100 protein-coding genes, 3 rRNA genes, 1 pseudogene and 1 riboswitch (1 of these 105 running past the window's edge) are annotated in these 111,689 nt (G+C 71.7%); of the genes and pseudogenes, 52 read left to right on the top strand and 52 right to left on the bottom strand.

The genetic code is table 11. From position 1 onward, the window contains the following. Positions 1–177: the 5' end (the start) of an SCO3374 family protein gene (locus SNOUR_RS48375; protein WP_079142751.1), read on the bottom strand. 504 nt of this gene lie to the left of the window's left edge; 177 of the gene's 681 nt are visible here — the first part of the coding sequence; its start codon is at positions 175–177; the stop codon falls past the left edge of the window. 497 nt (positions 178–674) lie between these two features. On the opposite strand from SNOUR_RS48375, the gene SNOUR_RS18100 reads away from it, so the two are divergent. After that, positions 675–3,200 (top strand): ATP-dependent Clp protease ATP-binding subunit, encoded by a 2,526-nt coding sequence (locus SNOUR_RS18100; RefSeq protein WP_067348359.1) that lies wholly within the window; start codon positions 675–677, stop codon positions 3,198–3,200. A gap of 80 nt (positions 3,201–3,280) precedes the next feature. On the opposite strand, the gene SNOUR_RS18095 is transcribed toward SNOUR_RS18100, so the two are convergent. Next, entirely contained in the window at positions 3,281–6,469 is a 3,189-nt protein-coding gene (locus SNOUR_RS18095) for an NACHT domain-containing protein (protein ID WP_067348356.1), read from the bottom strand. A gap of 502 nt (positions 6,470–6,971) precedes the next feature. Here SNOUR_RS18095 and SNOUR_RS18090 point away from each other — a divergent pair. Next, the gene (locus SNOUR_RS18090; RefSeq protein WP_067348354.1) at positions 6,972–7,661 is read left to right on the top strand and encodes a M23 family metallopeptidase; all 690 of its coding nucleotides are present in this window, start codon (positions 6,972–6,974) and stop codon (positions 7,659–7,661) included. On the opposite strand, the gene SNOUR_RS18085 is transcribed toward SNOUR_RS18090, so the two are convergent. Next, positions 7,643–8,260, bottom strand: coding sequence for a TetR/AcrR family transcriptional regulator (locus tag SNOUR_RS18085; RefSeq protein ID WP_067348351.1), 618 nt, complete (start codon positions 8,258–8,260; stop codon positions 7,643–7,645). The genes SNOUR_RS18090 and SNOUR_RS18085 overlap by 19 nt on opposite strands. A 199-nt stretch (positions 8,261–8,459) precedes the next feature. On the opposite strand from SNOUR_RS18085, the gene SNOUR_RS18080 reads away from it, so the two are divergent. Continuing rightward, on the top strand, positions 8,460–10,064 hold the full coding sequence (locus SNOUR_RS18080; protein WP_435855159.1) for an MDR family MFS transporter: 1,605 nt from the start codon (positions 8,460–8,462) through the stop codon (positions 10,062–10,064). A gap of 73 nt (positions 10,065–10,137) precedes the next feature. Here the strand turns inward: SNOUR_RS18080 and SNOUR_RS18075 are convergent, their stop codons facing one another. After that, a complete protein-coding gene (locus SNOUR_RS18075) occupies positions 10,138–10,437 on the bottom strand; it encodes a DUF397 domain-containing protein (RefSeq protein ID WP_067348348.1) in 300 nt (99 codons plus the stop codon). Continuing rightward, positions 10,415–11,239: a helix-turn-helix domain-containing protein gene (locus SNOUR_RS18070; protein WP_079142750.1), complete on the bottom strand. Its 825-nt coding sequence runs from the start codon at positions 11,237–11,239 to the stop codon at positions 10,415–10,417. Before SNOUR_RS18070 ends, SNOUR_RS18075 begins: the two co-directional genes overlap by 23 nt. A gap of 149 nt (positions 11,240–11,388) precedes the next feature. On the opposite strand from SNOUR_RS18070, the gene SNOUR_RS18065 reads away from it, so the two are divergent. Next, complete coding sequence (locus SNOUR_RS18065; RefSeq protein WP_067348344.1) at positions 11,389–11,583, top strand: hypothetical protein; 195 nt, start codon at positions 11,389–11,391, stop codon at positions 11,581–11,583. Continuing rightward, a complete protein-coding gene (locus tag SNOUR_RS18060) occupies positions 11,583–11,957 on the top strand; it encodes an ATP-binding protein (RefSeq protein ID WP_067358461.1) in 375 nt (124 codons plus the stop codon). Before SNOUR_RS18065 ends, SNOUR_RS18060 begins: the two co-directional genes overlap by 1 nt. A 241-nt stretch (positions 11,958–12,198) precedes the next feature. Here SNOUR_RS18060 and cseC read toward each other — a convergent pair whose 3' ends face one another. From cseC to SNOUR_RS18035, 5 genes are all read right to left on the bottom strand, one after another. After that, positions 12,199–13,503, bottom strand: coding sequence for a two-component system sensor histidine kinase CseC (cseC, locus tag SNOUR_RS18055; RefSeq protein ID WP_067348341.1), 1,305 nt, complete (start codon positions 13,501–13,503; stop codon positions 12,199–12,201). A gap of 8 nt (positions 13,504–13,511) precedes the next feature. Then, a complete protein-coding gene (gene cseB, locus SNOUR_RS18050) occupies positions 13,512–14,225 on the bottom strand; it encodes a two-component system response regulator CseB (RefSeq protein WP_067348338.1) in 714 nt (237 codons plus the stop codon). A 20-nt stretch (positions 14,226–14,245) separates the two neighbouring features. Next, complete coding sequence (locus tag SNOUR_RS18045) at positions 14,246–14,845, bottom strand: hypothetical protein (protein WP_067348335.1); 600 nt, start codon at positions 14,843–14,845, stop codon at positions 14,246–14,248. A 238-nt stretch (positions 14,846–15,083) separates the two neighbouring features. Further along, positions 15,084–15,635, bottom strand: a complete 552-nt coding sequence (locus tag SNOUR_RS18040) for a SigE family RNA polymerase sigma factor (protein WP_018540435.1) — start codon at positions 15,633–15,635, stop codon at positions 15,084–15,086. Positions 15,636–16,263: 628 nt separating this feature from the next. Beyond that, on the bottom strand, positions 16,264–17,223 hold the full coding sequence (locus SNOUR_RS18035; protein ID WP_039634095.1) for an HhH-GPD family protein: 960 nt from the start codon (positions 17,221–17,223) through the stop codon (positions 16,264–16,266). A 180-nt stretch (positions 17,224–17,403) separates the two neighbouring features. Between SNOUR_RS18035 and SNOUR_RS18030 the strand changes: the two genes are divergently transcribed. The 3 genes from SNOUR_RS18030 to SNOUR_RS18020 all read left to right on the top strand — a co-directional run bounded on the left by SNOUR_RS18030 (position 17,404) and on the right by SNOUR_RS18020 (position 20,311). Continuing rightward, positions 17,404–18,063 carry a pyridoxamine 5'-phosphate oxidase family protein gene (locus SNOUR_RS18030; protein WP_107407303.1) on the top strand — a complete coding sequence of 220 codons (660 nt, stop codon included), beginning with the start codon at positions 17,404–17,406 and terminating at the stop codon, positions 18,061–18,063. A gap of 293 nt (positions 18,064–18,356) precedes the next feature. Further along, on the top strand, positions 18,357–19,184 hold the full coding sequence (locus SNOUR_RS18025; protein WP_067348332.1) for a hypothetical protein: 828 nt from the start codon (positions 18,357–18,359) through the stop codon (positions 19,182–19,184). A 128-nt stretch (positions 19,185–19,312) separates the two neighbouring features. Continuing rightward, positions 19,313–20,311, top strand: coding sequence for an NAD-dependent epimerase/dehydratase family protein (locus tag SNOUR_RS18020; RefSeq protein WP_079143452.1), 999 nt, complete (start codon positions 19,313–19,315; stop codon positions 20,309–20,311). Between the two features lie 233 nt (positions 20,312–20,544). Here SNOUR_RS18020 and disA read toward each other — a convergent pair whose 3' ends face one another. Then, entirely contained in the window at positions 20,545–21,666 is a 1,122-nt protein-coding gene (gene disA, locus SNOUR_RS18015) for a DNA integrity scanning diadenylate cyclase DisA (RefSeq protein ID WP_067348330.1), read from the bottom strand. 132 nt (positions 21,667–21,798) lie between these two features. After that, positions 21,799–23,211, bottom strand: coding sequence for a DNA repair protein RadA (radA, locus tag SNOUR_RS18010; RefSeq protein ID WP_067348328.1), 1,413 nt, complete (start codon positions 23,209–23,211; stop codon positions 21,799–21,801). Between the two features lie 209 nt (positions 23,212–23,420). Here radA and SNOUR_RS18005 point away from each other — a divergent pair, with 209 nt between their 5' ends. Continuing rightward, positions 23,421–25,178 (top strand): BACON domain-containing protein, encoded by a 1,758-nt coding sequence (locus tag SNOUR_RS18005; protein ID WP_067348326.1) that lies wholly within the window; start codon positions 23,421–23,423, stop codon positions 25,176–25,178. Positions 25,179–25,202: 24 nt separating this feature from the next. On the opposite strand, the gene SNOUR_RS18000 is transcribed toward SNOUR_RS18005, so the two are convergent. Beyond that, positions 25,203–26,069 carry a DUF3109 family protein gene (locus SNOUR_RS18000; protein WP_067348324.1) on the bottom strand — a complete coding sequence of 289 codons (867 nt, stop codon included), beginning with the start codon at positions 26,067–26,069 and terminating at the stop codon, positions 25,203–25,205. A gap of 57 nt (positions 26,070–26,126) precedes the next feature. On the opposite strand from SNOUR_RS18000, the gene SNOUR_RS17995 reads away from it, so the two are divergent. From SNOUR_RS17995 to SNOUR_RS17975, 5 genes are all read left to right on the top strand, one after another. Next, a complete protein-coding gene (locus SNOUR_RS17995) occupies positions 26,127–27,053 on the top strand; it encodes a Ppx/GppA family phosphatase (protein ID WP_067348321.1) in 927 nt (308 codons plus the stop codon). A gap of 265 nt (positions 27,054–27,318) precedes the next feature. Next, on the top strand, positions 27,319–28,131 hold the full coding sequence (locus SNOUR_RS17990; protein WP_067348319.1) for a sugar phosphate isomerase/epimerase family protein: 813 nt from the start codon (positions 27,319–27,321) through the stop codon (positions 28,129–28,131). Positions 28,132–28,327: 196 nt separating this feature from the next. Further along, positions 28,328–30,178, top strand: coding sequence for a dihydroxy-acid dehydratase (ilvD, locus tag SNOUR_RS17985; RefSeq protein WP_067358458.1), 1,851 nt, complete (start codon positions 28,328–28,330; stop codon positions 30,176–30,178). Positions 30,179–30,940: 762 nt separating this feature from the next. Beyond that, a complete protein-coding gene (locus SNOUR_RS17980) occupies positions 30,941–31,459 on the top strand; it encodes a toxin-antitoxin system HicB family antitoxin (RefSeq protein ID WP_067348317.1) in 519 nt (172 codons plus the stop codon). Positions 31,460–31,544: 85 nt separating this feature from the next. Next, the gene (locus SNOUR_RS17975; RefSeq protein WP_067348315.1) at positions 31,545–32,390 is read left to right on the top strand and encodes a DUF4097 family beta strand repeat-containing protein; all 846 of its coding nucleotides are present in this window, start codon (positions 31,545–31,547) and stop codon (positions 32,388–32,390) included. Positions 32,391–32,434: 44 nt separating this feature from the next. Here the strand turns inward: SNOUR_RS17975 and SNOUR_RS17970 are convergent, their stop codons facing one another. From SNOUR_RS17970 to SNOUR_RS17960, 3 genes are all read right to left on the bottom strand, one after another. Beyond that, on the bottom strand, positions 32,435–32,767 hold the full coding sequence (locus SNOUR_RS17970) for a WXG100 family type VII secretion target (RefSeq protein WP_067348312.1): 333 nt from the start codon (positions 32,765–32,767) through the stop codon (positions 32,435–32,437). Position 32,768: 1 nt separating this feature from the next. Next, a complete protein-coding gene (locus SNOUR_RS17965) occupies positions 32,769–33,083 on the bottom strand; it encodes a hypothetical protein (protein ID WP_067348309.1) in 315 nt (104 codons plus the stop codon). Positions 33,084–33,240: 157 nt separating this feature from the next. Further along, entirely contained in the window at positions 33,241–35,562 is a 2,322-nt protein-coding gene (locus tag SNOUR_RS17960) for a protein kinase domain-containing protein (RefSeq protein ID WP_067348306.1), read from the bottom strand. Positions 35,563–35,772: 210 nt separating this feature from the next. On the opposite strand from SNOUR_RS17960, the gene SNOUR_RS17955 reads away from it, so the two are divergent. Further along, positions 35,773–36,180, top strand: a complete 408-nt coding sequence (locus SNOUR_RS17955; protein WP_312632638.1) for an SH3 domain-containing protein — start codon at positions 35,773–35,775, stop codon at positions 36,178–36,180. Positions 36,181–36,318: 138 nt separating this feature from the next. Next, positions 36,319–36,816: pseudogene (locus tag SNOUR_RS17950) on the top strand (hypothetical protein); the annotation flags it as partial. Positions 36,817–36,926: 110 nt separating this feature from the next. On the opposite strand, the gene SNOUR_RS17945 reads toward SNOUR_RS17950, so the two are convergent. Then, positions 36,927–37,898 carry a glycoside hydrolase family 113 protein gene (locus SNOUR_RS17945; RefSeq protein WP_067348303.1) on the bottom strand — a complete coding sequence of 324 codons (972 nt, stop codon included), beginning with the start codon at positions 37,896–37,898 and terminating at the stop codon, positions 36,927–36,929. 266 nt (positions 37,899–38,164) lie between these two features. Between SNOUR_RS17945 and sigJ the strand changes: the two genes are divergently transcribed. After that, positions 38,165–39,130: an RNA polymerase sigma factor SigJ gene (gene sigJ, locus SNOUR_RS17940; RefSeq protein WP_067348300.1), complete on the top strand. Its 966-nt coding sequence runs from the start codon at positions 38,165–38,167 to the stop codon at positions 39,128–39,130. A gap of 57 nt (positions 39,131–39,187) precedes the next feature. On the opposite strand, the gene SNOUR_RS17935 is transcribed toward sigJ, so the two are convergent. Continuing rightward, positions 39,188–40,606 carry a M1 family metallopeptidase gene (locus SNOUR_RS17935; RefSeq protein WP_067348297.1) on the bottom strand — a complete coding sequence of 473 codons (1,419 nt, stop codon included), beginning with the start codon at positions 40,604–40,606 and terminating at the stop codon, positions 39,188–39,190. Positions 40,607–40,832: 226 nt separating this feature from the next. Between SNOUR_RS17935 and proC the strand changes: the two genes are divergently transcribed. Then, positions 40,833–41,639, top strand: coding sequence for a pyrroline-5-carboxylate reductase (gene proC, locus SNOUR_RS17930; protein ID WP_067348294.1), 807 nt, complete (start codon positions 40,833–40,835; stop codon positions 41,637–41,639). A gap of 215 nt (positions 41,640–41,854) precedes the next feature. On the opposite strand, the gene trpS is transcribed toward proC, so the two are convergent. Continuing rightward, positions 41,855–42,892, bottom strand: coding sequence for a tryptophan--tRNA ligase (trpS, locus tag SNOUR_RS17925; RefSeq protein WP_067348291.1), 1,038 nt, complete (start codon positions 42,890–42,892; stop codon positions 41,855–41,857). Positions 42,893–43,802: 910 nt separating this feature from the next. Here trpS and SNOUR_RS17920 point away from each other — a divergent pair. From SNOUR_RS17920 to rrf, 3 genes are all read left to right on the top strand, one after another. Continuing rightward, a 16S ribosomal RNA gene (locus tag SNOUR_RS17920) occupies positions 43,803–45,331 on the top strand. A gap of 304 nt (positions 45,332–45,635) precedes the next feature. After that, positions 45,636–48,757: ribosomal RNA gene (locus SNOUR_RS17915) — 23S ribosomal RNA — on the top strand. A 71-nt stretch (positions 48,758–48,828) separates the two neighbouring features. Beyond that, positions 48,829–48,945 (top strand): 5S ribosomal RNA (rrf, locus tag SNOUR_RS17910). Together the 16S, 23S and 5S rRNA genes form the textbook arrangement of a ribosomal RNA operon. A gap of 89 nt (positions 48,946–49,034) precedes the next feature. Here rrf and SNOUR_RS17905 read toward each other — a convergent pair. Next, positions 49,035–49,703, bottom strand: coding sequence for a 4'-phosphopantetheinyl transferase family protein (locus SNOUR_RS17905; protein WP_067348288.1), 669 nt, complete (start codon positions 49,701–49,703; stop codon positions 49,035–49,037). A gap of 156 nt (positions 49,704–49,859) precedes the next feature. Between SNOUR_RS17905 and SNOUR_RS17900 the strand changes: the two genes are divergently transcribed. The 5 genes from SNOUR_RS17900 (at position 49,860) to SNOUR_RS17880 (ending at position 54,449) form a co-directional block, all read left to right on the top strand. Further along, positions 49,860–50,885, top strand: coding sequence for a saccharopine dehydrogenase family protein (locus tag SNOUR_RS17900; RefSeq protein WP_067348286.1), 1,026 nt, complete (start codon positions 49,860–49,862; stop codon positions 50,883–50,885). Then, positions 50,882–51,526, top strand: coding sequence for a TetR/AcrR family transcriptional regulator (locus tag SNOUR_RS17895; protein WP_067348283.1), 645 nt, complete (start codon positions 50,882–50,884; stop codon positions 51,524–51,526). The genes SNOUR_RS17900 and SNOUR_RS17895 overlap by 4 nt, the downstream gene beginning before the upstream one ends. A gap of 135 nt (positions 51,527–51,661) precedes the next feature. Further along, positions 51,662–52,849, top strand: a complete 1,188-nt coding sequence (locus tag SNOUR_RS17890) for a cytochrome P450 family protein (protein WP_067348281.1) — start codon at positions 51,662–51,664, stop codon at positions 52,847–52,849. A gap of 130 nt (positions 52,850–52,979) precedes the next feature. Continuing rightward, positions 52,980–53,171, top strand: a complete 192-nt coding sequence (locus SNOUR_RS17885; protein ID WP_067358453.1) for a ferredoxin — start codon at positions 52,980–52,982, stop codon at positions 53,169–53,171. A 3-nt stretch (positions 53,172–53,174) separates the two neighbouring features. Next, positions 53,175–54,449 carry an NAD(P)/FAD-dependent oxidoreductase gene (locus SNOUR_RS17880; RefSeq protein ID WP_067348279.1) on the top strand — a complete coding sequence of 425 codons (1,275 nt, stop codon included), beginning with the start codon at positions 53,175–53,177 and terminating at the stop codon, positions 54,447–54,449. 352 nt (positions 54,450–54,801) lie between these two features. On the opposite strand, the gene SNOUR_RS46225 is transcribed toward SNOUR_RS17880, so the two are convergent. After that, positions 54,802–55,047, bottom strand: coding sequence for a hypothetical protein (locus SNOUR_RS46225; RefSeq protein WP_159425874.1), 246 nt, complete (start codon positions 55,045–55,047; stop codon positions 54,802–54,804). Between the two features lie 141 nt (positions 55,048–55,188). Between SNOUR_RS46225 and SNOUR_RS17875 the strand changes: the two genes are divergently transcribed. The 9 genes from SNOUR_RS17875 to SNOUR_RS17835 all read left to right on the top strand — a co-directional run bounded on the left by SNOUR_RS17875 (position 55,189) and on the right by SNOUR_RS17835 (position 66,464). Next, a complete protein-coding gene (locus SNOUR_RS17875; RefSeq protein ID WP_067348276.1) occupies positions 55,189–55,767 on the top strand; it encodes an acyl carrier protein in 579 nt (192 codons plus the stop codon). 60 nt (positions 55,768–55,827) lie between these two features. After that, positions 55,828–57,162 (top strand): beta-ketoacyl-[acyl-carrier-protein] synthase family protein, encoded by a 1,335-nt coding sequence (locus SNOUR_RS17870; protein ID WP_067348273.1) that lies wholly within the window; start codon positions 55,828–55,830, stop codon positions 57,160–57,162. An 8-nt stretch (positions 57,163–57,170) separates the two neighbouring features. Continuing rightward, positions 57,171–58,373 (top strand): beta-ketoacyl synthase N-terminal-like domain-containing protein, encoded by a 1,203-nt coding sequence (locus SNOUR_RS17865; RefSeq protein ID WP_067348271.1) that lies wholly within the window; start codon positions 57,171–57,173, stop codon positions 58,371–58,373. Then, the gene (locus SNOUR_RS17860; RefSeq protein ID WP_067348268.1) at positions 58,370–59,647 is read left to right on the top strand and encodes a beta-ketoacyl-[acyl-carrier-protein] synthase family protein; all 1,278 of its coding nucleotides are present in this window, start codon (positions 58,370–58,372) and stop codon (positions 59,645–59,647) included. The genes SNOUR_RS17865 and SNOUR_RS17860 overlap by 4 nt, the downstream gene beginning before the upstream one ends. Next, positions 59,637–60,995, top strand: coding sequence for a beta-ketoacyl synthase N-terminal-like domain-containing protein (locus tag SNOUR_RS17855; RefSeq protein WP_079142749.1), 1,359 nt, complete (start codon positions 59,637–59,639; stop codon positions 60,993–60,995). Before SNOUR_RS17860 ends, SNOUR_RS17855 begins: the two co-directional genes overlap by 11 nt. 14 nt (positions 60,996–61,009) lie before the next feature. Next, entirely contained in the window at positions 61,010–63,913 is a 2,904-nt protein-coding gene (locus tag SNOUR_RS17850; RefSeq protein WP_067348265.1) for an aminotransferase class III-fold pyridoxal phosphate-dependent enzyme, read from the top strand. A 128-nt stretch (positions 63,914–64,041) separates the two neighbouring features. Continuing rightward, a complete protein-coding gene (locus SNOUR_RS17845; protein WP_067348263.1) occupies positions 64,042–64,788 on the top strand; it encodes a 3-oxoacyl-ACP reductase family protein in 747 nt (248 codons plus the stop codon). Positions 64,789–64,798: 10 nt separating this feature from the next. Further along, positions 64,799–65,608: an SDR family NAD(P)-dependent oxidoreductase gene (locus SNOUR_RS17840; RefSeq protein ID WP_067348261.1), complete on the top strand. Its 810-nt coding sequence runs from the start codon at positions 64,799–64,801 to the stop codon at positions 65,606–65,608. Beyond that, positions 65,598–66,464 (top strand): thioesterase II family protein, encoded by an 867-nt coding sequence (locus SNOUR_RS17835; protein ID WP_067348258.1) that lies wholly within the window; start codon positions 65,598–65,600, stop codon positions 66,462–66,464. The genes SNOUR_RS17840 and SNOUR_RS17835 overlap by 11 nt, the downstream gene beginning before the upstream one ends. On the opposite strand, the gene SNOUR_RS17830 is transcribed toward SNOUR_RS17835, so the two are convergent. The 6 genes from SNOUR_RS17830 to SNOUR_RS17805 form a co-directional block, all read right to left on the bottom strand. Beyond that, positions 66,414–68,060 carry a TraM recognition domain-containing protein gene (locus SNOUR_RS17830; protein WP_079142748.1) on the bottom strand — a complete coding sequence of 549 codons (1,647 nt, stop codon included), beginning with the start codon at positions 68,058–68,060 and terminating at the stop codon, positions 66,414–66,416. The genes SNOUR_RS17835 and SNOUR_RS17830 overlap by 51 nt on opposite strands. Beyond that, on the bottom strand, positions 68,057–69,505 hold the full coding sequence (locus tag SNOUR_RS17825) for an ATP-binding protein (protein ID WP_039641074.1): 1,449 nt from the start codon (positions 69,503–69,505) through the stop codon (positions 68,057–68,059). The genes SNOUR_RS17830 and SNOUR_RS17825 overlap by 4 nt, the downstream gene beginning before the upstream one ends. A gap of 46 nt (positions 69,506–69,551) precedes the next feature. After that, the gene (locus SNOUR_RS17820) at positions 69,552–71,117 is read right to left on the bottom strand and encodes an SCO6880 family protein (protein WP_067348255.1); all 1,566 of its coding nucleotides are present in this window, start codon (positions 71,115–71,117) and stop codon (positions 69,552–69,554) included. Beyond that, the gene (locus tag SNOUR_RS17815) at positions 71,114–72,409 is read right to left on the bottom strand and encodes a hypothetical protein (protein WP_067348253.1); all 1,296 of its coding nucleotides are present in this window, start codon (positions 72,407–72,409) and stop codon (positions 71,114–71,116) included. The genes SNOUR_RS17820 and SNOUR_RS17815 overlap by 4 nt, the downstream gene beginning before the upstream one ends. After that, on the bottom strand, positions 72,399–73,256 hold the full coding sequence (locus SNOUR_RS17810; RefSeq protein ID WP_067348251.1) for a hypothetical protein: 858 nt from the start codon (positions 73,254–73,256) through the stop codon (positions 72,399–72,401). Before SNOUR_RS17810 ends, SNOUR_RS17815 begins: the two co-directional genes overlap by 11 nt. Positions 73,257–73,813: 557 nt before the next feature. After that, positions 73,814–74,122, bottom strand: coding sequence for a DUF8827 family protein (locus tag SNOUR_RS17805; protein ID WP_039634054.1), 309 nt, complete (start codon positions 74,120–74,122; stop codon positions 73,814–73,816). Positions 74,123–74,617: 495 nt separating this feature from the next. Here SNOUR_RS17805 and SNOUR_RS17800 point away from each other — a divergent pair, with 495 nt between their 5' ends. Both SNOUR_RS17800 and SNOUR_RS17795 read left to right on the top strand, forming a co-directional pair. Continuing rightward, complete coding sequence (locus SNOUR_RS17800) at positions 74,618–75,622, top strand: C40 family peptidase (RefSeq protein ID WP_067348248.1); 1,005 nt, start codon at positions 74,618–74,620, stop codon at positions 75,620–75,622. Between the two features lie 220 nt (positions 75,623–75,842). After that, positions 75,843–76,568 carry a phosphatase PAP2 family protein gene (locus tag SNOUR_RS17795; protein WP_067348245.1) on the top strand — a complete coding sequence of 242 codons (726 nt, stop codon included), beginning with the start codon at positions 75,843–75,845 and terminating at the stop codon, positions 76,566–76,568. 121 nt (positions 76,569–76,689) lie between these two features. On the opposite strand, the gene SNOUR_RS17790 is transcribed toward SNOUR_RS17795, so the two are convergent. Beyond that, positions 76,690–78,276, bottom strand: coding sequence for an FAD-binding oxidoreductase (locus SNOUR_RS17790; RefSeq protein WP_067348242.1), 1,587 nt, complete (start codon positions 78,274–78,276; stop codon positions 76,690–76,692). A 232-nt stretch (positions 78,277–78,508) separates the two neighbouring features. Further along, positions 78,509–78,694, bottom strand: coding sequence for a hypothetical protein (locus tag SNOUR_RS17785; protein WP_067348239.1), 186 nt, complete (start codon positions 78,692–78,694; stop codon positions 78,509–78,511). A 170-nt stretch (positions 78,695–78,864) separates the two neighbouring features. Here SNOUR_RS17785 and SNOUR_RS17780 point away from each other — a divergent pair, with 170 nt between their 5' ends. Together SNOUR_RS17780 and SNOUR_RS17775 are read left to right on the top strand one after the other, a co-directional pair. Further along, complete coding sequence (locus SNOUR_RS17780) at positions 78,865–79,725, top strand: SCO4651 family lipoprotein (protein ID WP_067348236.1); 861 nt, start codon at positions 78,865–78,867, stop codon at positions 79,723–79,725. A gap of 117 nt (positions 79,726–79,842) precedes the next feature. Further along, positions 79,843–80,046, top strand: a complete 204-nt coding sequence (locus SNOUR_RS17775) for a hypothetical protein (protein ID WP_039634044.1) — start codon at positions 79,843–79,845, stop codon at positions 80,044–80,046. Positions 80,047–80,080: 34 nt separating this feature from the next. Here the strand turns inward: SNOUR_RS17775 and SNOUR_RS48370 are convergent, their stop codons facing one another. Beyond that, a complete protein-coding gene (locus SNOUR_RS48370; RefSeq protein WP_067358448.1) occupies positions 80,081–80,497 on the bottom strand; it encodes a metal-sensitive transcriptional regulator in 417 nt (138 codons plus the stop codon). A gap of 194 nt (positions 80,498–80,691) precedes the next feature. On the opposite strand from SNOUR_RS48370, the gene SNOUR_RS17765 reads away from it, so the two are divergent. Further along, complete coding sequence (locus tag SNOUR_RS17765) at positions 80,692–81,312, top strand: DUF47 domain-containing protein (RefSeq protein WP_067348233.1); 621 nt, start codon at positions 80,692–80,694, stop codon at positions 81,310–81,312. A 10-nt stretch (positions 81,313–81,322) separates the two neighbouring features. Beyond that, positions 81,323–82,321, top strand: a complete 999-nt coding sequence (locus tag SNOUR_RS17760; RefSeq protein WP_067348230.1) for an inorganic phosphate transporter — start codon at positions 81,323–81,325, stop codon at positions 82,319–82,321. A gap of 135 nt (positions 82,322–82,456) precedes the next feature. Here SNOUR_RS17760 and pstB read toward each other — a convergent pair whose 3' ends face one another. From pstB to pstS, 4 genes are all read right to left on the bottom strand, one after another. Next, complete coding sequence (gene pstB, locus SNOUR_RS17755; RefSeq protein WP_067348227.1) at positions 82,457–83,233, bottom strand: phosphate ABC transporter ATP-binding protein PstB; 777 nt, start codon at positions 83,231–83,233, stop codon at positions 82,457–82,459. A gap of 33 nt (positions 83,234–83,266) precedes the next feature. Continuing rightward, the gene (pstA, locus tag SNOUR_RS17750) at positions 83,267–84,346 is read right to left on the bottom strand and encodes a phosphate ABC transporter permease PstA (RefSeq protein ID WP_067348224.1); all 1,080 of its coding nucleotides are present in this window, start codon (positions 84,344–84,346) and stop codon (positions 83,267–83,269) included. Further along, positions 84,343–85,338, bottom strand: a complete 996-nt coding sequence (gene pstC, locus SNOUR_RS17745) for a phosphate ABC transporter permease subunit PstC (protein WP_067348221.1) — start codon at positions 85,336–85,338, stop codon at positions 84,343–84,345. The genes pstA and pstC overlap by 4 nt, the downstream gene beginning before the upstream one ends. A gap of 94 nt (positions 85,339–85,432) precedes the next feature. Continuing rightward, positions 85,433–86,563 carry a phosphate ABC transporter substrate-binding protein PstS gene (gene pstS, locus SNOUR_RS17740; protein WP_067348215.1) on the bottom strand — a complete coding sequence of 377 codons (1,131 nt, stop codon included), beginning with the start codon at positions 86,561–86,563 and terminating at the stop codon, positions 85,433–85,435. Positions 86,564–87,087: 524 nt separating this feature from the next. Here pstS and SNOUR_RS17735 point away from each other — a divergent pair. Together SNOUR_RS17735 and SNOUR_RS17730 are read left to right on the top strand one after the other, a co-directional pair. Next, a complete protein-coding gene (locus SNOUR_RS17735; RefSeq protein WP_312632620.1) occupies positions 87,088–88,119 on the top strand; it encodes a C40 family peptidase in 1,032 nt (343 codons plus the stop codon). A 467-nt stretch (positions 88,120–88,586) separates the two neighbouring features. After that, entirely contained in the window at positions 88,587–90,203 is a 1,617-nt protein-coding gene (locus SNOUR_RS17730; protein ID WP_067348214.1) for a PP2C family protein-serine/threonine phosphatase, read from the top strand. Between the two features lie 56 nt (positions 90,204–90,259). On the opposite strand, the gene SNOUR_RS17725 is transcribed toward SNOUR_RS17730, so the two are convergent. From SNOUR_RS17725 to SNOUR_RS17715, 3 genes are all read right to left on the bottom strand, one after another. After that, positions 90,260–90,601, bottom strand: a complete 342-nt coding sequence (locus tag SNOUR_RS17725) for a DUF2516 family protein (protein WP_174717879.1) — start codon at positions 90,599–90,601, stop codon at positions 90,260–90,262. A 148-nt stretch (positions 90,602–90,749) separates the two neighbouring features. Further along, positions 90,750–91,394, bottom strand: coding sequence for a hypothetical protein (locus SNOUR_RS17720; protein WP_067348211.1), 645 nt, complete (start codon positions 91,392–91,394; stop codon positions 90,750–90,752). Positions 91,395–91,426: 32 nt separating this feature from the next. Further along, complete coding sequence (locus tag SNOUR_RS17715; RefSeq protein WP_067348208.1) at positions 91,427–91,879, bottom strand: helix-turn-helix domain-containing protein; 453 nt, start codon at positions 91,877–91,879, stop codon at positions 91,427–91,429. 209 nt (positions 91,880–92,088) lie between these two features. Between SNOUR_RS17715 and SNOUR_RS17710 the strand changes: the two genes are divergently transcribed. The 4 genes from SNOUR_RS17710 (at position 92,089) to SNOUR_RS17695 (ending at position 95,545) form a co-directional block, all read left to right on the top strand. Continuing rightward, positions 92,089–92,430, top strand: a complete 342-nt coding sequence (locus SNOUR_RS17710; protein ID WP_067348199.1) for a hypothetical protein — start codon at positions 92,089–92,091, stop codon at positions 92,428–92,430. A gap of 7 nt (positions 92,431–92,437) precedes the next feature. Further along, positions 92,438–93,622: a glutathionylspermidine synthase family protein gene (locus tag SNOUR_RS17705; protein ID WP_067348197.1), complete on the top strand. Its 1,185-nt coding sequence runs from the start codon at positions 92,438–92,440 to the stop codon at positions 93,620–93,622. A 195-nt stretch (positions 93,623–93,817) separates the two neighbouring features. Then, on the top strand, positions 93,818–95,053 hold the full coding sequence (thrS, locus tag SNOUR_RS17700; RefSeq protein ID WP_067348194.1) for a threonine--tRNA ligase: 1,236 nt from the start codon (positions 93,818–93,820) through the stop codon (positions 95,051–95,053). Positions 95,054–95,116: 63 nt separating this feature from the next. Next, positions 95,117–95,545, top strand: a complete 429-nt coding sequence (locus SNOUR_RS17695) for a hypothetical protein (protein WP_067348191.1) — start codon at positions 95,117–95,119, stop codon at positions 95,543–95,545. Here SNOUR_RS17695 and SNOUR_RS17690 read toward each other — a convergent pair. Both SNOUR_RS17690 and SNOUR_RS17685 read right to left on the bottom strand, forming a co-directional pair. Further along, on the bottom strand, positions 95,535–96,449 hold the full coding sequence (locus tag SNOUR_RS17690) for a maleylpyruvate isomerase N-terminal domain-containing protein (RefSeq protein WP_067348188.1): 915 nt from the start codon (positions 96,447–96,449) through the stop codon (positions 95,535–95,537). The genes SNOUR_RS17695 and SNOUR_RS17690 overlap by 11 nt on opposite strands. Before the next feature lie 32 nt (positions 96,450–96,481). Then, positions 96,482–97,441 (bottom strand): putative protein N(5)-glutamine methyltransferase, encoded by a 960-nt coding sequence (locus tag SNOUR_RS17685; protein WP_079142746.1) that lies wholly within the window; start codon positions 97,439–97,441, stop codon positions 96,482–96,484. 401 nt (positions 97,442–97,842) lie between these two features. Here SNOUR_RS17685 and SNOUR_RS17680 point away from each other — a divergent pair, with 401 nt between their 5' ends. The 3 genes from SNOUR_RS17680 (at position 97,843) to SNOUR_RS17670 (ending at position 99,879) form a co-directional block, all read left to right on the top strand. Then, the gene (locus SNOUR_RS17680) at positions 97,843–98,262 is read left to right on the top strand and encodes a hypothetical protein (RefSeq protein ID WP_067348185.1); all 420 of its coding nucleotides are present in this window, start codon (positions 97,843–97,845) and stop codon (positions 98,260–98,262) included. Beyond that, a complete protein-coding gene (locus SNOUR_RS17675; RefSeq protein ID WP_079142745.1) occupies positions 98,259–98,630 on the top strand; it encodes a winged helix-turn-helix domain-containing protein in 372 nt (123 codons plus the stop codon). The genes SNOUR_RS17680 and SNOUR_RS17675 overlap by 4 nt, the downstream gene beginning before the upstream one ends. Before the next feature lie 262 nt (positions 98,631–98,892). Then, a complete protein-coding gene (locus tag SNOUR_RS17670) occupies positions 98,893–99,879 on the top strand; it encodes an aldo/keto reductase (protein WP_067348182.1) in 987 nt (328 codons plus the stop codon). 80 nt (positions 99,880–99,959) lie between these two features. Here the strand turns inward: SNOUR_RS17670 and SNOUR_RS17665 are convergent, their stop codons facing one another. Further along, positions 99,960–100,334: a VOC family protein gene (locus tag SNOUR_RS17665; RefSeq protein ID WP_067348180.1), complete on the bottom strand. Its 375-nt coding sequence runs from the start codon at positions 100,332–100,334 to the stop codon at positions 99,960–99,962. Continuing rightward, a complete protein-coding gene (locus SNOUR_RS17660) occupies positions 100,334–100,915 on the bottom strand; it encodes a TetR/AcrR family transcriptional regulator (RefSeq protein ID WP_174717965.1) in 582 nt (193 codons plus the stop codon). Before SNOUR_RS17660 ends, SNOUR_RS17665 begins: the two co-directional genes overlap by 1 nt. A 307-nt stretch (positions 100,916–101,222) precedes the next feature. On the opposite strand from SNOUR_RS17660, the gene SNOUR_RS17655 reads away from it, so the two are divergent. Continuing rightward, positions 101,223–101,642, top strand: coding sequence for a VOC family protein (locus SNOUR_RS17655; RefSeq protein WP_067348178.1), 420 nt, complete (start codon positions 101,223–101,225; stop codon positions 101,640–101,642). Between the two features lie 42 nt (positions 101,643–101,684). Here the strand turns inward: SNOUR_RS17655 and SNOUR_RS17650 are convergent, their stop codons facing one another. From SNOUR_RS17650 to SNOUR_RS17630, 5 genes are all read right to left on the bottom strand, one after another. Next, the gene (locus SNOUR_RS17650; RefSeq protein WP_067348176.1) at positions 101,685–102,044 is read right to left on the bottom strand and encodes a winged helix-turn-helix transcriptional regulator; all 360 of its coding nucleotides are present in this window, start codon (positions 102,042–102,044) and stop codon (positions 101,685–101,687) included. A 146-nt stretch (positions 102,045–102,190) separates the two neighbouring features. Continuing rightward, a complete protein-coding gene (locus tag SNOUR_RS17645; RefSeq protein ID WP_067348174.1) occupies positions 102,191–102,760 on the bottom strand; it encodes an NADPH-dependent FMN reductase in 570 nt (189 codons plus the stop codon). A gap of 110 nt (positions 102,761–102,870) precedes the next feature. Then, positions 102,871–103,302, bottom strand: coding sequence for an ankyrin repeat domain-containing protein (locus SNOUR_RS17640; RefSeq protein ID WP_067348172.1), 432 nt, complete (start codon positions 103,300–103,302; stop codon positions 102,871–102,873). Between the two features lie 227 nt (positions 103,303–103,529). Continuing rightward, complete coding sequence (locus SNOUR_RS17635) at positions 103,530–104,564, bottom strand: asparaginase (RefSeq protein ID WP_376738524.1); 1,035 nt, start codon at positions 104,562–104,564, stop codon at positions 103,530–103,532. Between the two features lie 52 nt (positions 104,565–104,616). Beyond that, a complete protein-coding gene (locus SNOUR_RS17630; RefSeq protein WP_067348170.1) occupies positions 104,617–105,378 on the bottom strand; it encodes an RsiG family protein in 762 nt (253 codons plus the stop codon). Between the two features lie 174 nt (positions 105,379–105,552). On the opposite strand from SNOUR_RS17630, the gene dtd reads away from it, so the two are divergent. Next, positions 105,553–105,978 carry a D-aminoacyl-tRNA deacylase gene (gene dtd / locus SNOUR_RS17625; protein WP_039633993.1) on the top strand — a complete coding sequence of 142 codons (426 nt, stop codon included), beginning with the start codon at positions 105,553–105,555 and terminating at the stop codon, positions 105,976–105,978. 268 nt (positions 105,979–106,246) lie between these two features. Here the strand turns inward: dtd and ygfZ are convergent, their stop codons facing one another. From ygfZ to SNOUR_RS17595, 6 genes are all read right to left on the bottom strand, one after another. After that, positions 106,247–107,227 (bottom strand): CAF17-like 4Fe-4S cluster assembly/insertion protein YgfZ, encoded by a 981-nt coding sequence (gene ygfZ, locus SNOUR_RS17620; protein ID WP_067348168.1) that lies wholly within the window; start codon positions 107,225–107,227, stop codon positions 106,247–106,249. A gap of 30 nt (positions 107,228–107,257) precedes the next feature. Beyond that, positions 107,258–107,713 (bottom strand): Fur family transcriptional regulator, encoded by a 456-nt coding sequence (locus SNOUR_RS17615; RefSeq protein ID WP_067348166.1) that lies wholly within the window; start codon positions 107,711–107,713, stop codon positions 107,258–107,260. Positions 107,714–107,734: 21 nt separating this feature from the next. After that, positions 107,735–108,772, bottom strand: coding sequence for an ABC transporter substrate-binding protein (locus SNOUR_RS17610; protein ID WP_067348165.1), 1,038 nt, complete (start codon positions 108,770–108,772; stop codon positions 107,735–107,737). A 27-nt stretch (positions 108,773–108,799) separates the two neighbouring features. Continuing rightward, positions 108,800–109,573, bottom strand: coding sequence for an ABC transporter ATP-binding protein (locus SNOUR_RS17605; RefSeq protein WP_067348163.1), 774 nt, complete (start codon positions 109,571–109,573; stop codon positions 108,800–108,802). Next, positions 109,573–110,616, bottom strand: coding sequence for a FecCD family ABC transporter permease (locus tag SNOUR_RS17600; RefSeq protein WP_067348160.1), 1,044 nt, complete (start codon positions 110,614–110,616; stop codon positions 109,573–109,575). The genes SNOUR_RS17605 and SNOUR_RS17600 overlap by 1 nt, the downstream gene beginning before the upstream one ends. 151 nt (positions 110,617–110,767) lie before the next feature. After that, positions 110,768–110,852: riboswitch (cobalamin riboswitch) on the bottom strand. Positions 110,853–110,924: 72 nt separating this feature from the next. Further along, positions 110,925–111,512: a heme-binding beta-barrel domain-containing protein gene (locus tag SNOUR_RS17595; RefSeq protein ID WP_067348159.1), complete on the bottom strand. Its 588-nt coding sequence runs from the start codon at positions 111,510–111,512 to the stop codon at positions 110,925–110,927. Positions 111,513–111,689: the final 177 nt, after the last annotated feature.

Here is a 111,689-nt window from a genome sequence, read left to right as displayed (position 1 = left end):
TGGCATCCGCTGCAGAACGGCGCGTCCTGCGTCGGCGGGCATCTCCAGGACGTCGAAGCGCAGGCCCGTGAGGAGTTCCACCGGATCCGTGCCGGTGGACGGCCAGCCGAGCTCCTCCTCGTACCACCGGCGGACAGTGGAGAGCGGGGGGCGGGGTCGCGGAAGCGCGCAGGCCATGTCCGGTGCAACTCCCGGCATCGCGGAAGGTTACGTTGCGTGTATGGAGTGTTGCATTCCGTATATTGCGATGGGGAGTGTGGGGGCATCCCGGGATGTGTGGGTGTTCGCCCGTAGCGGAGGGAAAAGGGCCGCGCCGCATGGAGTGTCAGTGGCAGCGGGTAAGACAGTCTCAGTGGGAAGAGACGCTGTGACCGGCGCCCTCGGCAGTTCGCCGCCGTCTTTGACCGGTGGTGGACGGTGTGTCGGCGAGGCCCGCGTTCGCCACGGGCGTAGTGGCGGCATGCGTATATGCCTGGCCTGCGGGAACATCGTCTCGCACCATCGAGTTGGAGCAGATGTCAGCTGTTCGGCAGTAAATTTCCCCGTCGGAGCGGGGTGATCCGGACGGGTGTCGGCAGTTGGAATGAGCTGTCCCGCCCTGCGGGACTAGCATGCGGAAGGACAGGGAGGGGACCGACCCCTAACTGCCTGACCGCTCTGAGGAGCGATTAACGATGTTCGAGAGGTTCACCGACCGTGCGCGGCGGGTTGTCGTCCTGGCTCAGGAAGAAGCCCGGATGCTCAACCACAACTACATCGGCACCGAACACATCCTCCTGGGTCTGATCCACGAGGGTGAGGGTGTCGCCGCTAAGGCCCTGGAGAGCCTCGGCATTTCGCTCGAGGCGGTCCGCCAGCAGGTGGAGGAGATCATCGGCCAGGGCCAGCAGGCCCCGTCCGGTCACATCCCCTTCACGCCCCGTGCCAAGAAGGTCCTGGAGCTGTCGCTCCGCGAGGCCCTCCAGCTCGGCCACAACTACATCGGCACCGAGCACATCCTGCTCGGCCTGATCCGCGAGGGCGAGGGCGTCGCCGCCCAGGTCCTCGTGAAGCTGGGCGCCGACCTGAACCGGGTGCGCCAGCAGGTCATCCAGCTGCTCTCCGGCTACCAGGGCAAGGAAGCCGCCACCGCCGGCGGCCCCGCCGAGGGCACGCCCTCGACCTCCCTGGTCCTGGACCAGTTCGGCCGCAACCTCACGCAGGCCGCACGGGAGACCAAGCTCGACCCGGTCATCGGGCGCGAGAAGGAAATCGAGCGGGTCATGCAGGTGCTGTCCCGCCGCACCAAGAACAACCCGGTCCTCATCGGCGAGCCCGGCGTCGGCAAGACGGCGGTCGTGGAGGGCCTGGCGCAGGCCATCGTCAAGGGCGAGGTGCCCGAGACCCTCAAGGACAAGCACCTCTACACCCTCGACCTGGGCGCGCTGGTCGCCGGCTCCCGCTACCGCGGTGACTTCGAAGAGCGCCTGAAGAAGGTCCTCAAGGAGATCCGCACCCGCGGCGACATCATCCTGTTCATCGACGAGCTGCACACCCTGGTCGGCGCGGGCGCCGCCGAGGGCGCCATCGACGCGGCCAGCATCCTCAAGCCCATGCTGGCGCGCGGCGAGCTGCAGACCATCGGTGCCACGACGCTCGACGAGTACCGCAAGCACCTGGAGAAGGACGCGGCCCTGGAGCGCCGCTTCCAGCCGATCCAGGTCGCGGAGCCGTCGCTGCCGCACACCATCGAGATCCTCAAGGGCCTGCGGGACCGCTACGAGGCGCACCACCGGGTGTCCATCACGGACGCCGCGCTGGTCGCCGCGGCCACCCTGGCCGACCGCTACATCTCCGACCGCTTCCTCCCGGACAAGGCGATCGACCTGATCGACGAGGCCGGCTCCCGGATGCGCATCCGCCGGATGACCGCGCCGCCGGACCTGCGCGAGTTCGACGAGAAGATCGCCGACGTGCGCCGCGAGAAGGAGTCCGCGATCGACTCGCAGGACTTCGAGATGGCCGCCGGCCTGCGCGACAAGGAGAAGCAGCTCCTGGCCGCGAAGGCGAAGCGGGAGAAGGAGTGGAAGGCCGGCGACATGGACGTCGTCGCCGAGGTTGACGAGGAGCTGATCGCCGAGGTCCTGGCCACGGCCACGGGCATCCCGGTCTTCAAGCTCACCGAGGAGGAGTCCAGCCGGCTCCTGCGGATGGAAGACGAGCTGCACAAGCGCGTCATCGGCCAGAAGGACGCCATCAAGGCGCTCTCGCAGGCGATCCGCCGCACCCGTGCCGGTCTGAAGGACCCCAAGCGTCCCGGTGGCTCGTTCATCTTCGCCGGCCCGTCCGGTGTCGGTAAGACCGAGCTCTCCAAGACGCTCGCCGAGTTCCTCTTCGGCGACGAGGACGCCCTGATCTCCCTCGACATGTCGGAGTTCAGCGAGAAGCACACGGTCTCCCGGCTCTTCGGTTCGCCCCCCGGCTACGTGGGCTACGAAGAGGGCGGCCAGCTGACCGAGAAGGTCCGCCGCAAGCCGTTCTCGGTCGTCCTCTTCGACGAGGTCGAGAAGGCCCACCCGGACATCTTCAACTCGCTGTTGCAGATCCTGGAGGACGGTCGTCTGACCGACTCCCAGGGCCGGGTCGTGGACTTCAAGAACACGGTCATCATCATGACCACCAACCTCGGCACCCGGGACATCTCCAAGGGCTTCAACCTGGGCTTCGCCGCCCAGGGCGACGTCAAGACCGGCTACGAGCGGATGAAGGCGAAGGTCAACGAAGAGCTCAAGCAGCACTTCCGGCCCGAGTTCCTCAACCGTGTCGACGACACCGTCGTCTTCCACCAGCTCACCGAGGAAGACATCATCCAGATCGTCGACCTCATGATCAACAAGGTGGACGAGCGGCTCAAGGACCGCGACATGGGCATCGAGCTCAGCGGCGAGGCCAAGTCGCTGCTGGCCAAGCGCGGGTACGACCCGGTGCTCGGCGCCCGTCCGCTGCGCCGCACGATCCAGCGCGAGATCGAGGACGCCCTCTCGGAGAAGATCCTCTTCAGCGAGCTGCGTCCGGGCCACATCGTGGTCGTCGACGTGGAGGGCGAAGGCGAGTCCGCCAAGTTCACCTTCCGCGGCGAGGAGAAGTCGGCGGTGCCCAGCGCCCCGCCGGTGGAGTCCGCGACGGGTGGCTCGGGTCCCAACCTGAGCAAGGACGCGTAGTCCGTACCTGAGACACGCAGCCGCCCCGGAACCGTTCGATCGACGGGTCCGGGGCGGTTTTGTGTGTGCCCTGCGCCCTCTTATGTGCGGGGGCGGGGGTAGCGGGTGACTTTGAGGTGGGGCGGGAGGGGGTGGTCGGGGGAGGGGGTGAGGTAGGAGAGGTAGAGGCCCTGGAGGGCGGGGAGGGACGCCACGGGGGAAAGGTCGATGGGGCCGTCGACCATGCCGTAGAGCTGGAGCGTGCGGATGTTGGGGAAGGCTCGGAGGGCGGTGCGCAGCTGCTCGGCGAATTCCGTGGGGGAGCGGCGTCCCGTGTTGAGGAGGCTGAGGATCTCTACCCGAGGGAGCTGGAGGCCCGAGGGAATGCCGAGGGAGGTCTCTCCCTCCGCCAGGCCGAAGGAGAAGCTCTCCAGATTGTCGAGGAGTGAGAGTGCCTGCCAGCGTTCCGCGGCGAAAGCGTCTGTGATTCGTTGGAACTGGATGTGTTTCAGACCCGGCCAGGACGTGAGGCGGGAGAAGTCGGGGAGAATGCGCTGGCCGAGGACGAGCGTCGTCAAGGGGGCGTCCGCGGGGAAGGCGGCCAGGCCCTTCGGCGGGAGTGGGACATAGAGCATCAGGGATTCCAGCCGGCACAGGCGGTCGAGTGCGCGCGGGGTGCGTACTCCAGTGTCGCTGCTGCCGGAGATTCCGAGCTGGCGCAGGGGCAGCTCGGCGAGCGGGGCGAGGGTCGTGATGCCGGGGCAGTCCCGGAGCGTGAGGGATTCCAGGGCCGAGAAGTCCCGGAGGAAGGCGAGATCGTCGAGGTCCGGGTTGTCGGCCAGCATGAGGTGTGTGACCTGGTGAGGGTGGAGGGCGTTGAGGAGTTCCTCGGTGGTGAACGAGCCGCTGACGGTTGTGCGGGGGTGTCCCCCGAGGGCCTTGAGGGCACGGAGTTCGGCGGGGGAGGAGACGGTGATGTTCACGTCGGGGCCGAGGTGCCGGATGATGTCGTCCGCGTAGCGATCGGTGTCGAACAGCGGCCACTGGTAACCCAGTTGAACATGCGCCGAGAGTGAACGGTGGTTCCGGAACGGCTTGAGGTACTCCAGGGCGGCGTCGGTGCCGATGTTCGAGGCGGTGAAGATCACCTCCTGGGCCTCATCCTCTTCCAACCCGTCCGGGCCCGGCAGTAGTTCCAGGACGAGTGGGCCCGCCTCGATGAGCAGTTGCGATTCCTCGCGGGTGCGTGGGGGCAGGATCGCCCGCGTCCGCGCATTGACCTCATCCCGGACCGAGGGATCGATCTCCGTCGCGTGCTCCAGGCAGGCCATTGCCAGCAGGTCGGTGCGCAGTTCGGCTCGGGCGAGTAACCCCCGTAAGAGCTCGGCGCGTTCGCGGGGGCGGGCGTGGGCCACTGCCATGCGGATCACGTCGGCCCATTGGGAATCCGGGGCGTGCTGGATCAGGAGGCCGAAGTCGCCCACCTCCACGGCGGCCTTGGCGCCCAGGTAGTCCTGGAAGGTGCGGTGGATGAAGTCCACGGTGCCGGGGGCCGGTTCGCGGAGCAGGCCGCTGCGGTGGAGGAGGTGGCGGAAGACGGCCGGGGCGGGGCCCTGGGAGGCCGCGGCGGGGACGGCCGGGAGGATGTCGGCCAGGATGCGTTCGGCGCGGTCGCGGTCGAGTTCCGTGCGGCCGTTGCGGATCAGCCAGTAGGCGAGGCGCTGGAGGAGCTGGATCTGCGGCTCGTCGGCCAGCTCGATGCCGTCCGGGCCGCGCATGTCGCGTTCCCGGTCGCGGCGGGAGAGCAGCATGCTCAGGGCGGCGTCGTAGAGCTCCTTGCGGCCGTGCGGGAGGTAGCCGCGGCGGTCGCGGTGCAGGGCGCAGATCAGGCCGCACATCAGGGGGTTGGTGGCGAGGCGGCCGAGGTCGGGCTTGGTGCGGACGGCGGTCAGCAGCGACTGCTCGTAGGCGTCCAGGAGGTCGGGGTCGTCGGCGTCGTGGCGGGCGGCGCGGTGCCAGCGGGCGATGAAGGCGGCGACCTCGTCGCGGCTCATCGGGGAGAGGGCCAGTTCGTCGAAGCCGTCGGGGGCGAGCCAGTCGCCGCGGACCGCGGAGGGGCGGGTGGTGGCCAGCCAGAGGTTGCCGGGGAAGGCGTCGAGGAGGTCGCGCAGCCAGCGGCGGGTGGCCTCGCGTTCGCGTTCCGGGATCTCGTCCAGGCCGTCGACGAGGAGGAGCGCGCGGCCGGCGGTCAGGACGCGGTCGGCCCAGCCGGCGGGCTGGGTGCCGGAGACCGGGCAGCCGGTGGCCGCGAGGAAGCGGTCCGGGGTGGGCAGGGCGGCACCGGCGCGGGTGAGGGTGCGCAGCGGGAGGACGAAGGGGATGCGGCCGTAGAGGTGGGGGAGGGCGGTGGTGCCGAGGGGTTTGGTGCAGGAGACGGCGAGCCACTGGACGAGGGTGCTCTTGCCGGAGCCGGCGACGCCGCGGAGCAGCACCCTGTCGCGCCCGGCGAGGGCCTGGTCGGCTGGGACGGGGGCGCGCGGCGGCAGGTCCTCGAACGGGTCCTCGGCGCGGCCCGGACTGGTCACCTGGAGGCTCATGTACGCGGCGTCCAGGGGCCAGCGGTCCGGGGAGTTGTGCAGGTCGATGCCGTAGATGGTGAGTCGGCCGTGCTTGCGGGCGAGATGGGAGAGGTAGGTCCGCTCGAAGGCGAGGTCGGCGGCGCGGGGGGACGGGTGCCGGGCGAGGAAGTCGTCGATCTTCGTGACCAGGGTGTCCAGGGTGTGGCTCTGCTGGACCAGAGTGCGCGCGATGAAGGTGGAGCGCTGGGTGAAGAAGTGGATGACGTGCAGGCAGGCGGTGGTGAGAAGGGTCTGGTGGAGGAGTTCGGCGTCCTGGGAGAGGTCGCGGGTGGCCTGAGGGGCCGCGGCGGTCAGGCACTCCGCGAGGGCTGCCGGGCCCAGCCGGACGGCCTGGACGTCGTCCATGGTCACGGTGGAGAGGGCGGCGAGGGTGCCGGCCAGGGCCGCGGCCACCGCGGCCTCCTCGTCCTCGGGTATCGGGCGTTCGCCGGGTGCCGCGGAGCGCACGGCCCGGCGGACCAACTCGGCGGCGAGCTTGTGCAGGTCCTTGTCGGTGAGGGTGCGCCGCTCGCCCTTGAAGGAGACGAGGGCGGAGATGCGGACCGGGGCGTCGACGAGGCCGGCGCCCGGGCCCTCCTGGACGAAGAGTTTCTTGACGAGTGGTGCGACGACGCCGGACGCGAGCCGGGCGCCCAGTGCTGACGGGTCCATGTGCGGTCCGTTCCCCCCTGGCCGGTGCTGCCTGTCGGCTGCTGGCTGTGATGTTGTCCGGATCAGGTTAGAGGGGCGGGCGGGGCCCGGTCAGGCGTTTTCTGATTTCCCGGTGGTCGTGGATCGGGAATTACGTAACGCGGGTCACAGCTTTTCTCGTAACGCGGGTCACATTGCCTCTCGGAATTGTGTAATGCGGGTCACCTGGTGGCTCTTGGATCTCGTGACATGGCGCACAGGGATTTGGGTCCTACTAGTTGGAGTAGGGGGATTTCGGGGGGTGCGGGGATGGGGGGAGGGGAGGGTGGATGGGCAGGTGGGAGGGGGTGTGGCGGGTGGGATGGGGTGGGTTCGCGGCGGTCGGTGAGCGTGCCGGCTATTACGGGTCCCGGTAGTAGAAAGGGGGCCTTGGCGCCAGGGCGGAGGCGGGTTACCAAGGAATGGCGATCCCGGGCCGCAGCCGGGAAAACCCATTCACTTCCTCCCTGGAGACAAAACCCGCATGTCGAAGTTTGCCGCGATACGCAATTCCAAGAACTCCGCCAAGGCCGGTAAGTACGCGCTGCGTCACCGGGTGGCCGTCGTGGCCGCCGGTGCCGGTGTCACCGCCGCGCTGGGTGCCGGTGTCGCCACCGCCGCCGACGGCGGGCTGCTGCACCTGACCGCGGGCGTCAGCAAGGCCGTCGCCGCGCAGGCCGACGCGCAGGCCAAGGCCGCCACGGACGCCAAGGTCACCGCGGCGAAGGCCAAGGTGGACGCGGCGAAGAAGGCCAACGCCTGGGTGAAGCCGGTCAACAACTACGTCCTGGGCGAGCCGTTCGGCATCGCCGGCAGCCACTGGGCCCACAAGCACAGCGGTCAGGACTTCGTCGTGCCGACCGGCACCGCGGTCCACGCCGTCCACAAGGGCACGGTCGTCAAGGCCGGTCCGTGGGGTGGCGGCGACGGCCCGGCCTACGGCAACGCGATCGTGATCAAGCACGCCGACGGCATGTACACCCAGTACGCGCACCTGTCACAGATCCAGGTCCACGTGGGTCAGCAGGTCTCCACCGGCCAGCAGATCGGCCTGTCCGGCAGCACCGGCAACTCCACCGGCCCGCACCTGCACTTCGAGGTCCGCACCGGCCCCAACTACGGGTCGGGCATCGAGCCGACCGGATTCCTGCGGGCTCACGGCGACGCCGTCTGAGCTGAATCCGGCCGGGCTGGCCGGCGGCCCGGCGGGTTCGCCGCCGTGACCAGTTCTGTGGCGACCCTGAGGATGGCCTTGCGCTTCTCCTCGGGGTCGCCCTCCACGTTCTGCATCGCGAACATGCCCGCGTGCATGGCGAACAGCGCCGTGATGCAGCGCACCTGGTCCACCAGCTCGGCGTCGTCGTCCTTCAGCAGGTCGTAGAGGGTCAGCATCCGCTCCTTGAAGCGCAGCCCGATGGTCAGGTCACGGACGGTGGCCTGATTTTCCTGCATGAAACGGAAAAGGGCCTCGGAGGACCGCAGCGACTCGTGGTAGCGGCGGATCACCTCCTGCTTGGTCTCCAAGGTGCGCGGCTGCTCCTGCGCCCAGGCGATCAGCTCGTCGATGGGCCGGCACAGGTCCTCGAAGAGGCTGATGACGATGTCTTCCTTGGTTTTGAAGTGGTAGTAGAGGGCGGCCTTGGTGACGTCCAGCCGCTCGGCGATCTCGCGCAGCGAGGTCTTCTCGTAGCCGTGTTCGGAGAACAGCTCCAGGGCGACGTCCTGGATGCGCTGGCGGGTGTTCCCCCGGCGCGGCTGTGTTGCGCTGCTCATGCTGCTCTCCTGCGTGACGGCGGTGTCGGTGCGGGGCCGGGCGCGGCCCGTGTCCCGGCAATCATCTGCTGCCCCGCTGGTCACGGACCTACCCACCCGGGCGTCAAAAACTTACTTGACGCCCGACTAGTAGCTCTTCTACCTTCTCACTGTACAAAACTAGCCGGGCGGCAAGTAAGTAAGAAACGATGGGGAAGTGATGGGGATGTCGCGGAAGGCGACCCCGACGGGGGAAATACAGGAGCCGGCGCAGGGCACGGGCAGAGCGCCCGCCAGCGTGCGGATGGTGCTCTTCGCACTCATGATCGCGATGCTTCTCGCGATGCTGGACAACATGATCGTCGGCACCGCGATGCCCACGATCGTCGGTGAACTGGGCGGGCTGGAGCACCTGTCCTGGGTCGTCACGGCCTACACGCTGGCCACCGCGGCGTCCACGCCGATCTGGGGCAAGCTCGGCGACATGTACGGCCGGAAGGGCGTCTTCCTGACGTCCATCGTGATCTTCCTGATCGGTTCCGCGCTGTCCGGCATGGCCCAGGACATGGGCCAGTTGATCGGCTTCCGCGCCGTGCAGGGCCTGGGCGCGGGCGGTCTGATGGTGGGCGTCATGGCCATCATCGGCGAGCTGATCCCGCCGCGGGAGCGCGGCAAGTACCAGGGCATGATGGCCAGCGTCATGGCCATCGCGATGATCGGCGGACCGCTGGTCGGCGGCACCATCACCGACCACCTCGGCTGGCGCTGGAGCTTCTACATCAACCTGCCGCTCGGCGCGATCGCGCTGATCATGGTCACCGCGGTGCTGCACCTGCCGAAGAAGCGGTCGCAGACCCGGATCGACTACGCGGGCGCGGCCCTGCTGACCATCGGCATCACCTCGCTGGTGCTGCTGACCACCTGGGGCGGCACCGAGTACGACTGGCTGTCGAAGCAGATCGTGGGCCTGGGCATCCTGGCCGTCGTCGCGCTCGTCGCCTTCGTCCTCGTCGAGCGCAAGGTCAGCGACCCGGTCATCCCGCTCCGGGTCTTCCGGAACGCCAACTTCTCGCTCGTCACGGTCGTCGTCTTCCTGGTCGGCTTCGTGATGTTCGGCGCGATGACCTTCCTGCCGCTGTTCCAGCAGACCGTGCAGGGCGCCTCGGCGACCAACTCCGGCCTGCTGCTCCTGCCGATGATGTTGTCGATGATGGTGGTGTCGCTGATCGCGGGCCGGGTCACCACCCAGTACGGCAAGTACAAGATCTTCGTCACCGGCGGCGGCGCCCTGATCACCATCGGCCTGGCCCTGCTGGCCCTGATGGACGTCGGCACCACGCGCTTCACCTCGGGCCTCTACATGGCGGTGCTCGGCGCCGGCATGGGCTTCCTGATGCAGACCACGATGCTGATCGCGCAGAACAGCGTCGAGATGAAGGACCTGGGCGTCGGCTCCTCGTCCGCGACCCTGTTCCGGACGATCGGCGGCTCGTTCGGCGTCGCGATCATGGGTGCGGTCTTCACCAACCAGGTGAAGGACACGATGATCGAGAAGCTCGGCCCCGCGGCCGGCGCGAAGATGACCGGCGGCGGCGCCCAGATGGACCCGAAGACGCTGCCCAGCCTGCCGGCCCCGGTGAAGGACGCGTACGCGCACGCGGTGGCGTCCGGCTCGCACCAGGTGTTCCTGTGGGGCGCGATCATCAGCGTCGTCGGCTTCGTCGCGGCGTGGTTCCTCAAGGAGGTCCCGCTGCGGGGGAGCGGCCCGTCGGCCAAGGCGGCCGATACGGCCGCCGAGAAGCCGATGGTTGTCGAGGCCGTCTGATGGCCTGACGGCCCGCGGACGGCGAACGGCCCCTGGTGCACGTGCGTTACGTGCACCAGGGGCCGTTTTCCGTTCAGGCGCCGGGCAGTTGGCTGTTCTTGACGGCCGCGACGAACGCCGCCCAGTTGGCGGCGGGGAACACGAGCGCGGGCCCGTGCGGGTCCTTGCTGTCGCGGACGGGGACGAGGCCGGGGAGGGTGTCGGCAATCTCGACGCAGTTCGCGCCGTCACCGTTGCTGTAGCTGCTCTTGCGCCAGGTGGCGGCCGAGAGGAAGTCGTCCGAGACCTCGATGCACTCGCCGCCTTCGGCGTTGCTGTAGCTGCTCTTGCGCCACGTGGCAGACGCCAGGTCAATGCCCTTGTTGCGCTTCATCTCTGTAGCCCCTTGCCGATTTCTCGATCATGGCCAAGGACGCCCTAGGTGACAGTGCGGCGGCCCTCAGCAGATCGTACGACCTTCGGTAGTTGGCCACGAGCGCCGGATAGTCGATGACCTGGCCGCTGTGAACGCCCTCTGTGTAGGCCAGCGGTGGGGCGTCGGGGAAGGTGAGGATCTTGAGCAGGCCCATCATGAGAGAGCGATCAGTCTCCGATTCCGGAAGGATCTGCACAACGGTCTGACTGGCCCGCATCAGCGTCGCGATGTGCTCCAGTTGCTCGGCCATCTCGTCGGGCGGGAGCAAGGGCTTGCGGATCAACGGCTCGTGCAGGATCCCCCAGTATGTGGCGCGATCGTCGCGCTCCCAGAATTCAGCGCGCGCCAGCCTCGCACGGACGCGTTCATCGACGGTCTCGGGCGAGGCCCATGCCGCCTTCGACTCTGCGAGATGTCGGGCGTATGCCTTGGTCTGAAGTAGGCCCGGAATGAGAAACGGCGCCCAATCTTCGATCGTCGTTGCGGACTTCTCCAAGTCCGGGATCTTCGCGAAGTACGGCGGGTGTCCCGCCACACGCGCCTTGTGAACCGCTTCGCAGTGGCGCTCGAAGAAGCCGTTGGTCTGCAGCTTCTTGTCGATGTGGGCGGCCAGGTCCATCGGCATGCCGAGTTCGCCGCGTTCGATGCGGCTCAGCAGCGGGGCGCCGCGGTAGCTGCCCTCCAGTAACTGTTCGAGGGTGAAGCCCGCGCTTTCCCGCAGGAAGCGCAACTCGGCGCCGTAGAAGGACGGAACGTTCACCGACGGGTCGGGCTCCTTGCGAGGGGACACGAACTCATCACCACCACTTGCTGGCTGGGCGTGCAAGCCGGACTGCCTTCCAAAGTTAGGCCCGTTCCCGTCACGCTGTGAGCGTTTCGTCACGATGCGCCACTGGAAGGTGAAGGACCATGAACGACGTGCACGAATGCGCCGAGGAACTCAAGGACGCGCTGAAGGTCCACGGCATCACGCTCCCTTCCCTCGGCATCGAACTCCCCTCGTTCGCCGGGGTCTATCCACCGCCCCTCGTCGCGCTCGGCAACTGCAACATGGCCACCGCCAGGAAGCTGGCCGAGGTGCTGTGGAAGGCAGCGGCGCGGTGATGACCGTCCGGCTGCTCGCCGTGCCGAAGGAGGTCCCGCTGTTGCGACGGGCCGTGCGGGCGCACCTGGGGACGGCGGCGACCTGTGAAGTCGAGCTGTGCGTCAGCGAGTTGGTCGGCAACGTGATTCGGCACGTGGGCGAGGGCACACCCGTCACCGTGCACGTCCGCAGGACGGGGGACGGGCGGACGCGTGTCGAGGTGACCGATCCGGACCCGCGCGCCCTGCCCGTGCTGCTGCGGGCCGCTGTGGACGACGAGAGCGGGCGGGGGATAGCGCTGTTGGACGCCGTCGCGCTGCGGTGGGGCGTGCGGCAGGAGGAGGCCCGTAAGACGGTCTGGTGCGAGGTGGCGGGAGAGTCGGCGACGGCGTAGGCCGGAGGGGATGTCCCGGGGTGCGCCCGCAGGATCTGGAGCGAACGCCGGGGTATTCCTCATTGACTGACCAGATGCGCCCGCACCGAGGACGAACCCCGGGGCAGCCCCTCCGGCCCCACCCACGGTGGGAAGCCGCAAAGGCGCGCCCCCACGGGGGCAGCAGACGAACTCCTGGCCCCCACCGGAGCCGCAGACGAGAACCCCCCAGCCCCACGGGGCAGCGCCCGCAAGCGGGCCGTCAGCGATCCGGCAGCTGGATCACCGGGAAGCTCCCGGTGGACGTCGGTGCGTTCTCCGGGAGCCACAGCACCGAGACCGCGCCCGTCGAGCCGTCCGTCAGCTCGTCGGCGTTGCGGAAGGTCAACCGCGCGCCCAACACCCGCGCCTGCCCCACGGCGATGGTCAGGCCCAGGCCGTGGCCGACGCCGGCGCGGTCGCTGCTGCCGGTGCGGAAACGGCTGGGGCCCTCGCGCAGCAGAGCCTCCGGGAAGCCGGTGCCGTGGTCGCGGACCCGGATGACGCGGCCCTCGACGCTGACCTCGATGGGCGGCTTGCCGTGCCGGGAGGCGTTCGCGATGAGGTTGCCCAGGATGCGTTCGAGGCGGCGGGGGTCGGTGGAGACCTCGGCGTCGCGGATGACCTCGACGGTGACGCCGGAGTCGAGGGCGCGCACCCGACGGGTGACGAACTCGCCCAGCGCGACGTCCTGGAGCTCGGCGCGCTCGGCGTGGCCGTCGAGACGGGCCACCTCCAGCACGTCCTCGACGAGGGTGCGCATGGCCTGGGCGCGGTCGCGAACCAGTTCGGAGGGGCGGCCGGGGGGAAGGAGTTCGGCGGCGGTCAGCAGGCCCGTCACCGGGGTGCGGAGCTCGTGCGCGATGTCGGCGGTCACCCGCCGCTCGGCCTCGATGCGTTGCTGGAGCGCGTCGGACATGGCGTCCACCGCCCACGCCAGGTCGTCCGTCTCGTCGCGGACCCGGCCGCCGCCGACCTCGTCGCGGACCCGGACGGAGGTGTCGCCGTCGGCGAGCTTCCCGGCGGCCGCGGCGGCCTTCCGCAGCCGCTGGGAGAGCCGGCCGCCGACCAGGACGCCCAGCGCGCAGCCGCCGACCACCACGGCCGTGGAGCCGATCAGCAGCGCCTGGTCGAGGTCGTCGAGAACGGCGAAGCGGTCGGGGAAGCGGTCGTGGATGGAGAGCACACGGCCGTTGCTGAGCGGGGAGGCGGCCCAGACCTCGGGGGCGGTCTGGCCGGTGTCCTCCAGGTAGGTGGCCCGGTCGCCCTCCTTGACCTCCTTGCGGAGGGCCTTGGGCAGCGCCGGATCGTCGATCTTCGCGCCGAACTGGAGGCGGTTGGTGGACTCGAAGATCTTCTGCGTGAAGTTGAGGCGCTCTATCTGGACGTCACGGCTGTTGTCGAGCATGGAGACCCGGGCGGCGTTGTGCACGACAAGGCTCAACGCCACCGCGACCAGCGCCCCGACGAGCGCGATCGCGGCGCTGAGTTTCCATCTCAGACCCGTTCGCAGGGCCAGCCTGACCACCGGAGGTGTCAGCCTCTCAGCTTGTATCCGAAGCCGCGGACCGTCTCGATCCGGTCCTGGCCGATCTTGCCGCGCAGCCGCTGGACGTGGACGTCCACGACCCGGGTGTCGCCGCCCCAGCCGTAGTCCCACACCCGCTCCAGCAGCCGGTCGCGGGAGAGGACGGTGTTCGGGGCGGTGGAGAACTCCAGCAGCAGCCGCATCTCGGTCGGCGTCAGCGCGACCGTCTCGCCGCCCTTGCGGACCTCCATGCCCTCGGTGTCGACCTCCAGGTCGCCGAAGCGCAGCACCGCCTCCGCCGGGCCGTCGCCGTCCGCCGCGCCGGCGCCGGCACGGTCGTCCGGGCCGCTGGCGTGGCCGAAGCGGCGCAGCACGGCGCGGATCCGGGCGACCAGCACCGCGCCGTCGAACGGCTTGGTGACGTAGTCGTCGGCGCCGGCCTCCAGGCCCAGCACCACGTCGATCGAGTCGGCGCGCGCCGACAGCATGATCACGGGGACCGTGGACTCGTCACGGATCCGGCGGCACAGGCTGACGCCGTCGAGCCCGGGGACCATCACGTCGAGCAGGGCGATGTCGGGACGGTTGGCGCGGAACGCCTCCAGGCCCGCGAGCCCGTCGGGCATCGCGGTGACCACGAAGCCGTCCCGCTCCAGTGCGAGCTGGGTGGCTTCACGGATGACGTCGTCGTCCTCGACGAAGAGCACGTGGGTGTCGGCCATGCGGTTGTCTCGCCCTCCGCTCACATGGTTCCGTCGACGGTGGTGTCATCGTCGACGGTGGTCTTGCTGTAGTCGGTGTGGTACCGGTCGTACTCGGTGAAGTGGTCGTTCGCCCAGCGGTACGTCATCACATCTTCCCCCGAGGGGCAGCACACCTTGTCGCCCGTGTCATAGGTCTGCTTGGAGACCTCCAGCTCGCCCTTGCTCACCCCGGCGTAGACCGACGGCTGCTCGTTCGCGTACACGTTGTCATACCCGTCCTGGGAGCCGGCGCGCTCGCGGTAGACGTACGCGCCGAGGCCGACGGAGTCCGCGCAGGTCATCACGTTGACGATGACGTCGGGGGACTTGCTGCCGGTCAGTGAGGCGTAGGTCACCTCGATCGGGTACTCGTCCGCCGCGCACGGCTTGGCGACGGCCCGCTTCACGTCCGCGCTGACCTTCGGGTCGGCGGCGAGCAGCTTGACGGCGTTGACCTTCTTGTAGTGCGTGCTGGGCGTGGGCGCCGGCGTGGAACTCACTGCGCCCCGGGGCGCGGGAGTACTGCTGGCCGTGCCCTCCTTGCGTATGCCCTCGCCCCCGGGGGTGCATCCGGCGAGCAAAAGACCAACGGCGGCCACGCCCGCTGTGGCCGTGCCGCCCTTGGTCCAACCGTTTCTGGCCAGGCCCCTGGTCAGCCTGTATCTGGACAATCCGCTCCTGCTCACCGTGCCGCTCGCACAGCCGCCGCTCCCCTTGTCGCCGCGCGCTCGACCGCTGCTCCTGAGGAGATTGTCGCGCGCCGGGCCGCGAGCCGGGCTGTGGGCTTGGTTACGTCGCCGGCCGCGCCGGCGGAAGTGCTCCCCGTCGCGCCGCCGGTCAGGCCGCGCAACGCTCCCGCTCCTGCTCCCCGCGCTCCAGGATCCGGGCGTCTATGTCGCGGTTCTCCAGCTCCTGGCGGAGCCGGGCGAGGGCCCGGTGCAGGGTGCTCTTGACGGTGCCGGTCGACATGCCGAGGGCGGCGGCGGTCTCCTCGGTGCTCATCTGCTCCCAGTGCCGCAGCACGACGACGCTGCGCTGCTTGGGGGCGAGCACGCCGAGGATGTCCATCAGCAGGGCGCGGTCGGCGCGCTGCTCGGTGCCGTCGTCGACGCTGGCGTCCGGGAGCTGCTCGGTGGGCACCTCTTCGAGCTTGCGGGCGCGCCACCACTCGGTGCGGGTGTTGATCATGACGCGGCGGAGGTAGGCGTCCGCCAGCGACTTGTCGGCGATGCCGTCCCAGCGGCCGTAGGTGCGGACGAGGGCCGTCTGGAGCAGGTCCTGGGCGTCGACCGGGTCCGGCACCAGGCGCCGGGCGCTGCGCAGCAGGGCATCCTGCCGGGTCCGCACGTACTCTTCGAAGTCCAGTACCTTGCCGCCGCTGGTCGCCATCCCGACGCCTCCGATCCGCTTTCGTTTCCCCACGTTGTCCGTGCCGGCGGTCATCTCCAGCACGGGAATGACGCTACGGAGGGGGTGTTGCGGCGTAATGTGCGTCGGCCCCTCAGGGAGTGCACGGAAAACACTCGGTTGTGTAACAGCCCGCTGGGGGTCATACCTCGGACGGACAGGGGCCGGAGCGGCGTCATACTCCCGGCGGATGAGAGGCCCCCACCAGGAGGGACGAAGGTCCCGCGGAGGGCTCGTGAGACGCCCGAGACCGCCGCGGAGGGACAGAACCCGCCTTATCGGGGCGCTTTTCGGCCAGATCACCGATTGCTCGGTTTCGGTCGGCATCCGCACCCGGCCCGCCGTTGCGCGGGCCGTCGCGGTCGCCGATCCGGTGGCCGTGCGGCGCCGGCAAGCCGACGGGCGCGACCCCGATGAGGAGGGATCGCGCCCGTGTAGATGCGCGGAACGGTGCGGGCGTTACATGACGGCACCGTGACATAGATGACGGTGACGTGACGACGACCCGGGCCGGCGGGCGCCGACGAAGGCGCTCACCGCCGACGCGCCCGTGTCGCCACCGCGCCGGTCACCCGCCCAGGTGACCACCGGAGCGACCTGCGGTCACCGCTCAGGAGTGCGGCAGCCGGTAGCGGCCACCGCCCAACGGCTCCACCAGGCCGTCCGACACCAGCCCGTCGAGCGCGCGGGCCCGCTGCACCGGCTCGTCCCACACCGCGTCCAGCGCGCCCTGCGGCACCGGCGCCACCGCCTCGCGCAGGACGGCCAGCAGCTTGCCGCGCACCTGGCGGTCGGTGCCGGCGTACGCCTGGGTGCGGCGCGGCGGACCGTCGTGGGCCGGCGCCCCCGCCAGTCGCCAGGCGCACTGCGCGGCGATCGGGCAGCGGTGGCACTCCGGACCGCGGGCGGTGCAGATCAGGGCGCCCAGCTCCATCGTGGCCGCCGCCCAGCGCGCGGCGAGGTCCTCGTCGTCGGGGAGCAGGGCACGGGCGAGCTTGCGTTCGGCGGCGGTGGTGGCGTTCGGCGGGTACTGGCGGCCGGTGACGGAGCGGGCGAAGACCCGCCGGACATTGGTGTCCAGCACCGCGTGTCGCTGCCCGTAGGCGAAGGAGGCGACGGCCGCCGCGGTGTACTCGCCGACGCCGGGCAGCGCCAGCAGCTGGGCGTGTTCACGGGGGACGTCGCCGCCGTGGCGCTCCTGTATGGCGGAGGCCGCGGCGTGCAGCCGCAGCGCGCGCCGCGGATAGCCGAGCCGGCCCCAGGCGCGCACCGCCTCGCCCGGTGGCTCGGCGGCGAGGTCGGCGGGCCGCGGCCAGCGGGCCAGCCACTGCTCGTACACCGGCAGCACACGGCTGACCGGCGTCTGCTGGAGCATGAACTCGCTCACCATCACCCCCCAGGCGCCCGCCTCGGGGCGGCGCCAGGGCAGGTCGCGAGCGTGCTCGGCGAACCAGTCGGTGACCGGGCCGTGCAGCCCGGTCCCGTCCGTGGCCTCCGCGGCCGATGCGGCGGCGGAGGCGTTCTCGGCGACGGCGGTCATGGCACTGGAAATGGCAGGCGTGGAAGTCATGGCACTGCCGATCCTGGCACGCCCGCCCGCCCCCGGGGAACGCACCGGCCCCGCCCCGCCGCACGCCCACCCACACGCAGGAAGGCCGGCCGGCGGCGGGCGGGGGCTACCGGCGGTCGCAACACCACCGGGCCACGGGCCGGTGCGCCGGGCGTGGCGGTGGCGTACGAGGATGCAGACATGGCGGAGACGAGCGGTGCACAGGGCGTCGGGGGACGGGCGGCGGAGTCCGGTGACGCGGTCGGGACGGCGGTCGGGACGGCCGGCGCGGCAGCGGGAGCGGGAGGGAGAGCGGCCGGCAGGTCCGTCGGCGACGCGGGCTGTCCGGCCGGGATCCGGCGGGCGCTGGACGGGCACACCACGATGACGCTGGCGTACGCGGACGAGGACGGGCCGCAGGCGTGCGCGGTGCTCTACGCCGCGGGGGAGGCCGCCGACGGGGCGCCGGTCCTGTACTTCGTCACCGCCGCGAGCACCCGGCACGGCCGGGCCCTGGGGGAGCCCGGCGCGCGGGTGGCGTTCACGGTACAGCGGGACGGCCAGGAGTGGAGCGGGCTGACCGGGATCCAGGGGCGGGGGAGCTGCCGCCCCTTGGACGGCGACGAACGGGCCGCCGGATGGCGCGCCTACACCGCGCGCTTCCCCTTCGTCGCGGCCGACGAGCGACTGCGCGCGGCGCTGGAGCGGACCGCGCTGTGGGAGCTGCGCCCGGACTGGCTGCGGCTGATCGACAATGCGCAGGGATTCGGCCACAAGGAGGAGTGGCGGGGGCGGCGCGCCTCCGAGGGCGGGGCCGGTGCTGCCGGGCGGAGCGGTGAGGGCTCGGCCGGAGAGCGGTGATGCCGGCGTCGGGGGTGTGCCGGCGGGCGTCCCGTGGGCGCGGAGGGGAACCGCGCCGTTCCGTGGTGAGGTGAGGACGGAGTCGGCTACCGGGGGCGGAATCTGACGAAATGTCAGGCGTGTGGGCGGGGTTGGCGACGAGCGGTGCGACGAGCGGTGCGCGCCGCGGTCCGGGCGGAGAAGCGCGGGGGTGGACGACCACGGACGGTCACCGGGCTGATGATGTGAAAAGTTGCGGCCCGATGCGGCGGGTACTGGCCGGTGCCGGTGCGGATCTCTCGTAGAGTTTTCGCGTGGGATCACTGCGCAATCCGATCGGGCCGCTTCCCTCCTCCATCTACTGGCGGCGGAGGGCCGTTGCGCTGGCCGTCGTCGTCCTCCTCACCGCCCTGGTGGTGTGGGTGCTCACCATGGGCGGAAGCGACGGGAAGACGGGCAACGAGGGCAAGGGCGCAGCGGGATCCGGACCCGCCGCCTCCATCACGCCCGGGCCTGCGCCCAGTGGCCCCGCGATCAGTCAAAAGCCGGGCGGCCGCGATGAGTCGGGGTCCGGCGGCGGTTCGGGATCGGGCGGCGGTTCGAGCTCCGGGGGCGGCGCGGGGGCGGACGGCGGGAGCGGGGGCTCCGGCGGCGGTTCCGGCACGGGCGGTGCCGGCTCCGGCGGCGCGCCGATCGGGCAGCCCGCGGGCGGCGACATCGTCGCGGCGGGCCCGTCGCTCCCCAACTGCGGCTCCGAGACGGTGAAGTTGACGCTGAAGAGCGTCAAGGAGTCCTACGCGCCCGACGACAAGCCGAAGTTCCAGCTGGCCGTGCAGAACACCGGGGGCACGGCGTGCAAGGTGGACCTCGGACGCAAGGCGGCGGTGCTCACCATCACCGACACCGCGGGCGACGACCGGGTGTGGGCCTCCGACGACTGCGCGACCGGCGCGAGCCCGGCGCTGCTCCAGGTGCCCGCCAAGGCCACGGTGAGCCGCACCGTCGAGTGGGACCGGCGGGCCAGCGGCCCCCAGTGCGAGACGCCGAGCGCGGCCGCGGTGCCGGCCGGCAGGTACCTGGTCCAGGCGAAGGTGCCGGGACTGAGCGCGGTCCACGCGTCGTTCGTCCTGGCCAAGGACTGACGCCCGGCGCGGGACGGCGCGGCGCGGCGGTGCACGGAAGAGCCGCCTCCGGAAGTTCCGCCCGTAGGTGATCCGCTCACAGCGTGCACCACTGGTGGCGGCCCGGCCGCTGGGGCACAGTCGCCGCCATGAGGCTACTGATTCTGGGCGGTACGGAGTTCGTGGGGCGGGCGCTGGCCGAGGCGGCGCTGGCCCGGAACTGGGACGTCACGGTCTTCCACCGGGGGCGGCACGCGGCGCCCGAGGGGGTCACCGTGCTGCACGGCGACCGGCTGGCGGAGGGCGGGCTGGCTGCCCTGGAGGGCGGCGCGTGGGACGCCGTCGTGGACACCTGGAGCGCCGCACCGGTGGCGGTCCGGGACGCGGCCCGCCTGCTGGCCGGCCGGGCGGGCGTCTACGCGTACATCTCCAGCGGCTCGGTCTACGCCTTCCCGCCCACCCGGCGGATCAGCGAGTCCGCGCCGGTGGTGGCGGGCGCCGACCCGGCCGCGACCGACGCCGACGACTACGCGCGCGCCAAGCGGGGCGGTGAACTCGCCGCCGTCGACGCGTTCGGGGAGGACCGGGCGCTGCTGGTCCGCGCGGGGCTGATCCTCGGCCCGTACGAGAACATCGGGCGGTTGCCGTGGTGGCTGAACCGGATCGCGCGCGGCGGCCCGGTCCTGGCGCCCGGCCCGCGTGATCTGCCTTTGCAGTACATCGACGCCCGCGACCTCGCGGAGTGGACCCTGGATGCCGTACGGGACGGGCGGTCCGGCGCGTACAGCCTGGTGAGCGAGTCGGGGCACGCCACCATGGGCGAGCTGCTGGAGAGCTGTGCGCGGGTCACCGGCTCGTCGGCCGAACTGCGGTGGACGGCGCCGGAGGACGTGCTGGCGGCGGGCATCGAGCCGTGGACGGAGCTGCCGATCTGGCTGCCGCTCGGCGAGCTGCACGACGCGATGCACGGCGGTGACGTCTCCAAGGCGCTGGCGGCGGGGCTGCGTTGCCGGCCGGTCGGTGAGACGGTGGCGGACACCTGGGAGTGGTTGCGCGGCATCGGCGGGGTGGCACCACAGCGCCCGGACCGGCCGGCCCTGGGGCTGCCGACGGAGAAGGAGACGGCGGTGCTGGGGCGGGAGGTGTAGGGGGCAGGGCCGTGGGGCCCGGGGCCCCACGGCGGAAACCTCCTAGGGCCTGTCCCATCGGTCAGGCCCTAGGACCTGTTCGATGGGTCATGGCCGGGTCCGCGGCGTCTGGCACGGCCCCTCGCCGCGTTGCCGAAACGCCCCGATAGCTCCGCTATCGAGCCGCTCCGGCGCCTTGCGATGCACCGCACCAGACGCCGCGGCCTTGCCGACCCTGACCCGTCGGACAGGCCCTAGACGTACCGCTCCAGGATCGACGACTCCGCCAGGCGGGAGAGGCCCTCGCGGACCGAGCGGGCGCGGGTCTCGCCGACGCCCTCGACCGCCTGGAGGTCGTCGACGCTGGCGGCGAGGAGCTTCTGCAGGCCGCCGAAGTGGTCGACCAGGCGGTCGATGACGGCGCCGGGGAGGCGGGGGACCTTCGCCAGCAGCCGGAAGCCGCGCGGCGAGACCGCCGAGTCCAGCGTCTCGGGCGAGCCGCTGTAGCCCAACGCGCGGGCCACTATGGGGAGTTCGAGCAGCTCGGTGTGGGTGAGGGCGTCCAGCTCGGCCAGTGCCTCGGCGACCGTGCGGGAGCGCTTGGCGGTGGGCTCGGGGACGTAGTCCCGGGCGACCAGTTCGCGCTCCGGTTCCACCCCGGCGATCAGCTCTTCGAGCTGGAGGGCCAGCAGGCGGCCGTCGGTGCCCAGTTCGACGACGTACTCGGCGATCTCGGTGGCGATCCGGCGGACCATCTCCAGGCGCTGGGCGACCGCGGAGACGTCGCGGACCGTGACCAGGTCCTCGATCTCCAGGGCGGAGAGGGTGCCGGCGACCTCGTCGAGGCGGAGCTTGTAGCGCTCCAGGGTGGCCAGCGCCTGATTGGCGCGGGAGAGGATCGCGGCGGACTCCTCCAGGACGCGGCGCTCGCCGTCCACGTAGAGCGCGATCAGGCGCATCGACTGGCTGACCGAGACCACCGGGAAGTTGGTCTGGATGGAGACCCGCTGGGCGGTGCGGTGGCGGGTGCCGGTCTCCTCGGTGGGGATCGAGGCGTCCGGCACCAGCTGGACCCCGGCCCGGAGGATCTTGGTGATGTCCTTGTCGAGGACCAGCGCGCCGTCGAGCTTGCACAGCTCGCGCAGGCGGGTCGCGGTGAACTCGACGTCGAGGACGAAGCCGCCGGAGCACATGGACTCGACGGTCTTGTCGAAGCCGAGGACGATCAGGCCGCCCGTATTGCCGCGGAGGATGCGCTCCAGGCCGTCCCGCAGGGCCGTACCGGGCGCGACGGCGCTCAGCGAGGCGCGCATCAGGCTCTCGGTGCCGGTCCCCGCGGACCTGCCGGGAGACGACGCCCGGTCGTTCGCTGCCACTGCACTCCTCCGTCGCATGGTCTGTCGGTCCGGGCCGCCCGGCCGGTGCCGCGGTGCGTACCACACGGAGAGTACCCAGGAGCTACGCAGCCGGCGGTGGGACGGCGGTGACGGCCGAGACCGGGGCAAAGTCTACCGGCGCGCTTCCTCCTCCCGCGGGGCCTCCCGCCGGACCCGCTTGGGCAGCACGGACAACGCCTGCCCGACGTCGGCGACCTCCATGACCCGCATCCCGTCGGGGATCTTGCCGGGGTCGGTGGGGACCAGGGCGTGCGTGAAGCCGAGCCGGGCGGCCTCCGACAGGCGGCGCTGGACGCCGGTGACCCGCCGGACCTCCCCGGCCAGCCCGACCTCGCCGATGGCGACGAGGTTCTTGGGCAGCGGGGTGTCGCTGGCGGCGCTGGCCAGCGCGAGGGCGACGGCGAGGTCGGCGGCCGGCTCGCTGAGCTTCACCCCGCCGACCGTGGCGCTGTAGATGTCGCGCTTGCCCAGGGCGCTGATCCGGCCGCGCTGCTCCAGGACGGCGAGCATCATCGAGACCCGGGAGGTCTCCAGGCCGGAGGTGGTGCGCCGGGGCGAGGGGATCTGGGAGTCGACGGTCAGCGCCTGGACCTCGGCGACCAGCGGGCGGCGGCCCTCCAGGGTGACCGTCAGGCACGTCCCGGGCACCGGCTCGGCGCGGCGGGTCAAGAAGAGGCCGGAGGGGTCGGCGAGGCCGGTGATGCCCTCGTCGTGCAGCTCGAAGCAGCCGACCTCGTCGGTGGTGCCGTAGCGGTTCTTCACGCCGCGGACGAGGCGGAGGCGGGCGTGCCGGTCGCCCTCGAAGTGGAGGACGACGTCGACCAGGTGCTCCAGGAGGCGGGGGCCGGCGATGGCGCCGTCCTTGGTGACGTGGCCGACCAGCAGGGTGGACATGCCGCGCTCCTTGGACGCCCGGATCAGGGCGCCGGCGACCTCGCGGACCTGGGCCATGCCGCCGGGGGCGCCGTCGATCTCCGGAGAGGCGACGGTCTGCACGGAGTCCAGGACGAGCAGCGAGGGCTTGACGCTGTCCAGATGGCCGAGGACGGCGGACAGGTCCGTCTCGGCGGCCAGATAGAGATCCTCGTCGAGGGCGCCGATGCGGTCGGCGCGCAGCCGGACCTGGCTGGCGGACTCCTCGCCGGTCACATAGAGCGTGCGGTGGTCGGCGGAGGCGGCCTTGGCGGCGACGTCCAGCAGGAGGGTGGACTTGCCGACGCCGGGCTCGCCGGCCAGCAGCACGACCGCGCCGGGGACCAGCCCGCCGCCCAGGACGCGGTCCAGCTCGGGCACGCCGGTCGAGCGGGCGGTGGCCTGCCTGCCGTCGACCTGGCCGATGGGCAGGGCGGCGGTGGTGACCCGGCCGGGCGCGGTGGTGCGCACCGCGGGGGCGCCGCCGAACTCCTCGACCGTGCCCCACGCCTGGCACTCCGGGCAGCGGCCGAGCCACTTGGCGGTGGTCCAGCCGCACTCGGTGCAGCGGTACGAGGGGCGATCCTTGGCCGACGATTTACGAGTTGCCATGCCGCCACCGTAGCGGCGGGGTGTGACAGCGGGCGTCCCCCCGAGCTCTCGACGAGCGGGGACCCCCACCGGGTGGCGTGCGCCGCGCGCGGTCGACGGGCATTTAGCAGATCCGTGTCCCCTTTTGAGGGAGATGGTCACCCGTAAGGGTTAAAAGTGACCCTGCTACACAGGAGCGGCTGCATCATCCGCCTACCGTCGCCGGGGTGATGAGCAGCAGGCCCGAGCACCCTACGCACACCACCGGCGCACTCCGGTCGCGCACCGCCGCGCCGCGCCGGCACCGGACGCAGACCGACGGGCGGCCCACCCGCCCCGAGCACCAGGACCGCTACGAGCCCCATCTGGACGGGCTGTTCACCTACTGCCTGTCCGTGCTGTGCGAGCACGACACGGCAGCTGTGGTCCTCGGCGAGACCCTGGCGCTCGCCGAGCGCCAGTACGGCCGCCGCCCCGGCGACCCGGCACTCTTCCGCCCCTGGCTCTATGCACTGGCCCGTTGGGCGTGCCTGCGCCGGCTCGCCGAGCAGGCCGCCCCGGACGCGATCGGCCCGCCCGACTCCGGGCGCACACCGGCCCGGCAGCGGGAACTGGCCGCACTGGCCTGGCCGGAGGCGGCCGGCACCACGCCCGAGCAGCGCGAGGTGCTGGAGCTGTCGGTCCGGCACCGGCTGGCGCCGGAGGAGATCGCCGCGGTGACCGGGGCCGACCCGGCCGCCACCCGCACACTGCTGGCCGCCGCCTCCTGCGAGGTGGAGCGGACCCGGGCGGCGCTGGCGGTGGTCGAGTTCGGGCGATGTCCGGACGTGGCCCGGTTGGCCGGGGACGGTCAGATGCTGTTGGGCGCGGCGCTCCGCCGGGAGTTGGTGCGCCACGTCGACGACTGTGCGGAGTGCCGCCGGACCGCCGAGCGGGCCACCGCCGCCGGGCCCTGGCCGGGCACCGCACCGGCCGAGCAGGGCGGGCTGCCGCTGGTCACCGCGGACCGGGCGGCGATCTGCGCGGCGCTGGTGGCGGCCGGGACGTCCCGGTCGGGGCGGGCCGAGGGCGTGCCCGGGGCCGCCCTCGCCACGGCCGGCCGGAGCGGTGGAGCAAACGGTTCTCCACGCTATGACCGCAAGGGCTTCCCGGTCGCCCCCACGGACCGCTCCGCCCGTCGCCGGCGGCTGCGCAACCGCGCGCTGACCACCACCGTCGTGGCGACCGTGCTGGCGGCGCCGGTGCTCGCGCTGTGGGCGGCGTACCGCGGCGCCCCGGAGACCGGCGAGACGGACGTCATGCCGACCGTGGCGGCCAACGCGGTGGGGGCGATGCCGGGCGACAAGCTCGACGGCCGTCCCTACGAGAACGCGGGCAACACCCGGTCGCGGTATCCGCGCCCCGAGCTCCCGCTCGACGACGAGGCACCGGACGTCTCGGTCGCGGTGCTGGGCGCGGACGACGGCCCGACGCCGCCCGGCGGACAGGAGGAGAAGGGCCCGGGCCGGCTGACGATCGACGCGCAGCCGGTCGAGGACACCACGGTCGTCACGATCCGCGCCTCCGGCGGCACCCCGGTGCGCTGGCGGGCGGCGGCCGACGCGCCCTGGCTCCAGCTGAGCCACACCGCCGGGCAGTTGGAGCCGGGGCAGGTCGCGAGGATCACGGTCTCGGTGGACCACGACCGGGAGCCCGACGGGAACTGGCGGTCCGCGATCGCCATCGAGCCCGGCGGTCGCGTCGTCACCCTGAAGGGGCACGGGGCGACCGAGCCCGCTCCCGGGCCGGGCCGGCCCTCGTCGGGCACCGTGCGCCCGCGGCCCAGCCACCCGGCGCCGCAGCCGTCGCCGCGGCCCACCAGGCCCGCCCCGACGCCACCGGCGCCGTCCCCGACGCCCACGCACCCCGGACCGACCGGGACCCCGGCGCCGACCACGGGACCCACCCCGCCGCCGACGCCGAAGCACACCACCCGCCCGCCGGACTGACCCGGCGGGCCGCCGCGCCGCCGACTACGTCGCGTCGGCGGCCCGCGGCTTCGGGTCGGCCGGGTGCGGCGCCAGCGGCAGCTCCGAGGCCAGCCGCTGCTCGCACAGCTCGACGAGCTTGGCGTAGCCGGCCTTGCCCATCAGCTCGGTCAGCTCCGGCCTGTAGGTGACGTAGACCGGGTCGCCGGCGCCGTGCGCGGAGGTCGCGGAGGTGCACCACCAGTGCAGGTCGTGGCCGCCGGGGCCCCAGCCGCGGCGGTCGTACTCGCCGATGGTGACCTGGAGGATCTGGGTGTCGTCCGGCCGGTCGATCCAGTCGTAGGTGCGCCGGACCGGCAGCTGCCAGCAGACGTCCGGCTTGGTCTCCAGCGGCTCGCGGCCCTCGCGGAGCGCGAGGATGTGCAGCGAGCAGCCGGCGCCGCCCTGGAAGCCGGGGCGGTTCTGGAAGATGCAGGAGCCCTGCCAGCGGCGGGTCTGCCGCTCGCCGTCCTCGTCCTCCTCGATCCACCCGGTGTCGGTGCCGACGTCGTGGAACTGCCACAGGTCGGGGGTGAGCCGCGCCACGTGCCGCGCGACCCGCTCCTCGTCCTCCTCGTCGGAGAAGTGCGCGCCCAGCGTGCAGCAGCCGTCGTCCGCGCGGCCGGCCTGGATGCCCTGGCAGCCGCTGCCGAAGATGCAGGTCCAGCGGGAGGTCAGCCAGGTCAGGTCGCAGCGGAAGAGCTGTTCGTCGTCGCCCGGGTCGGGGAAGGTGACCCAGGCGCGGGCGAAGTCGAGGCCGACCTCGTCGGCCGTGGCCCCGTCGCCGGACTGCGCGGCCGCGGCGGCCTTGGCGCGCCGCTTTTCTTCCTTCTTCAGGGCTTTTTCGTGCTTCGCCTGTTTCGTCTTTGCCACGGGTCCAGCGTACGGCCGGCACCGAGTGTGCCCTGTCGCGGCAGTAGGTTTCCACGTATGAGACTCGGTGTCCTCGATGTGGGTTCGAATACCGTCCACCTCCTGGTGGTGGACGCACACCCCGGCGCGCGCCCGTTGCCCGCCTACTCGCACAAGGCGGAACTGCGCCTGGCCGAACTCCTCGACGAGGGCGGCGCCATAAACGAGGCCGGCGTCCACCGCCTGGTGCTCACCATCCGGGAGGCGATGCAGGTCGCCGAGGACAAGGGCGTGGAGGACGTGCTCCCGTTCGCCACCTCCGCGATCCGCGAGGCCACCAACGGCGAGGAGGTGCTGCGCCACCTCACCGAGGAGACCGGGGTCACCCTCCAGGTCCTCTCCGGCGAGGACGAGGCGCGGCTGACCTTCCTGGCCGCCCGCCGCTGGCTGGGCTGGTCGGCCGGCCGGCTGCTCGTCCTGGACATCGGCGGCGGCTCGCTGGAGATCGCCTACGGCCTCGACGAGGACCCGGACGTGGCGGTCTCGCTGCCGTACGGCGCGGGCCGGCTGACCGGCGCCGACCTGCGGGCCGACCCGCCGGACCCGGAGGACATCCGGGCGCTGCGCCGTCGGGTGCGCGCCGGGATCGCCCGCACGGTCAGCGACTTCGCCCGGCACGGCACCCCCGACCAGGTGGTCGGGACGTCCAAGACCTTCAAGCAGCTGGCCCGGATCGCGGGCGCGGCGCGCTCCGCGGAGGGGCTGTACGTCCAGCGCGAGCTGTCCCGCAAGAAGCTGGAGGAGTGGGTGCCGCGGCTGGCCCAGATGAGCTCCCGGGAGCGGTCCGGGCTCCCGGGGGTGTCCGAGGGGCGCTCGCGGCAGCTGCTGGCGGGGGCGCTGGTGGCCGAGGCGACGATGGACCTGTTCGGGGTGGAGACCTTGGAGATCTGTCCCTGGGCGCTGCGGGAAGGGGTCATCCTGCGGCGGTTGGACCATCTTCCGTAGGCGGCTGCCCCGCCTCTGCGACGGGGGGACGGCCGCGCGGGCCCGTCCCCCGCGGCGGCGCGGCCGGGCGCGCCCCGGAGCGTGCGGGTGCGCCCGGCCTGCCCGAATGCGGTGGAGATCACATCGTGCGCCGTGGAGCCGGGGCGCCACAGGCGTTGCACGGGGCCTCGTGCGTCACAGGCGTCCCGTCGGGTCGCCGTGGCGGTTCTCACGTCCTGCCCCGTGCCGGTTTCCGGCCCGTACGCTGTCCCTCGTGACAGAGCCAGTGGTGCGCATCCCCGATGCGAAGGTCGCGCTGTCCACGGCTTCGGTCTATCCGGAGTCGACGGCGACGGCCTTCGAGATCGCCGCGCGCCTGGGCTACGACGGCGTCGAGGTCATGGTGTGGACCGACCCGGTCAGCCAGGACATAGAGGCGCTGCGCCGGCTCTCGGACTACCACGGCGTGCCGGTGCTGGCCGTCCACGCGCCCTGCCTGCTGATCACCCAACGGGTCTGGTCCACCGACCCGTGGGTCAAGCTCCAGCGCGCCCGCGTCGCGGCCGAGAAGCTCGGCGCCTCCACGGTCGTGGTGCACCCGCCGTTCCGCTGGCAACGCAACTACGCACGGGAGTTCGTCCGCGGCATCTGGCGGATGGAGGGCGAGACCGACGTCCGGTTCGCGGTGGAGAACATGTACCCCTGGCGCTACCGCGACCGCGAGATGCTCGCCTACGCCCCCGACTGGGACCCCACCAACGACGACTACCGGCACTTCACCGTCGACCTCTCGCACACCGCCACCGCCCGCCACGACGCGCTGGCGATGGTGGAGCGGATGGGCGACCGGCTGGCCCACGTCCACCTCGCGGACGGCAACGGCTCCGCCAAGGACGAGCACCTGGTGCCGGGCCGCGGCAGCCAGCCCTGCGCGGAGCTGCTGGAGCGGCTGGCGACCACCGGGTTCGACGGTCACGTGGTGGTCGAGGTCAACACCCGCCGGGCGATGTCCGCAGCCGAACGCGAGGCCGACCTGGCCGAGGCACTGGCCTTCACCCGCCTCCACCTGGCGTCCCCGACCTGGGTCCCCGGCAAGTAGCCGACCGCCCCGCCGGGTGCCGCGCCGTGGCACCGCCCGTCCGCACTCCGGTCGGTCATCTCACATACCGGAGTCGGTGTCCGGATCTTGGATCAAGAGCGTAATCTCGGGATCAGCTGCTGTATGGCCTGCCGTACCTGCTGTGCCTGTTGTATGGCGCCGCGCCGTACGTCCGTATCCCGAGGGAGTGACCATCGTGCCCGAGCTGAGGTCCCGCACCGTTACCCATGGCCGCAACATGGCGGGCGCCCGCGCCCTTATGCGGGCCTCGGGCGTAGCGAGCGAGGACATCGGCAAGCCGATCGTCGCGGTCGCCAACTCCTTCACCGAGTTCGTGCCCGGCCACACCCACCTCGCCCCGGTCGGCCGGATCGTCTCCGACGCCATCCGTGCCGCCGGCGCCGTCCCCCGCGAGTTCAACACCATCGCGGTCGACGACGGCATCGCGATGGGCCACGGCGGCATGCTGTACTCGCTGCCGTCCCGCGACCTGATCGCGGACTCGGTCGAGTACATGGTCGAGGCGCACTGTGCCGACGCGCTGATCTGCATCTCCAACTGCGACAAGATCACCCCCGGCATGCTGATGGCCGCGCTGCGCCTCAACATCCCGGTGGTCTTCGTCTCCGGCGGCCCGATGGAGGCCGGCCAGGCCACCCTCGTCGACGGCACGGTCCGCAAGCTCGACCTGATCGACGCGATGGTGGACGCCTCCAACGACAGCGTCTCCGACGCGGACGTCTTGCGCATCGAGGAGAACGCCTGCCCCACCTGCGGCTCCTGTTCCGGCATGTTCACCGCCAACTCCATGAACTGCCTGACCGAGGCCATCGGCTTGAGCCTCCCCGGCAACGGCTCGGTCCTCGCCACCCACACCGCCCGCCGCGCCCTCTACGAGAACGCCGGCCGCACGGTCGTCGAGATCACCAAGCGCTACTACGAGGACGGCGACGAGTCCGTCCTGCCGCGCAACATCGCCACCCGCGACGCCTTCGAGAACGCCATGGCCCTGGACATCGCCATGGGCGGCTCGACCAACACGATCCTGCACCTGCTGGCCGCCGCCCAGGAGGCCGGTCTGGACTACGACCTCAGGGACATCGACGCGGTCTCCCGCCGCGTCCCGTGCCTGGCCAAGGTCGCCCCGAACATCGCCCCCGGCGGCACGTACTACATGGAGGACGTGCACCGCGCCGGCGGCATCCCCGCCATCCTCGGCGAGCTGTACCGCGGCGGCATGCTCAGCGAGGACGTCCACTCCGTCCACGCCACCACCCTCGCCGAGTGGCTCAAGACCTGGGACGTGCGCGGCGGTTCGCCGTCCGCCGAGGCCGTCGAGCTGTGGCACGCCGCCCCCGGCTGCAAGCGCTCGGCCACCGCCTTCTCCCAGTCCGAGCGCTGGGAGACCCTGGACGTGGACGCCGCCGGCGGCTGCATCCGCTCCGTCGAGCACGCCTACTCCAAGGACGGCGGCCTGGCCGTCCTCAAGGGCAACATCGCCCTCGACGGGTGCGTGGTGAAGACCGCCGGCGTCGACGAGTCCATCTGGACCTTCGAGGGTCCCGCCGTCGTCTGCGAGTCCCAGGACGAGGCCGTCGAGAAGATCCTCGACAAGCAGGTCAAGGAGGGCGACGTCGTCGTCATCCGCTACGAGGGACCCAAGGGCGGCCCGGGCATGCAGGAGATGCTCTACCCGACCTCGTTCCTGAAGGGCCGCGGCCTGGGCAAGACGTGCGCCCTGGTCACCGACGGCCGGTTCTCCGGCGGCACGTCCGGCCTCTCCATCGGCCACGCCTCCCCCGAGGCGGCCTCCGGCGGCACCATCGCCCTCGTCGAGGACGGCGACCGCATCCGCATCGACATCCCCAACCGCTCGATCGAACTCCTCGTCGGCGAGGAGGAGTTGGCCGCCCGCCGGGAGGCCCTCGGCGGCGTCTACGCGCCGAAGAACCGCGACCGCAAGGTCTCCGCGGCCCTGCGCGCCTACGCGGCCATGGCCACCAGTGCGGACAAGGGCGCGGTGCGCGACGTGAGCAAGCTGGGCTGAGCCCGGCCGACCGGCCGGGAGCGTCACGCGGCGCCCTTCCCCCGCGGCGAACACCCCCGATAGTCTCCCCTCTCCCGAGGAGGGGGGAGCAGAAGGCGTGAACTGTCCGGAATATGGCGCGATGATGCGGAGTCAAGGTTCACAGAACGTGTGCCCTAATTGTGGTCATACCCAGTGAGATACTGAGGGCATGATGGCTGACGAACCTGGTCCTGCCGAGCCTGGTCCTGCCGACGCGTTGGCAGTGGTGACGTCGCACGTCTGCGAGTGCGGTGCCGTCGTCGAGGGGCTGCACGGCAGGTGGGCGTGCACGGCCTGCGGGCGCGTATCGCCGTATCTGGAGCCGCCGCAAGGATGGCAGGCGGAGCCCGGTTACGCGGACTGGAAGTGAGAGCGGCGACGGTTTCCCGCCGAGACGGGAGCCGTCGCCCGGCCGTTGTGGCCGTCGACCCGCCAACTCGCCCCGGGTGAAAGCCGTGACGAACGACCCCCAGGTCGCCGCTCCGAAGGGGAGCGCCGGACCGTGGGGGTTTTGCTGTTGCGGACGTGTGGGCGGGGTGTCGAGTGGTGCCATGTGGCGTCACGTGGCGCCATTGCGTGCCGCTGCGTGCCATCGAGTGCGTGTGGGCGCACGTGGCGCCGCGGTGACTCAGGCTGATTTCTTTGCGTTTTCCCAGGTCAGGGCGATTGTCTTGAGGGGTGACCCATGTCCGGCGCCGCTTGGGCTTGCCCATGACGCCATCATGGTGCCATGATGGCGTCATGGACCTCACCCCGTATGTCGACACTCTCCGCCGTGAACTCGCGGTGGCCGCCGAAGCCGGCGGGGAAGACGCCCGTGAGATGGCCGAGCGACTCACCGCTCCTCTGGAGTCGGCGACCCGCCTGACCATGCTCAACGTGCTCTCCGCCGCGATGGACGAGATCACCCGTGAACTCGCCCCCGGCTCGGTCGACGTACGGCTGCGCGGGCTGGACCCCGACTTCGTGGTGACGCCGCCGCCCACCGGCGGCGGCCCCGCGGAAGCCGCCGCCCTGCCCGTCGAACCACTCAGGGCGCAGGCGCCCGCCGACGGCGACGAGGGCGGCACCGCCCGCGTCAATCTGCGGCTGCCGGCCCATCTCAAGGCGCGCGCCGAGGAGGCCGCGAGCCGCGAGGGCCTGTCGGTCAACGCATGGCTGGTGCGGGCCGTTTCGGCCGCGGTCTCCGGCGGCACGCAGCCGCGGGCGACGCAGCAGACCCAGACCATGGGACAGAGCTTCACGGGCTGGGTGCGCTAGCCGCGCCCAGCCCCGCACCACTTCTTTTCCCACACCACGTCCCACCAGCAGGGACGCTCCCAGGACCCAAGAGGACGGTACAGCCATGCCTTCTTTCGACACCTCCGGACCGATCGCCGTCACCGCCCACGTGGAGGCCGGCTCCATCCGCTTCACCGCGGGCGACCGCCCCGACGCGGTCGTCGAGGTGCGGCCCCGCGACCCCGAGCAGGACCGGGACGTGCGGTCGGCCGAGCAGACCGAGGTCACCTATGCGGGCGGCACCCTGACCGTCCGGACCCCCAGGCTGCGCAATTCGCTGCGCCGCCCCGGCACCGTCGATGTGACGGTCGAACTGCCCGCGGGCTCGCGTGTCGACATGACCGGCGCCTGGGCCCAGGTGCTCGGTGAGGGTCGGCTCGGCGAGGTCCGCGTGAAGACCTCGTCCGGCGACGTCCGCCTCGACGCGACCGGACCGCTGCAACTGACCGCGTCGCACGGCTCGATCGCGGTGGACCGCGTCGAGGGCCTGGCCGAGATCACCACCAGCACCGGCAGCCTGCGCGTCGGCGCCGTCGACGGCCCCGCCGTCCTGAAGAACTCGCACGGCACGACGACCGTCGGCGCCGTGACCGGCGACCTGAAGGTGAAGAACGCCACCGGCGACATCGACATCGCGCGCGCCGAGGGCTCGGTCGCCGCCACCACCGCCCACGGCACCCTGCGGGTCGCCGAAGTCGCCCGCGGCACCGTCCAGTTGGAGACCTCCTACGGTGCCATCGAGGTCGGCATCCGCGAGGGCACGGCCGCCTGGCTCGACGTCAGCGCCGGCTCCGGGCAGGTGCGCAACATGCTCGCCGCGTCCGACGCCCCGGAGGGGTCCGAGGACACCGTCGAGGTCCGCGCCCGGACCCGGCACGGCAACATCGACATCCTGCGCGCCCGGGTCTGAGCGCCCGCCGGGAACTCCGCCGACAGCATGATGTCATGATCGCGTCAAAACTTCCGGGTCCGGTCGTCGACCTCCTGGAGGGCGTCGGCGGTGTGGTCCAACTGCTCGGCGACGGCGGCCAGGTGCGGCAGGGCCTTCTCCGCCTTCGCTCTGGTGCGGTTCCAGCGGGCGTGGAAGCCGTCGGCCGCCGCGCCGGTCCAGTTGTCGCCGAGGCGGGCGACCTCCCGGTCCCGGGCCTCGATGGTGCTCTTCAGGTCGTGGGCCATGCGCCGCCATACGTCGGCGCAGGCCCGTAGGGCGGACGGATCCGCGCCGGGGGCGAACACGTCGAAGCCCGTCTCGATCCGCGTCATGTGTTCCTGCGGGTGGTCGGCCATGTCACTTCCCCCGGAACCGCTGGGCCCGCGCGTCCTCGGCGCCCTGGTAGGCGGCGACGGCGTGGTGCAGACCGGCGGCGTGGTCCCGCAGGTCCGCGGATATCTCCCGGAGGGCCGTCGCGGTGCCGTGGGTCATCTCCCGGTACGGGGAGAGGGCCTCGCCGGGCTCGGGTCTCATGCCGACGGGGTCGGGCACGTTCAAGGTCCGCGAGGCGAACGCGCCGATGCGGTCGTCGAGATGGTCGGCGGCGGTGGTGAAGCCCTCGGCCAGTGCGGTGACCGGTTCGGGACGGAAGGAAAGGAGCTGGTGCGGCACAGCTGGCCCCCGTGGTGATGTCGTGTGTGATCAACGTGCCCAGGGAGGCTAGGCAGACGGACCCCACGGATGGGGCGCACCGGCCGCGGAATTCACGAACCCTTGATGGCCCGGGAGTTGGGGCGCCGTCGGCCCTCGTGCCCGCACCCCCGGCGGCTCACCAGCGCTCCGGTTTCTCCGTGCTCACGCCGAAGACCGTGCCGTCGGGGGAGGCGGCGTAGACGCGGCCGTGGGCGGTGTCCAGGGTGGGGGCGGGGACGGCCTGGAGGAAGCCGTTGTGGCGGGTGGCGGCGAGCCGGGGCGGGGTCTGGCCGAGGAGGGCGCCGGTGGTGGTGTCGACGGCGAGCAGTCGGCCGTCCGCGGCCGTGAAGTAGAGGCGGTCGCCGCTGACGACGGGGGTCGAGCCGCGGCTGACGGAGGTCTCGGTGTCCCAGGTGCGTTCGCCGACGGCCTGGAGGGCGCCGCCCTCGGCCAACACGTACACCGTCTCGCCGTGGACGGCGGACGAGACCCCGGGCAGCGGCGCGGCCAGCGGGAACTTCCGGCTCCGGCGGGTGGCCGGGTCGTAGCGGAGCACGCCGGAGACGTAGCCGTCGTAGGTCGGGTCGCCGATGGTGAGGAAGAGCGCGCCGGATGCGGTGGGGCCGGCCAGGGTGAGCGTGCCGGGGAGCCGGTGGGACCAGTGGACCGAGCCGTCGGCCGGGTCGATGGCGGTGAGTTGGGTGGCGGGGGCGGGGCCGGTGGTGAGGGTCTCGGCGGCGTAGGCGGTGTGCGGGTCGCCGTGGCTGGTGAAGTGGGGGAGCCGGTGGCCGGGGAAGCGCTTGCTCCACCGCTGGGCGTGCGTGGTGGTGTCCAGGGCGGTGACCGTGCCGTCGGCGGCGGTCAGGAGGACGCGGTCGGCGACGACCGCGGCGCCGCCCTCGTAGCGGGAGACGTCCAGGCTCCAGCGGAGGGCGCCCTTGCCGTCCTGGGACGGATCGAGGGCCAGCAGGCGCTTGCCGTCGCCGGTGAAGACGTAGAGGAGGCCGCCGGAGAGGACCGGGGCGGTGGGGGAGACGGCCTCCGGGCCCCCCGGGGCACCGGTGTGACGCCAGGTCACCGCACCCGTGCCGGGGGCGAGGCGGGCGGCCGGCAGTCCGGACTGGCCGCAGAAGACCGCACCGGCACCGGCCGTGCAGTACGGCATCTCGGCGTCATGACCGGCGGGGCGCTCGACGATCGTGGTGCGCCAGGGATGGAAGGCGGCGCGAGGGGTGCGCGGGGCGTGCGTCTGGAGGGCCGGATCGTCCGGCGCGTCCGAGGTGAGGGCCCAGGCGCCGCCGAGCGCGGCGACGGCGACGGCGAGGGCCGCGGCGGCCCAGAGGAGGCGGCGACGGATACCCGCCCTTCGGGGGGCCGGGGCGGCGCCGGAGGCGTCCTCGGGAGCGGGCGGCGGGGGCGGCGGGTCGGCGGGCTCGTGGCGCGCGTCCGGAGCGCGCGGCACGTCCGGGGCGCGGGCCACGTCCGGGGTGCGGGCGCGGACATGGGTGGTCTCGGCGCGCGGCGGGGTGGCCTCGGCGCGGACCGGCTGCCGTTGGGCGGCTATCCGGGTGCCCTGCACCGTCTGCGGAAGCGCCTCGCCGGGGGCCGGACGGGGGGCCGGCAGCGTCATCGGCGCATCCGTGTGCAGCAGTTGCATCAGCCGGTCCGGCGTCGGGCGGTCCGCCGGGTCCTTGGCCAGGCAGCTCTCGACGAGCGGCACCAGTTCCTCCGGCACGCCCGACAGATCCGCGTCGTCGTGCACCACCTGGTACGCGACGAGGTAGGGGCTCTCCGAGTCGAACGGGCCGCGGCCGGTCGCGGCGTGCACCAGCACCGACCCCAGGGCGAAGACGTCCGCCGCCGGTCCGACCTCGCGCGGGCGCTGGAACTGCTCGGGGGCCATGAACGGCGGGGTGCCGATCAGCTTCCCGGTCTCGGTGCGCATCTCGCTGTCCGACGGCCGGGAGATGCCGAAGTCGATGACTTTCGGGCCGTCGGCGGCGAGCAGCACATTGCCGGGCTTGAGATCGCGGTGCACCACTCCCGCGCGGTGGATGTCGCGCAGCGCCTCGGCGAGGCCCGCACCCAGCTGCCGCACCTCGCCGGGGGTCAGCGGGCCGTTCCGCTTGACGTGTTCGGAGAGGGTCGGGCCGGCGATGTGGAGGGTCGCCATCCAGGGCCGTTCGGCGTCCGGGTCGGCATCGACGACGGGTGCCGTGAAGGCCCCGCTGACCCGTCGGGCGGCGGCCACCTCCTGTCGGAATCGCCCCCGGAACTCCGGGTCTTGGGCGAATTCGGCGTGGATGACCTTGACCGCGAGCAGCAGTCCGGAGGAGGACCGGGCCAGATGGACCACGCCCATTCCCCCGGAGCCCAGCCGTGCCTCCAGAGGGTAGTGCCCGGCGTATTCCGGACGCTCCGCTTCCGGGCCGGGCCCGGAATCGCGCAGCGGCGGCATCGTTCCACCCCCGAGTCTTCCCCTTGCCAAATCGGTCGCAGGTGCGACGCGCGGAGCCTAGTCCATGGCACGTCCGGGACGGGTGAGGCTTGCTAGCGTGCGCGTCGCGGGCGTCGAACAGGCGCCCGCAGACGCGCTGCCCGGCAACCGCGGGCAGCCGACGACCAGAACCAGCCACGCAAGGCACCGACCAAACGGGGGGAAGCAGAAATGACCACACAGGAATTCGCCGGGAGCGCCGGGCCGGACACCGGGGCGGCCACGGACGTCGACGGGGCCGCGAACACCGCTGTGACGGACCCGGCGGCGGAGACGCCGACCGAGGCGGCGGCCGGCGCCGCACCGCTCGCCGCCGCGCTCGCCGGCCGGACCACCTACCCCCTCGCGCCCGGCTACCGCGTCAACGTCCGCCAGGGGGCCGGCACCAACACCGCGCTGGTCCGCCAGCTCCCGGCCGGCGCCCAGGTCCAGATCCGCTGCCAGACGCGCGGCCAGTGGGTGGCCGGCCCCTACGGCTCCTCCAACATCTGGGACAACATCGCGCCCGGCGAGTACATCTCCGACACCTACGTCCACACGGGCAGTGACGGCATGGTCGCGCCCAGCTGCATGAGCTGACCCGGGCTGACCCGAGCGGGTCGGTCCTGCGCCGGCCGCACCCGAGCGGGCCCGGGCGTGAGCCGCCGGCCGCCATGGCGGCCGGCGGCCCGGCGGGCTCTACGGGCCGGCCGCCGGGCCCCGGGGATAATCGACACCATGAGCGATGCGCAGCGGACGGCGGCCCAGGGCGGCCCGGAGCCGGAGGAGATCCGTTTCTTCGGCACCACCTGGGTCGAGCACGACGGCGGCTACGGCCTGCGCCGGGTCGGCGTCGCGGTGGGCTCGCTGGTGCTCGCCGCGGCCGGGGCGGCGGTGCTGCGGTTCGCCTTCCAGGGACTGGAGATCGCCGAGGTCGGCTCGTTCGTCAACGTTCTCGTGGTGGCCGGCTTCGCCGTCTGCAGCGCGCTGGCCTTCCGCCGCACCTGGGACGGGTTCGTGCGCCGCGCGGACCCGTCGGCCGACAGCGGTGCCGAGCGGTCGATGCAGAGCCTGATGATGATCGGCTTCATCGGCACGCTGCTCGCCTACTTCTGCCGCAGCCTGGCCGAGGCGCCCGGTGAGAAACTGCGCCGGACCGAGTACGAGGCGGCGCGGGAGCGGTACTCCCGGCGCCGGGAATCCCGCGCCGGGAACCCGGCGGCACGCAAGCCGAAGCCGACGTCCAAGCCGACGTCCAAGCCGACGTCCACGTCGAAGTCGAAGGCGCCGTCGAAGCCGAACGGGACGGGCGCGGGATCGGGGACGAAGCCGGGCAGGAAGCGCCGCTAGGCGAAGCCCTGGGCCGGTCCGCCCTGGCCGGCGTAGCGCTCGGCCATCGCCCGGAACACCTCCCGTGGCTCCCAGTGCGCCTCCTCGTCGGTCATCCGCACCACGCCGTACGAGGAGAGGTCGGCATCCCGGTCCACCTTGCCGAAGCCGGCGAAGGTGAACCACAGCGCGGTGTCCACCCCCTCCGCCTCGAAGGCGTCGAGGAGTTCGTGGAAGTACCGCACCTGCTCGCCCTCGCCCGGCACCGCGTCGGCCGGCGGCTGCCAGGCCATGCCGCCCAGCTCGCCCGCACCCGTGTAGGGGCACGTCCCGAACTCGGTCACCGCGACCGGCTTGCCGTGCGCCGCGTGCCCGCGCAGCTCCTCCCGGAAGGTGTCGGCGTTGTACGCGGCCCGGTACGCGTCCACCCCGACCAGGTCGAACGGCGTCCAGTCGATCGCCTCCCAGGGCCCGGAGGCGTAGGTGATCCGGCCACCGAAGTGGGCCCGCACGGTCGTGGCCACCTGGGCGAGGAAGGCGTTCAGCCGCTCCGCCACCGGGCCCAGCGACATCCACCAGTCCACATCGGCGGTGGCCATCGCCCGGAGCCGGTCGCCGTAGCCCTCCCCGGGGAGGAAGCCCTTGCAGAACGCGCTGAGCTCGCACCCGGCGACGAAGACCACCTCGGCCCCGGAGCGCCGGACCCGCTCCGCCCGCTCGGCGCACTCCGCGAAGAACGGCAGCAGTTCCTCGGGCGTGAGGTCCACGGGGAACGGCGCGAACCACACCTCCAGGCCGGCCTCCGCCGCGCACCCCGCCGCGGTGCTCAGCCGCTCGGGCCGCCCGCCGGAGATCCGCACCGCGTCGCAGTGCAGCTCCCGGGCGATCACGCCCATGTCGCGGCGCACCACCGCCTCGTCGAAGCTCTTGCGCGAGAGGTCCTCCGCCGGCAGGAACCCGGTGTCGTAGTTGATGCCGCGTGCGCGCATGGCGTCTTCCTCGTTTCCCCGTCGGATGTGGTGCCCGCCGGCACATTCTCCGGGAGGAATGTTGGGTTCCGGTGCGTACGGCGGGATCTCCACATCCATGCCGGGGTCCGTGCCGGCCTCCTGAGCCACCGTCACCCCGCGCCCGTACCCCCGCTCCCCGGCACCCCCGCCCGGCCCGATCCCACCCCACCCCGTAGCGTCGTCCCCATCCCGGAGGCCGCCGGCGCACGGGCCGCGGCCGAGGGGCGGGGAGGCGGGAGGACACGATGGCGGAGCGGGGACGCGGGGCGACCGACGAGCGGGTCCGGGCGGAGCGGCTGGCGCAGTTCGAGGAGCAGCGGGGCCGGCTGTGGGCCGTGGCGTACCGGATCATGGGGACGGTCAGCGACGCCGACGACGCGGTGCAGGAGACCTGGCTGCGCTGGCAGGCGCTCCCCGACGAGCCGCCGGTGGAGAGCCCCCGCGCGTTCCTCACCACCGTGGTGAGCCGGATCTGCTACGACCTGCTGGGGTCGGCCCGGGCCCGTCGCGAGCTGTACGTGGGGCCCTGGTTGCCCGAGCCGGTGCTCGACGGGGCCGCCGGCGGGTCCGTCGGCGACGGCCGGGCCGGCGTCCCGGACGGCCCCGAGGACCGGGTGACCCTCGACGAGTCGGTCGGCATGGCGCTGCTCACCGTCCTGGAGCGGCTCACCCCGGCCGAACGCACCGCCTTCGTCCTCCACGACGTCTTCGCGGTGCCGTTCCCGGAGATCGCCGAGGCGGTCGGCCGGACCCCGGAATCGGTACGGCAGCTGGCCTCGCGCGGCCGCCGCCGGGTACGGGCCGAGGCGCCGCGCCGCACCGTGGACCGGGCCGAGCACCGGCGCACCGTGGAGGCGTTCCTGGCGGCCGTCATGGGCGGGGACTTCGAGGCGCTGCTGAACGTCCTGGACCCGGAGGTGGTGTGGCGTTCCGACGGCGGCGGCAAGGTGTCCGCGGCCCGCCGGCCGGTGCTGGGCCGGGACAAGGTCGCCCGCTACGTCCAGGGCCTGGTCACCCGCAACTTCACCCCGGCGACCATGCGGCTGGCGGTCCGGGAGGTCAACGGCTCCCTGGGGATGGTCTTCGCCGACCCGTCGGGGGAGTACCCGGCCGGGGTCTTCGGCTTCACGGTGCACGACGGGTTGATCACCGAGGTGGACGCCGTGCTCAACCCGGACAAGCTCGGGCACCTGGACTTCTCGGACCTGTGAGCGGTGGGCGGAGGCCCCCGGGCCCGCGAGCCCGCGGGCCTCCGGGCCCGGCCGCGCTCAGGCGGCCTCGTACTCCCAGTCCGGCGCGCCCTCCCCGTAGAGCCAGTCGTCGAACAGGTCCGTCAGGTCCTCGTCCGTGCGCTGCTGGCAGAAGGCGACGAAGTCCGCGCTGTCGGCGTTGGCGTGCCGGTACTTCGCGGGCCACTCCTTGAGGATCGAGAAGAACGTCTTGTCGCCGACGGCGTTCCGCAGCTGCTGGAGCACCATCGCGCCGCGCTCGTAGACCGGCGGCTCGGTGACGTCCGCCGCCGTCGGCACCTTGCCCGGCGGGAAGTCCCAGCGCGGGTCGTCCTCGTCGGAGTGGTAGAGCGCGTCGAACTGCTCCTGCGGGGTCCGGCCGCCCTCGTGCTCCTCCCACAGCCACTCGGCGTAGGTCGCGAAGCCCTCGTTGAGCCAGGTGTCCTGCCAGGTCTTCGGCGTCACCGAGTCGCCGAACCACTGGTGGGCGGTCTCGTGCACCACCGTCGAGGTGTCCGGCGCCCCGGCGTAGACCGGCTTGGTCTGGGTCTCCAGCGCGCCCCAGTCGATCCGGTCCGGGGTGTGGTCGACTATCGCGCCGGCCGACGAGAACGGGTACGGGCCGAACAGCTTGGTGCTCCACGCGAGGATCTCCGGCAACCGGGACAGCGGTTCCTTGCTGGCCTCGGCCTCCTTCGGATCCACCGCGACGTAGAGCGGCAGCCCCTGCGGCGTGCGGGACTCCTGGACGTCGAACCTGCCGATCGTCGCGGTGGCGAGGTAGCTGGCCATCGGCTCCGCGTTGTGCCACTCGTAGGTGGTCCGCCCGCCCGTGGTCCGCTTGGACTTCAACTCGCCGTTGGCGACCGCGGTGTAGTGCTCCGGCACGGTGATCCGGAAGTCGTAGGCGGCCTTGTCGCCGGGGTGGTTGTTGCCGGGGAACCACGTCATCGTGCCGGCCGGCTCCCCGACGACGAACGCGCCGTCGGCGGTCTTGACCCAGCCCTCGTACCCGCCGCCCTCGTCCTCCATCTCCTCCGGCGTCCCGCGGTACCGGACGGTCGTCCGGAACTCCTTGCCCTTGCCGATCCCGGCGGCCGGTCGGACCACCAGCTTGTGCCCCTTGCGGCTGAACTCGGCGTCCCGGTCGTCGACCCGGACGCCGGTCACCGTCATCCCCTGGAGGTCGAGCTGGAAGGACCGCAGGTCCTCGCCGGCCTTGGCGGTGATCGTCGCGGTGCCGTCCAGATGCTGCTCGGCCACGTCGTAGCGGAGGTCGAGGCCGTAGTGCCGGACGTCGTAGCCGCCGTTGCCGAGCGCCGGGAAGAGCGGGTCGCCCACCCCGCCGCCGCCCGCCTTCCCCTTGACGGCCGTGCCGCCGGACGTGCACGAGGACAGCAGCAGGGCGACGGACAGCGCGGCGACGGCACCGCATCTGCGGAAGGGGCGACGAATCAAGGCGCTCCTCGGGCGAATACAGAAAGCGAACAGAAGTTCACCGACCTTACGGTCAATTCCGGCAAATTCCTCGGTCCTCGATCCGAATGCGACGCGAATCACGCAAGGGAACGCCACCCGCGGGCCACCCGCGGGCCGCCCGCTCCGTGGACACCCTCCGCATCCGCCCGCCCACCGGTGCGAGGATGGCTCCGAACAGCTCACGCACCACCGGCGAGGTGAACGCATGGCCCAGAAGGTCGCCGTACTCGGCACCGGAAAAATCGGCGAAGCCCTGCTCAGCGGCATGATCCGCGGCGGCTGGGCGCCCTCCGACCTGTTGGTCACCGCCCGCCGCCAGGAGCGCGCCGAACAGCTCCGCACCCGCTACGGCGTCGAGGCGGTCAGCAACGCCGAGGCCGCCAAGGCCGCCGACACCCTGATCCTCACCGTCAAGCCCCAGGACATGGGCACCCTGCTGACCGAGCTGGCCCCGCACGTCCCCGCCGACCGCCTGGTGATCAGCGGCGCCGCCGGCATCCCGACCTCCTTCTTCGAGGAGCGGCTGGCCCCCGACACCCCGGTCGTCCGGGTCATGACGAACACCCCCGCCCTCGTCGACGAGGCGATGTCCGTCATCTCCGCCGGCACCCACGCCACCGCCGCGCACCTCACCCTCGCCGAAGAGATCTTCTCCACGGTCGGTAAGACGCTGCGCGTCCCGGAGTCCCAGCAGGACGCCGCCACCGCCCTGTCCGGCTCCGGCCCGGCCTACTTCTACTTCCTCGTCGAGGCGATGACCGACGCCGGCATCCTGCTCGGCCTGCCCCGCGACAAGGCCCACGACCTGATCGTCCAGGCCGCCATCGGCGCCGCGGTGATGCTCCGCGACAGCGGCGAACACCCGGTCAAGCTCCGAGAGAACGTCACCTCCCCCGCGGGCACCACCATCAACGCCATCCGCGAACTGGAGAACCACGGCGTACGCGCAGCCCTGATCGCCGCCCTGGAGGCCGCCCGCGACCGCAGCCGCGAACTGGCCAACGGCAACTGAGAGCACCTGAGCACAACCGGCGACGACGACCGTGGACAACAGCCGGCGACGACGACCGGGACGACAGCCGGGGATGACAACCGTGGGCCTCGCCACGGACCGACCACCGAACGGGAACACCACCCCCACCCCACCCCGTTGTGGCCCGTAGGGGGCGCCCCTGCCCCCTACGGGATCCGTTCGCCTCCCCCCTACGGGCGTAAGGGCCTACGGACTCACGAGCCCACCGGCAACAGCCCCACCGCCTCGTACGCCGCGTCCACCCGCGGCCGCGCCATCCCCCGCGCCCGCTCGGCCCCCGCCCGCAGCACCCCGTCGACGTACCCGGGATCGGCCGCCAGCTCCGCGTGCCGCTCCCGCACCGGCCGCAGCAGTTCCACCACCGCCTCCGCGGTGTCCCGCTTCAACACCCCGTACGACCCGTACGCTTCCGCCAGCCCGGCCGGATCACCGTCCCCACGGCAGGCCGCGAGGACGTCCAGCAGATTCGCCACCCCCGGCCGCTCGTCCCGGTCGTACGCCACGTCCGTCCCGCCGTCCGTCACGGCGCGCATCACCTTCCGCCGCACCGTGTCCGGCTCGTCCAAGAGATGGACCACCCCGGCACCGCCGTTCCGCAGGGCCGCCGTCTTGCCCATCTTCGACCGGGGATCCTGAAGGTCCATCACCCGCGCAGCCACCGGCGGAACCGACGCCCGCGGCACCACGAACACCCGCCCGTACCGCCGGTTGAACCGCACCGCCAGATCCCGCGTGAGCTCCACGTGCTGCGTCTGGTCCTCACCCACGGGCACCTCGTCCGTCCCGTACGCCAGGATGTCCGCCGCCATCAGCGCCGGATACGTCAGCAGCGACAGCCGCACCCCGGCCGCCTCCTCGCGGGCGGCCTTCTCCTTGAACTGCACCATCCGCCGCATCTCACCGACACCGGCGGTGCACTCCATCAGATACGAGAGCCGCACGTGCTCGACGACATGGCTCTGCACGAACACCGTGCATCGCTCCGGATCCAGCCCCGCCGCCAACAACAGGGTCGCCGCCTGCCGACTGAGTCGGCGCACCCGCGCCGGATCGTGCTCCACGGTCAGCGCGTGCAGATCCACCACGCAGAACAGCGCATCCGCCCGGTGCTGCTCCTCGTCGACCCACCGCCGCACCGCCCCGAGGTAGTTCCCCAGCGTCAGATGCCCCGTCGGCTGCACCCCGCTGAACACCCGCGCGACCGTCCCCGACGTCCCGACCTTCTCGCTCATCCGTCCCTCACTCTCACCGGGACCGCCGCCTGCGTCGGCCGGTGACGAAGGGAGATACGCGAACGGCCGCCGAAGCGGCGGCCGTGGTCATGCATGCGCTGTTGGTACGGCCGCCGTCAGGCGGGCCACCACAGCTGTACGAGCACATGCGCAGTCATGCCCCTCAAAGTACCGGCCGCACCCGTCCCCCGCAGGGATTTGAACCACCCCACCCCCTCGTGTAGTGTTCTCCGAGTTGTCACGGAGCCGACGGCCCCGGACAGCCATCCCGCCGCTTCGCGGCAACCCACCACTGCACGGCCCCTCAACGGGAGCGAATTTCGCATGCCGAAATTCATTCCGGGCGTCTGATTAGGCGTCAGCGAGGAATTCCGCTAACGTAGTGAACACCCCGCCGACGGGGAATCGGATCGAAATTCGAACCGACCGCAACTCACTGAGAAGCGGGCCGGGACGGAAAGAAGATCTGATAAAGTCGGAAAGGCCGAAAAGCGAAAGCGAAGCGGCCGGACCCCGCTCCAACAGGGGGCCAGAGACGGAAACGGATCTGGTAAGGTTGGAACCGCGAGGAAACCGAAAGGTCGAATCGCACCGGCGAAAATCGGAGCCGAAAGGATCTGATAGAGTCGGAGACGCAAGACCGAAGGGAAGCGCCCGGAGGAAGCCCGAGAGGGTGGCCGAAGGAAGCGTCCGTTCCTTGAGAACTCAACAGCGTGCCAAAAGTCAACGCCAGATATGTTGATACCCCGTCTCCATCATGGAGATGAGGTTCCTTTGAAAAGTCCTTCCAATAGCTTTGGGAGGCGCACAGCGAGGACGCTGTGAACCGCGAGGATTATTCCTCCTTGTGGTTCCGCTCAACGCGAGTGTTGATACCGGCAGTTTTTCATTAAACGCAGTCCGGAAAGCATTCACGGAGAGTTTGATCCTGGCTCAGGACGAACGCTGGCGGCGTGCTTAACACATGCAAGTCGAACGATGAACCGGCTTCGGTCGGGGATTAGTGGCGAACGGGTGAGTAACACGTGGGCAATCTGCCCTTCACTCTGGGACAAGCCCTGGAAACGGGGTCTAATACCGGATATGACACGGGGTCGCATGATCTCCGTGTGGAAAGCTCCGGCGGTGAAGGATGAGCCCGCGGCCTATCAGCTTGTTGGTGAGGTAATGGCTCACCAAGGCGACGACGGGTAGCCGGCCTGAGAGGGCGACCGGCCACACTGGGACTGAGACACGGCCCAGACTCCTACGGGAGGCAGCAGTGGGGAATATTGCACAATGGGCGAAAGCCTGATGCAGCGACGCCGCGTGAGGGATGACGGCCTTCGGGTTGTAAACCTCTTTCAGCAGGGAAGAAGCGAGAGTGACGGTACCTGCAGAAGAAGCGCCGGCTAACTACGTGCCAGCAGCCGCGGTAATACGTAGGGCGCGAGCGTTGTCCGGAATTATTGGGCGTAAAGAGCTCGTAGGCGGCTTGTCGCGTCGGATGTGAAAGCCCGGGGCTTAACCCCGGGTCTGCATTCGATACGGGCAGGCTAGAGTTCGGTAGGGGAGATCGGAATTCCTGGTGTAGCGGTGAAATGCGCAGATATCAGGAGGAACACCGGTGGCGAAGGCGGATCTCTGGGCCGATACTGACGCTGAGGAGCGAAAGCGTGGGGAGCGAACAGGATTAGATACCCTGGTAGTCCACGCCGTAAACGTTGGGAACTAGGTGTGGGCGACATTCCACGTCGTCCGTGCCGCAGCTAACGCATTAAGTTCCCCGCCTGGGGAGTACGGCCGCAAGGCTAAAACTCAAAGGAATTGACGGGGGCCCGCACAAGCAGCGGAGCATGTGGCTTAATTCGACGCAACGCGAAGAACCTTACCAAGGCTTGACATACACCGGAAAGCATTAGAGATAGTGCCCCCCTTGTGGTCGGTGTACAGGTGGTGCATGGCTGTCGTCAGCTCGTGTCGTGAGATGTTGGGTTAAGTCCCGCAACGAGCGCAACCCTTGTTCTGTGTTGCCAGCATGCCTTTCGGGGTGATGGGGACTCACAGGAGACTGCCGGGGTCAACTCGGAGGAAGGTGGGGACGACGTCAAGTCATCATGCCCCTTATGTCTTGGGCTGCACACGTGCTACAATGGCCGGTACAATGAGCTGCGATACCGCGAGGTGGAGCGAATCTCAAAAAGCCGGTCTCAGTTCGGATTGGGGTCTGCAACTCGACCCCATGAAGTCGGAGTTGCTAGTAATCGCAGATCAGCATTGCTGCGGTGAATACGTTCCCGGGCCTTGTACACACCGCCCGTCACGTCACGAAAGTCGGTAACACCCGAAGCCGGTGGCCCAACCCCTTGTGGGAGGGAATCGTCGAAGGTGGGACTGGCGATTGGGACGAAGTCGTAACAAGGTAGCCGTACCGGAAGGTGCGGCTGGATCACCTCCTTTCTAAGGAGCACTTCTTACCGAGCTTTGCTTGGTCAGAGGCCAGTACATCAGCGAGTGTCTGATGCTGGTTGCTCATGGGTGGAACGTTGACTACTCGGCGCGATTGGTGTGAGGACTGTTAGTACTGCTTCGGCGTGGAACGCAGGGTCTCATCTGGTCGGGTCGGGCACGCTGTTGGGTGTCTGAGGGTACGGACTACGGTCTGAACCTTCGGGATGCCGGTCCCAGTGAACTCAGCCTTCGGGTTGGGGTGGTGGGTGGCTGGTCGTTGTTTGAGAACTGCACAGTGGACGCGAGCATCTGTGGCCAAGTTTTTAAGGGCGCACGGTGGATGCCTTGGCACCAGGAACCGATGAAGGACGTGGGAGGCCGCGATAGGCCCCGGGGAGCTGTCAACCGAGCTTTGATCCGGGGGTGTCCGAATGGGGAAACCCGGCAGTCGTCATGGGCTGTCACCCGCTGCTGAACACATAGGCAGTGTGGAGGGAACGCGGGGAAGTGAAACATCTCAGTACCCGCAGGAAGAGAAAACAACCGTGATTCCGGGAGTAGTGGCGAGCGAAACTGGATGAGGCTAAACCAGTCACGTGTGATACCCGGCAGGGGTTGCGTGGTTGGGGTTGTGGGAGCTTTCTTGATCGGTCTGCCGGCCGGTCGGTGAGTCAGAAACCGTTGATATAGGCGAAGGACATGCGAAAGGTCCGGCGTAGAGGGTAAGACCCCCGTAGCTGAAATGTCAGCGGCTTGCTTGAGAGCCACCCAAGTAGCACGGGGCCCGAGAAATCCCGTGTGAATCTGGCGGGACCACCCGTTAAGCCTAAATATTCCCTGGTGACCGATAGCGGATAGTACCGTGAGGGAATGGTGAAAAGTACCGCGGGAGCGGAGTGAAATAGTACCTGAAACCGTGTGCCTACAAGCCGTGGGAGCGTCGCCATGCAGCTTGCTGTGTGGTCGTGACTGCGTGCCTTTTGAAGAATGAGCCTGCGAGTTTGCGGTATGTTGCGAGGTTAACCCGTGTGGGGAAGCCGTAGCGAAAGCGAGTCCGAATAGGGCGTTGGAGTAGCATGCTCAAGACCCGAAGCGGAGTGATCTAGCCATGGGCAGGTTGAAGCGGAGGTAAGACTTCGTGGAGGACCGAACCCACCAGGGTTGAAAACCTGGGGGATGACCTGTGGTTAGGGGTGAAAGGCCAATCAAACTCCGTGATAGCTGGTTCTCCCCGAAATGCATTTAGGTGCAGCGTCGTGTGTTTCTTGCCGGAGGTAGAGCACTGGATAGGCGATGGGCCCTACCGGGTTACTGACCTTAGCCAAACTCCGAATGCCGGTAAGTGAGAGCGCGGCAGTGAGACTGTGGGGGATAAGCTCCATGGTCGAGAGGGAAACAGCCCAGAGCATCGACTAAGGCCCCTAAGCGTGTGCTAAGTGGGAAAGGATGTGGAGTCGCAGAGACAACCAGGAGGTTGGCTTAGAAGCAGCCACCCTTGAAAGAGTGCGTAATAGCTCACTGGTCAAGTGATTCCGCGCCGACAATGTAGCGGGGCTCAAGTACACCGCCGAAGTCGTGTCATTGCAGCATGAGGGCTAACGCCTGTTGTGATGGGTAGGGGAGCGTCGTGTGCCGGGTGAAGCAGCCGTGGAAACGAGTTGTGGACGGTTCACGAGTGAGAATGCAGGCATGAGTAGCGATACAAGAGTGGGAAACTCTTGCGCCGATTGACTAAGGGTTCCTGGGTCAAGCTGATCTGCCCAGGGTAAGTCGGGACCTAAGGCGAGGCCGACAGGCGTAGTCGATGGACAACCGGTTGATATTCCGGTACCCGCTTTGAAGCGCCCAATACTGAATCAGGCGATGCTAAGTCCGTGAAGCCGCCCTGATCTCTTCGGAGTTGAGGGGAGTGGTGGAGCCGACGGACCAGACTTGTAGTAGGTAAGCGATGGGGTGACGCAGGAAGGTAGTCCAGCCCGGGCGGTGGTTGTCCCGGGGTAAGGGTGTAGGCCGTGTGGTAGGCAAATCCGTCACACGTTAAGGCTGAGACCTGATGCCGAGCCGATTGTGGTGAAGTGGATGATCCTATGCTGTCGAGAAAAGCCTCTAGTGAGTTTCAAGGCGGCCCGTACCCTAAACCGACTCAGGTGGTCAGGTAGAGAATACCGAGGCGTTCGGGTGAACTATGGTTAAGGAACTCGGCAAAATGCCCCCGTAACTTCGGGAGAAGGGGGGCCATTTCTGGTGATGACATTTACTGTCTGAGCTGGGGGTGGCCGCAGAGACCAGCGAGAAGCGACTGTTTACTAAAAACACAGGTCCGTGCGAAGCCGTAAGGCGATGTATACGGACTGACGCCTGCCCGGTGCTGGAACGTTAAGGGGACCGGTTAGCTCCATTTCGGTGGGGCGAAGCTGAGAACTTAAGCGCCAGTAAACGGCGGTGGTAACTATAACCATCCTAAGGTAGCGAAATTCCTTGTCGGGTAAGTTCCGACCTGCACGAATGGCGTAACGACTTCTCGACTGTCTCAACCATAGGCCCGGTGAAATTGCATTACGAGTAAAGATGCTCGTTTCGCGCAGCAGGACGGAAAGACCCCGGGACCTTTACTATAGCTTGATATTGGTGTTCGGTTCGGCTTGTGTAGGATAGGTGGGAGACTTTGAAGCGCCAACGCCAGTTGGTGTGGAGTCGTTGTTGAAATACCACTCTGGTCGTGCTGGATGTCTAACCTGGGTCCGTGATCCGGATCAGGGACAGTGTCTGGTGGGTAGTTTAACTGGGGCGGTTGCCTCCTAAAGGGTAACGGAGGCGCCCAAAGGTTCCCTCAGCCTGGTTGGTAATCAGGTGTTGAGTGTAAGTGCACAAGGGAGCTTGACTGTGAGACTGACGGGTCGAGCAGGTACGAAAGTAGGGACTAGTGATCCGGCGGTGGCTTGTGGAAGCGCCGTCGCTCAACGGATAAAAGGTACCCCGGGGATAACAGGCTGATCTTCCCCAAGAGTCCATATCGACGGGATGGTTTGGCACCTCGATGTCGGCTCGTCGCATCCTGGGGCTGGAGTCGGTCCCAAGGGTTGGGCTGTTCGCCCATTAAAGCGGTACGCGAGCTGGGTTTAGAACGTCGTGAGACAGTTCGGTCCCTATCCGCTGCGCGCGTAGGAGTCTTGAGAAGGGCTGTCCCTAGTACGAGAGGACCGGGACGGACGGACCTCTGGTGTGCCAGTTGTTCTGCCAAGGGCATGGCTGGTTGGCTACGTTCGGAAAGGATAACCGCTGAAAGCATCTAAGCGGGAAGCCTGCTTCGAGATGAGGGCTCCCACCCACTTGATGGGGTAAGGCTCCCAGTAGATGACTGGGTTGATAGGCCAGATATGGAAGCGCCGTAAGGTGTGGAGTTGACTGGTACTAATAGGCCGAGGGCTTGTCCTCAGTTGCTCGCGTCCACTGTGTTGGTTCTGAAGCCACGAACAGACCAACGGTTGTTCTTTGTTTCATAGTGTTTCGGTGGTTATAGCGTTAGGGAAACGCCCGGTTACATTCCGAACCCGGAAGCTAAGCCTTTCAGCGCCGATGGTACTGCAGGGGGGACCCTGTGGGAGAGTAGGACGCCGCCGAACTAATTTTAGAAGAAGCCCCGTTGGGAACCTCGGTTCCCAACGGGGCTTTTTTGCGTTGTCCTGCGGGGGTGTGGGGGCATCCGGGGGGATCAGGTGGGGCGCGGGAAGGTGGTGGCGGTGAGCAGGATGCCGTGGGAGGCGTGCCAGCGGCCGGGGAGCACGGGGGCCGGGACGTCGGCCGGCCAGGGGAGGAGGAGCCGGGCGATGAAGGTGCCGGTGGTGGGGGTGAACGTGATCTCGGCGTCGTCGAATTGGAGGGGCCGGGGGGCGAGCGGGGCGCAGGTCTTGTAGACGGATTCCTTGGCGCTGAAGAGGAGGCGGTCCCAGGGGATGTCGGGGTGGGTGGTGGCGAGGTCCTGGAGGTGGGTGCGTTCGGTGGGGGTGGTGATGCCGGCGCGGACGGTGGCGGGCAGGGGGGCGTGGGGTTCGGCGTCGATGCCCAGGTGGGGGAGGTCGGCCGAGTGGGCCACGGCGGCGGCGCGGTAGCCGTCGCAGTGGGTGATGCTGCCGGTGATGCCGGGGGGCCAGGCGGGGGCGCCGGTGGGGCCCGGGGGGACCGGGGTCGGGGGGAGGCCCAGGCGGGTCAGGGCGCGGTGGGCGCACTGGCGGGCGGTGGTGAATTCGCGGCGGCGTTTCTCGCCGGCGTGGGCGATCTCGCGTTCCTCGATCGGGAAGAGGCCGTTGGGGGCAGTGGCCGGGGGGTCCCCGAGGGCGTCCTCTCCTACGGCGTGCGGGGGGAGGACGTGCTCGATGAGCATGGGGGTCAACTCCTCGGGTGGGGGCCGGAGGTGAGGGGCCGTGGGGGGACGACTCTATGTGACGGGGGCTACAAAGAAGGTCGTTGCCGAGTCTAGGTCGCGTGACCTAGTGTCTGCGGTGTGGACGATGACCTCCAGCTTGATGTGAATGGTCCGGTGCTTGTGGTCGGCGGTTATGGGACCGTCGGCGGCGATCTGGCCCGGCTCGCCGCTCCTTCCTGGCCCTTGCTGCTGACCGGGCGTACGCCCGAGAAGGGGCGGGCGTTGGCCGATGAGGTCGGGGCGGAGGTGCGGCGCTGGGACCTGAGTGATCCGGAGCCGTTCGCGGCGAGGGTCCGGGCCGTGATCAGCACGGTGAACGACCCGGACGACCGGGTGATGCTGGCCGCCGTCCGGGGCGGGGTGCCGTATGTGGACATCACGCGGTGGACGGCGCGGTTGCAGCGGGCCACGGCGGTTGCCGCGGTCAACCCGCCGAAGGCGCCGGTGCTGCTCTCGTCGAGTTGGATGGGCGGGGTCAGCGCGCTGGTCACCGCGGCGCTGGCGGCCGAGCTCGGCGGTGCGTCCGGGGTGCAGATCGCCATCCGGTACGACCTGAAGGACCGGGCCGGGACGGACTCGGTGGAGTTCATGGACCGGCTGGGCTTGGACTACGAGGTGACCGAGAACGGTCAGCGGCGGATGATCATGCCGTTGAGCGACGCCGGGTTCGTCCAGATCGGCGAGCACCGGACGAAGGTGGCGCGGATCGACACGCCGGAGCAGTTCACGCTGCCGCTGGTGCTGGGGCTGGACACCGCGATCACGCGGATCGGGTTCAGCGCGAACTCGTCGACGTCGACGCTGCTGGCGCTGAAGAAGACCGGGTTCTTCCGGTGGGGGCGGGGCGACGCGTTCGAGAAGACCCGGCGGGGGATGCTGTACTCGCCCGGTGAGGGCGGGTCGGCGCTGCTGCGGATCGATGTCCGCGGGCGGGGCGGCGAGCGGCGCACCGCGGTGGTCGAGGACGCTGCCGGGCAGGCCCATCTCACCGCGCTGGGCGGGCTGTTGGGGCTGCGTCGGGTGCTGGGGGAGGATGGTGCGCAGGCGCCGACCGGGGTGGTCTTCCCCGAGATGACGCCGCTGCCGCAGGACGTCGTGTCCGCGCTGGAGAAGGCCGGGGTCGAGGTCACGGTGTCATGAGCGAGGAGAAGGGCGGCGGCAAGCCGCAGCTGACGCGGCAGGGGAGCCTGCGGCGGACGAGTCTGCTGGATGCCGCCGAGACCGTACTGGTCGCCAAGGGCAACGCGGATGCCTCGTTGCGGGCCATCGCCGGTGAGGCGGGGGTGCGGGTCGGGCATCTGCAGCACTACTTCCCGACCCGGGCCGACCTGATAAAGGCCGTGCTGGAGCGGGCGTTGGACCGTTCGCTGGAGCGGCTGGCGGAGACGACGGGGCTGCGGCTGGACCGGGAGGACCCGTCGGCCATCGAGGTGCCGGAGGGCGGCCGGGCGGAACCCGCCGAGGTGGTGGCGGTGGTGCTCGCCGAGCAGGATGATCCGCAACTGGTCCGGTTGTACGTCGAGGTGTGGGCGCTGGCGGCGCGGGACGACGAGATCGCCGCGGTGGTCCGGGAGTTCTACCAGAAGTACGTGGCCCATGTGGAGGCGTTCGTGCAGCAGGGGCGGCCGGAGTGGTCCGCCGGTTTCTGTCGCGCGCGGGCCGAGACGTTCGTGGCGTTGGTCGAGGGGGCGGCCCTGATGAGGTCGGGGATCGCCGGGAGCCGGTCGGGCGCGATGGATCAGCAACTCGCGCAGCAGGCCGTGCAGTTGCTCCGGGACTGAGTCCGGGCGGAGCAGGCGCCGGCCGTCGAGGTCCGGGGCGGGTTTCTTCGGGGCCGGTCGGCCCGTGGCGTGGCGTGTGGGCTGCGGCGTGGGCCGGCGGCCCGTCATCCATGGCAGACATGGGGGGAATGTGTCATGTCCGAGGTGTTCGATCTTGCCGAGCTGGCGGCTTCGGCGGATCTGGAGCGGGAGTTGGGGCGGCTCGCCGCGGACCACGGGATCATCCGTACCCGGCAGCTGAACCAGCAGGAGACGTGGACGGTGCTGAGTGCGGCGCTGACCCGGGAGCTGTTGAGCGATCCGCGGCTGTCCAACGACGTACACACCCATGCGCCGCACGGGGCGCTGGTCCCGGGGTTGCAGGTGATGCTGCTGGAGCAGGACGACCCGGGGCACGCCCGTTACCGGCGGCTGGTCTCCGCGGCGTTCGCGTCGAAGGCGGTGCGGCAGTTGGAGCCGCGCATCGTGGAGGTCACCCGGCAGTTGCTGGAGAAGCTGGGCGACAGCGGGACGGTGGACTTCATCGACGCGTTCACCTACCCGATGCCGCTGGAGGTGATCTGCGATCTGCTGGGGGTGCCGGGCGAGGACCGGGATCCGTTCCGGAAGTGGGCGATGGACATCTCCGCGGCGCCGTCGGCGGAGGCGATGCAGACGGCGGCGGGCGAGCTGTTCGCGTACTGCATCGGGCTGATCGGGGCCAAGCGGGAGCGGCCGACGGAGGACCTGCTCGGTGAGCTGATCGCGGCGCGGTTCGAGGACGGGACCGGGCTGTCGGACGAGGAGCTGTCGTCGTTCGCCGCGGTGCTGCTGATCGCCGGCCATGACACGGTGACGAACCTGCTGGCCAACGCGTTGCATGAGCTGTTGACGCATCCGGAGCAGCTGGCCGCGCTGCGCGCGGACCGGTCGCTGGTGGGCCAGGCGGTGGAGGAGGCGCTGCGGTTCCGGGGGTCGGCGATGACCACGGTGAACCGGGTGGCGCTTACGGACATCGAGGCCGGCGGGGTGACCATTCGCGAGGGCGAGCTGGTGCGGTTCCTGCTGAACGCGGCCAATCGGGACGCGGAGGTGCGGGAGGACGGCCACACGTTCGACATCGGGCGGGCCACCGCGCGGCACGTCGCGTTCGGGATGGGGCCGCACTTCTGCCTGGGGCAGCGGTTGGCCCGGCAGGAGGCGACGATCGCGCTGACCGAGATCCTGGACCGCTTCCCGACGCTGGAGTTGGGCGTTCCGGCGGGTGAGGTGCGCTGGCTGGCCTCGGACGCGATCCGGGGGCTGGAGGCGCTGCCGCTGCGGTATGCGCGGGAGACGGTGTGACGGTGTGAGGACGCCCGGGCGGTCGGTGGGGTGGGCCCGGTGGGGTGGCGCCGCCGGCCGCGGGCGGGGCGGCGGGGGCTTCCGCGTCGCGTCAACTGCTTGATCCATAGGGGAAGTGGGGGAGTCGGGCATGCGGATCACGGTCGATCACGAGGCGTGCGACGGGCTGGGGCAGTGTGCTCTGGTGGCGCCGGAGGTCTTTGCGCTGGACGACGACGAGCGGTTGCAGGTCGCGTCGGACCCGGCGCCGGAGCTCGCGGACAAGGTGGTGGCCGCGGCGCGGGCGTGCCCGGTGCGGGCGATCTCGGTCGAGCGGGCCTGAGCGGTGCGCGAGGTCGTCGTGGTGGGCGCGGGTCTGGCGGGTGTCCGGGCCGGTGAGTCGCTGCGTGCGCGGGGGTTCCGCGGGGCGTTGACCGTGGTGTCGGACGAGGCGGAACTCCCGTATGACCGGCCGCCGTTGACCAAGCAGGTGGTGGCCGGGACCCGCACGGCGGACGACATCCGGCTGGCCGGCGCCGAGGACTTCGGTGCCCGCTGGATCCGGGGGACCGGGGCCGTCGGGCTGGATCGGGAGCGGCGTCGGGTGCGGCTGGCCGACGGTGCGGAGGTGCCGTACGACGGGCTGGTGTTGGCGACCGGGGCGCGGGCGCGGGTCTGGCCCGGGGAGGTGCCGGCCGGGGTGCTGACGGTGCGGGGGCTGGACGACGTCCGGGCGCTGCGTGCGGCGGTCGACGGCGGGGCCCGTGAGGTGGTCGTCGTCGGGGCGGGTTTCGTCGGGGTGGAGCTGGCGTCGTCGCTGGTCGGGCTGGGGCTCGGGGTGCGGGTGACGTTGGTGGAGCCGTTCGGGCGGCCGTTGCGGGCGCTGGGCGGGACGGTGCCGGATGTGGTGGCGCGGGCGGCGCGGCGGGCCGGGGTCGTCCTGCGGCTGGGCACCGGGGTGACGGGTTTTCGTGCCGAGGGCGGGCGGGTCGCCGGGGTCGGGTTGGCCGACGGGGGCGTGCTGCCGGCCGAGGTGGCGGTGGTGGCGATCGGGATGGTGCCGGCGACCGGGTGGCTGGTGGGGTCCGGGTTGGCGCTGCCGTCCGGGCGGGTGCACTGCGACGAGCGGCTGTTCGCGCGGACGGCGGGGGTGGCCGGGGTGCCCGATCGGCGGATCGTGGTGGCCGGGGACGTGGCGTGGTGCGACGCGGTGCGGTCGGTGGACGGGCCGGTGCCGTTGGAGCACTGGAGCAATGCGGCGGCGCAGGGGGAGTTGGCGGCGCGGAACCTGTTGGCGGGGCCGGCCGCGGCCGAGCCGTACGAGCATGTGCCGTCGTTCTGGACGTCGGCGTTCGGGCTGCGGATCAAGTCGGTGGGGCTGCCGGGGACCGGGGACCGGGTGGTCGTCGAGGAGGGGGAGCCGGGTGCGGAGAAGGTGGTGGAGGCGCACTACCGGGAGGGCCGGTTGGTCGGTGCGGTGAGTGTGAATCTGGGGAAGCGGTTGGCGGGGTACGCGCGGCGGCTCCAGGAGGAGCGGGGCGAGGTGACGGGGGCGGCCGGTGGGGCCGATGGGTCCGGGGCGGCCGGTGGGGCGTCGGCCGGGAGCGGGGCCCTCGAGTGAGGCGCTATCCGGCCGCTGGCCGGAATACGGTGCGGTGGCCGGAAAGTGTTGGGATACCGAGTAGGTTTTCGGCCGGTAACCCGCTGTGTCGCGGGCCCGGACAGCAAACCCGCCCCACGTGAATGGCGCGTTAAGTTTCCCATTACCACGGAACATTTATGGCTGACCTCTTCCGGCGGCATCTGGGTCAAGTGACCTATCGCACAAACGAGTGACGCCCCTAAGTGGCTCTGGTAGCGTTTTTACCGCGCCTCCGGGAGAGGCGGGACGGGCTTTGCGAGTGCGTCACAACGAGGTGATCGCCGATGATTACGGCCTGTTCTTTTGCAAGCAGGTGTCGGGGGATCATTTGCTACGGGGGATGGTCATGTGTAGCGCCTTCGAAGGCGTCTGAAATCGGGGCTTCCTGAGGTTCGGAAGTTTTCCCGTTCTCTTGTGTCCGCAGCGTGAACCGGTCGTACCCACGACCTGATGTCATGCCCTGGGCGGGCAATCCAACAACTTCTTCACCGAGCGGCAGCCTGCCGTGACGGTCGCCGACCGAGGTTTCGAGCGACGTCGCGAAAGGCGTGCCGAGCGGAATCACGTCCTCACGCATATGCGATGTCCGGCGCTTTTGGCGACCTTATCGCGAATGCGTCGACAATGCGCTGCCGAGTATTTCTGCTGCCGTTTTCCGGGAATTTTCACGGCTGGTCGACGGTGGTGTCCCAGAGCGCTCAAAAACGAGGAGAGAGCCATGCAGAACCCCTATCAGGCCGAGCAGATCCACGACATCGTGCGGGAGGGCCTGGCCCAGGTCCTGGGCACCGATGTCGACGAGATCACCGCGGATGCCACCCTCGTCGCCGACCTGGGTGCGGAATCCCTCGACCTGGTCGAATTCCGCTTCGAAATGGAGACCAAGCTCGGCGTGGCGCTGCCCAAGTCGAACGTCCTGGACCAGCTCGCCACCACGCTCGGCGGCTCCGAGCAGCTCTACGACGAGCGCGGCGGCATCACCGAACTGGCCGCCGAGGTGCTGCGCCGCAGCGCGTTCGGCTACTCCGCGGAGCAGGTGCACGCCGGCCAGCGGCCGTACGAGGTCGCCGCGGCGGCCACCAGCGCGCACTGGGCCGCCTTCACCCACGCGATCTTCGACCACCTGCCCGAGAACTGCACCGAGTGCGGTGCCGACAAGGCCGAACCGGCCGCGTCCGGCAAGGCGATCTGCGCCGGCTGCGGCGCCGCGCTGGAGGCGGCCACCGGCGACGAGGTGATGGCCGAGGGCGTACGGGCCGCGCTCGCCGCCCTGGGGCACGCCCAGCCCGTCGGCTGACCGTCCGCGGCCGGTGCGGAAGGCGTCGCTCGTCGTGCGAGTAGTGCGAAAGGAAAGCAAGTGACACCCCACATACCCAACGGGGCCGAACACGAGGTCGTGGTGACCGGGATCGGCCTGGTCGCCGGGGAACTGACGGACCCGGAGGCGCTGTTCGACCACCTCGCGGAAGGACGCACGCTCATCACCGAGCACCCCCGCCACAAGGAGTGGGGCGTCCCCTGTGCCGTCTCGGCGCACATCGACCCGCAGGTCCGGCAGGCGCTGACGGACGCGGCGCCCGAAGAGGCCGGGCCGCTGGGGCCGGCCGGCGTCCTCGCCTGGCACGCCGCCGCCCAGGCATGGCAGCGCAGCGGACTGCCGCGGCGGCTGGACACCGAGCGCGGCGGCGTCTTCCTGGCCTGCAACCGCATGGTCATGGAGCCGGCCGAACTCACCGCGCTGGCCGCCCATGTGGACCACGAGGCGGGGGCCCTGGACCTGGACGGCTACCTGGAGCGGCTCGACGACCCCGCGGGGCCCGCCGCGGACGGCGGACTCGATCCGCGGCGGCACGAGAGGATCCAGCCGGACTCCGCCACCGCCGCGCTCGCCGACTACTTCGGCGCGGTCGGTGTCCTGGAGACCCACGCGGACGCCTGCGCCGCCGGCGGCATGGCGATCGGCAGCGCCTACCGGTACATCCGCAGCGGCGCGCTCGACGTGGCGCTCGCCGGGGGCGCCGAGAGCCTGACCACGCTGACCTCGGTCACCGCCTTCTACGGGGTGGGGGCGCTCGCCCCGGCGGACGGGCGGGACCCGGCGCAGATCAGCCGCCCGTTCGACAAGGACCGCTCCGGCTTCGTCATCGGGGACGGCGCGGCCTTCCTCGTCCTGGAGTCCCGGGCGCACGCCGAGGCGCGCGGCGCCCGCGTCCTGGCCACGGTCGCCGGGTACGCCGGGGTGACCGAGGCGGTGAAGATGACGTCCAGTTCGCGGGACGGCTCGGACTACGCGCAGTGCATGCGGGCCGCGCTCGGCGACGCCGGGCTCGCCCCGGAGGACATCGACCACGTCAACGCGCACGGCACCTCCACCGAGGCCAACGACACCTGTGAGGCGGCGGCCCTGCACACCGTCTTCGGGGCGCGCGCCGCGCGGCTCCCGGTCACCGGCAACAAGTCCGCCATGGGGCACTCGCTGGCGAACAGCGGGGCGGCCGAGGCGGTGCTGTCGGTGCTCAGCCTCCAGCGGCAGACGCTGCTGCCGACGCTGAACTTCACCGAACCGGACGAGGTCACCGGCGGGTTGGACATCGTCACCGAGCGGCGCCCGGCGCGGGTGACCGCGGTGCTGTCCAACTCCTTCGGCTTCGGGGGCCAGAACTGCTCCCTGATCCTGGCCGAGGCGGGGTGAGCGCGGCCATGACGACACACGACGTGCGACTGACCGCGCCCGGCCTGCTCACCGCGGCCGGCACCGACCCGGGCGATCTGTGGGAGGCGCTGGTCGCCGGCAAGGACACCCGCCGGCCGACCGAGGCCCTGGCGGGCCCGTGGCCGGAGTTCGACACCGCCTACCTGGTGGACGACCCGGACGCGGCCACCCTCGGGGTGCACCGCAGGGTGCTGCGGACCTCGGAGAAGCAGGCCCGGATGGCGCTCCACGGGGCGCGGCTGGCGCTGGCGGGCCCGGCGGAGCGCGGCCCGGTGGGCGGCCCCGGTTGGGGGCTCTACCTCGGACTGCCCACGGTGGACGAGGAGTTACTCCGGTTCGGTGCCCTGGACCGACTGCACAAGGCCGCCGGTTCGCCGGCGGAGGTCGCCGCCCTCTACGGCCGGGAGGTCCCGCCGTTCAGCGGGCTGTCGCACCTCAACAGCACCGCGGCCGCGCACATCTCGGCGGTCTTCGGGCTCACCGGGGCCATGGCCGCGTACTCGCCGTTCTCGGACGCGGGCCTGACGGCCCTGATCGACGGGGCGCTGTCGGTCGCCGAGGGGGAGAACGAGGCGGCGCTGGTCGGGGCGGTGAGCCCCAAGGTGCATCCGCTGCTCTTCGCGCAGTACGAGGAGCTGGGGTGGAACGGCGCGGTACCGGGCGAGGGGGCGGCCTTCCTGCTCGCCGAGCGGGCCGCTGACGGCCCCGTCGGCTCCGTCGGCCCCGTCGGCCCGGTGGCCGGCTCCGGGGCCCTCGGGGCGCGGCTGGCCGGCTACGGGCGGGCCTTCGGTGCCGGGCCGCAGGACCGTGCCGAGGCGCTCGTCGAGGCCGTGCACGCGGCGCTGGAGACGGCCGGCACGGACGCCGCCGGGATCGGCTGGGTGTTGCCCGACGCCGCCTGGACGGCGGACGGCGCGCGGGCCCAGGACGCCGCGCTGGACCGGGTCTTCGCGGGCGCCGCGGACCGGCCCGCGCGGTTCACCAGCGAGCCGGCCACCGGGGTGCTGGGCCCCGCCCACCCGTTGGCGCACGCGGTGCTGGCGCTGCACGGCCTGGCCGCCGGGCGGCGGCTGGTCGCCGACGGCGACGCGGTGCGCGAGGAGGCGCTGCCCGCCCCGCGGGCCCTGGTGCTGGCCTGTGGCGCACGCGGCCAGGTGTGCGCCGTCGTACTGGAAGGAGCCGAGAAATGAGCCGCCGCGTCGTGGTGACCGGGCTGGGCGCCGTCTGCGGACTGGGGCTCGACTGGCAGACCATGTGGGAGGGCCTGACCGCGGGCCGGTCGGCGATCCGCGCCTGGCAGCTGCCCGGCGTCGAGGACTTCCCGGTGCGCTACGCGGCGCCGGTCGACGACGCGGGGTTCGCCGCGCGGTACGGCGCCGAGGCGGACCCGGACCGGCCGTTGGAGCGGCGCGCCCGGTTCGGGCTGGCCGCCGCCGCGCAGGCGTTGGCCGACGCCGGGATCGACGGGCCGGGCACGGTGGGCCGGATCGGCACCGCGGTCGGCTCGGGCGTGCCGGAGCGCGACCCCTACGAGCTGCTGCACGCGATCGGCGAGGACGGGCAGCCCGGCTGGCAGACGCTCTTCGGGCGGCGCGACCGGCTGGACCGGGCCAGCGGGCTGTTCTGCACCAACGACGCGCTGGCGGCCGGGATCGCGGCGCGGCACCGGCTGCGCGGGCCGGCGCTGAACTTCTCCACCGCCTGTGCCGGGGCCACCCACGCCGTCGGCCACGGCTTTCGGATGATCCGGCGCGGGGAGGTGGACGCGATGGTGGTGGGCGGCGCCGACTCGGTGCTGAACCTGCCGACCATGACCGGGCTGCACCTGTTGGGCGCGCCGTCCACGTCCGAGCTGTTCGGGGACCGGCTGTGCCGGGCCTTCGACCGGGACCGCAGCGGGCTGGTGGCCGCCGAGGGCGCGGCCATGGTGGTGCTGGAGAGCGAGGAGAGCGCCCGGCGGCGGGGCGCCACGATCTACGCCGAACTGGCCGGTTTCGGCAGCTCGTTGGACGCCTACCAGGTCACCGCCCCGCACCCGGAGGGGCACGGCGCGGCGCTGGCGATGAGCCGGGCGCTGGCGGACGGCCAGGTGGCGCCGGACGCGGTGGACTCCATCAACGCGCACGGCACCTCCACCCCCCTGAACGACCCGATCGAGACCCGGGCGATCAAGGACGTGTTCGCGGCCGGCGCGCACTACCGGAAGCTGGCGGTCACCGCCAACAAGACGATGCTCGGGCACCTGATCGCCGCCGCCGGCGCCCCCGAGCTGATCGCCACCGTGCTGTCCGTGCGGGACGGCATCGTGCCGCCGACGCTGAATCTGGAGAACCCGGATCCGGCCTGCGACCTGGACTACGTGCCGGAGAAGGCGCGGTACCAGGAGGTGTCGGTGGCTGTGAGCAATTCCTTCGGCTTCGGCGGACTCAACGCCAGTCTGGTGGTGCGTGGTTATGAGCACTGACATCGCTTCCCGCGGAGACGACGCCGGGCTCGCGCCGGCGTCCGACCCGTCCTTCGACCCCGACGCGGTCGTCGTCACCGGCATCGGTGCCGTGCTGCCCACCGGCCGCGGGCCCGAGGCCCTGTGGACGGCCTGGCGCGAGGCGCGGCCGGCGCTCACGCCCTACCAGGACCCCTACGTCCGGACGAAGAAGATCACCCACTTCGGGCACGTCCCGGCCGACCTCCAGCAGCTCAGCCGGGACAGCGTCCCCCACAAGCTGCGGAAGTTCGGCACCGGGTTCACCTTCGACGCGGTGCTGGCCGCCGAGGACGCCATGCGGCAGGCCGGCGAGAGCTGGCAGGCCATCCCCGAGGAGCGGCGCGGGCTCTACGTCGCCCAGGACGACTCCACCGAACTGAGCGTGGCCGCCTTCCACAAGGCGCTCGACCGGGCCCGTACCGACACCTCGCCGCAGGTCGGCGCGGACCTCACCCGGGTGGTGGCGGAGGCGTTCGGCAACGCCGCGACGTTCAACCCGTTCACCGTCATCCGGGCGCTGAACAACAACACCCTGGCGCTGGTCAGCATCGCCCAGCGGTTCCGCGGCGACTGCGCGGCGTTCGTCCAGGACGCCGGCGCCGCGCTGGGCGCCCTCCAGCGGGCCGCGTTCAGCCTCCGCCAGGGCGACTGCGACACCGCGCTGGTCGTCGGCGCCGGCAGCTACAACGAGCCGCTGAAGCTGGCGGCGCAGTACCGCGCCGGCAACCTCACCGCCGGCGACCACGACGCGGCCCCGCTGCGCAGCTTCGACGCCGGCCGGGACGGCACGGTGCTGGCCGAGGGCGCGGTGGCGCTGGTCCTGGAGCGGGCCGGGGACGCCGCGGCGCGCGGGGCCCGCCCGCTGGTGGAGGTGCTGGGCGCGGCGCTGCGGCCCGCGGTGGACAGCGGCGTCGGCCCGGCCGCGCTGGCCGAGAGCGCCCGTGGCCTGATGGCCGCGCACGGGGTGATGCCGGACTCCCTCGGCGCCGTGCTGGCCGACGGCAAGGGCACCGTCCACCACGACGCCGCCGAGGCCGAGCTGCTGCGCGCGCTGCTGAAGGACAGCGGCGTCCCGGTCAGCTCCGTGCGGCCGGTCGTGGGCACCCTGGGGGCCGCCGGGCCGCTGGCCGAACTGGCGCTGGCGCCCAGCCTGTTCGCCGCCGGGGAGCTGCCGCCGATCGCGCACCTGGCGACCCCGCCGGACGACGGCACCGACTTCGTCACCGGGACGGCCCGCAAGCGGCGGATCGACTCCGTCCTCAGCCTGCACAGCAGTTTCAACGGGTTCGCCGGAGCACTGCTCGCCAAGCGGCCGCACCTCGTCTAGGAGACCACCAGCCAATGTCAGCTACCTCAGCGTTCACCGAGTTCGTACAGCCCCAGATGGGCCGGGTGTTCACCGCCCTGGGGCTGGACGTGGAGTACGAGCGGGCCGAGGGCAACACCCTCTACCACCGCGACGACCAGGGCGAGCTGGTGCCGGTCCTGGACCTGATGGGCGGCTACGGCTCGCTGATCCTCGGCCACAACCACCCGGAGATCGTCGCGCACGCCAAGGAGCTGCTGGACCAGAACCGGGCGGTGCACGCCCAGTTCTCGCTGCGCGGCGAGGCCGGCCGGCTCGGCGCCGCGCTCAGCGACGTGGTCCGCCGGGAGACCGGCATCAAGGAGCCGTACCTGGCCACCTTCGGCAACAGCGGCGCCGAGGCCGTCGAGGCGGCCGTCAAACACGCCGAGCTGGTCCGGGTGACGAAGGCGGCGGCGCTCGCCGAGGAGATCGCGGCCCACCTCCAGGCGGCCCGGGACGCGGTCCGCGGCGGCACGGCCACCGTCGACCCGGACGCCCACCAACTGCCCGCCCTCCAGGGGCAGGCCGCCCCGGCCGCCGGCATCGAGGGGCTGCTGGCCGCGATCGGCGCGCACAACGCGGCGGTGCTGGCCACCAAGCCGCTCTTCCTGGCGCTGGAGCGGTCCTTCCACGGCAAGCTCGTCGGCAGCGTCCAGCTCACCTACAACGCAGGCTTCCGCGCGCCGTTCCAGAACCTGGGCACGCGGGTCCGCTTCGTCCCCATGGACCGGCCGGAGCTGCTGGACCGGATCGCCGAGGACGAGCGGGTGGTGCTGCTCGACACCGAGCTGGCCGACGGCCGGGTGCGGGTCGTCGAACGGGACTTCCCCGCCATCACCGCCTTCATGGTCGAGCCCGTGCAGGGCGAGGGCGGCATCCACGCGCTCACCGCCGAACAGGGCCGCGCCATCCGGCTGTTCTGCAACAAGGTCGGCACCGCGCTGATCATCGACGAGGTGCAGAGCGGCATGGGCCGCTGCGGCGCCTTCCTGGCCAGCTCGCTGATCGGGCTGCGCGGCGACTACTACACGCTGTCCAAGTCGCTGGGCGGCGGACTGGCCAAGGTCTCCGCGATGCTGGTCCGCCGGTCGCTGTACCAGGGCGAGTTCGACCTGATCCACAGCTCGACGTTCGCCATGGACGACTTCTCCTCGTCCGTCGCCCGCAAGGTCGTCGAGATGCTGGAGGCCGACGACGGACGGGTGTACCGCCAGGTCACCGAGCGCGGCGAGCGGCTGGTGGAGATGCTGGCCGACCTCAAGTCGGCCTACCCGGACGTCATCGAGGAGATCCGCGGCAAGGGCCTGTTCGTCGGCGTCCAACTGCGCGACCAGGGCGAGGCCCGCTCCATGGTGCTGCGCGGCAGCGCCTACACCGGTGCGCTGGGCTATCTGCTCTCCGGCTACCTGCTGCGCCAGGAGCGGATCCGGATCGCGCCGACCGGCAGTGCCGGCAACGTGCTGCGCATCCAGCCGTCCGCGCACCTCACCGACGAGGAGATCGAGCGGCTGCGCGGTGCGCTGGACCGGCTCTGCCGCATCCTGCGCTACGAGGACACCCTGCACCTGGTCCACCCGGCCAGCGACCGGACGATCCCCAAGCCGCGGGCGGAGATCCGCGACTTCCGCGGCGCCGTCGAGGGCTACGAGCAGGGCGCGCCGCGCCCGGTGACCGGCCCGGTCCGCAAGGTGGCGTTCATCAACCACCTGATCACCCCGGCGCATCTGCGGCAGGTGGACCCGGCGCTGGCCGACTTCGACGACGCCGCGCTGCGCTCGTTCGTCCTCGGTATGGACCCGGTGAAGAAGGCCGCGCCCTACCCGGGCGTGCGGATCGACTCGCCGCTGGGCAGCGCCGTGGAGTTCGCGCTCTACCCGCTGATGGTGGGCTCCGAGCAGATGGGCGGCTACCTGGCGTCCGGGGACGTCGCCGGGATCCGGGCGGACGTCGAGGAGCGGGTGCGGGCGGCCCGCGAGGACGGCTGCGAGGTCGCCGGGCTCGGCATGTACACCTCGATCGTCACCCACAACTGCACCTCCCTGAACGTCCCCGGCATCGCGCTGACCTCCGGGAACGCGCTGACCGTCGCGATGGGCGTACGGGCCATGGAGCGCGGCGCGCGTGACCGCGGCTTCGCGGTCGCCGACGCCACCCTGGCGGTGGTCGGCGCGGCCGGCAACATCGCGTCCGTCTACAGCCAGCTGTTCGCCGAGAAGCTGGAGCGGATCGTGCTGGTGGGCAGCCGGAGGGACGGCTCGGCGCGTCGGCTGCGCGGCACCGTGCACGGCATCTACCAGGAGGTCTGGGCGCGGATCGCGGCCGGCGGCGAACTGACCGGCATCCCGGCCCGGCTCGCCGAGGAGCCGCTGATCACCAAGTGGCTGGCCGACGGACCGTCCCCCGAGGGCGCGGACGACGCCGAGCGCGGCAAGGCGATCGCCGCCCACCTGGAGGAGCGGTACGGGCAGGACCCGTTCCTGACCGTCACCCAGGACACCGACGCGCTCCGCGAGGCGCAGCTGGTGCTGTGCGCCTCCAACAGCCCCGAGCCGTTCCTGACCGGGGAGCACTTCGCGCCCGACGCGGTGGTCTGCGACATCGCGGTCCCCAACAACGCGGTGCCGGACCTGACCGTCCGGCGCCCGGACCTGGCGTACATGCTCGGCGGCATCGTCGCGACCCCCAACGGCGAGAGCCTGCACCCCTCGGCGCGGGCCTTCCTGGAGGCCGGCCAGCTCTTCGCCTGCATGGCGGAGACCGCGCTGATGGGCCTGGCCGGCATCGACCGGCACTACTCCTACGGGAACATCAGCCGCCAGCAGGTCCTCGACATCGCCGCGCTGGCCGACGCGCACGGGCTGCGGCTCGCCGACTACAAGAGCGCGCACTCGGTGTGAGCCTCCCCCCCAGCTCACGCTGGGGGGACCCCCGGGCGCCGCACGTGACCCGTCGCAGGCATCCACCGCGTGCGGCGCCCGGTCCCCACGCCGCATTTCCCCACCGAACCCGAGAGGACGACAGCGTCATGGAATTCGCAGGCCAGGTGGCACTGGTGACCGGCGGCAGCCGGGGCATCGGCCGCGCCATCGCCGTCAAACTGGCGGAGGAGGGGTGCGACATCGCCCTCAACTACCGCAGCGCGACAGCCGAGGCGGAACAGGTCGCCGAGCAGATCGCGAAGCTGGGCCGCAAGGTCGAGCTGTTCCAGGGGGACATCGCCGACCCCGAGGTGCCCCACACGGTGGTCTCCGGCGTCCGCTCCTCCTTCGGGCGGATCGACGTCCTGGTGAACAACGCCGGGATCACCCGCGACGAACTGCTGGTCAATCAGGGCCTCGCCGACATCGAGGACGTGCTGCGCACCAACCTCGTCGGCCCGATGCTCACCGTCCGGGCGGCGGCGCCCGCGATGCTGCGCCAGCGCTACGGCCGGATCGTCAACCTCTCCTCGTCCGCCGCCTCCAAGCCGGGCCGCGGGCAGTCCAACTACGCGGCGGCCAAGGGCGGTCTGGAGTCCTTCACCAAGGCGATGGCGGTGGAGCTGGCCTCCCGGAACATCCTCGTCAACGCGGTCGCCCCGGGCGTGATCAACACCGACATGACCGACACCATCCGCGCCCATGGCGAGGACGAGATCATGAGCCGGCTGCTGCTGAAGAAGTACGCCGAACCCGAGACGATCGCCGACGCCGTGGCGTACCTCGCCAGCCCGCGCAACACCTACACCACGGGCGAGGTACTGCACGTCGACGGCGGCCTGAAGATGGCGTGAGGGAGCGGACATGACCGAACCGGACACCTCCGTCGCCGCCCCGGCACCGGGCGAACTGGCCGGCCGGACCGCGGTGGTCACCGGCGCCGCCCAGGGCATCGGCCGCGAAGTGGCGCTGCTGCTGGCCGAGTCCGGCGCCGCCCACCTGATCCTGCTCGACCGGGACGCCGCCCCACTGGACACCGTAGCCAAGGAGGTGCGCGACCTCGGCGCGCAGGCCACCGCGCTCGCCGTGGACCTGCGCGACCGGGCGGCGGTCCGCACCGGGCTGCGCACCGCGCTGCGCGCCGCCGGGCAGCTGCACATCCTGGTCAACAACGCCGGCGTCGCCGACGAGAACGGCCCGGACGACGAGGACACCTGGCTGCGGGTGCTCGACATCAACCTGCACGGCACCTTCGCGGTCACCGCCGCCTGCCTGGAGTACCTCGTCGACAAGGGCCGGATCGTCAACGTCTCCTCGATCCTCGGCAAGGCCGGCAAGATGCGGAACACCGCCTACTGCGCCTCCAAGCACGGCCTGATCGGCTACACCAAGGGCCTCGCCCTGGACCTGGCGTCCCGCGGCATCACCGTCAACGCCGTGCTGCCGGGCTGGATCGACACCCCGATGCTGCGCCGCGAGATCGCCGCCTCCGCCGCGGAGATCGGCGCCGACCCGGCCCGGATGCTGCGCCAGGCGCGCAAGTCCGTCCCGCTGCGGCGGCTGGTCGAGGCGCGGGAGGCCGCCGAACTCATCGGCTTCCTGGCGTCCGACCGGGCGGCCGCCATCACGGCGCAGTCCCTCACCGTCGACGGGGGCTACACCCGTGGGATGTGACACCGGGACGGTCGCCCTGCCCCGGCCGCGGCCGGCGCCCGCCGCGGACCCGTGGCTGCGGCGGCTGCGCCCGGGGCCGGCGCACCCCGCGGCCGGCGCCGCCCGGGTCGTCTGCTTCCCGCACGCGGGCGGCGGCGCCGGCACCTACCGGCCGCTGGCCACCGCCGTCGCCGCCCGCACCGTCGGCGACCGCCCCCACGAGGTGCTGGCGGTCCAGTACCCGGGGCGGAACGACCGGATCCGGGAGGCCCGCGTCGAGGACCTGCGGACGCTGGCGGCCGGCGCCCACCGGGAGGTCGCGGCGCTGGCCGACCGCCCGCTGGTCCTGTTGGGCCACAGCATGGGCGCCCTGGTGGCCTACGAGGTGGCCCGCCTCCTGGAACGCGACGGGACCGGCCCGGCGCACCTGGTCGTCTCCGGCGCCTGGGCGCCCTCCCGGGTGCGCGGCGGCACGGTCCACCTCAGGGACGACGACGGGCTGATCGACGAGATCCGGCGCACCCGGGGCACCGACCCACGGCTGCTGGACAACCGGGACGTGCTGGCCATGGCGCTGCCCGTGGTCCGCAGCGACTACAAGGCCGTGGAGACCTACCGGCACCGGCCCGGCCCGGCGCTGGCCACCCCGGTCACCGCGCTGACCGGCGACCGCGACCCGCTGGTCACCGTCGAGGAGGCGGCGGCCTGGGCGGAGCACACCGCCGGCGGCTTCCGGCTGCGGGTCTTCCCCGGCGGCGACCACTTCTACCTCACCGGGCACTGGCCGGAGTTGGCGGACCACCTGGTCACCGCCCCGCCGCGCCCGTCAGGCCGGTGCGAAGTCCTGCGGCCAGCGGGCGCGGGCCTGCTCGCGTGAGCGCATGGTGGCCAACGTCAGCAGGCCGCGCTCCCGCCCCGTTTGAAGCAGGCCCGGCAGGGCGGGCAGCGGGGCGAGCGCGGCGATGTCGTCCAGGACGAGGGTGAGTGGTGGGTCGAGCCGACCGGCGGATGACCGTTCGGCCATGCGGCGGCCGTGCTCGACCACGTGCGAGAGGAGTGCGGTGAGCAGCGGCATCGCACCCGGGTCGGTGCGCGGGTCCTCGATGGACTCGCCCACCAGGTACAGCGTTCCCCCCTCGGCGATGAATGATTCGAGGACGAGCGCATCGGCTCGCAGCGGATTGCTGGCGTCACGGATGTGCACCGAGGACAGTGCGGCCAGCGCCCGGCCGAGCAACTCCTTGGCCAGTTCCCGGCGTTCGGCGTGCGCGGTGAGCACCGACTCCAGCTCGCCGGCCTGCCCGGCGGACGCCCCGGCGTGGGTGCGCAGGATGCGGACCGGCTCCTGGGCGCCGCCCGCGGCGTGCGCCCAGCGGTGCAGCTGACGGAACGGGCGGTCGTCCAGCGCGGCGGCGTGCAGCCAGCAGCGCAGCAGGGTCTGTGCGGCGTCCGCGACGGCCGAGTCCAGCGCGCTGGCCGGGCGGACCGGGGCCAGCAGCGCGACGGCTCGGGCCGCCGCGGTGCCGATGTCCTCGCAGCCCGCGGTGGGCGACCAGCGCAGCCGGGCCGGGGTGTCCAGGAGGTGCGTGGGGTCGTAGGCCAGCAGCGGGCCCAGCTTGGCGCGGGCGTCCTTGGTCTCGGCCCACAGGGCGGGATCGGTGGTGGCGAGCACCAGCGGGCCGGGCGCGGCGGTGGCGGCGGCCAGCGCCGCGGCGCGGGCGGCGGCCCGGTCGCGGCCGAACTGGACGCGTGGAAGGGCCGATTCGGGCTCCGAGAACGGTTCCGGCGGGGGCGGGGCGGCGGTGCCGCGCTGCTCGGGGAGCGGGCCGGGGACCGGCAGCGGTGCCGGGGCCGGCGTCTGCGGGACGGCGGGCGCCACCCCGGACCCGGGGGCCGCCGGGCCCGTCACGGGCGGCGAGGGGGGCCGTGGAGCGGCTTGTGGGGCGGTCGGCGCGGCCGTCTCGGCCACCGCGGGGGCGCCCGTCCGGCCGGCCCCCGCCCGCGCGCGCCGCTCGGCCCGCCGCGTCGCCCGCACGGCCCGGTACCGCGTCACCGTCCCCAACACGAAGATCGACAGCACCAGCAGCACCATCAGCTCGCCGACGAACAGCCCCCAGAACAGGCCGTAGCCCGACAGCTGCTCCTTCGGGGCGTCCGGCCAGGCCGCCGCGATGTCGTGCGGCGCGCCGATCAAGTGCCGCAGCGCCAGCGGCGTACCGGTGTACGTCACCCCCGACGGCCAGCCGCCGTGCGCGAGCAGCCCGGCCAGCCCGGTCGCCGTCCACACCACCAGGGTCAAGCCCAGCAGGAAGCCGATCAGCCCCACCAGCAGGGCGTCGGGGACGCCCCGGTTCCTGGGCCGCCCGCCCGGTCGGCCGGCCGCGCCGTCGTGGCCACCGTCGTAGCCGCGGCCGTCCCGCGGGCGGTAGCCGGCGCCTGCGCCTGCGCCCTCATCGTCATATCCGCGCGTCACGCCACCGTCTCGCTCGACTCGTCCCGCAACTGCCGTTCCATCGCGATGGCCTCGGCGCGCGCCTCGGCCTCGGCGTCCGCCGCCAGCGCCAGCGCGCGCGCCTCGTCCGTCGGCAGGGAGGCCGACTCGGTCATCGCCCGGTCGGTGTAGACCAGCGGCCGTTCGGCCTCGGTGATGAGGTGCTTGACGACCTGCACATTGCCGTTGACGTCCCAGACGGCGATACCGGGGGTCAGGGTCGGGATGATCTCCACCGCCCAGCGCGGCAGCCCGAGCACCCGCCCGGTGGCCCGCGCCTCGTCGGCCTTCTGGGCGTAGATGGTCCGGGTGGACGCCATCTTCAGGATCGCCGCGGCCTCCCGCGCCGCCGCGCCGTCCACCACGTCGCTGAGGTGGTGGACGACGGCCACGAAGGACAGGCCCAGCCGGCGACCGAACTTCAGCAGCCGCTGGAAGAGCTGGGCCACGAACGGCGAGTTGATGATGTGCCAGGCTTCCTCGACCAGGAAGATCCGCTTCTTGCGGTCGGGCCGGATCCAGGTGTGCTCCAGCCACACCCCCACGATCGCCATCAGGATCGGCATCGCGATGGAGTTCCGGTCGATGTGCGAGAGGTCGAAGACGATCAGCGGCGCGTCCAGGTCGATGCCGGCCGTGGTCGGGCCGTCGAACATCCCGCGCAGGTCGCCGTCGACCAGCCGGTCCAGCACCAGCGCCACGTCCAGGCCCCAGGCGCGGACGTCGTCTATGTCGACGTTCATCGCCTCCGCGGACGCCGGCTCGGGGTGCCGCAGCTGCTCGACGATGTCGGACAGCACCGGCTGCCGGCTGCGGGACAGGCCGTCCGTGCCGTCCTCGTAGGTGCTCAGCACCGCCGCGTGCGCCACCTTCAGGGCGAAGCCGGCGCGTTCGTCCAGACCGTGCCCCATGGCGACCTCGATGATCGTCCGGAGCAGGGCCAGCTGACCGGTGGTGGTGATCGAGGGGTCGAGCGGGTTGAGGCGGATGCCGCCGTTGAGGGCGGCGGTCGGGTCCAGGCGGATGGGCGTTATCCCCAGCTGCTGGGCGATGAGGTTCCACTCGCCGACGCCGTCCTCGCCCTGCGCGTCCAGCACCACGACCTGCCGGTCGCGGAACCGCAGCTGCCGCAGCACGTAGGTCTTCTCCAGCGCGGACTTGCCGTTGCCGGACTCGCCGAGCACCAGCCAGTGCGGCGCCGGCAGCTGCTGCCCGTACAGCTGGAAGGGGTCGTAGATGTACCCCTTGCCGGAGTACACCTCGCGCCCGATGATCACGCCCGAGTCGCCGAGCCCGGGAGCCGCCGTCGGCAGGTAGACCGCCTGCGCCTGACCGGTGGAGGTGCGTACGGGCAGCCGTGTCGTCTCCACCTTCCCGTACAGGAAGCTGGTGAAGGCTTCGGTGAGGGCACCGAGCGGGTCGAACATGGCCATGACGTACGCGCCTCCCAGGGCTTCAGCGGCGTTGGCGGCGTTAGCGGCGGATACCGGTCGCGAACGGCAGGGTGTTCACGAACGCCCGATGGTGTTCACGGTCGCACCACTCCAGCTTGAGGTAGGACTTGCCCGCCGAGGCGCGGATGGTCCGCTTGTCGCGGGCCAGCGCCTCGGGCGACCGGGACGAGACGGTGAGGTAGCCGACGAGGTTGACGCCGGCCGCGCCGGACGCCAGGTCCTCGCCGCGCTGGTCCACCCGGCCGTGGTGCGCCACGTCCCGCGGGTCCACCACCCGGTTCATCTTCGCCGCGCGACTGGCCTCCGCGTCGTCGTTGGTCTTCTCCGTCAGCATCCGCTCGATGGCCACCTCGGTGGGCTCCAGATCCATGCAGACCGCGACCGTCCGGATCACGTCCGGGGTGTGCACGAGCAGCGGCGCGAGGAAGTTGACGCCCACCGGGGTCAGCGGCCACTCCTTGATCCACGCGGTGGAGTGGCACCACGGCGCCCGCGTCGAGGACTCCCGGGTCTTGGCCTGGAGGTACGTCGGCTCGGTCGCGTCCAGCTCGGCCGGCCAGGCGTTGCGCCTGCTCATCGCCTGGATGTGGTCGATCGGGTGGTCCGGGTCGTACATGGAGTGCACCAGGGACGCCAGGCGCGCCTGCCCGAGCGGCTGGCGCACCCGGATGTCGGCCTCCGTCAACCGGGCGCAGATGTCGGTCAGCTCACGGGCCATCACCACCGCCAGCCCGGCGTCCCGGTCCAGCTTCCGGCGCAGCAGCCCGCCGCGCTGGGCGGCCGCGGCGCGGGCCATGGTGACCGCCTCGGCGGCCAGTTCCCGGTTGTAGTGCATGCACGCGACCAGATAGGCCCGGTGCTGCTCGGACGACGTGGACACCATCGACTGCAACTGGTCGTAGGACTCCTGCAGCCACCGCGGGGAGTCGACGTCGCCCCGCTGGGTGACGTCCTTGGCGTGCGCGTCCGGGTCGGCGGGCAGCGTGCGCGCCAGCATCTGCAGCCGCGTCACGAAGCCGTCCCCGTTGGCGACGTGCTTCAGCAGCGTGCCGAACCGGTCGACCAGCGCCTCCTGGTCCTCGCTGTCCCGCAGGCCGACGCCCGGCCCCTCGATCTCGATCGCCGCGGTCACCGTCCGCCGGTCGGCGTGCAGCAGCACCGCGATCTCGTCCGGCCCGAACGGCGCCGACAGCCAACTGATCCGCCCGATCCCGGGCGGCGGCCCGATCTCCACTTCCCTCCCGTCCAGCCGTACCCCGGCTTCCATGGCCCCGGAGCGGTACACCGCCCCTCCCTTGCGCACCGTACGCCGGAAACTCCGCCGGACCTCGAACCACTTGTAGTACGTACGCCCCTTGTAGGGCACGTAGACCACGGCCAGCCCCAGCATCGGGAACCCCGTCAGCGAGGCGATCCGCAGCGGCAGCGACGGCACCAGCAGCCCGCACACCATCCCGAGGAACGCGCCGACGATGATCAGCGTGATCTCGCCGGTCTCCCGGTTCTTGCCGACGACGGCATTGGGCCGGGCACGGCCGATCAGATACGTGCGCCGCGGCGCGATCGGCTGGGACGGCGTGCTCAACGCCCCTCACCTCCAGGAGTCTTGCCGGTGCGGGGGCCGCCGGTGCCGGGGTTGGTCCGCGGTGCCGGCGCCGCCGGGGTCGCACGGGAGCCGTGCGCGGCGACGCCGCCGGAGACCGCGTCGGCCGGCCGGGACTGCCCGCCCTGCGCCGCGCCGCCGCCGTCCCCGCCCGACCGGCGGGCGCTGTGCGTCTTGATGCCCTGCGAGACCAGCGCCGCGGGCGACGAGATCATGGCGGCCGCCTGACTGCCGTCGGTGGCCCGTCCCTTGCTCGACCGCGCCGAGACCATCTCGTCGCCGAAGCCCGGCACGAAGCGGTAGATCACCGCACTCGCGAAGATCGCCAGGATGATGATGGCCAGCCCGGACACCACGGCCGAGAAGGCGTTCGGCCCCTTGTCCCCGGAGAGCGCGCCGGCGATCCCCAGCACGATCACGATCACCGGCTTCACCATGATCACCGCGATCATGATGCCGGCCCAGCGGCGGACGTGGCCCCACATGTTCTTGTCGACCAGCCCGGCGTACACCACCGTCCCCAGCAGCGCCCCGACGTACAGCAGCGCGGCCCGGATCACCAGCTCCAGCCACAGCACACCGGCGGCCAGCACGGACACCAGCGACACCACGATCAGCATGATCGGGCCGCCGCCGATGTCCGTCCCCTTGGTCAGCGCCTGCGAGAACGCCCCGAAGAACGTGTCGGTCTGCGCCCCCGTCCCCTTCGCGATGATCTCGGTGACCCCGTCGGTCGCCGACACCACCGTGTACAGGATCAACGGCGTGAACGCGGACGCCAGCACCGTCAGCCAGAGGAACCCGACCGCCTCGCTGATCGCCTCGGTCAGCCGCACGCCCCGCACGGCCCGCTTGGCGACGGCCAGCAGCCACAGCACCAGCGTGAGCACCGTGGACGCGGCGAAGACCACCGCGTACTGCCGCAGGAACGCCGCATTCGTGAAGTCCACCTGAGAGGTCGCCTTCACGGCCCCCGACAATTTATCGACAATCCACGCGGCCGCTTTGCCACATCCCTGCGCAAGCGAACCGAGGGGGTCGAGGGGGTTGTTGTCGAGGGGGTTGCTCGGTAGCTTCGGCGCGCCGGTGCCGGCCGTGTCGCCGGTCTGGCAGAACTGCTTCTGCGCGCCGGGGACGAGGTCGCAGGCGTCACCGGAGGGCTTGGGGCTCGGGTCGGCGAAGGCGCGGGTGGCGAAGAGGACCAGTGAGGTTTGCACTGCCGTCACCACGGACACGCGGGACAGGGCGCGGCGGCCGAGCGGACTACCGGGCATAGGTGAAACCTCCGTACCCTGCGACCGCTCCCGCGATCTCCTTCGCCCCGGACGCGGGAACGTCACCGCTGACCGGCGCCGGACCGTTCTTCTGCGCGTAGCTCAGCGTCTTCCAGTCGGTGCCGGTCCACGTCAGCTTCATGGTGAAGGTCAGCCAGTCCGTGGTGACCGGCTTGGTGGAGCCCTCGCCGGCCAGGCCGAGCAGGCCGGTGCACCACACCTCGACGGTCGCCTCGGTGGGCGAGAAGGCCGTGGCCTTGGTGCCGACCGGGATGGTGCGGTTGACGAAGGTCATCCCGGCCGGGGCGGTGCCGTCGGGCTTCAGCCCCGCGTTCTTGAAGAACGCCGGCGAGTACGCGCTGTCGAGCTTGCTCTGGAGGGCGGCCACGGCCGACGGTGCCATGACCGTGCTGACGATCTGGTGCCGCTGGTCGCGGTTGAACATGGTGCTGGAGCCCAGCGCCACCACGTAATTGGCCGCCGCCGACTGCGCCCCCTGTTCCGTCTGCGGGAAGCCCGAGGCGATGCCGCCGGTCTTGCCGGTGACCGGCTTGGTGCCGGTGGGGGCGGTCGGTCGGGCCGCGGCCTGGTCCTTGGTGGAGGCGCCGGTGCCGGTGCCGGCGCCGCTCTCGTCGTTGCCGCTGCCGCCGCGGTTGGCGAAGGCGATGGCCGCGATCAGCAGGACGACCACGCCGACGACCGTGATGAGGTTGCGGCTGGAGAGGCCGGACCGGGCGCGGCGGGGCGCGCCGTAGGTGTCGCTCTCGCCGTCGGGAAGTCTGGTCCGGGTCTGACCCGTGCCGGTGCCACGGCCGTCGCCGTAGCCTCCGTCGTCGCCGATACTCATCGCGCCTGTGCCCCCTCTGCCGCCATCGCCGCTGCCGCCCTCGCCGTTGGTGTGCCGCCTTCATATGACCGTAGCTGCGTGGGCGGCGGCTCGGGTGAAGTGGTACGAGTACATCTCACCGTGACGGTTCCTCAGTTGCTGGGCGGCAGAGGCGAATGGGGGACTCTGGGCGGTTTGTGCCCCTCGTCCGCCGAACGCCCGCCGCGGCCTGCTTGTCTCCGGAACCACCTGTCCCCGCGGCGCGGGCAACCCAATCGGCCCGCTGGTGGCGGGCGTGGTCACGGCGCGGCTCAGGGCCCCTCGGGACGGGGTGAAGGGGCGTCAGCATGGGGCCTCGGGCAGGGGGGTGGGGCATGTCGGGGTACGGGAGGGCACGGGGCGGCGGAGGGAGGTCGGGTGGGGGCGCAGGGGGAGCGGCGCGGGGACGGGCGCGTGCCGACGTGCGCGGTGTGGTGACCGGTGGCGGCGGGCAGGGTTGGAGGTGGGGCCCGTCCCGCCGGGGCGCCCGCGCCGTCCGGCGGCCGGGAGGGCGGGCGCCGGCCCGCGTCGCCCGGCGGCTAGACGGCCATGCCGTAGACGATGGTGAACAGCGTGCCCAGCGAGCCGATGATGAAGACGCCGGTGAGGCCGGCCACGATCAGGCCCTTGCCCTGCTCGGCGCTGAAGGTGTCGCGGAGCGCGGTGGCACCGATGCGCTGCTTGGCGGCGCCCCAGATGGCGATGCCGAGGCAGATCAGGATCGCCACCGCCATGATGACCTGCACCATCACACGGGCCTCGTTGCCCAGGGTGCCGAACGGCCCCCAGTCCGGGGCGATGCCGCCGATGATGGTGGTGATGTCGCCTTTTTCGGCCGCAATGAACATGTGAGAACTCACCGCCCCATTATGGGTAGTTGCCGGGCCGTGCCGTGCGGCACGGACTCAGTCTCTATCTTCGCCGACAAAGACGCCATCAGATGTCGACTTGGCGGCTTTCTTTGACGGATCCGGTGGGGGTGTGGTGTGTGCGGCCCCGTCCGTCGCCCGTCGCCCCCTCCTTGTCTCACCGTGTGTATCACGGGTGATAACGCTGAGCAATGACTGTCGGGGTGGGGCGGGAACGGGGCGAGGGGCGGGGCGGGGGACGGCCCCTGGGCGGTGTGTACTTGAGGGGCGGTGTCGCCAAGGCGCGGTGCGGGACGGTGGCCTGACGCGCCGGAGGGTCGGCCGCGCCGGAGCGTGGGGGCGGCGGATGTGACGGGAATCGCACACCGTTCGAAGCGCCCCGTGCGCTGCTCCGTGCGCCTCGGTGCGGCGGCAGGGCGCGCGGTGGCCGACGAAAGGGCTGTGAACCGGGCCTGAATGGGGGAGGGTTGTGGGGTGCGGAAATTCTGGACGACCGGCGGGCTCGGGGTGGGGCTGTTGCTCCTCCTGGTCGGGCTGCTCGTGATCGGGACGTACGGGGCGGCGGCCGGACTGGCGGGCGCCGCCGGCCGGGCGGTCGGGCTGGCCAAGGGGGCGGTGCCGGCCGCGTACCAGTCGCTGGTCCAGAAGTGGGGGACGCTCTGCCCGGCCATCAACCCGGCGCTGCTGGCGGCCCAGCTCTATCAGGAGAGCGGCTGGAACGCGCATGCGCAGAGCCCCGCGGACGCGCGCGGCATAGCGCAGTTCATCCCGGGGACGTGGGCCACCCACGGCATCGACGGCAACGGCGACGGCAAGAAGGACATCTGGGATCCGGAGGACGCCATTCCGTCGGCCGCCTCGTACGACTGTGAACTGGCCAGTTATGTGAAGGACGCGGCGGGCAACGCCACCGCGAACATGCTCGCGGCGTACAACGCGGGCGCGTACCGGGTCATCCAGTACAACGGCGTCCCGCCCTACCAGGAGACGCAGAACTACGTGAAGACCATCACGACGCTGGCCAAGAGCTTCGAGGCGCCGGTCGGCCCGGTGGCGCCGTCCCGGCAGGCCGCGGCGGCCATCTACTTCGCGCAGGGGAAGCTCGGCACGCCCTATCTGTGGGGCGGCAACGGAACGGCGGACCAGGGCGGGCGGTTCGACTGCTCCGGCCTGACCAAGGCCGCGTACGAGTCGGTGGGCATCGAGCTGCCGCGGGTGGCCAACGACCAGTGGAACGCCGGTGCGCACCCGAAACGGAACGAGCTGCTCCCCGGCGACCTGGTGTTCTTCGCCTACGACCTGAACGACCCGCGGTCCATCCACCACGTGGGCCTCTATGTCGGCGGTGGATACATGATCAACGCGCCCTACACCGGCGCGGTGATCCGGTTCGACAAGATCGACACACCGGACTACATCGGCGCCACCCGCGTGACGTCGGATGGCGCGAAAGCGCTCCCCACCGGGAACGCCGGGTGAACATAAGTCCTGAGCTGCGGCGACGTGTCAAGCTTCGATAACGTCCTGGTGATCATCCCGTGGAGAGTGGAACGACGGGGGTGGGCCGCGCGTTTCCTTGGCGTGGGGACACAGCAGCGCCCGCGGCAGCACGGGCTCGACGGCCACACAGATCGGCAACGGGGGTTGGTAGCACTGGGCGGCGCTCGCAGGGCGCGCGGAAGATAAGGGGCCACGGCAGATGGCTGGACTCGCATTCGAGGGGCCGAACCCCGATGTCGACGTGCTCGACGGCATCAACGGCCTCGCGAAGGACGCCCCGCAGTGGGTGAACCGCGCGATGGAGTTCATCGGTGAGTACGGCATCATCGCCGCCCTCGGAGTGCTGTGTCTGATCGCCTGGTGGGTCGCCCGCCGTCGGCCCGAGCGAGGGCCGGCCGCGATCGCCGGACTGGTCTGGGCGCCGCTGGCCGCCGGGTTGGCGCTGCTGGCCAACATCCCGATCCGCGGGTTCGTCGAGCGCCCCCGGCCGTTCAAGGACCACGCCGGGCTCGCGGTGCTGATCCCCGGCAAGAGCGACTTCTCGTTCGTCAGCGACCACGCCACGCTCACCATGGCCGTCGGCGTCGGCCTGTTCATCGCGCACCGCCGGTTCGGCCTGATCGGGATCGGGCTGGCGCTGCTGGAGGGCTTCTGTCGGGTCTACATGGGCGTGCACTACCCGACGGACGTGATTGGCGGGTTCGCCCTCGGCACGGCCGTCGCGCTGCTGCTGGCGCCGCTCGCGCAGGCGCTGCTGGTGCCGCTGACGACGGCGATCGAGCGGTCGCCGCTGGCCTGGCTGGTCCGGGCCGGGGGCCGGTCGACGGAGCGGGCGGCGGACGGCCGCGACGCCGAGCCCGGCCCGATGATGGCCGCCGAGCCGGCGCTGCGCCACCACGAGCGGGACAAGGACCTGGCGGCCTGAGGCCGTCCGCCGCGGCACGACGGCAGGACGGTGCGACGGCGCGCCGGACGCGCAGGGCGAGGGCCCGGCCCCTGGGGAAGGGGCCGGGCCCTCGGCGTTCCGGGCGCGGGTCGGGGGAGCGTCAGAGGGCCTGGGCGAAGGTGCTGAACAGCCGCTGCGGGTCGTAGGTCTGCTTGACCTTGTCGAGGCGGGCGGCGCCCGCGCCGTAGTAGGCCGACTTCCAGTCGGACAGGCCGGGGTCGGTGTAGTTCTGGTACGCCGCGCCCGAGGAGTGGCGGCGCATCGCGCCGTGGAAGGCGTCCAGCCAGGCGGTGCGGGTGGCGCCGGAGCCGCCGGCCGGCCAGGACGCCAGGTACTGGGCGAGGAAGCGGGACCGGCGGTGGACGAAGGCGGTGTCGCCGGTGCCCACGCGGTTGATCGCGCCGCCCAGCGCGGTCAGCGCGACGTTGCCGGTGACGCCCTTGCGGCCGCCGCTCTCGATCTGCGCCAGCAGGGTCTGGATGCCCGCCGCGGACAGCGAGCGGTCGAAGAAGTGCGAGCGGGCGGCGTAGGTCTCCCGGCCCAGCTTTCCGTCCCCGGTGTGGCCGGGGAGCGTGCCCGGCATGTGGCACTGCGCGGTGGACTTGGAGGAGCAGCCCGCGTACGCCTCCATCGCGTCCAGGTAGCCGATCGGGGTGAGGCTGACGCGGGTGGCGGGGCCGGGGCCGCCGGGCTGGTCGGCGAGCTTGTCCACGGCGTTCTGCAGGTCGCGGTAGCCGCCGAGGGAGAAGGCCGCGACGGAGACGGCCGGGGTGCCGCCGGGGCGGGCGTCGAAGTGGGCGGCGGACCATATCTCGTCGGCCTGGTCCGGGCCCCACTTCTGCCAGGAGCCCAGCACCGCCGCGGCCTTCGCCCACGGCCAGGTCATGTACGCCATCACCGCGCGGGGCGCCGGGTGGGTGCGGAAGCGGAGCTCGGTGACCACGCCGAAGTTGCCGTTGCCGGCGCCGCGCAGCGCCCAGAAGAGGTCGGGGTGGTGGTCCTGGTCGCAGTCGACGGTCTTGCCGTCGGCCGTGACGACGGTCGCGCCGACCAGGCTGTCGCAGGTCAGGCCGTACGCGCGGGAGACCACGCCGTGGCCGCCGCCGAGCGTCAGCCCGGATATGCCGACGGTGGGGCAGGAGCCGCCGGGGACCGTGACGCCGTGCGGGGCGAGTCCCTCGTAGACGTCGATGAGCTTGGCGCCGGCGCCGATCCGGGTGGTCCCGCCGGACGGCGCGCCGACCTTGTTCAGCGCCGAGACGTCGATGACGAGCTTGCCGTCGCCGCTGGAGAAGCCGGCGTAGGAGTGGCCGCCGCTGCGGATGGCGACGGGGGCGTTGTAACGCCGGGCGAAGGCCAGGCACTCGGCGATGTCGCCGGGGTGCTCGACGTAGGCGATGGCGGACGGCTTCAGGTTGTCGAAGCGGGTGTTGTACAGGCGGCGGGCGGAGGCGTAGGCAGCGTCGGTCGTGCGTATCAGGTCGCCGTCCAGGCCCTTGCCGAGCGCGCTCCAGGCGGCCTGGGTGGCGGGGCTCTTGGCGGTGGCCGCGGTGCTCATGGCTCCTGTGGTGGTGCCGGTGGAGGAGGCCGCCGCGGCGGGGCGCCCGCCCGAGCCGCAGCCGGTGGCCCAGGCGAGGGAGGTGGCCGCGATTCCGCCGCCGGCCGTCAGGAGTGTGCGCCGCTTCACTGGGATGAATCCCCCTTGGTTGTCGTACGGTCCGGCCCCGGCCCGCCGGTCGTCCGGCCGGTGGGCGCGGGGCGCTGTGCCGGGACACCGCACCGGGCGGGGTGGGCCGGGCACGCCCCCGTCGTGCCGTGCCGTCCGGTACCCGAGTGAAGTCCGTTGCCGCGTGGTGCCGTTGTGTCCCTCACTACCCAGATGCGGCGCGGGGGGTGGTGGGTTCCCGGAACGGACCGGGTCATTCCACGGGGCGCTCCGGGGCGGCGTCAGGGCCGCTGTGCACGTCCGCCTGGTGGCGCTCGGCGTCGGTGCGTGCCTGGGAGCGGGCGCGGCGGGCCATCCCGGTCCAGCCGCACGCGCAGCGGGCCAGGCAGAACGAGCCGCGCTCGGTGGTGAACGTGCGGTGGGGGGCTTGTTCGGGCACCCGCCCACGCTACGCGCCGCACGGCCCGTTGCGTGACGAGCCCCCGTAACGGTCGTTGAACGGATCGGTCGACGCACCGTCGGAGGAGCGGGGGCGGGACGTCCGACCGTCCCGAGCGGACCGGCCGGCCCAGGCGGTCCCGAACACAGCGGCCGAGGGGGCTCGTACGCATGGTGGTGCAGGACAGACGAGGCGGGACGGTCGCCGCGGCCGTGGCGTGCGGGACGGGGCTGATGGCGGGGCTGCTGGCGACGGCGGGCTGTTCACCGGACGGGGCCGCGGCCGACGACCAGGTGGTGCCGGGGCGGGTGGCGGCCGCGGTGCAGCTGCGGCGCAGCGCCGAGGCGCTGGTCCGGGCGGGGACCGCCAAGCTGCGGACGGCGATGGAGACGGTCAGCGGTGGGACGCGGGTGGCGATCCGGGGCGCCGGCGGCTACGACTTCGCGGCCGCCAGCGGGCAGTTGCGGATGGTGCTGCCGGATCTGAAGGGCAAGCCCAGCGGCGGTCACCAGCCGATCACCGAGATCCTGGCGCCGGGCGCGCTGTTCATGAAGAACCGCGGGGCGGGGGTGCCGGCCGACAAGTGGGTGCGGGTGGACACCGCGACGCTGTCCGACGGGAATCTGGTCACCGGTGGCGCGACCGATCCGCTGGCCGCCGCCGAACTGCTGCGCGGCGCGCGGGAGGTGGCGTACCAGGGGGAGGAGCGGCTGGGCGGTGTGCTGGTGCGGCACTACCGCGGCACGACCGACCTGGCCGTGGCCGCCGGGGTGGCGTCGGCGCGCAGCAGGCCCGCGCTGGTGGCGGCGGAAAAAGGGTTCACCACCGTCGTGGTGCCGTTCGACGCGTATGTGGACACCGCCGGGCGGCTGCGCAAGCTCCGCCAGCGGTTCCGCTTCGCCAACGGTGTGCCGCAGGGGGCGCCGGTGGTCTCCACGACCGAGTTGTACGGGTTCGGCACCAAGGTCGTGGTGCGGCTGCCGGACCGGCGCGACATCTACACCGGGAAGATCGCCTCGGCGTCCTCGTAGGGCGCCCCGGTGGACTCGCGGACCGGAAATGGTCCTTCCGTGCCATGTGCGGGGCGGGCGGCCCTCCCTACGCTGGCGGTAACCACCGCGGCGTGGGAAGGCGCTCGAAGGGAGGAGGTGTCGGACGTGCCCGCCCATCGCCATCCGACCGTTCAGGACCAGGTGGCCCTCGCCGAGATCGACCTCACCGGTGAGTTGATGATCGCGGCGGCGGCCGCGAGCGAGGACCGGCTCAGTACCGACCGGATCGACGAACTGCTGCACGTGGCCGGACCCCCGCGGGGGGACGGGGCCGACCGGGAGGCGCCGGACACGCCCTGACGCGCCCGGCGGACGGTCTCGACCGGCTCCGCGGTCAGCTCCGCAGCATCCGCTCGATGGCCTTGGTCGCCTCCTGGACCTTGGCGTCGATGGCGTCCGGGCCCTTGGCGGCCGCGTCGGCGACGCAGTGCCGCAGGTGCTCCTCCAGCAGTTGCAGGCCGAAGGACTGCAGGCCCTTCGTGCTCGCCGAGACCTGGGTGAGTATGTCGATGCAGTAGACGTCTTCTTCGAGCATGCGCTGGAGGCCGCGGATCTGGCCCTCGATGCGGCGCAGTCGCTTGATGTGCGCGTCCTTTTGCTTGGCGTAGCCGTGGCCGCCGGGTGCCGGACTCTCCGCAGCGGTATCGGTCACAGATCCGGCTCCGAGGCGGGGGTCGGATTCCGACTGGGGGCCGTGGCAGGCCGCGGCGGCTGCGGTGCCGCCGCTGGTGCCCGCGTCCGTGGTCGTCATGGCCATCTCCCGTGGTATTGAGGCGATCCGTATACCCCCGGCGGGTATATCGTACCGAAGTTTGCGGGCACCCGCGGTACCCCGTGCAGAGCATGCTGCCCGATGGGCGACACTGAAGGAATGCCGGTTAGCTGTGGCTGGATGATGCGCCTAGCATCAACTCGACCGAATCCGCTGTACCCCGAGGATTACACGTGCGCTTTCGTCTGACCCCCAGGGAGACGAGCTTCTATGACATGTTCGCGGCGTCCGCCGACAACATCGTCACCGGCTCCAAGCTCCTGATGGAACTGCTCGGGGCGGACGCCTCCGCACGGGCCGAGATCGCCGAACGGATGCGGGCGGCGGAGCACGCGGGGGACGACGCGACGCACGCGATCTTCCACCAGCTGAACTCCTCGTTCATCACGCCGTTCGACCGCGAGGACATCTACGCCCTCGCCTCGTCGCTCGACGACATCATGGACTTCATGGAGGAGGCCGTCGACCTGGTCGTCCTCTACAAGATCGAGGAGCTCCCCAAGGGCATCGAGCAGCAGATCGAGGTGCTGGCGCGGGCGGCCGAACTGACCGCCGAGGCCATGCCGAACCTCCGCACGATGTCGAACCTCACCGAGTACTGGATCGAGGTCAACCGCCTGGAGAACCAGGCCGACCAGATCCACCGCAAGCTGCTCGCGCACCTCTTCAACGGCAAGTACGACGCCATCGAGGTGCTCAAGCTCAAGCAGATCGTGGACATCCTGGAGGAGGCGGCGGACGCCTTCGAGCACGTCGCCAACACCGTCGAGACCATCGCGGTCAAGGAGTCCTGAGCCCTCAGCCATGGACACCTTCGCACTCGTCGTGACCATTGCGGTCGCACTCGGTTTCACCTATACCAACGGCTTCCACGACTCGGCGAACGCGATCGCGACCTCGGTCTCGACGCGGGCCCTGACCCCGCGCGCCGCGCTGGCGATGGCGGCCGTGATGAACCTCGCCGGTGCCTTCCTGGGCAGCGGCGTCGCCAAGACGGTCAGCGAGGGGCTGATCGCGACCCCGCACGGCGACAAGGGGATGGGCATCCTCTTCGCCGCGCTGCTCGGCGCGGTGGTCTGGAACCTCGTCACCTGGTACTTCGGCCTGCCGTCGTCCTCCTCGCACGCGCTGTTCGGCGGCATGGTCGGGGCGGCGCTGGCCGGCGGGACGCAGGTGATCTGGTCCGGCGTGGTCGAGAAGGTCGTCCTGCCGATGTTCATCTCGCCGGTGATCGGGCTGGTGCTCGGCTACCTCGTGATGGTCGTGATCCTGTGGCTGTTCCGGAAGGCCAACCCGCACAAGGCCAAGCGCGGCTTCCGCATAGCGCAGACCGTCTCGGCCGCGGGCATGGCACTCGGGCACGGCCTGCAGGACGCCCAGAAGACCATGGGCATCGTGGTGATGGCCCTGGTCATCGCCGATGTCGAGAAGGCCGACGACGCCATTCCGCTGTGGGTCAAGCTGGCCTGCGCGATCACCATGTCGCTCGGTACCTACGCGGGCGGTTGGCGCATCATGCGGACGCTGGGCCGGCGGATCATCGAGCTGGACCCGCCGCAGGGCTTCGCCGCGGAGACCACGTCCGCCTCGGTGATGTACGTGGCGTCCTTCATGTTCCACGCGCCGATCTCCACCACGCACGTGATCACCGCCTCGATCATGGGCGTGGGCTCGACCAAGCGCCCGCGCGCGGTGCGCTGGGGCGTGGCCAAGAACATCGTGATGGGCTGGTTCATCACCATGCCGGCCGCGGCGCTGGTCGCCGGTCTGGCGTTCTGGCTGATCAAGCTGGCGTTCGGCTGACGGCCGGGAGCCGACACCCGTAGGACGGCGAAAGGGCCCGCCCCCTGATCGAGGGGGCGGGCCCTTCGTCCTGCGGTGGCACCGCCATGCAGCACCGCAGGACACCGGTGGGCGGCCGACGGGAGGCTCGACGGCCTAGCCGAAGCGGCCGGAGATGTAGTCCTCCGTGGCCTGGACCGAGGGGTTGGAGAAGATCCGCTCGGTCTCGTCGATCTCGATGAGCTTGCCGGGCTTGCCGACGGCCGCGAGGTTGAAGAACGCCGTGCGGTCCGAGACGCGCGCGGCCTGCTGCATGTTGTGCGTCACGATGACGATCGTGAAGCGCTCCTTGAGCTCCCCGATCAGGTCCTCGATGGCGAGGGTGGAGATCGGGTCGAGCGCCGAGCAGGGCTCGTCCATCAGCAGCACCTGCGGCTCGACCGCGATGGCGCGGGCGATGCACAGCCGCTGCTGCTGGCCGCCGGACAGGCCCGAGCCGGGCTTGTTCAGGCGGTCCTTGACCTCGTTCCAGAGGTTGGCGCCCTTGAGGGAGCGCTCGACGATGTCCTTCAGCTCGCTCTTGCGGTACTTGCCGTTGAGGCGGAGGCCGGCCGCGACGTTGTCGAAGATCGACATCGTCGGGAACGGGTTGGGGCGCTGGAAGACCATGCCGACGGTGCGGCGGACGGCGACCGGGTCGACGCCGGCGCCGTAGAGGTTCTCGTCGTCCAGCAGCACCTTGCCCTCGACGCGGCCGCCGGGGGTGACCTCGTGCATCCGGTTCAGGGTGCGCAGGAAGGTCGACTTGCCGCAGCCGGAGGGGCCGATGAAGGCGGTCACCGAGCGGGGCTCGACGGTCATGGAGATGTCGTCGATGGCCTTGTGGGCACCGTAGTACGCGTTCAGGCCGCTGACGTCGATTCGCTTGGCCATGGGGATCACTGCTTCTTTCTGTTCGCGGCTCGGTCAGCGGCCGGCTTTGGGGGCCTTCCAGCGGGCGATGCCGCGGGCCACCAGATTGAGGACCATGACGAAGGCGATCAGCACGAGTGCCGCGGCCCAGGCCCGGTCGTAGGAGGCGTCGGAGCCCTGCTGCCACTGCTGGAAGACGTAGAGCGGCAGGGACTGCTGGGCGCCGTCGAAGGGGTTGTTGTTGATCGTCTTGGCGCCCCACACCAGCAGCAGCACCGGGGCGGTCTCGCCGGTGATGCGGGCGATGGCGAGCATCACGCCGGTGGTGATGCCGCCGATCGACGTGGGCAGGACGACCTTGAGGATCGTGCGCCACTTGGGGACGCCGAGGGCCAGGGACGCCTCGCGCAGCTCGTTCGGGACGAGCTTGAGCATCTCCTCGGTGGAGCGGACCACGACCGGCATCATGAGGATCGCCAGGGCCATCGAGCCGGCGAAGCCGGACGGGCCGAAGCCGAGGATCAGGATCCACACGGAGAGGACGAACAGGCCGGCGACGATCGACGGGATGCCGGTCATCACGTCCACGAAGAAGGTGACGACCTTCGCGAGCCTGCCGCGGCCGTACTCGACGAGGTAGATCGCGGTCAGCAGGCCGAGCGGGGCGGCGATCAGGGTCGCCAGGCCGACCTGCTCCAGAGTGCCGATGATCGCGTGGTACACGCCGCCGCCCGGCAGCGCGTCGGGGAGCGTGCCCATCGAGTGGGACAGGAAGTAGCCGTCCAGGACCTTGGTGCCGCGGGCGACGGTCTCCCACAGCAGGGAGGCGAGCGGGACCACGGCGAGCAGGAAGGCGGTCCACACGACGCTGGTGGCCAGCCGGTCCTTGGCCTGGCGGGTGCCCTCGACGGCCGTGGTCAGCAGAAACGTCACGACGACGAAGAGCAGCGCGGCGATCAGGCCCCACTGGACGGTCGAGTCCAGGCCGGCGGCCAGGCCGATGCCGCAGCCGGCGCCGACGGCGACCAGGGCGAGGACCGGCAGGGTCCAGCGGGGCAGCCGGGACTGCTGGAGCGCGAGCGGGGGGCGGGACCCGGCGACCTTGCGGTGGCGGTGGCTGGTGGCGACGGTCATGAGGAGGCCCCCGAGTACTCCTTGCGGCGGGCGATGATCAGCCGTGCGGCGCCGTTGACGAGCAGGGTGATCACGAAGAGGACGAGGCCGGAGGCGATCAGGGCGTCCTGGCCGAAGGTGTCGGCCTCGCTGAACTTGCTGGCGATGTTCTGCGCGAAGGTGCCGCCGCCCGGGTCCAGCAGGCTGGCGCTGATCAGGAAGCTCGGGGAGAGGACCGTGGCGACCGCCATCGTCTCGCCCAGCGCGCGGCCCAGGCCGAGCATGGAGGCGCTGATGACGCCGGAGCGGCCGAAGGGGAGCACCGACATCCGGATGACTTCCCAGCGGGTGGCGCCGAGGGCCAGCGCGGCCTCCTCGTGCATCCGCGGGACCTGGAGGAAGACTTCCCGGCTGACGCTGGTCACGATCGGCAGGATCATGATCGCGAGCAGGATGCCGACGGTGAACAGCGAACGGGCGGCGCCGTTGCCGTAGCTGAAGATCCCGGTCCAGCCGAGGTAGTCGTTCAGCCAGCCGTACAGGCCGCTCAGGTGCGGCACGAGGAAGAGCGCGCCCCACAGGCCGTAGACGATGCTGGGGACGGCGGCGAGCAGGTCGATGACGTAGCCCAGCGGGGAGGCCAGCTTGCGCGGTGCGTAGTGCGAGATGAACAGCGCGATGCCGACCGCGACCGGTACCGCGATGGCCATCGCGATCACCGAGCTGACGACCGTGCCGAAGGCCAGCACCGCGATGCCGAACTTGGGCTCGGTGCCGGTGGCGTTCCAGTCGAGGGTGGTGAAGAAGTTGCTCTTGTCGCCGGATATGGCGAGCACCGAGCGGTAGGTGAGGAAGGCCGCGATGGCGGCCATGATCACCAGGAGGGCGATGCCGGAGCCCCGGGAGAGCCCGAGGAAGATCCGGTCACCCGGGCGGACCGTCCGGCCGGACACCGAGGCGGCGGCCGGTGGCGGTGGCGGTGTTTCGGATAGTGGCGATGTGGAGTAGTCCATGGGTTTCTCCGGTCTGCGGAGCCCTGGGGGGCTCCGGCGCGGCGGTGCACCGGATGGGCGGCGGCCCCGGGGGACCGGGGCCGCCGCCGGCGGGTCAGGAGAGCGTCGCGACGGTCTTGCGGACCTTGTCGGCGATCTCGGTCGGGAGCGGGGCGTAGCCGAGGGCCTTGAGGGCGTCCTGGCCGTCCTTGCTGGAGACGTAGGTGAGGAAGGACTTGGCAGCCGGCAGGGTCTCGGCCTTGTTGCCCTTGTCGCAGGCGATCTCGTAGGTCACCAGGGTGATCGGGTACGCGCCCTCGGCCTTGGTGGCGTAGTTGAGCTTCAGCGCCAGGTCGTTGGCGCCCTGGCCGGCCGGCTGGGCCTCGGAGATCGCCTTGGAGGCGTTGTCGACGGTGGCCTCGACCGGGACCTTGGCGCCGGTGTTGATCTTGACCGTCGGGATCTTGCCGGAGGTGGCGTACGACAGCTCGAAGTAGGAGATCGCGCCGCTGGTCTGCTTGACCTGCGAGGAGACGCCGGCCGAGCCGGACGCCGCCTGGCCGCCGGTGCCCTCCCACTTCTTGCCCGGCTCGTGCTTCCAGGCACCGCCGGAGGCGGCCTTGAGGTACTTGGTGAAGTTGTCGGTGGTGCCCGAGTCGTCGGAGCGGTGGAACGCCTGGATCTTCAGGTCGGGGAGCTTGGCACCCGGGTTGAGCTTCTTGATCGCGGCGTCGTTCCAGTTGGTGATCTGCGAGTCGAAGATCTTCGCCAGGGTCGGCGCGTCGAGCACCAGGTTGTCCACGCCCGGGACGTTGTAGCCGACCGCGATCGGGCCGCCGACCATCGGCAGGTCGATCGCCTGGCCGCCCTTGCAGAGCGCCTTGGACTTGGTGATCTCCTCGGGCTTGAGCGCCGAGTCGGAACCGGCGAACGCGGTCTGGCCCTGGAGGAAGGTGGTGACGCCGGCACCGGAGCCGGTGGGCTGGTAGTTGATCTCGGTGCCCTGGCAGGCGCCCGAGTAGTTCTGCACCCAGACGTCCATGGCGTTCTTCTGCGCCGACGAGCCGGAGGCGAGCAGCTTGCCCTTGCCCTCGCACTTGATGTTGGCCGCCTTGGCGGAGCTGCCGCTGCCGCCACTGCCGCCGCTGGTGTTGTCGGAGCCGCACGCGGTCAGGGCCAGGGCACCGGAGACGGCGAGAGCGCCAACGGCGAGGGCGCGAACCCGGTTCTTGCGCTGAAGCTTCACTGTCGAGAGTTCCTTCCTGGTGCGCGCCGTTTCCTCGGCGTGCGGGTGGTGACGGATGGGGGCGCGGTCGCGTTGCCTGACGGCGCGCGGCACCCTCGGTACGGCCGAAATTAGGCAGATCAGGTGAAGCAGCCGATGGACGGGAGTGAACACACGGTGAACCTCGGCCGTCGGCTGAGTGCGGCGCGGAGTGGGCGCGTGCGGTCGCCGCCGGGGCGTGTGCGGTCCGCGGGCGCGGTCGCGGAACGGCGCCGTGGAGCGCCCGGTTCCGCTGGGCGGCGCCGCCCGGAGCGCTGTATTCCGTTCGGACCTCTCCCCTTCCCTCCCGCGAAACGGCCCGTCGCCCTGTCGAATTACCGGCCGGTATGGCAGCATCCGCGCCGAGACGAGCACGCGAATCGGTGCGGAACGACCGGAGGTGACTGGTGGGGAGCCAGGGGGCACAACAGGGCGTTCGGGACGCAGGTGCGGGGCGGGGCGTACGGGGCGTACGGGGCGGTCGGCTGGCGGTCTGCACCGCGGTCGTGCTCTGTGCCACGGGGTTGCTCGGCGGGACGGCGACGGCGGCGCAGCGGACCCCGGCCCCGACGCCGCCCCCCGGGGGCGACGCCCGCCACCTCGACGAGGTGCGCAAGGAGATCGAGGGCCTCTACCGCACGGCGGAGCGGGCCACCGAGGAGTACAACGCCGCCGAGGAGCAGGTCCAGCTCCAGCAGAAGAAGATCGTCGAGCTGGCCCGCACCATCGACGCCGCCCAGCAGCGGCTGGCCGCCCTGAAGCGCCGGGCCGGCGCGCTGGCCAGTGCCCAGTACCGCACCGGGGGCATTCCCCCCGAGGCGAAGCTGGTGCTCAGCGCCGACCCGGAGATCTTTCTCGCCAATGCCGATCTCGCCCGCAAGGGGCAACAGGCCGTCAAGGGCGTGATCAGTCAACTCACGCACCTCAAAAGCGACTTGCAGGATTACGCCGAGGACGCCAGTCACCGCTGGGAGGAGCTGGAGGCCAACCGCAAGAAGAAGGACGCCGCCCGTAAGGAGATCAACGACAAGATCGACGCGGCGAAAGAACTGGAATCCCGGCTGGCCGCCAAGGAAAAGGAACGGCTGCGGAAACTGGAGGACGACCAGGCGCTGCTGGCCCAGCAGAAATGGCTCGACTCCGGCGTACTCAAAGACATCAGCAACAAAGCGTCCGAGCAGGGCAAGAAGGCTATTTCGTACGCCACTTCGCAGATCGGCAAGGATTACGTCTGGGGCGCCGTGGGCCCGGACACCTTCGACTGCTCCGGGCTGACCCTGCGCTCCTGGCAGGCCGCCGGCCACACGATTCCGCGGACCTCGCAGGAGCAGTGGCGAGTGCTGCCCCGGGTGCCGCTCAAGGATATGCGTCCGGGCGACCTCATCATCTATTTCTCCGATGCCAGCCACGTCGGGATGTACCTCGGCGACGGCGCGATCGTGCACGCCCCGAGGCCGGGCCGGCAGGTGACGATCACGGGCGCCGGCTCGATGCCGATCCTCGGCGTCGTCCGCCCGGACGGGGGCACCGCCGACTGAGCCGGTGGGTGCGCGGTGTCCGTTCCCACGCGCCCGCCCAAGGCCGTACGGAGTGATTCCGGACATTCTTCGGGTGCCCATTCCGCGCATTCCGTTCCTTTCGAGCGGATGCGCGGCATTGTCGGACGACGGCCCGCGGCCGGATTGTTCAATTTCGTAGGGCAGGCCGTGGGATCGACCGAAAGATGCCCTTCCGTAGTGATCTGGTAGCGGAATGCGCTCGCCGGGGGTGATGTTCGTCATTCCCCTTCCATGCCGCCCCAGGTGAAATGGCTTATCCGTACCGGCATATGACGAAGGCCGCGTGCCAAAGGGCATTCCGTGCGCGGCGGTCCGGACGCTATGGTCGCCCTTCGATGCCCGGTAGCCCCCGCTCAGCCGACCGACGAGCAAGGGTCGCGCCGAGCACGGTGGTGTACCGGTCGGTACCCCACCGCGCCCCTCGGGGGAGGGAAGGAAGCAGACCGATGCCCGTACCCGTACCGCACCAGCGGACGGCCGTGCTGCCGCACCAGGCAGGACCGGTGGACCACGGCTGCGCGGAAACCGCCCGCGCCGCCGCCGTCGGCATGCCCGCGCACGGGGGCTGCCCGGAGGCTTCCGCTCCGCCGCAGGCGGCGCCCCTGGAGGCGTCCCACGGCTCCGTCGACTCCGCGCCGCTGCCCCGGGACCTGCCGGCGGCCGAGCTGCCGCGGCCGGCCGCGGACCGTCGACTTCCGGCCGGATGGGCTGCTGCCCGCCCGGCGTCCGGTCATGCGTCCGCCGACGTGGCCGACGACGTGTCCTCCGCCACACCCGAGGACCCGACGGCCGCCGCCTCCCCGGAACCGGCGTCGCAGCCCGCCCAGGGGCTGACCCTGCTCCTGATCGGCGAGGACCCCAACAGCCACGTCCCGGAGATGTGGGACTGGGCCGGCCGCAAGGTCCGGCTGCGCACCGCCCGCAACCTCACCGAGGCCGAGCGGCTGCTCACCGACGACGTGCACTGCATCCTGCTCGACCTCACTCCCGCCGATCCGCACGGCCGCGAGGAGCTCCCCCAAGGATCTCCGACGCGCTTCGCTCCGGCGGGGACTCCCGCGCACTCCCGGGCCGACGCCCCGGGCGCCCCCGGCGACGAACTGGCCGTGCTGCGGGCCGTGCTGCGGATGGCGCCCTCGCACGCCGTCCTCGTGCTCACCTGCGAGACGGACGCCGAGCGGGCCGCCGACGCGGTGCGGGTGGGCGCCCAGGACTACCTCTTCCGCGACGAGCTCGACGGCAAGGTGCTCAGCCGCGCGGTGCGCTACGCCGTGGAACGCAAGCGTGCCGACCTCGCCCAGCGCCAGCTCACCGAGTCCCGGCTGCGCGCCCAGGAGAACGCCCGCCTGGAGCGCGGCCTGCTGCCCACGCCGCTGCTCGACGGCTCGGAGCTGCGCTTCGCGACCTGCTACCGGCCCGGCCGCAGCCGCGCCCTGCTGGGCGGCGACTTCTACGACACCGTCCGCACCCCGGACGGCACCGTGCACGCCATGATCGGCGACGTCTGCGGCCACGGCCCCGACGAGGCCGCGCTCGGCGTCGAACTCCGCATCGCCTGGCGGGCGTTGACCTTCGCCGGGCTCTACGGCGACGAGCTGCTGGCCACGCTCCAGAAGGTGCTGGAGAACGAGCGCTCCGACGACGAGATCTTCGCGACGCTGTGCACCGTCGACATCTCCGAGGACGGCCACCGGGCCGGTGTGTGCCTGGCCGGCCACCCCGCGCCGCTGCTGGCCCGCGCCGGGGAGCCGCCCGAGCTGCTGCCGTACGAGTTCGGCGGCCCGGCGCTCGGCCTGCTGCCGGAGGCCCGCTGGCCGCGCCGCCAGGTCGAGCTGGGCCCCGCCTGGAGCCTGCTGATGTACACCGACGGCCTCATCGAGGGCCGCATCGGCGAGGGCAACCGGCGCCTGGGCCAGGAGGGCATGACCGAACTCGTCGCCCGTCAGATGGCGAGCGGCCTCCAGGGCGAGGAGCTGCTGGAGGCGTCGGTGCGGGAGGTCCGGGCCCTCAACGGCGGGGAGCTCACGGACGACGTGGCGGTCCTGCTGCTGGACCGGCGGTAGGCCGCGCGGGCCTCCGGGCCCGGCCGGGCCCGGAGCGGAGTCGGGCCCGACCGGCCTCAGCGACCGCCGTTGTACGGGCCGTAGGGGCCGTCCGAGCTGGAGCCGCGGCGCGGGCCGCGGCCGCCGCCGGCCACCGCGCGCAGCGCCGGGCGGACGTCGACGGTGTAGACGATCACCGCGATCATGCCGATGATCGGCAGGAACGACAGCAGCGGCAGCAGGAACATCAGCGCGGTGGCGATGCCCAGGAAGATCAGCCACATCGGCTTGCTCTGCTTGTCGGCCGCGCGGTAGGCGTCCTCGCGGCGGACGGCCGCGTCGATCAGCATCACGGCGGAGTAGACGCCGAGGCCGAGCTGAACCCAGCTCAGAATGCTCTGGAATCCGTAAATCAGCACGCCGTCCACCTGCCGTCAGCCATTCGCCCTGGAAACTCGGTCTGTCATCGCGGTTCGTGTGGCTCCTGAAGGCCCCACCGTACCCGGACAACGGGCCGGGCACGTGGGAAGTGCCCGGCCCGCCCGAAGGCCACCGCTCACCGGCGGCTCACTTCGCGGACGACGGCGGGGTGCTCTTCTTCGCCGGGCCCGCCGCGGGCTTGCGCGACGCGGTCGGCTTCTTCGCCCCGGCGGTCTTCGGCTCGGTCGAGGCGGTGGCCTTGGCCTCGGTGCGGGCCCCGGTGGCCGGCACGGTCTTGGCCCGGCCGCCGGTCTCGGTGCCGTTCTTGGCCTCGGCCTTCGGCGCCGGCTCCGGCTCGATCGCCACCGCCAGCTCCTCGACCTGCTCGGCGGCGCCGCCGCGCCAGTTCTGCACCGCGCCCCGGCCGCGCTCGGCCAGCTCGTCGTAGGTCTCCCGGGCCTGCACGGCGACCTCGGCGGCCCGGCCGACGCCGCGCAGCGCCAGCTCCTGCGCCTGGTCGCGGAACTTCTTCAGGTCCCCGTCGAGCGACCCGAGCAGCACGGTCAGCTTCTCCTGGGCCTCCTTGGCCTGCTTGGTGACCAGGGCCTGGATGTCCTTGGGGTCGGTGCTGCGGACCGACTCGAAGTGCTTGGGCGCCTCGGCCTTGATCTTCTCGACCAGCTGCGGCACCTCGCCGAGCTTCTCGGCGGCCAGGTCGGCGGTACCGGCCAGGGCGTACAGCGGGGTCGCGTCGGTCAGGGCCTTGCGGAGGTCATCGGTGGTGATGGCCATGACGTGGTTCCTCCTGGAAACGTTGGGGTTGCTCAGGTGGCGTGCGGGCCGCCGTCGGCTTCTGGCTCGTGGGGGTCGTCCCCGTCCTCGGGTCCGTCGTCGGACCGGTGCGCGGTGTCGCCGTCCGGGTCGCCGCCGTGTCCGTTCTCCTTGCGGAAGGACTCGTAGATCTGCAGCAGGACCTGCTTCTGCCGCTCGTTCAGCGACGGGTCGGTGAGTATCGCGGTCTGCACCCCGGCGCCGTCCGGGCTGCGCCGCTCGTCCAGGATCCCGGCCTGGACGTACAGCGTTTCGGCGGATATCCGCAGCGCCTTGGCGAGCTGCTGGAGGATCTCCGCACTCGGTTTGCGCAGACCGCGCTCGATCTGGCTGAGGTACGGGTTGGACACCCCCGCGGCATCCGCCAGCTGCCGCAGGCTCAGCTGCGCGGTGCGCCGCTGCTCCCGCAGGAACTCGCCGAGATTGCCGACATTGAGAGAGGCCATGTCTCGATACTGCACGGTAGCGCTAACTATTGCAAGCAAGTGCTAGCAATAGTGGCGCGCACCATGTCGGGGGCGGTTGCGCACGGTGCCCCGGGGGGGTGTCCGGTGGCGGAAAACGAGTACCCGCCCGCGGTATCGCCGGCCGGGGTGGACACCTAGGGTGGGCGGGCAAATGCGTGTTCGCGTACGGCCGGACGGGGGCGTCAGACATGGCACACAAGACGGAATCAGGACAGACACGGCGACGGCTGCGCTCCGGCGCCGTCGTCCTCGGCGGCATGGGGGCGCTCGCCGCGGCCCTCACCTCCTGCGGATCGGAACCGGACAAGCGCTGCGTGGACCCCAAGAGCTACGACAGCGCCCTGGGTTACCGGGTGGTCAGCGCGGCCCAGTGCTCGCCGGCCAAGGGGACGTCCGGCACCACCACGACCGGCCGCTGGTACTACGGGTCCGGCGGCTCCGGCCGCTACGTCAAGGGCGGCACGTTCGACAAGAGCGGCGCCGTCACCCGCGGGGGCTTCGGCTCCGGGCACGGCTCCTCGGGCGGCTGACCACGCGATGCGCCGCCACACCATCGAGCCCCGCCCCGACTGGCAGGCCCTCGTCGAGGCCCAGGGCCTGATCTACCCGCTCACCCGGTACCCCGACGACTCGCTGCGCCCCTACTGGGACGAGAGCGCCTACTACTCCTTCTCGGCCGACGAGATCGAGGAGCTGGAAGGGGTCGTCGAGGAGCTGCACGGCATGTGCCTGGCCGCCGCCGAGCACATCGTCGCCCACGACCGGTTCGCCGACCTCGGCGTCACCGATCTGCGCCTGGCCGCCCGGATCACCGAGGCATGGCACCGGCGCGCCGAACTCCCCTCCGTCTACGGCCGGTTCGACCTGCGCTACGACGGCGACGGCCCGGCCAAGATGCTGGAGTACAACGCCGATACCCCCACCTCCCTGGTGGAGGCCGCCAGCCCGCAGTGGTTCTGGATGGAGGACCGGTTCCCGGCCGCCGACCAGTGGAACTCGCTGCACGAGCGGCTGGTGGACGCCTGGAAGCGGCAGGCGGCGCTGCTGCCGCCCGGCGCCCCGCTGCACTTCGCGCACTCGGCCGCCGACGAGCTGGGCGAGGACCTGATGACCGTCGCCTACCTGCGGGAGACGGCCGAACAGGCCGGCCTGGCGACCGAGGCGATCGCCATGGAGGAGATCGGCTGGGACCGGCTCTCCGGCCGCTTCGTCGACCAGCGGCTGCGCTTCATCCGGGCCTGCTTCAAGCTCTACCCCTGGGAGTGGCTGGCCTCCGACGGCTTCGGCCCGCACGTCCTGGACACCCTCGACAACGGCGGCGCCACCGGCTCCACCCTGTGGATCGAGCCCGCCTGGAAGATGCTGCTCTCCAACAAGGCGCTGCTGGCGATCCTCTGGGAGCTCTTCCCCGGCCACCCCAACCTCCTGGCCGCCCACCTGGACGGCCCCCACGACCTGGCCGCCGGCCCCGGTTACGTCGCCAAGCCGCTGCTGGGAAGAGAGGGCGAGGGGGTCACCGTCCACCCGGCGGGATCCGCCGCCGTCCGGCGCGACGAACCGTGCTGCTACCAGGAGTTGGCGCCGCTGCCGGACTTCGACGGCAACCGGGTGGTGCTCGGCGCCTGGGTCGTCGAGGACGAGGCGGCCGGGCTCGGCATCCGGGAGTCGGCCGGCCTGGTCACCGACGGGTACGCGCGGTTCCTGCCGCACATCATCGGGTGAGAAATGCCGTGCGGGCCCGGTGGCGCGCTGCTACCGTCTGCCGCATGCAGCGCGCTGGTCTGTCCTTCACGACGACGCCGGAGAGAGTCCCGGCGCGCTGACTGCTGACCATCGAGTCGTAGAGCCCCGGGGCGAGTGCCCCGGGGCTTCGCCGTGTGGTCACTCGCTCCTCCCGTGACACACGAGGAGATCCCGATGAACGCCACCCCCGTCCACGACCACCGCCGGCTCGGCCGCGAGCTGGACCTCTTCGACACCGATCCGCTGATGGGCGCCGGGCTGCCCTACTGGCTGCCGGACGGCGCGGCGGTGCGGCACGCCCTGGAGGAGTACATCCGCGAGACCGAGCACCGCGCCGGCTACCGGCACGTCTACTCGCCGGTCCTCGGCAAGCGCGAGCTCTACGAGATCTCCGGGCACTGGGACCACTACCGCGACGACATGTTCCCGCCCATGGACATCGGCGGCGAGCAGGTCGTGCTGCGCCCCAGCCTGTGCCCCCACCACGCCCTCATCTACCGCTCCCGCTCCCACAGCTACCGCGAACTCCCGCTCAGAATCGCCGAGTTGGGCGGGATGTACCGCTCGGAACGCTCCGGGGTGCTCGGCGGCCTCACCCGCGTCCGGGCCATCCAGCTCAACGACGCGCACATCTTCTGCACCCTCGACCAGGTCGCGGACGAGGCCCGCGCCGCCCTGGACCTGATCCGCCGCGCCTACGCGGACCTCGGCATCCGGGCCGCCCGCTACCGCCTCTCGCTCCCCGGCGAGGGCGGCAAGTACGTCGCCGACCCCGCGATGTGGCGACGCGCCGCGGCCCTGCTGACCGAGGTCCTGGACGCCTCCGGCGTGCCCTACGAGGCCGTCGAGGGCGAGGCCGCCTTCTACGGCCCCAAGATCGATGTGCAGATCGCCGACCGCGCCGGCCGCGAGGCGACCCTCTCCACCGTCCAGGTCGACCTCCACCAGCCGCGCCGCTTCGACCTGTCCTACGTGGGCCCCGACGGCACCCGGCACCGGCCCGTGATGGTCCACCGCGCCGTCATCGGCAGCGTCGAACGCGCCGTCGCCCACCTCATCGAGGAGCACGGCGGCGCCTTCCCGGCCTGGCTCGCCCCCGTCCAGCTGGCGGTGCTCCCGCTCTCCGAGGACGAGCTGCCGCAGGCCGCCGACCTCGTGCGGCGGTGCCTCGAACGCGGTCTGCGCGCCGCCCTCGCAGAGCCGGCGCAGGGCACCCTCGGCGCCCGTATCCGGGCCGCCCGGCACGTCCCCTACCAGGCCGTCATCGGCCCCCGGGAGGCCCCCGCCGACCTCGTCGCGCTCCGTCTCCGCGACGGCCGCCGCCCCGCACCGCTGCCCGCCACCGAGGCGCTGGCCCGTATCGGGGCGGTGGTGGCGGAGCGCCGGGGGGAGCTGTGGGCGGACGCCTGAGGGGCTGCCGCCGGACTCCCGCCGGACTCCCGCCGGGGCTCCCGGCTGGCTATTGTCGGGCGGATGCGGAAGACACACCGGCCCCGCCGGCTCGTAGTGGGCGGTCAGCGCTGGCTGTGGACCGTGCGCCACCGGCACCCCGAGTGCCGGGAGGTGCTCTCCCTGCGCCGCGAGGGCAGGCGGGAGGTCCTGCGGATCGTCTTCCGCCCCGGCCCCGGGCGCTTCGTCCCCGACGGCTTTCTGCACTCCGGCGCGGTCATGGACGACCGGCGCCGGTCGCTCAACCTCCATGAGCCGGGCGTCGTAAGGAAGTTGCTGGACGCCGCGGTGGGGGACGCCGCCCTGCCCGACCGGACCGAGGGCTCGGGGGAGCGCGGCGGACTGCCGACGACCGCCGGGGCGCGGGAGCGGGAGCTCGACGGCTGGCCGCTGTTCGACGCCGTGGTGGGGAGCGGCCCCGCGCCCCCCTCCCCGCGTCGCCTCACTCCCTGAGCCAGAAGCTGACGGCGTGCAGCCAGGCGTCGAGCAGCGGGACGTCGCCGCTGATCTCGACCGGGCCGGTGCCGGCACCGACCGGGGCGGGCGCGGTGCCGCGGGTGGGGATGCGGCCGTAGACGAGCAGCAGCAGATCGCTCAGGGCGCCGCGGACGGTGGTGGTGGCCGGTGCGGCGAGGGCGGTGGGGGCGCCTGCCCGCGCGAGCGGGGGCGAGAGCGCGGAGGAGGACGGCCGGCGCCAGGTGAGGGCGTCGGCTTCGAGGGCGATCAGCCAGTCCGCCACGGCCTCGGGGGCGGCGTCGGTGGCCTGGAAGCGGAGGGTGTGGCCCCGGCCCATGAAATCGGCGATCCGGGGCGTGGTCTCCCGCACCACCGGCAGGGAGCCGAAGGACATCCACTCGTCGAGCGCGTCCACGGCGACGTCCTCGACGACGGCGAACGGGCGGTCGGCCCCGGTGGATCCGCCGGGGGCCCGCGCGGCCACGAAGGCGGCGTCCGCGCGGTGGACCACCGTCTCGTGCGTCATCCGGCGCGCCCAGAAGGCCGGGGTGCCGCCCGGGGCCACCGTCCACACCGGGACGTCCGGGCCGGCGGCGCGCAGGGCGTCGGCCAACCGCTCGGCGCCGTCGGTGAGCCAGGCGCCGAGCGTGACCGCGTCCACGTCGGGGTGACCGGAGACGTCGTTGACCAGGTCGTCGGGGACCGGGTCGGCCGCCCTCGTCCGGATGATCGTCTCGGCCCAGCGGTGGGCGCCGCCGAGGTGGCGCACCAACTGGGCGAGCGTCCAACCGGGGCAGGTGGGAACCGGCGCGGAGAGGTCCGCATCGTCGAGCCGGGTCCTCAACAGGGCGGTCTGGGCGACGATTTCGGCACAGTGGCGGTCGTAGCTCATCGAGGCCATGGGCTCACCGTACGGCCTGCCGCGGACGATGCTTAAGCGGTTTTCGTCCCGGTCGGGTCGGTCGTCCCCGTCGGGTCGGTCGTCCCGGTCGGACGGGGCGTTCCGGTCGGTCGGGTCGGGTCGGGCGGGCGGGTGCCGATCACGACGGTGGCGTAGAGCTCGTCGGAGGCGGCCACCCGGGGGATCAGCCCGCCGCGCCGGAAGGTCTCCACGGCCCGGGCTGCCTGGCGCTCGCCGGTCTCGATCAGTAGGTGGCCGCCCGGCGCCAGCCACCGCGGCGCCGCCGCGGTCACCCGCCTCAGCACGTCGAGCCCGTCCGCGCCGCCGTCGAGCGCCACCAGCGGCTCGTGCTCGCGGGCCTCCGGCGGCAACAGGCCGACCTCCTCGGTGGGCACGTAGGGGACGTTGGCCGTCAGGACGTCGATGCGTCCCCGGAGGTGGACGGGGAGCGGGGCGAACAGGTCGCCCTCGTGGACCCGGCCGCCGGCGGCTGCGACATTGCGGCGGGCGCAGCGCACCGCGGCCGGTTCGATGTCGCAGGCGTGCAGTTCGACGCCGCCCAACGCCGCGGCCAGCGCGGCCCCCACCGCGCCGGAGCCGCAGCACAGGTCCACCGCCACGATGCGCCGCCCAGCCCGCCCGGTCCGCCCGGAGAGCCGGCGTCCGAGGGCGACGGCCTGGCCGAGCAGGAACTCGGTGCGGCGGCGCGGCACGAAGACCCCGGGGTCCACGGCGATCCGCAACCCTCCGAACTCGGCCCAGCCGAGGACGTGTTCCAGGGGATGGCCGGCCGCCCGCCGCTCCACCAGGGCGGCGAGGTCGTCCGGGGTGGGGGCGGCGGCGATCAGGAGCGCGGCCTCGTCCTCGGCGAAGACGCAGCCGGCGGCGCGGAGTCGGGTGACGACGGCGGAACGGGACGGCTCCGCCGTCTCGGCGGAGGAGTAAGTGCCCGATTCGGCAAGGGACTTGGGAGACGGATGGGGCAACGACATGGTGGTGAGCCTTTCGGGATGCCGAGGGGCGCTTCCCGGGTCACGGATGTCGGGCGGTCACCTAAGTCGGGTGGACGCACGGACGTGAGACGGGAGCACCTGCCTGGTCTGGCGGGGAATCGGTCTCACCTCCTTGGAGCGGGCGCGTGCACGGAACGGACGCGGGCCGGCACCACGTCGGGCGCCGACGGCCGGGGCAACAGTACCCGACCAGGTGATCGACAGTCAGGAGGGGGCGTCCCGGTGCCGTTCGCGTTCGCGTTCGTGCCGCGGGCGGCGTCTGCCCGCTCGCGAAGAGCAGCCGGAAAGTACTTGTCAGATTGGAAAGTTCTTGTCAGCATGATGAGTGTCGAATGAGTGAGCGAAGACCTCGCTCGCCATGACGGATGAGGGGGACGGACATGGGGGAGTACGCATCCAGCGACGCGGCGGCCGCGTTGGCCCGCGCGCAGGAGCTGAGTTCGATGGTCCGCAAGCGCACCGCGTGGTACGTGCGGTACCAAGTCGTCTACGGCTGCGCGGCCGGTCTGCTGGTGCTCGTCATCGGCCTGGTGAAGGCCCCGTTCGGGCCGGCGATCGGCAGCGGGGGCTGGGTCGCCACGATCGCCGCGCTCTCGGTCTACGCGGCCCGACAGCCCGTCGCCCGGCGGGGGTTCGGCCGCTGGCACGGCATCCTGATCGGCACCTGGGCACTGCTCTACTCCGCGGTGCTGTGGCTCGGACTGGTCTTCTTCCGGGGGGATGCGTCCTGGTGGGTGCCCGGCGCGGTGGTGGTCTCCCTGCCGGGCCTGATAGGCGGATATCTGGAGGCCCGGAAGTGACGGAGACGCACGAGGCGACGCCGGCGGCCTCGGATGCCGCCCCGGCGGACGGGGCCGCCCCGCCGCCCGGAAGCCACCCGCGCCACGGGCTGGACGAGGTCATCCACGCCCCCGTCCGCTTCTCCATCGTGGCGACCCTGGCCGCCGCGGAGAAGGCCGAGTTCGCGTTCGTGCGCGACACGGTCGAGGTGAGCGACTCGGTCCTGTCGCGGCAGGTCGCCACCCTGGAGAAGGCCGGCTATGTCGCCGTCACCAAGGGATACGTCGGCAAGCGCCCGCGCACCTGGCTCGCCCTCACGGCGGACGGCCGGGCCGCCTTCGCCGCGCACTGCCGGGCCCTGCGGGCCATAGCGGGCACCGAAGGCTGACCCGGCGCCGCGGCGATCAGGGGACCGCGACGAGGAAACAGCGATGAGGAGGCCGCGACGGGGAGGCTGCTACGGGGAGGCTGCGACGGGGAGGACGCGCTGAGCGAGTTGCGACGAGGGAGCCGTGACGAGGGCCGCCCCGTAGATCAGTTGACTTGGAGCGCGCTCCAACTCATACCGTCGTGAACGGATCGAGGGGCGGCGGCACTGGGCCTCCCGCCCCCTCCCGTCCCGTTCGTCGTACGCACCAGGAGGCAGCAACATGATGGAGATTCCCACCCGTCACCTCGGGGGACTCGCGGTGTCCGCGCAGGGGCTCGGGTGCATGGGGATGAGCCACGGCTACGGCGCCTCGGACGACGACCAGTCGATCGCGACCATCCGCCACGCGCTCGACCTCGGCGTCACCCTCCTGGACACCGCCGACTTCTACGGGTCGGGCCACAACGAGGAGTTGATCGGCCGGGCGGTCGCCGGGCGGCGCGACGAGGTGGTGCTGGCCACCAAGTTCGGCTTCGCCAACCGGCTCGGCGAGCCGGTCGAGATCCGCGGCGACGCCGCCTACGTCCGCCAGGCGTGCGACGCCTCGCTGCGCCGGCTCGGCGTCGACCACATCGACCTCTACTACCAGCACCGGGTCGACCCCGACGTGCCGATCGAGGAGACCGTCGGCGCGATGGCCGAGCTGGTCGCGGCGGGCAAGGTGCGCCACCTCGGCCTGTCCGAGGCGGGCGCGGAGACCATCCGGCGGGCCCACGCGGTCCACCCGATCGCCGCGCTGCAGAGCGAATGGTCGCTGTGGACCCGCGATCTGGAGGAGGAGATCGCCCCGGTCTGCCGCGAGCTCGGCATCGGCCTGGTGCCGTTCTCGCCGCTCGGCCGCGGCTTCCTGACGGGGCGCTACACCTCGGTCGAGGGCCTGTCGGAGTCCGATGTGCGCCGCACCCAGCCGCGCTTCGCGGACGGCAACCTGGAGCAGAACCTCGCGATCGTGGAGAAGCTCGACGAGCTCGCCGCCGAGAAGGGCGTCACCGCAGGCCAGTTGGCGCTGGCCTGGGTGCAGCACCGGGGCGACGACGTCGTGCCGATCCCGGGCACCCGCCGCCAGAAGTACCTGGTGGAGAACCTCGGGGCCCTGGAGGTGCGGCTCTCCGCCGAGGAGCTCGGCGCCATCGACGCCGCGGCCCCGGCCGGCCTGGTCGCCGGCACCCGGTACGACGCCGGGAGCCTGACCTTCGTCGGCAAGTGAGACCACCGGCCGGCGCGCCCGAGCGGTGCGCCGGCGGGTGAGGCGGTGGGGCCGACGGGGGAGCCCCACCGCCGCTGGTCTCATGCCGGCGACATCACCTCGTAGAGATTGCGGTCGGCGTCGACGAAGAACAGGCCGCGGGGGCACAGCGGGTGGTCGATCCGGCCGTTGTCCAGGTGGTCCGGGGCGTTGCCGTAGGGGATGCCGGCCGACCGGAGGCGGGCGAGGACCCCGTCGAAGGTCTCGGGATCGACGTCGAAGGCCAGGTGGTGGCCCTCGGGGTCGGGGACGGCCATGAAGTCCAGGGTGAGCGTCTCGTTGACCCGGACCGGGGCGAAGTGGCCGTCGCGGCCGGCCGGCGGGAGCTCCGGCAGGCCCATCACCGAGGCGAAGAAGCGGGCCGCCGCGCGGTGGTCGGTGGCCGGGACGATGGTGTGGTTGAGGCTGACGGGCATTAGGCGCTCCCGGGGTCGGTGAGGGTGCCGCGGAGCAGCACGGAGACGAGTTCCTCGGTGGTGAGGGGGCTGTGGCCCGGGCCGGCGGGCGAGGGCAGCCGGCTGAAGAGCAGCCCCAGGAAGGCGGCGGCGACCCGCTCGGGGCTCAGTCGCAGCACCTCCCGGTCCGGCTCGATCAGCTCGACCACGGCGTCCTGCATGGCGTGGAAGGACCGCGTCCGGGCGTCCTCGGGCGGAGCGCCGTCCGCCCGGGTCCCCGGCGGGAGCCCGCGCTCGCGGCGGTGCCCGGTGGCGTAGAGGCTTCTGACGACGGTGCCCATGCGCTCCATGTGGGCGCAGAGGGCCTCGGCGGCTTCGGTGAGCCGCGTGACCAGCGGCTGGTCGAGGGGGACGGAGGCGAGTTCGCGCAGCACGTGATCGACGCCCACGGCCTCGGCCACGCAGGCGTCCAGCAACTCGTCCTTGTCCTTGAACGCACGGAAGATCGTGGCCTCGCCGATCCCGGCGGCGCGGGCGATCTGACTGGTGGTGACGGCCGCCCCGTGCTCCCCGATCAGAGGGAGGGCGGCGGAAACGATCATGGCTCGCCGCTGTTCGACGCTCATGCCGGGGGCCCGGCGGCGCGGCGGCTTGCTCTCGGCGGAAGAGGTGGTGGGCGACATGTCACCACGGTACGGAGTGAGTGCTCACTCCGTCAATGGGCAATGCCGCGGGAGGCGCACCCGCCGCCCCGTCCCTAGACTTCTGAAAGGCGAGCGACGGCCTTCACGCAGGCGGGCGACGCGCGCCGGCCACACCGTCGGCGGCCCGCCGACACCCGGCCCGACGCGCGACGACGACCGGCGGGACAGGCGGCCGGCCGGCGAGATCCCCGAGGGGCGGCACACCATGGAATGGAAGCTCGCGCTGGTGCCGATTCCGGTGAGCGACGTGGAACGCGCGAAGCGGTTCTACAGCGAGCGGGTCGGCTTCGCCGTCGACTTCGACGTCCGGCTCGACGACGGCGTGCGGATCGTCCAGCTGACCCCGCCCGGATCGGACTGCTCGATCGTCCTGGGAGCGGGCGACGGGGTGACGCCGGTGCGCCCCGGCTCGGTGCAGGGGGTGCAGCTGGTGGTGCCCGATGTGGCCGCGGCCCGCGGCGAGTTGCTCGCCCGCGGGGTGCCGGTCGGCCCCGTGCGGCACGTGGAGAACGGGGCACTCGCCGACGGCCCCGGCGGGGCGTGGAACTCGTTCGTCTACTTCAGCGACCCGGACGGGAACGGCTGGGCCGTGCAGGAGGGCCCGGTCGACCCCGCCGACCGGTGATGACGGCGATGACGGCGACGGCCGGCGCGCCGCCGGTCGGGATCAGACCGCGTCCGGATGGCGCTGCCCGTGGGTGGCCTCCAGATGGGCCATGTGCTGCCGCCCCCAGGCGCCCAGCGGGGCCAGCGCCTCGTTGAGCGACATGCCGAGCCCGGTCAGCGCGTACTCGACCTTCGGGGGGACCTGTGCGAACACCTCGCGGTGGACGATGCCGTCGGCCTCCAGCTCGCGGAGCTGCTGGACGAGCACCTTCTCGCTGATCCCCGGCAGTTCCCGGCGCAACCGGCCGAACCGCCGCGGGCCCTGGGCGAGCGCCCACAGGAGCAGCACCTTCCACTTGCCGCCGATGACGTCCACGGCGGCGTCCAGCCCGCACTCGTAGGGGCCCTTCCGTCCGCCCACGCCAACCCCCTCCACGTTCCCCGCGACACCGGCGCGCCTCCGTGCGCACCCGCCTCAAGTATCGACGATCGCGCTGCGGTGCCCATGGCCGCGGCGGCGCGACCGGGAGCGCCGCCGTGTCGCGCGGAACGCCCGGCCGGGTCGGCTCAGTTGCCGTACGGACGGGCCGTGCGCGCCTCCCGCAGGGCCAGCGCCCACCAGGCCAGCTGGTTCAGCAGCGCGTCCGCGGCCCGGGCCGGCGGCTCCGGGTCGCGCAGCTGCCCCTGGTCGTCGAAGGGGCCGCCGGTGAGCGCGAAGCTGACCGTCTCGCGCACCGTCGTGGCGTGCAACTCGGCGAACACCAGCCGCAGTTGCTCGACCGCGCGCAGGCCGCCGGAGATCCCGCCGTAGGAGACGAAGCCGACCGGCTTGGCCTGCCACTCGGCGCGCAGCAGGTCGATGGCGTGCTTGAGCGGGGCCGGGAAGGAGTGGTTGTACTCCGGCGTGATCACGACGAACGCGTCCGCCTGCTCCACGCGCTTGGCGTACGCGATCAACTCCGCGCTCCCGTGCCGGAGTTCGTAGGGCCGGACGGCCTCCAGATCGATGACGTCGACCGCGAGGTGCGGGTGGGCGGCGCCGATGTGCCGGGTGAACCACTCGGTGACGACCGGGGCGAACCGGCCCTCCCGGGTGCTGGCGACGATCACGGCGAGGGTGTAGCGCTCTGCGGACATGTGAGGCCCTTCGTGGCGGAGTGGAGTGCGACGGCCACGACGTTAAAACCTCAATCAAACATGAGGTCAAGCGGCGGGGGGCGAGCAGGGACGGCCCGCCCCCGGGGCCGTCACTCCGCGCCGAACAGCTCCAGCAACTCCGTCTTCTGGAACATCCGCGCCGTCTCGATCGCCGACGGCGCACCGGCCGCCGGATCGGCACCGTGCGCCAGCAGGACCTTCACGACCTCGTCCGCCCCCTTGAACACCGCACCGGCAAGGGGGGTCTGCCCCCGGTCGTTGGCCCGATCGACGTCCCCGCCGCGCTGCAACAGGGCCTCCACGGTGGCCGGGTGACCGTGGTAGGCGGCGAGCATCACCAGGGAGTCGCCCCTGTCGTTCGTCAGGTTGGCGGGCACGCCCGCGTCCACATAGGCGGCGACGGTGTCGGTGTCACCGTGCCGCGCCAGGTCGAACACCTTGGCCGCGAGCTGCAGCACCTCGGGGTCGTGCGCGTGCTCGATCGCCTCGGGCCCCTGCGGCTCGGAATTCGCGTCACTCATGGTCGCCGGCCTCCTGCTGTGGTGGTGAGTAGCCATTACGGATGCACCGCCACTTTAGGTTTTCCCGGCCCCCTGCGTGACGGATGCGGGGGCGCGGATTCCGCCGGGTCCGCCCGGGCGCGGGGCCGGACCGCGGCGGGGCGCCCACCGACCGGCCGGCCCGAGGACCGGCACGGGCGGCAGGGACCGCCGCCCGGAACCACCACGTGGGACGACCCGGAGCCCGCTCAGAAGGCCGCCCGGATCTCCCCCACCCGGCTCGCGCCCCCGTGCAGCGGAACGTCCTCGATCCGCGCGAGCACCGCGTCCTCGACGCCCATCCCGCGCAGCACACGGGCCAGAACGGGCCCCAGCGTGCGCCCCGCACCATCGTCGATCTTGAAGGCCAGCGCCCGCCCGTCCGGCAGGGCCAGTGCCTGCACCGCCTCGGCGCCCATCTTGGAGAGGGTGCCGGGAAGGGCCCGCATCAGCCAGGTGTCCGGCCGGCGGGTGCCCGCGACGTACTCCGGGTGCGCCCGCATCGCATCCGCCACGCGCCGCTCCGGCGTCCCCGGCTCGGCGAGCACGAAGTGCCGGTAGGCCCGCGCCAGCCCGGTCAGCGACAGCGACATCAGCGGCGCCCCGCAGCCGTCGGTGCCGATGTGGGCGACGTCCTCGCCGCCCGCCGTGCGGACGACGTCCAGGATCAGCTGCTGGAGCGGGTGGTCCTGCGCCAGGTACGTCTCCAGCGGCCACCCGTTCAGCGCGCAGGCCGCGAGCATCGCGGTGTGCTTGCCGGAGCAGTTCATGGTGAGCGGGTCCCGGACGTTGCCGGCCGCCAGGTAGTGCTCCGCCTCCTGCGGGTCCAGCGGCAGGTCCGGCGGCGTCTGCAGCAGCTCCGCGGAGAGCCCGTGCTCGGCGAGCATGGTCCGCACCAGGTCGAGGTGGAACGCCTCGCCGGAGTGGCTCGCCGCGGCCAGCGCCAGCCGCTCCCCGGAGAGGTCCAGGCCCGCCCGCAGGATCGCCGCCGCCTGCATCGGCTTGTTCGTCGAACGCGGGAAGACCGGCGCCGCGACGTCACCGAGGGCCTGCTCGATGCTCCCGTCGGTCGCCAGCACCACCAGCGAGCCCCGGTGCCGGCCCTCGACGAAGCCGGAGCGGACGACCTCGGCGAGCACCGGCGACGGCACCGGGGCGACCGGCGTCCCGGGTGCCGCCGCGGACGACGACTGCTCGGGTATCGGGGTGGGCGAGGACGAGGACGAGGTCTTCGACGAGGTCAAGGCCGGCCTTCCGGGGGACGGGGACCCGCTCCCGCAGGCGGCTCGTGGCCGATCAGGAGAGCAGGTCGTCTACTTGGGCTTCGCCTTCACGGTACCTGCGTGCGATTTCCGCACTGCAATCGTCGGTCGTGCGCTGCAGGGACTGACGGCGCTGCGAGATCTGCCGCTCGTAGCTGATCAGCCGCGCCATCCCGTCGTGCAGCTCCTCGTCCGTACGGGCCGTGAGGTCCGACAGCTCGACCTCGCCGAGCATCTCGTCGGCGAGCCGGCGGTACTCCTCGCTGTGCGGGGTGCCGAGCGTCACATGCCGGGCGGACGAGCGCTGGCGCGACGGGAGGTCGGTGAGGATCTCGGGCAGCCGGTCCAGCAGCGGCGAGTGCGGCCCGGTGCGGCGGGCGATCTCGGCGCGGAGGATGTCGATCCGGCCCTGGAGCAGCCGCCGCAGATAGCTGAGGTCGGCCTCCTCCTGCTGGCAGTCGCGGCGCACCACGCGCAGCTCGGGCAGGCTCAGGCCGGACAGCTCCGGTGGGCCGGCCGGACGGAAGCGGTCGCGCTGCTGCGGGGGGCGGGCGGTCTGTGCCTGGCCTGCCTGGAGCATGGGGTCGTCCTTGGTACGGGCGGGCTCGACGGGAGCCGGCGCCGGGGTGGTGGTGGTCAGGGCCCGCGGGGCCTCCGGGGCGGTCGGGGTCTCCGGGACGACCGGTCTGGGAGGGCTGGACGGCGGGACGGGGCGGGCCGGCGGCGGGCCGCCGACGGGTGCCGTACGGGCGGTTGGCACGGGGCCGGGAGTCTGGCCGGCGCCGAGTGTGGTCATGGATCGTTCCGTCCCCTCGTCCGGTGCCGCGTCCAGGGCATGTTGTCCGTGAAACGCACCGCGTGCACGCATCGTGCCACTCTGTGCGGCCCGTGTGCAGGGCCATGGCACTCGAACGGCCCTTGTGGGGGTACCCGGGCCGCGGCGCCGGGGCGGCCCGGCATGATGGCGGGTATGCGAGCTGTGGTGCAGAGGGTGAACGGCGCACGCGTCGAGGTGGCGGGCGAGACGGTCGGCGAGATCGTCGGTGAGGGGCTGTGCGCCCTGGTGGGCGTCACGCACGACGACACCCCGGAGAAGGCCGCGCAGCTCGCCCGGAAGCTGTGGTCGGTGCGGATCCTGCAGGGCGAGAAGTCCTGTTCGGACAACGGCGCGCCGCTCCTGGTGATCAGCCAGTTCACTCTCTACGGTGACGCGCGCAAGGGCCGTCGTCCCACCTGGCAGGCGGCTGCGCCGGGCCCGGTCGCCGAGCCGCTGGTCGACGAGGTGGTCGCCAGGCTGCGGGCGTTGGGCGCACAGGTGGAGACCGGGCGGTTCGGCGCCGACATGAAGGTGTCGCTGACGAACGACGGGCCGTTCACGGTGCTGCTGGAGGTCTGAACGGCTCCTGGGGGCTCCCGAGGGGGAGGGAACGGATCCCCTAGGGGACGCGAAGGCCCCCTGCGGGGCCACAACGTGACGGGCCCGGACGCGTATTCCCGGATACGCATCCGCGTGGCGCGTTCCCGGGAGCGCGTTCCCGGACGCGCATCCGCGGGGCGCGTTCCAGGGAGCGCATTCCCGGACATGCATTCCGGGGCGCCTCACCGGGTGGGGCACGAGACGGCCCACCCCGTAGGGCGCCCCGTGCGCCCCGTGCGCCCCGTTCCTACGGTTCGACCACGACCTCCTGGGCCGCCGCCGTGCTGCCCGCGAGCAGCGGGGCGTCGGTCGGGACGTTGCGCTTGACGAGGGCCAGGGCGATCGGGCCGAGTTCGTGGTGGCGGGCCGAGGTGGTGATGAAGCCCAGCTGGCGGCCCTCCTCGCCGTCCGCGGCCAGCCGGACCGGCGTCCCGTGCGGCGGGAGGTGGACCTCGCTGCCGTCGAGGTGGAGGAAGACCAGGCGGCGCGGCGGCTTGCCGAGGTTCTGGACCCGGGCGACGGTCTCCTGGCCGCGGTAGCAGCCCTTCTGGAGGTGGACCGCGCCGCCGATCCAGCCGACCTCGTGCGGGATGGTGCGGTGGTCGGTCTCCAGGCCGAGCCGCGGGCGGTGCGCCTCGACGCGCAGCGCCTCCAGGGCGAGGATGCCGATCGCGGGACCCTCAGCGGCGGCGAAGGACTCCAGCTCGGCGCGCGGCAGGAACAGGTCGCGGCCGTGCGGGGTCTCCCGCACGGTGGTGCCCTCGGGGGCGTCGACGATGGAGCCGGCCGGGAGGTGGACGACGGCGAAGTCGTCGGTGCGGTCGGCGACCTCGACCCGGTAGAAGAACTTCATGCTCTCCAGGTAGGCGATCAGCGCCTCCTGTTTGCCGGGCTCGGTGTGCAGCCAGGTCGTCTCGCCGTCGTCGACCAGGTAGACCGCGTGCTCGACGTGGCCGTTCGCGGAGAGGATCAGGGCCTCGGTGGCCTGCCCGGGCGGGAGTTCGCTGACGTGCTGGGTCAGCAGCAGATGCAGCCAGCTCAGCCGCTCGGGGCCGCTGACGGTCAGCACGCCGCGGTGCGAGAGGTCCACGAAGCCGGATCCGTCGGCGAGGGCGCGTTGCTCCCGGAACAGGTCGCCGTAGTGCGCGGCGACGCCTTCGTCGGGGGCCTCGGCGGGGACGGCGCCGGGCAGCGACAGCAGGGGGCTGGCGGATGAATGTCGCAGCATGGGGCCAGCCTACGACCAGCGGGCGGTGTGCTACCCGTTTCCCTCGGCCGTACCGCCGCCCTGCGCGGCCCGGGCCGCGCAGCCCGTGCACCGGCCGAAGATCGCGAAGTGCTTCATGTCGGTCTCGAAGCCGAACTGCTTGCGGAGGGTGGCCGCGAACGGCGCGGCCACCGACAGGTCCGCCTCGATGACGTCGGTGCAGTCCCGGCACACCAGGTGGAGGTGGTGGTGGCGGTCGGCGAGGTGGTAGGTGGGCGCGCCGTGCCCGAGGTGGGCGTGGCTGACCAGCTCCAGCTCCTCGAGGAGTTCCAGGGTGCGGTAGACGGTGGAGATGTTGATGCCGCCGGCGGTCTTGCGCACCTCGGTGAGGATGTCGTCCGGGGTGGCGTGCTCCAGCCTGTCCACCGCCTCCAGCACGAGTTGTCGCTGCGGGGTCAGGCGGTATCCGCGCCTGCGGAGGTCGCTCTGCCAGTCGGTGGTCACCACACGGCCAGTGTAGGAGGGCGGTCAGTCGGTGCGCACGCCCCGCAGATATCGGGCGAGGTCGCTGATGGCGGTGGGGTTGCGGGGGCTTTCGACGAGTTCGGCGTAATCCATCACGTAGATGCGGTGGTGCTTGATCGCCGAGACGCCGGCGATCGGGGCGTAGGACTCCAGGAACGCCTTCTTCTGCGCGGCGGAGGTGTCGCCGTAGTTGTTGATGACGATGACGTCGGGATCGCGGGCGACGACGGTCTCCCAGCCGACGGTGGTCCAGGAGTCCTCGAGGTCCTTCATGACGTGGTCGCCGCCGGCCTTGGTGATGATGTCGTGCGGGGCGGCGTACTTGCCGGCGGTCAGCGGCTTGTCGCGGCCGTCGTCGTAGAGGAAGACGGTGGGGCGTTGGGCCGGGGTCCGGGCGGCGGCGTCGGCGATCTGCTTCTTGTACGTGCGGATCAGGGCCTGGGCGCGGTCCTCGACGTCGAAGATCTTCCCGAGGGCGGTGAGGTCGGTGTAGAGCGCCTCCAGGGGCGGCATCACGCCGCGGGCGCCGGCGCCGGTGCCGTTGTGGCAGGACTCGGTCAGGACGTAGGAGCCGATGCCGAGCTTCTTCAGGGCGGCGGGGGTCAGGCCGTTGCCCTCGCTGAAGCCGTAGTTCCAGCCGGCGAAGACCAGGTCGGCCTTGGCGGCCAGGGCCGTCTCCTTGGTGAGGGCCTTCTTCGACAGCCAGGGGACCTTGTCGTAGGCGGCCTTCCAGGGGACCTTGGTGAGGTCGCCCTTGTCGTCGGGCATGGCGTAACCGGCCATCCGGTCCTCCAGGCCCAGCGCGAACATGATCTCGGTGATGCCGACGTCGTTGGTGACCACGCGGCGCGGGGCGTGCGGGTAGGTGGTCCGGGTGCCGCAGTTGGTGACGGTGACGGGGTAGTGCCCGGAGGCGCGTTCGGCGGTGTCGTGGGTCGGGTCGGCGACGTGGGCGCCGCAGCCGGTGACGGCCAGGGCCAGGGCGGCGAGCAGGGCGGCGGGGCGCGGGGCGCGGCGGGCGGGGCGCGGGGCGTGGGGCATGGGGTCCGGGTTCCTCGGGGAGCGGGCTCAGGCGGCGGGCAGGCGGTCGAACAGCAGCTGGACGGCGCCGGTTTCGGGGTGCCGCACGCGGTGCGCACGGACGCCGAAGACCTCGGCGAGCAGCTCCGCGGTGAGGACGTCGTGCGGCGGGCCGGAGGCGACGATCCGGCCGTCGGCGATGACGTGCAGCTCGTCGCAGTGCACCGCGGCGAGGTTGAGGTCGTGCAGCGCGGCGAGCACGGTCAGCCCGCTGTCCCGGACCAGCGCCAGGACGTCCAACTGCTGGGCGATGTCGAGGTGGTTGGTGGGCTCGTCCAGGACCAGCACCCGCGGTTCCTGGGCGAGGGCGCGGGCGATCAGGACGCGCTGCTTCTCGCCGCCGGAGAGCCGCAGGAAGCCCCGCTCGGCCAGGTGGGCGGCGCCGACCCGGGCCAGCGCCCGGTCGCAGAGCGCGCGGTCCGCGGCCCTGGGCCGCCCCGAGCCGCGCTGGTGCGGCAGCCGTCCCATCGCGACGACCTCGGCGGCGGTGAAGTCGAAGTCGGTGCCCGCCTCTTGGGGCAGCGCGGCCAGTAGCCGGGCGGCCTCCCGGGCGGTCAGCGCGTGCAGGTCGGTGCCGTCCAGGTGGACGGTGCCGGCGGCCGGCCGCAGGGCGCGGTAGACGCACCGCAACAGGGTCGACTTGCCGCTGCCGTTGGGGCCGACCAGCCCGATGAGCCGGCCGCTGCCGGCGGTCAGGGTGACGTCGTGGACGAGCCGCTGCCCGGCCACCGCCACCGACAGCCCGGAGATGTCGAGCCGCATCAGGCACCGCCTCCGAAGGTGTAGCGGCGGCGCCGCATCAGCAGGACGAAGCAGGGCACGCCGATCACCGCGGTGATCACCCCGACGGGCAGTTCCACGGGCGCCATCAGCACCCGGGAGAGCAGATCGACCCAGACCAGCAGCACCGCGCCCAGCAGCGGCGCGACGGCCAGCACCCGGCGGTGGTCGGCGCCGACCAGCATCCGGGTGGCGTGCGGCACCATCAGCCCGACGAAACCGATCGCGCCGCTGACCGCGACCACCGCGCCGGTGGCCGCGGCGGCCACTACGAACAGCTCGCGGCGCAGCCGTTCGGGGTCCACGCCCAGCGCGGCGGCGGTCTCGTCGCCCATGGCCAGGGCGTTCAGCCGGCCGGCGGAGAGCAGCAGGTGGGTGAGGGCCGCGGCGACGGCCAGCCCGGCGATCGGCACCGAGCCCCAGCCGGCGCCGCTGAGGCTGCCGAGCAGCCACATCATCGCCGAGCGGGCCGATTCGCCGCGGTCGGCGGTGAACACCATCAGGGTGGTGATCGCGGAGAAGCCGTAGTACATCGCGGTGCCGGTCAGCACCAGCCGCATCGGGGTCAGCCCGTGGGCGGTCCGGGCGGCGGCGTAGACCAGGACCATGGCGAGCAGCGCGGAGCCGAAGGCGGCGACGGACAGTGCCCAGACGCCGAGTGCGGTGAGCGTCCCGAAGAGCAGGACGGCGTTGGCGCCGACCGCCGCGCCGGAGGATATGCCGAGCACGAAGGGGTCGGCGAGGGCGTTGCGGACCAGGGCCTGGACGGCGACGCCGATGGCGGAGAGGCCGGCGCCGACGACCGCGGCGAGCACCGCGCGGGGGAACCGCAGCTCCCAGACGATGGTGTACGCGGCGACCTCGTCGGGTCGGATGGTGCCGCCGGTCAGTCCGGCGCCCAGATAGCGCAGTACCTGCGGCCAGCCGATCCCGGCGGCGCCGAGGGCGGTCCCGCACAGCAGCGAGCCGGCCAGGACGGCGGCCAGGGCGACGGCCAGGGGAAGGGTGCGGACGGGACGTGCCAAGGGTGGTCAAGCCTTCGGCTCGGGCCGTGTGCGTGGGGGTCCCCCTGCTCCTCAAGAGCTTGGGGGAGGACAAGGAGCGACGGCCCGAGCCAGGCGACGGCGGCGTCCCCTCGCAGTCCACGGCGAGTTGATGAGGATCCGGCGCCGCCGCGGGTGATCGGGCTTGCGGAACGGTGCCCCTTCGGGACGTCCGCATACCGTTGCGGGTCAGCGCCGGACTCTCACCGGACTTCCCCCGCGGGGCGCGTCATGCAGTTGTGGTGCGGACCGGTCGGCCCGCGGGGCACCCCGGCGGTGGCCGGGGGAGCTCAGCCCTCGTACGGCGTGCCGTCCGGGCGGAAGAAGGAGACGCCGTCGGGCATGTCGTCGGGCAGGCTCTCGGCCCACTCCTTGAGGTCGGCGACCTTCTTCAGCTGCGCGGACATGTAGGGGCGCAGCGGGACCTCCGGAGTGGACTTCTCGCCCACCCACATCAGGTCGCCCTTGACGTAGCCGTAGAGCCGCTTGCCCCCGCTGTACGGGCTGGCCGCGGCGGTCCGCGCGATGGCGTCGGTGGCGAGGTCGATCTGCGGCTTCTTGTCGGCCAGCTCGCCGTACCAGATCTCGACGACGCCCTGGTCGCGGGTCATCACGACCTCGACCTTGCGGCCCTCGTCGACCCGCCAGAAGCCGGTCTCGGTCTCCAGCGCGTGGACCTGCTTGCCCTCGCTGTCGAGCACCCATGTGCGCGAGGTGTATTCGAGGAAGTCGCGGCCGTCGTGGGAGAAGACGACTTCCTGACCGAAGTTGCACTTCTCGGCGCCGGGGAAGTCGAAGACGCCGGCGCCCTCCCAGCGGCCGAGGAGGAAGGCCAGCGGGACCAGCGACGGGTTCAGGTCGGACGGGATCTCGATCATGAGCTCAGGCGATCTGTAGTGGGGACGTGGGTCAGCGCTGGCCCTGGTACAGCTTCTTCCAGGTCAGCCCGGCGAACGCGATCACGCCGACGGCGACCAGAACCAGCAGGGTGGTGAAGAATGCCTCAAGCACGAGCGCGCTCCTTGGGCGGAGTGAGGTGTTACGGACCGCCTGCG

It is taken from the genome of Streptomyces noursei ATCC 11455 (assembly GCF_001704275.1).
In the GTDB taxonomy this organism is placed as follows: Bacteria; Actinomycetota; Actinomycetes; order Streptomycetales; family Streptomycetaceae; genus Streptomyces; species Streptomyces noursei.
The sequence above is the reverse complement of the archived record's forward strand: the minus strand, read 5'-3'. Positions and strand labels throughout refer to the sequence as shown.

Bases quoted from the DNA above. Each gene is read 5' to 3' on its own strand.
- SNOUR_RS18100 (WP_067348359.1), top strand. From the start codon at position 675: ATGTTCGAGAGGTTCACCGACCGTGCGCGGCGGGTTGTCGTCCTGGCT.
- SNOUR_RS18095 (WP_067348356.1), bottom strand. From the start codon at position 6,469: ATGGACCCGTCAGCACTGGGCGCCCGGCTCGCGTCCGGCGTCGTCGCA.
- SNOUR_RS18090 (WP_067348354.1), top strand. From the start codon at position 6,972: ATGTCGAAGTTTGCCGCGATACGCAATTCCAAGAACTCCGCCAAGGCC.
- SNOUR_RS18085 (WP_067348351.1), bottom strand. From the start codon at position 8,260: ATGAGCAGCGCAACACAGCCGCGCCGGGGGAACACCCGCCAGCGCATC.
- SNOUR_RS18080 (WP_435855159.1), top strand. From the start codon at position 8,460: ATGGGGATGTCGCGGAAGGCGACCCCGACGGGGGAAATACAGGAGCCG.
- SNOUR_RS18075 (WP_067348348.1), bottom strand. From the start codon at position 10,437: ATGAAGCGCAACAAGGGCATTGACCTGGCGTCTGCCACGTGGCGCAAG.
- SNOUR_RS18065 (WP_067348344.1), top strand. From the start codon at position 11,389: ATGAACGACGTGCACGAATGCGCCGAGGAACTCAAGGACGCGCTGAAG.
- SNOUR_RS18060 (WP_067358461.1), top strand. From the start codon at position 11,583: ATGACCGTCCGGCTGCTCGCCGTGCCGAAGGAGGTCCCGCTGTTGCGA.
- cseB (WP_067348338.1), bottom strand. From the start codon at position 14,225: ATGGCCGACACCCACGTGCTCTTCGTCGAGGACGACGACGTCATCCGT.
- SNOUR_RS18040 (WP_018540435.1), bottom strand. From the start codon at position 15,635: ATGGCGACCAGCGGCGGCAAGGTACTGGACTTCGAAGAGTACGTGCGG.
- SNOUR_RS18035 (WP_039634095.1), bottom strand. From the start codon at position 17,223: ATGACTTCCACGCCTGCCATTTCCAGTGCCATGACCGCCGTCGCCGAG.
- SNOUR_RS18030 (WP_107407303.1), top strand. From the start codon at position 17,404: ATGGCGGAGACGAGCGGTGCACAGGGCGTCGGGGGACGGGCGGCGGAG.
- SNOUR_RS18020 (WP_079143452.1), top strand. From the start codon at position 19,313: ATGAGGCTACTGATTCTGGGCGGTACGGAGTTCGTGGGGCGGGCGCTG.
- radA (WP_067348328.1), bottom strand. From the start codon at position 23,211: ATGGCAACTCGTAAATCGTCGGCCAAGGATCGCCCCTCGTACCGCTGC.
- SNOUR_RS18005 (WP_067348326.1), top strand. From the start codon at position 23,421: ATGAGCAGCAGGCCCGAGCACCCTACGCACACCACCGGCGCACTCCGG.
- SNOUR_RS17995 (WP_067348321.1), top strand. From the start codon at position 26,127: ATGAGACTCGGTGTCCTCGATGTGGGTTCGAATACCGTCCACCTCCTG.
- SNOUR_RS17980 (WP_067348317.1), top strand. From the start codon at position 30,941: ATGGACCTCACCCCGTATGTCGACACTCTCCGCCGTGAACTCGCGGTG.
- SNOUR_RS17975 (WP_067348315.1), top strand. From the start codon at position 31,545: ATGCCTTCTTTCGACACCTCCGGACCGATCGCCGTCACCGCCCACGTG.
- SNOUR_RS17970 (WP_067348312.1), bottom strand. From the start codon at position 32,767: ATGGCCGACCACCCGCAGGAACACATGACGCGGATCGAGACGGGCTTC.
- SNOUR_RS17960 (WP_067348306.1), bottom strand. From the start codon at position 35,562: ATGCCGCCGCTGCGCGATTCCGGGCCCGGCCCGGAAGCGGAGCGTCCG.
- SNOUR_RS17955 (WP_312632638.1), top strand. From the start codon at position 35,773: ATGACCACACAGGAATTCGCCGGGAGCGCCGGGCCGGACACCGGGGCG.
- SNOUR_RS17945 (WP_067348303.1), bottom strand. From the start codon at position 37,898: ATGCGCGCACGCGGCATCAACTACGACACCGGGTTCCTGCCGGCGGAG.
- sigJ (WP_067348300.1), top strand. From the start codon at position 38,165: ATGGCGGAGCGGGGACGCGGGGCGACCGACGAGCGGGTCCGGGCGGAG.
- proC (WP_067348294.1), top strand. From the start codon at position 40,833: ATGGCCCAGAAGGTCGCCGTACTCGGCACCGGAAAAATCGGCGAAGCC.
- trpS (WP_067348291.1), bottom strand. From the start codon at position 42,892: ATGAGCGAGAAGGTCGGGACGTCGGGGACGGTCGCGCGGGTGTTCAGC.
- SNOUR_RS17905 (WP_067348288.1), bottom strand. From the start codon at position 49,703: ATGCTCATCGAGCACGTCCTCCCCCCGCACGCCGTAGGAGAGGACGCC.
- SNOUR_RS17895 (WP_067348283.1), top strand. From the start codon at position 50,882: ATGAGCGAGGAGAAGGGCGGCGGCAAGCCGCAGCTGACGCGGCAGGGG.
- SNOUR_RS17890 (WP_067348281.1), top strand. From the start codon at position 51,662: ATGTCCGAGGTGTTCGATCTTGCCGAGCTGGCGGCTTCGGCGGATCTG.
- SNOUR_RS17885 (WP_067358453.1), top strand. From the start codon at position 52,980: ATGCGGATCACGGTCGATCACGAGGCGTGCGACGGGCTGGGGCAGTGT.
- SNOUR_RS46225 (WP_159425874.1), bottom strand. From the start codon at position 55,047: ATGCGTGAGGACGTGATTCCGCTCGGCACGCCTTTCGCGACGTCGCTC.
- SNOUR_RS17875 (WP_067348276.1), top strand. From the start codon at position 55,189: ATGCAGAACCCCTATCAGGCCGAGCAGATCCACGACATCGTGCGGGAG.
- SNOUR_RS17865 (WP_067348271.1), top strand. From the start codon at position 57,171: ATGACGACACACGACGTGCGACTGACCGCGCCCGGCCTGCTCACCGCG.
- SNOUR_RS17860 (WP_067348268.1), top strand. From the start codon at position 58,370: ATGAGCCGCCGCGTCGTGGTGACCGGGCTGGGCGCCGTCTGCGGACTG.
- SNOUR_RS17855 (WP_079142749.1), top strand. From the start codon at position 59,637: ATGAGCACTGACATCGCTTCCCGCGGAGACGACGCCGGGCTCGCGCCG.
- SNOUR_RS17850 (WP_067348265.1), top strand. From the start codon at position 61,010: ATGTCAGCTACCTCAGCGTTCACCGAGTTCGTACAGCCCCAGATGGGC.
- SNOUR_RS17845 (WP_067348263.1), top strand. From the start codon at position 64,042: ATGGAATTCGCAGGCCAGGTGGCACTGGTGACCGGCGGCAGCCGGGGC.
- SNOUR_RS17840 (WP_067348261.1), top strand. From the start codon at position 64,799: ATGACCGAACCGGACACCTCCGTCGCCGCCCCGGCACCGGGCGAACTG.
- SNOUR_RS17825 (WP_039641074.1), bottom strand. From the start codon at position 69,505: ATGTTCGACCCGCTCGGTGCCCTCACCGAAGCCTTCACCAGCTTCCTG.
- SNOUR_RS17815 (WP_067348253.1), bottom strand. From the start codon at position 72,409: ATGCCCGGTAGTCCGCTCGGCCGCCGCGCCCTGTCCCGCGTGTCCGTG.
- SNOUR_RS17810 (WP_067348251.1), bottom strand. From the start codon at position 73,256: ATGAGTATCGGCGACGACGGAGGCTACGGCGACGGCCGTGGCACCGGC.
- SNOUR_RS17805 (WP_039634054.1), bottom strand. From the start codon at position 74,122: ATGTTCATTGCGGCCGAAAAAGGCGACATCACCACCATCATCGGCGGC.
- SNOUR_RS17795 (WP_067348245.1), top strand. From the start codon at position 75,843: ATGGCTGGACTCGCATTCGAGGGGCCGAACCCCGATGTCGACGTGCTC.
- SNOUR_RS17780 (WP_067348236.1), top strand. From the start codon at position 78,865: ATGGTGGTGCAGGACAGACGAGGCGGGACGGTCGCCGCGGCCGTGGCG.
- SNOUR_RS48370 (WP_067358448.1), bottom strand. From the start codon at position 80,497: ATGACGACCACGGACGCGGGCACCAGCGGCGGCACCGCAGCCGCCGCG.
- SNOUR_RS17760 (WP_067348230.1), top strand. From the start codon at position 81,323: ATGGACACCTTCGCACTCGTCGTGACCATTGCGGTCGCACTCGGTTTC.
- pstB (WP_067348227.1), bottom strand. From the start codon at position 83,233: ATGGCCAAGCGAATCGACGTCAGCGGCCTGAACGCGTACTACGGTGCC.
- pstA (WP_067348224.1), bottom strand. From the start codon at position 84,346: ATGACCGTCGCCACCAGCCACCGCCACCGCAAGGTCGCCGGGTCCCGC.
- pstC (WP_067348221.1), bottom strand. From the start codon at position 85,338: ATGGACTACTCCACATCGCCACTATCCGAAACACCGCCACCGCCACCG.
- SNOUR_RS17730 (WP_067348214.1), top strand. From the start codon at position 88,587: ATGCCCGTACCCGTACCGCACCAGCGGACGGCCGTGCTGCCGCACCAG.
- SNOUR_RS17720 (WP_067348211.1), bottom strand. From the start codon at position 91,394: ATGGCCATCACCACCGATGACCTCCGCAAGGCCCTGACCGACGCGACC.
- SNOUR_RS17715 (WP_067348208.1), bottom strand. From the start codon at position 91,879: ATGGCCTCTCTCAATGTCGGCAATCTCGGCGAGTTCCTGCGGGAGCAG.
- SNOUR_RS17710 (WP_067348199.1), top strand. From the start codon at position 92,089: ATGGCACACAAGACGGAATCAGGACAGACACGGCGACGGCTGCGCTCC.
- SNOUR_RS17705 (WP_067348197.1), top strand. From the start codon at position 92,438: ATGCGCCGCCACACCATCGAGCCCCGCCCCGACTGGCAGGCCCTCGTC.
- thrS (WP_067348194.1), top strand. From the start codon at position 93,818: ATGAACGCCACCCCCGTCCACGACCACCGCCGGCTCGGCCGCGAGCTG.
- SNOUR_RS17695 (WP_067348191.1), top strand. From the start codon at position 95,117: ATGCGGAAGACACACCGGCCCCGCCGGCTCGTAGTGGGCGGTCAGCGC.
- SNOUR_RS17690 (WP_067348188.1), bottom strand. From the start codon at position 96,449: ATGGCCTCGATGAGCTACGACCGCCACTGTGCCGAAATCGTCGCCCAG.
- SNOUR_RS17685 (WP_079142746.1), bottom strand. From the start codon at position 97,441: ATGTCGTTGCCCCATCCGTCTCCCAAGTCCCTTGCCGAATCGGGCACT.
- SNOUR_RS17680 (WP_067348185.1), top strand. From the start codon at position 97,843: ATGGGGGAGTACGCATCCAGCGACGCGGCGGCCGCGTTGGCCCGCGCG.
- SNOUR_RS17670 (WP_067348182.1), top strand. From the start codon at position 98,893: ATGATGGAGATTCCCACCCGTCACCTCGGGGGACTCGCGGTGTCCGCG.
- SNOUR_RS17665 (WP_067348180.1), bottom strand. From the start codon at position 100,334: ATGCCCGTCAGCCTCAACCACACCATCGTCCCGGCCACCGACCACCGC.
- SNOUR_RS17660 (WP_174717965.1), bottom strand. From the start codon at position 100,915: ATGATCGTTTCCGCCGCCCTCCCTCTGATCGGGGAGCACGGGGCGGCC.
- SNOUR_RS17655 (WP_067348178.1), top strand. From the start codon at position 101,223: ATGGAATGGAAGCTCGCGCTGGTGCCGATTCCGGTGAGCGACGTGGAA.
- SNOUR_RS17645 (WP_067348174.1), bottom strand. From the start codon at position 102,760: ATGTCCGCAGAGCGCTACACCCTCGCCGTGATCGTCGCCAGCACCCGG.
- SNOUR_RS17640 (WP_067348172.1), bottom strand. From the start codon at position 103,302: ATGAGTGACGCGAATTCCGAGCCGCAGGGGCCCGAGGCGATCGAGCAC.
- SNOUR_RS17630 (WP_067348170.1), bottom strand. From the start codon at position 105,378: ATGACCACACTCGGCGCCGGCCAGACTCCCGGCCCCGTGCCAACCGCC.
- dtd (WP_039633993.1), top strand. From the start codon at position 105,553: ATGCGAGCTGTGGTGCAGAGGGTGAACGGCGCACGCGTCGAGGTGGCG.
- ygfZ (WP_067348168.1), bottom strand. From the start codon at position 107,227: ATGCTGCGACATTCATCCGCCAGCCCCCTGCTGTCGCTGCCCGGCGCC.
- SNOUR_RS17610 (WP_067348165.1), bottom strand. From the start codon at position 108,772: ATGCCCCACGCCCCGCGCCCCGCCCGCCGCGCCCCGCGCCCCGCCGCC.
- SNOUR_RS17605 (WP_067348163.1), bottom strand. From the start codon at position 109,573: ATGCGGCTCGACATCTCCGGGCTGTCGGTGGCGGTGGCCGGGCAGCGG.
- SNOUR_RS17595 (WP_067348159.1), bottom strand. From the start codon at position 111,512: ATGATCGAGATCCCGTCCGACCTGAACCCGTCGCTGGTCCCGCTGGCC.